Source organism: Brakhagea baltica, assembly GCF_052161605.1.
Classification (GTDB): Bacteria; Planctomycetota; Planctomycetia; order Pirellulales; family Pirellulaceae; genus JBKCUI01.
The window spans coordinates 6,113,178-6,228,520 of sequence record NZ_CP197409.1; the positions used below are offsets into that span (position 1 = coordinate 6,113,178).

Genomic DNA, 115,343 nt, shown 5'->3' on the forward strand with positions numbered 1-115,343 from the left:
TGGACAGCTCAAAATTCAGTTGGCAGCGGAACGCGAGATCACTCAGGGTATACAGAAACGCCGCAATGACGCCGAGTTGCAACTAGAAGCAGACCGCGTCGAACTGTTCAAAAAACAAGAGGCGGTCTCGGCTCTCCAGAGCAAACTGCACGGCGTTCGGGAGCGGCTCCAAGTGCTCGAGCAACTCGAGGATCAATTCACAGCGGCCGGACGCGGAGGCCAACAATTATTGCGATTGGCGAGGGCGAATCAAACGCGATCGCAAGATGCGTTACAGACTACTTATAGCCAATCCAACAACACCTGGGATACCGTTCATGGCTTGATCGCGGATCTGCTTTCCAGCGAAATGCATATTGCTCCGCTCATTGACGTGGCTTTGGGCAACTTGGCAGACGCCATCGTTCTCAGCAATGGTCTCATCGTGGATTGGATCAACGAGGGTGGCTTGAGCATCGAGGGACGCGTTACATTGCTCCGTCTGGACCGACTCCCCAATCGACGCTCCGGGGAAAAGATCGAGCTCGACGGATTGCGAGGGGTCATTGGCCGCGCTGATCGATTGACCAGCTACGATGCAAAATACGAACCCCTCATGCGTTCGCTTCTCGGTACCACATGGTTCGTTGATTCGCTAGCGACAGCCCTAGAACTCAGCCACTTCCGAGGAGCGGGCCTACGGTTTGTGACCGCGGAATGCCAACTCGTCGACAGCGATGGCAGTATAACCATCGGGGCACTACAAGCGGGTTTGGGACTCATTTCTCGGCGAACGGAAATGCAAATCGCCCGAGATGAAATCGCCGCCTTGGAATCTGCTCTCGCAGCAGAGAACACCGAGTTCGCTCAATATCAAGCTAGGCTCCAAAGAGATGAACAGGCCCTCAAGACTTTGGCAAGCGACGAACGAGATGCGGCTCAGCGGCTAACCAAGCTCGAAGCGCAGATGGACAACGCCGATGCTACGCGAAACCAGATTTTGCAGAAACGAGACTCGATTGACTCTCAATTGAACTCCCTCCGGGACCGGATCGATGAACGACGCGGTTTGTGCCTTCAGTCGGAACAGCAAATTGCCGACCTCGATTCGCAAAGACTCAGTTCCGAAGCCGAAATCACCGAGGTTCGAAATCAATACCAAGCCGCAAAAACCGAATTACAAGCCAAGCAAGCGGAGGTGAGCGATCATCGAGTGCTCCTGGCTCGACTCGATCAACGGCTTGAAGGCTTGAAAACGACTCTCGTCCAGCTAAAACAGGATGCGTCGGAGCGAGAGAAAAATGCTGCGGAAGCAACTCAGGCCTTAGGGCAGATTGAAACCAAGCTGGAGCAAACCAGACAGTTAAGTGTAGAGCAGCAAGACCGCATGGAGGTTGCTCGACAGTTGCTTCAACAATTAGACCTCCAGCGCGAGGAGCAAGCGAGCCATTGGGAGCAACAGAACGCTGCCACCAACGAGGCGATTCGAGCATGCGATTCCGGGCGAAGGCAATTGGAGAAAACCGAAGACAAGATTGTGGCGTTGCAGTCGTCTCACGCACAACTCGATTCCCAAGTTACCCAGCTCTTAGAACGATATGCGAGTGAGTATCGTATCGATATTCCGTTAGAGAGCCTCGAGGCTGGCGATAACCAAACCGAATCGCACAACTATGGTCAGGAAATTGGTACTGAGCCCGACGAAGAGTGGTTAGCGTTTCAAGCTGAGGTTTCTCAGCTCAGCACTCCCAACCAGCTCGAGACAATAAAGGGTAAACTGGAAACCCATGTCGGCCAACTCCGAACAGAAGTGGAGATGACCGGCAGTGTCAACATGGAAGCGTTAGCAGAGCTCGATGAGTTACAGTCCCGTTTCGATAGGCTATCGGGACATCAATCTGATTTGAATCGTGCCAAGTCGGAACTGCTTGCGACCATGACCAAAATCGACGAAGACTCTCGACACATCTTTATCGAGACGTTGGAAAGCATTCGAGCCAACTTTCAAGATTTGTATCGACGATCCTTTGGTGGTGGATTCGCTGACATTGTGCTCGAGAACCCTTCGGATCCAGACAGCGGAATTGAGATCGTCGCGACACCGCCAGGAAAGACCACACTGAGCAATTCGCTGCTGAGTGGTGGGGAGAAGGCCCTCACGGCGGTCGCCTTGATCATGGCCTTTTTTCAGTATCGACCTAGTCCATTTTGTATCCTCGATGAAGTGGACGCACCATTTGACGAAGCCAACATTGGTCGATTCGTAACGGTTTTAAGAGAGTTTCTGGATACGACCAAGTTCATCGTGGTTAGTCACAGCAAGAAAACGATGACGGCAGCCAATATGATTTATGGCGTGACCATGCAGGAGAGTGGTGTCTCTCGCCAAGTCTCGGTTCGTTTTGAAGAAGTCAACGAAAAGGGAGAGATCATACAGTCCAAGATCAAGCGAGCCGCCTAGCCCCTCTCCTCGCCGCCTTCCGGGCAAGCGGTCAATCGCCCTTTGGCCCTTCCAACCATCGACCTCGCCACACCTCGAAACCAATCCATCATGCGCCTAGGTATCGTCGCCGGTTGCGAGATCACATCCTCCGATACAACCGGTTTCACCAACAAACCGTCCGGTCCCGTCCTCCGGTGACAAGCTTCATTGTGATGGATTCTATTGGGTAATTATTGCGATGGGTATCTGTTCAGCTAATTGCCCTATTTTTCGGAAATGCCCCACGCTTGACGTGGGGAATGTTACGTTTCTCGCTAAATAGGTGGAGACTCTCCCCGACCCTCCTTCCGGTTCGGCGGCGAAGCCGCCGAACCGGAAGGAGGGGGGAGCGTTGGGGGAGTAATTACTTAGCGAGAAACGTGAAGCTCCGCAGGGCAAGCCTGCGGCATCTTCCCTCTATCTGCGGCCCGAATTGAGATCGAAGCAGCAACGTTGCCATCCACTGCAAGGTCGGTGAGACGGGATTCCACGTCCCTGCTCGTTATGGTATCGAAATCAGCTAGCGTTTGGAGTCGACCATTTTGTCCCTCGCGATTAAGGTCAATACAATCCATTTAGGGTTACTTCGAGTTTGGCGGTAACAGGGGGCACATGCAACCGGGGGCAACCGTTAAATTGCATCAAAACAACAAAAGTCCGCTCACCCCCCACATTAGAGGGGGATGATAGCTGAAACCGGGATAATAATTATCCCGGTTTCCTGCCGAGCGAGGACAAAATGTTTGACTTCCGGGGATAACACCGGACAATAACGGCTTTCCCGGTATCTAAGCTGGGATAATTACAAGTTCTCAAATCTAAAATCCGGAATGCAGGCTGACAAACAGCCAAACTCAAAACCGTAATCCATGCGGTCGCCAGTGCTCTATAACGACATTCTGTAACGGATCTGATGCAAGCCTTGCGACAGACTTCTTCAACATGGAATGTTTGGAGCGCTGACCATGATTGCAGCGTGACACCAGAGATCGTACAATGACGCAAGAGAACCAAGACAGCGATCGAACGTCGATCCTTGGAAACCCGAAAACAAATTGAGAACCAAGCATTGGACCGAAGGGCTCGTCTTCGCGGCCCTGACTTGTGTCGAGATCACCACTCGCCCATCGGTCAATGCGTACGTTACGTGTTAAAGGATATTAGCCCAAATGGACGTTGAACAGTTTTGGCGACTCATTTCAGAATCTCGGCAAGATGCGAATTCAACCAGTCCAGACGGAAACATGGATCGACAGGTTGCACGACTTACGGAGTTGTTGACAGCCCTCCCACCCCAGGAGGTTGTTGACTTTGACAAGCATTTTTCAGATTGCTTCATCGAAGCATACAGGTGGGACCTTTGGGCCGCTGCCTACATCATTGAAGGTGGGTGCTCAGATGACGGATTCATGGACTTCCGAAGTTGGCTGATTTCGATGGGACAGTCTGCCTTCACGGAATCGCTTCGCGACGTTGAATCGCTTGTGACATTTGCATCGGATCCAACCGTAGAGGTTTGCTCATTCGAAGAGTTTCAGTACGTCCCAGGAAAAGTCTACGGAAAACAAATTGATCACGGGATCAAATACTCGAAAGAACCAACAGGTGAACCATGGGACGAAGACTCGGACGAACTTGCGACGCGGTTTCCTAAGCTTTGGGCGAGATTTGGCGAATAAAGAAACACGTAACAATGGCATGCACACGAAGCACTCGATCGGCCGTTTTGACTTGCGTTGAGTCAACTGCTCGTGCTCGGTGATGCCCGTCGTTCTGCTTTCAATTTGACTGAGACGACAATGAAACTTGATCTCTCCAAGGACAAGCAAAGAATTCGCAAGTACATTGAGCAGCGAATCAAGGATTACCACGTTTACGTCAACTGCGGCCCCGGAGAAGATGCCGATCCAATCCAAGCCATTGTCCTTGGGTTCTACGCCGCGCAGGGCGGTTATGTATACCTCGTTTTCGATACACGCGCCGGCAAGAATCTTGACGGCAACTGGACTCTTCATATTGATGAACCCACGATGTGCCATTTTCCGAAATGGTGTGACTTCTACGAAAAGGCATGTGATGGAGAACCCGTTTCGTTGATTATGGGTGACGGCAGCACGAAGAAACTTGAAAAGTTGGTGGACAATAAAGAGGACATCATAGATGAGAAATCCGAAGACGAACTGAATGCGTACTTCGGTAACATGCTTAAGAATCTGATGGCCGAACTGAAGGAGGATGGAACTCTTGCAAAACTGCCTCTGCGAAAAGATGCATTTCTGATAATTGAGGAATTCGATGGTCATTACTTTTGGCCAGAACCGCGTTCGGTAAAGACCAAAGGTCGTATCCTTCCGTAAAAAAGCAGAACCAAGCGGTGAACCGGAGTTGCCGTTCACGCTGGTTTGAAATGGAAAGTCAATCGCGGCAACACCGGTTACCGCAGTCGTTCTGTCCTTTAGTTTCGCGATAGCAGACTGAAAACCATGAAACGCTGGCAATTAGCCTTATTGGTACTGATGATCTTAGCGTGGCCGCCCATATTCAGCGTTTTTGTTTCTCCTTTGATCCAGCATCCACGAGATGATGGCGAATCAATGCGTATATCCGATTTTCAGATGCTATTGGATGCAAATCGGTGGACATTCGACGTTCCAAAAGAGCAGGACGGTTGGATGTTGCGACTCGAAGGACGAGTTGACGACAAGATTTTTCGGAGCGGTGGGTCTTCTGTTCGCGGAGGCTCACAGGTAACGCTTGTAACAAGACGGAATGTTGATAAAAAGAGGATTGACTATGCCTTTCGATCCTACAGGGCGGATGGATGGACGGGCGGATCTGGATCGATAGACGATCCGCTTGCGAACGGTGGTGTTCGCGTCGATCGGAAGGACGGCCCCATCAACATTGGAGACCCAATCTATCGGGGTGGACGAACATCAGTACAAGCCTTTCCAGGGACGAAACGCGCGGACTTCGAGGTCCGAGTTCTACTTGAGCCCACAAACCAAGAAGAAGAATAGGACAGAACAAAATGTTGGACGTGCGTACTGGAAATGGTTTGTAGACAAGTGGGTGCGAATCCCACCTGGGTAGCCGCTAGCCACGGGCTCAGTATCGAGTGTTGCTGCTTGGCTATAAGGGCTGGCTCGCCAGTCCGAAGTGCCCGGCTGAAGCGTACACAGAAAGGTAGCGAGGATGAAAGGCAGGGACTAGCTATCCCACCCTGAATGGTATTGAGCTCCGAAAGATTGTAACTGTTGGAATCTGCCCAAGGTGTGTCCATGCTGGAAGGCAACATCGCGTGTATCGACTCGGCGAGATACGCGTGAAGACCCGGAGTCGTTAGGCCCATTCGCGCTACACACCATGTCTACAAGGCAACCAGTGAGACCCTCAAGTTCTTCGAATCACCCGCCATCCAGTCGGACTGGTTCGGAGTATGCCCAACAAGCCCCAAAGGTGAGGCAAGCAAACGATTTGCGGGAGTCGGATGACCGAATAGTACCATCGATAACGGGTAATTCCGGAGGAGGGAAGGCGGTCAAGCTATCACGCGAATCTGGAAGTACACTGTTCACACTCAGCGGTGAAGTAGCAGTGGTAAAGCGACTGGATCGCATCTCACAAAGAGCGGCAAGTCACCCCGAAGAATCGTTCAACAATCTGCTAACGCTGATCACGTTGGACATGCTTCACATGGCTTTCTCACGACTCAAGGAGGATAAGTCCCCTGGTTTAGATGGCAAATCGGTCGGAGACTACCGAGAGAACTTGGAGTCCAATCTCCAAGATTTACTCCAAAGAATCCACCGTGGCAGCTATCGCCCACAACCCAATGTTCGTCGTGAAATCCCTAAAGAGAATGGCAAGACGAGATCGCTAGGGTTGGCATGCGTCGAAGACAAGATCGTCCAACGGGCCCTTGTCATGATTCTGGAACGGATCTACGAAGTGGATTTTTATGACACCTCGTACGGATACCGACCAAACAAGTCATGCCACCAAGCGTTAGGGGAACTGGGCAAAGTGATTTCCACGTGCCGAGTGAACTGGATCAGTGACGCAGATATCCAAGGATTCTTCGACAACGTTGATCATCAACACCTATTGGCGTTTTTGTCCCAACGAATCGCAGACCCCAGACTGCTGAAACTGATAAAGAGGTTCCTAGACGCAGGAGTCATGATCGATGGTCGTTTCCACGAAACAGATGAAGGCATAGCGCAAGGTTCAGTACTAAGTCCTTTGCTCGCGAATGTGTATCTACACTACGTTTTAGACCAATGGTTCGAAGAAGTAGTCAAGACGCATGTCAAAGGCGAAGCTCACTTGTTCCGTTTTGCGGATGATTTCATTAGTTGTTTCCAATACGCTGATGATGCGAAGCGTTATCAGTCAACATTGGGAAAACGGCTAGGACGGTTCGGCTTGAGTTTAGCTCCCGAGAAGACAAAACTGATTCGATTTGGTCGCTTTGCAGCTCGCGATTCCCGCGAGATGGGCGAAGGCGCCCCGAAGACGTTTGATTTTCTAGGCTTCACACATTATTGCGGCCTTAGCCGCGCAGGTAAATTCAAACTGAAGAGGAAAACATCGAAGAAGAAATTCCGAGCTAAACTTCAAGCGATGAGCGATTGGCTTAAGCGACACCTGACAACCCCGACTGCAATTGTCTGGGACACGGTTCAGATGAAGCTACGAGGCCACTATCAATACTATGGTATCAATGATAATTGGCCCTGGTTGATGAGGTTTAGGACGGCTACGAAGTTCTTGCTGTTTCGTTGGCTGCGACGCCGCAGTCAAACCGGCAAGCAAGCGTGGACCTGGGAGAGTTTCTATCGATGGCTGGAGATCAATCCATTGAGCAATCCGGTAAAGTTAACAGATTTGATCGCTGCGTATCGCTGAGAAAGCAATAGAGAGTTAAGATTGTCGAGACAGGTGATAGCTGGGAGCCGTATGCGTTAACTGCGCTTGTACGGTTCTGAGAGGGTGCGGAGTATCAATTTGTGAGGAAGGGACGGTGCGGCACTACTATTGATTTGGTAGCATACCTATGGGCACAAACAACAACCTCAACAAAGAGACTCCAAACTACTCGCCCGAAGCCCCCGTCGGTCCGTTTCGAACTTTAGAGACCGTGCTGGCGGGGGCTCGGTCAACATGGGCGTTCGCTAGTGCATGACAGGACCGAATTGGAGTGCAATAACATCCACTACATCCATCCTGTTCATGCGGTTTTTCGGTTTGCGGAGTTAACGCATGAGTCGGTCTCGATGCAACGATTCCTTGACCTCCTAGATGGTCTTGAAATCGAAGATAGATACGCGATTGTGAACTACGTTGCGTCGCTTGTTGGCTTGAAACAAACCAAGGAGCAGCATGAGCTAGATTTGCAATTGAAACGCTGCCGAGAATTCAAGGAAGCATGTATGCGAAGTGAGCTAGAAGAGTCACAGGCTATTCGGGCTTTGGTTGATCATACATTCGATTCCCTTTTCATGAACGTTTGGAAGAAGACTGTCGTGGAATTGTCGAAGAGTAATAATTGCAGTTCCGGCGAGACTCTGTCATGCAAGATAGAGGTTTTCGAGAAGAACAACAAGGAACTTTGGAGAACTAATGAACGCGATTCGTATTTTCGGATAGAATGTTTCCGTCGATACATGCTTTTCGGCGAGCAGGTCGCTGGACCACTGATCGGCTATTGTTAAAGAGAGCGAACAATGTGGTGCACCGAAGTCGCCGCCGGTGCTTTCCTGACTTTTAGAAACGTGGTCTCCGGCGACATCGGTGACCACGGTCGTTCGTCCAAATAGACACTGATGGCAATCTACTACATCGAGACGACAATACCCAGCTTCTACTTCGAAGTGCGAACCGAGCCAGACATGGTTGCGAGACGTGACTGGACTCGCCGTTGGTATGACGCAACGATCAACACGGACCGAGTCGTTTCAAGTGCCGCCGTACTAGCAGAACTAGAAAACGGGGATTTTCCGGGTCGCGATGACTCACTCAGACTGCTTGACGATCTGGAACTACTGTCGATTGACTCCGCAGTTTCCGAGATTGTGGAGGCGTACACACATCACAAGTTGATGCCTGTTGATCCATTTGGTGATGCTTTACATTTAGCGCTTGCATCGTACCACCGGTGTGATTTTCTCGTCACCTGGAACTGCCAACATCTCGCTAACGCGAGGAAATTTGGGCACATCCGCCGTATAAATGGTATACTTGGGCTATTCGTGCCAGAACTTGTGACACCAATGGAACTCCTGGGAGAGGCCTGGACAATATGACAACACCGCCAATTCTCGAAGAACTTCGACGGGTACGGCACGCCATGTCTGCTGACATTGGGCATGATCCTGCAAAGATTGTTGACTACTTTGCGACGATGCAGAAACGGTATGCGCACAGGACGGTCAATCTCGCAGATCAGGGACCGTATGGACGAACAAAGCATTGCATCGAAGTCGCCGAACAGCCGATTCCTGATGGTGGCTCTACTCCGGCGACTCGATGAATGCCGCCGTTCGTCGATACGAGAGGTAAGGTGCAATGAAAACGAGCCTTCTGTTCTTCGTTCAGATTCTTCTCCTTGCGACCAGCGCTCTGTTTGGCATCCATGTCATTATACTTTTGAGCACCTTGGGGATTCTTACTAAATCAGCTTTGTTCTTTTGCTTTGGCTATGGACGATACATCTACCTTGTCTGTAGTGTTGGACTTCTGCTTCTGTCTTTGGCTGCCACAATCGTTTCCGCAGGTTCTTCCGAGGGTAGACTTGTCGTTACGCATGATGATTTGGGAATGAAGCTTTTCCGTTTTTGGATGTTACAAAACACAATCATTGGGACCCTTGCAATAGCCTCGCTACTGTGGCTGGTTGCTACCGCCCCAAAAGGGACAGCAACTCATCTTCTCAGGATTTCCGTCTTATGGTGACGATCTGTAAGTACAACTTCGAGTCAAACGAAACGGCGACTAAACTTCCACTGCTACGCAAACTGTTGATTGCTTCAACGAATCAACCACGAGCAATCCGATGCACCCAAGCGGCGGATCGGGCGTTCTCTGAAACGGATGACTGCGTCGCTTTTTTTTTCATGCAAGCAGACAAAGCCTTTTCTTTTCTCTCCTCTCATTCATCCAACTTCCGGCTATGCTACGGAAAACACTCTTGAAGAATTTGGATCTGAAGAAACGGACAACGTCCTGAAAGCTACCAGTCGTCCACTCCGGGGACAACGCCGAAATGAAACTGTTCACGCATTACTTGTCCTATTCCATCATCGAATCAAAAATTGGCGAACGTTTCATTCGATTCAGAGAACTGACCGACGGAGCGGTCAGCGACAATGTCGCGGATCGCTCCGCCGATCCGCTTCTCCCCATCCCTGTTATCCCCACAAAGCTCGGGGAGGAGCGAGAAGGAGAAGAATCCGCAGTTAGGTTGCAAACCGTGACCGGTCAAGCGATAATCTCTCACTTAGCGGTGCCAAGCCACACAGTTCGGGCGCACAATCTACCCCACCGCTCCGTAGGGGGCCGCATGGGGACACAGTGCAGGAGATTACGTGGTGGCACTGTTTGTTTCTGTATTTTTGTAGCATGTCCTGCCGTGCCGGACGGTAGGTCTTACTCGTATTCGAACAAAACACAAATTGGACTGGGAGTGGAAATTACACTGGCGTTGTAAGTCAGTAACCCAGTTTTGTAATCGACGCTAAAACTAGCCAAGGTATGCGAGTCCTGGCCTGCAGCTAGCAACCAAGTTCCTGACGGATCCAAATTGAAGTTCCTGGGTGTTGCTCCGCGAACCGGTTCATTTTGAATCATCGTTAACTCTCCGTCGTCGCCTATCGAAAAGACGGTGATCGAATCATGGCCTCGATTGGCTGCATAAACAAAACGTCCATTCGGGTGAATGCGAATCTCTGAACAACTCTTCTGACGCAGTCGCTCCAGATCCTTCCGATCCACTGTCGGAAATGTCTCCCGAATCTGCATTGCCCCTCTTTCGGGTTGCCAATCAAACAGGGAAACCGACAGATCCAGTTCGTTCAATACATAGATCCATCGACCGTTAGGATGAAATTTCTGATGCCTCGGTCCGGCCCCTGCCAGCAATTGACCAAACCCGTGCGGTTGCAATAACGCTAGCTGGGTATCCACTTGATAGATAACCACTTGATCAAGCCCCAGATCTGGCACTAAAGCAAAACGCTGATCGGGAGAAAAGCCTACCCAATGTGCATGCGGAGCTGTTTGTCGTCCTGCAACAACGTTGCTGCCACCCTCATGTTTTATGAGTGCCGTACGAGTGGAAATCCTTCCTTCAGAATCGAGTGAGAAGGCGGCTAGGGAACCTCCACCATACTGAGCGGTCAACAGCGTCCGACCATCGCGTGAAACGGACAAATGCGTAGCACCTCCGTCCCCGATCGGATGTGCGGTTGCCTGCTCTAATGTTGCTTCCTTGCCTTTTCCATGAATATAAAAGCCGGCAACCACGCTTTCACCATTCAACGAACCGACAGCATACAAAATAGGGAGACTGGGATGCTTGGCCAGAAACCCGGGCGAGCTCATCTCGGCAACCAAGCGTGATTCGGATAACCGCCCAGAGCTGATATCCAGCACGCAGTGGTAGATCCCTTTGCTAGGAGATCCGCCGGTACCGATCCAAACGTCGATTGGATCTGCTACTGCTGTGCCGGTTATGCTCATTAGTCCAATCAAAGCCCAAACCATGGCTCTTGCTAGTGATCGTTGAAACATGTTCTTCTTCAAGTATTCCCTCAAATGCAACATCGTTCTCATGCTTTGTGAAGATCGTTATAGGACTTCTGCTTGCGAAATCCAGTCAAGTGGATAGTGCCGTTCGGCTCGATTTCCAGGAGCGAATAGCCGTTGCTCTCGGGAGCCGTACCTTCCACCATGGCCACTAGCGTGCAGTAGTGGATGCCACCGATCTCCTTTAGATCGTTCTGGTGGCTGTGTCCCTGGAAAACCGCCAAAACTTTGCCGGATGCTTCAAGGACTTTTCGTACTTCAGAGTTGTTCTTTACACCGTGATCGTTGCTAACATCGAGCCGCTGATGAGCGAAGACGATCACCGGCTTTTCATTGGCCTTAAGATCACCTTCGAGCCACTCCATCTCGGCAGCCGGAATGTTGGCGTCGGTCCAATGAGAGTTCTTTCGGCCATACGGTTGGCCATCACTGCGGAAGCAGGAATCCAGCACTATGAAATGGACGCCATCTCGGTCAAAAGAGTAATACGACTTTTCTTGCTCAACCCCGCCCAAGAACTCCTCTTTCGTTAGCGTGTCCACGCAATGATTCCCAAGGACGTAATGCCGATCATTGCAGATCGCTGAGAACGGTCGGTTGATGGTCTTGAGGTAACTCTGCTCGATGTCGACCGAGTCAGCAGCGTCTATGAAGTCCCCTAGTTCCACTAGAAACGATGGCTTGTCCTGCTCGAACTTTTTGGCTGCTTCGTCGAGCTTGGTCAGCGTCTCGCGATAGTATCGAGTTCCCGCCGGTGCTTTGTCGGCGTAGTGTAGATCGGTGATGAGTCCGACACGCAGACGGTGCGAGTTGTCATCGGCGAGCAATGCCGCTGAACTGATCGCCCCGGCTGTCAGCACGAGCGTCCCCTGCTTCAGGAAGGCCCTTCGTCCCAAGCTGATGTGGTCGTTGTTGTTAGTCATTTGTAATCGCTTTGTATGGAAAACTTCGGTCCAATCTACTCATCCAGTCTTTTGGGCAAGCATTCTGCCGACAGAACTCAATGGATGTTTTATAATTTCCAAATGATTAGAATATACGACAATTCTCGTTGATCGCCGCAGAATTAACCTTCCCCAAACGCAGTTTGGGGAGGGGCAGCCCGCGAACGCGTGGCTGGGGAGGGGTGCTGTGCATGGCTCGAATAAACAAATTCTCCGGTTCGATTGCCGTCATATAACGATAGCAGACAAGGAATCTACCGAGTAAGGTACAAAAAGTGAATCAAGATAACCCATTTCCCGGCATGAATCCCTGGCTCGAATCGCACTGGGGGGATATTCATACCAGATTGACGACTTACAGTAGCGATCAATTACAATCGCAATTGCCTCCTGGTCTACGAGCTCGCGTGGAGGAATACGTCACGGTTGAATCGGATGACGATAAAGAGAGCCGGACCGATCGATTTGCTCCGGATGTACCCATTGTCGAGCGCCCAGACGCTCCTCTTGCCGGTGGGGGAACCGCGACGATTGTAGACGCGACAGAACCAGTCATGGTTTCTCGTTTGGTGGAGCCCGAAACACTTCGTTACATTGCGATCGTCGATGCTGCCGATGGGCATAGGATTGTGACTGCGATCGAATTTCTTAGTCTCACTAACAAGATCGCAGGTAAAGGCCGCGAGCAGTACTTTGTCAAACAAGAGAAGCTGCTCTCTGGTCGAGTCAATCTGGTCGAGATTGATTTGCTTCGAGAAGGGGGGTGGGTGCTGGCTGCTCCGAAGAGTGGAGTACCCTCCGAATGTCGTGGCCCTTATCGCATCTGTGTTGTACGAGGGGACCAGCAGCATCGAGCCGCCATGTATCCAGTTTCCTTGCAACAGCCTCTTCCCACGATTCGCATTCCTCTGCGTCCTCAAGACCCCGATGTTCTGTTGCGGCTTCAACCCCTACTCAATATGTCTTACATCAACGGTCGCTATCATGAAGACCTTGATTATCGTCTCGATCCCACACCGCCCTTGACCATTCCAGATGCCAGTTGGGCCGATCAATTGCTTCGAGAAAAGGGGCTAAGATAGAATACCGGACAACAGCGAACTTCAAAAAATAATGGAACGCCTATCGCGCTGGCCACTTCCAACCGTACTGGCTCAGGAGATCACCATTTTCAAGCACCGTGGCACCGTCCTTCTTGGTCAATCGGATCGACACCGCCATTTCGTCCGATTCTAATTCGCTCACGAGAATTGGGTTATGGCTTACGACGATCACTTGGCTGTTTTCTGATGCCATCCTCACCAGTCGGCTTAATGCAGGAATTAAGTCCGGATGCAAACTATTCTCGGGTTCATTAAGAATCATCAACTCAGGTGGACGTGGAGTCAGCATCGCAGCAACTAGCAAAAGATACCTCAACGTACCATCGGAAAGCTCGGATGCCGTTAGCTCACGGCCGATTCCTGGCTGCTCAAACGCAACATACAATCCGTCACCTCGCAAAATCGTTTGAACTCGCGATCCGGGAAAAGCGTCGTCAATTGCTTGATCGAGCCTCGTGTAATCACCGATTTCGCGAATGGTTTGCAGGGCGGCTGCTAGATCACTACCGCTGCCTGCCATGATCGGTGTGAAGGTGGCTGGTGAACCGCGACGGGCGGGAGATCCGCTATCCACCCGAAAAGTATCATAGAACCTCCATGATCGCAATTTTTCCCGCATGACTATTAACTCCGGTGCATGAAGTGGATCGGAGTACGCGGATAACATACTTGTGTTTCGCGATAGCGGCATTTCAATATCCATCCACTTTCCATCGTTTGCACGGGTGCGAAGCAATGTGTTTCTCCGGTCTGCACACAGAGACCTCGCATTCATTCCAGAGCCATGCCACAAACACTCTCGCTTAATCTCGGGATCAAACTGGAAGGCAGAGCGAGAGGGCTGCGGAAGTCCCAAATCAAAGCAATAGCTAAATGGTGGCGACGTGAAGCCGAGCCTAAGGCTCACTGGATCTTTGTCCTTTGTCTTCGGACCTGCCCAACGCACTGAGCTAAAGCCACCCTCAAGCGCAAGAGATTCGGCTAATCGTCCATCGGCAGCATCGGCAACAAGCTTAAGAGCTCGATAGACGTTCGATTTTCCCGAGCCGTTGGCACCAGTGATCACATTCAGCTGCCCAAGTCCCAGAATGATCGATCGAATAGAGCGGTACCCCGCTATCGCAAATTGTTCGATCAAATTTCCTCACTCCTTCCATGCACCAAAAGCTGCAAAACAACTGTTCTTGTGCAAAAGCTCGACATGAGCAAAGCCAACTCGGCGAAGCAAATCCAATTGGTAAGTTACCGGACGGGGTGAATCTTCTTTTGCGATGTAGTCGAACACTTTCTGACGATACTCGCTTCCCCCTAAGCCTTCGAGATATTCACCGTACAGCGACCACATGAGTTCATGAATCGGAACAGTTTCCTGAACTACCAAATCGGTAATCCAAACCGATCCGCCGGGCTTGAGCAACGATAGAATTTTTTCAAAAGCCGCTTGCCAGTCCTCGTCGTCTCTCAAGTGGTGCAGCACGGCAGCCGCGAGGATGACATCGTAGCTTTCGTGCTGCAGCTCTGCATTTCGAAAATCACTTTGCCACAGTTCGATAGTGCCTACTCCAGATCGCATCACGCGTTCCTTAGCCCGTTCGAGCATGGGCCGACTCAGATCCAATAGATCGCAAGCAAACGGCTTACCATAGACTTCACGTAGTTTGAGTGTATTGTTACCAGCTCCGCAACCAATATCGAGAACTCGATGGATTTCCGGAGTTAATCGCACTGCCGCCTCGGTAATCAGTTGCATAGCAAGAGGCGCGTCGATCGTTGCCGATTGGCCGGTTTCCAAATTGCTGAAACGTTCCACGTCCAAATCGAATCGCGACTCGATGTCGGTGATCGTTGACTTATCGGAAAAATCTTTGGTTTGGAACTTGAGCGACGCGGAGCGGTTCCTGCGTGCCAGATCCTCATCCGACTCGAGACGCCCTAGTTTGCGCAGCATTTCGATTTGCTCGGCCGTACAAGGCAGATCAGCAGATTCGTGAGATGCGAATTCACCCCGCGTCAACCGATCGATTTCCTTAGGATCGGTAACCTCGCTATCTTCATAGAAAGAGGCATACCGTTTGCGACTCATCTCCAAAGGCGTTCGATAGCCCGTGTTGCCAGGTGGAATAATCCCGCAACCGATTCGCTTGGACTGAGGATCTGAGGCATGAGGTTTGTAGTGATACGATCCGTCAGCCCGGTAGCACCAATGATCACCCGAATGCCCGACGGCACCTTGGCATCGGTCCCGGAACAGAATCGTCTCTGGACATTGAACTACCCAAACTCGCTTCAACCAACGTCCGTTGCCATCGGTATAGTAAGTAATGCGAGGCTGGGTTTCGTCCCACTCCAACTCCAAATCATCATGGTCCTTTGTCATGGCAACTTTCTCGTGGAGACACTAAAGGGTATTGTGTATATCACAATGTTAGCCCTTTCCATTTCCTTTTGCCAATACCAGCATGACTGCGCAAGCGAATCTCTGGGGCTTGTTACAGGATAGCAAAGCAATTTTGGTAAATTTTCGCAGTAATGCGCTCAATCCCATGCCGGCGGAGACACTAACCAACCAGAAACAGTAGCCATCCCTTATAGAGACCGAAATGCAAGATCAAGATCGCCGTACAGACGCTGAACTGGTGGAGGCAGCTCGCAAAGGCGATGTGGAGAGCTTTCGTTGTCTGTACGAAAGGCATTACAGGATCGCTATCGGAATCGCACTAAGCCGGCTTCGAGATCGCCATCTTGCAGAGGATGTCGTACAAGAAGCCTTCGCGATTGCATGTCGCAAGCTGCATACGCTTAGCAAAACCAATCGGTTCCCCCAGTGGTTAGGTACGATTTGCAGAAGAACAGCAAGCAAGATGTCACCGAGACAAATGCACGTTGAACCATTACAGGAACAATCCATTACGGATTCGTCCTGTGAGACTAGAGGTTCAAGAGATGAAAAGGTTCGCGAAGCCATGGAAAAACTTTCGGTGTCCGCTCGAGAATTGCTCACTTTGCACTACTTTAGCGGACTGTCGTACGAAGAAATTGCATTGTCCTTAGGTATTTCTCCCCAAGCCGTCCATGGACGCTTGCAGCGGGCTCGAAAGACGCTGGCTATTCATTTGCCGAACGAACTAAAAAAAGGAAATTCTAAATGACTGAACCATCAGATCGAGATCTAGGCTTAATGATTCAGGGAGCGCTCGGTGAACCGCCTAAAGCCAATTTTGATAGTTGGCTTGATGTCAACAAAGATTCTCTATCGTACCTAGATCCTAAAGTCATGGAAACCTACCAAGGTCGAAAGCGTATTCTGCGACGTGTGCTTAGCTATTCCGCAGTTGCTGCTGTATTTCTAGTAGCAATGTTCATGGCTTTCGCCCCGCAAGAGAACGCATTCGCACAAACGATAGAAACAATCAAACAGGCAAAGACCATTAGCTGGACCATAGACTGGTACAATCGCGAATTCAGCGTCGATGGAAAACGCAGTTGGCTGAAACGCGCGCCTCGCTGGGAGAGGTCCTTTCAGGTACCAAACCGATATCGCGATGTTCGATACGCCGAAGATGGCAGGGTTGCTTCTGTGACCATTGAAGACACGATAACCAATGCGACTCTACGGCTTGATATGCAGAAACGGACCGCCATGCTAACGAAAGAGTCGTCTGGACAGTTTGGCCCGGGACTTCCCTTTGACAATATCATTAACATTTTGGAGAAGGAGTCGGTTCAGTATATTGGAAAGCAGAACATTGATGGCATCGATACAAACGTTTTTCGTCACTATCTTAAGGATAAGCATGGAGCAGAACAGAGTACCGAAATTTGGCTCGATGCGAAATCGAAGCAGCTTGTTAGGATTTGCACGACTCCCGGTAATACTTTCTTTGATCCTCAAACCGATGTAGACCGCAATAATCCTGTAGAGTCTCAAATTTCTGAAGGAACTATCGCGGGTGTGATCCTGAGCAGCATTGAGTTTGACGCTCAATTGAGTCCCACGCTATTCAGCCTCACACCGCCGGAGGGCTTCCTTATCGTTGAACCTCAGCAAAGGGAACAAGTAACGGAAGAAAAGATGGTCCAATGGCTCCAACTTTCTGCAGAAGCGAATGGAGGTGAATTTCTCGAGCTCGAACGAGGGTTCAATATGACTTGGCACACTGCCATAGCAGGTAAGTCAGAAATCGAGCGAACCGAAGCTGAAACGAATTATCTCGCGGCATGGCGTGATAACATGCTTCAGGGGAACTTTGTCCCGGTCCAAGATTTCGTAAATGCCTCGGTCGAAGCCGGTAGCTTTCGTTATCTCGGGAAAGGTGTTCGGCTGGGAGACAACGAACGAATCGTGTGCTTCTATAAGCTCCGGGGTACAAGCAACTATCGAGCGGTCTATGGCGACTTGAGAGTGGTTGAGGTCGCGGCCGACGATCTTCCGCTTTGAGATCGATGCCGTGAGGTGTACCTTTCGTTCTTTCTGCTTTTGACGCCATCTGATTCGTACTGCATCGTTACATAAGTTCGTAAAATGATTCCTTACCTAGGTGTTTTAGATAATAAGGGCATAGTTCATCCAGAGTTCCCTCATGATGAAGGCTGATCCAATCTTCGATACCACCTCGGAAGCAGTAGCGTTGTGCTTCGAAGATTCGGTCTTTTTTTGAGATTAGCTTGAACCGAAATGCAGGGGACATGTGCCCAGAATACTGTGGAGCTCGAAGATTTTTCGGTATCAATCCACCAAGAATGGCGTCCAACGAACTAAGTCCATTAGAAACTTCCGACTCGTAGATGACGATGCAACGTCGTTCGCAAACGACTCGGGTCGGTATGTTCGAGACCCTCGCATCGATTTGTTCTCTGACAAACTGTAGTTCGTTCTCGCTGATTTCCAACGGAACACGTTTGCGAATACTGACTCTGGCATCCTCTGGTGATTCGAATAACTCGAAGTCATCTGGCAATGCATCGATTGGAACGCCCGATTCGGATTCAGGCTTTCGCGAAACAAAGTACTTGGGTTTACCTGTCTTCGTCACTCCTTGAAAGACATAGTAACAACTCCCGAAACGGTTCATGTACTTCATAGCAGCACTCCTTTGTTGATATTAGCGTTGAGGGCGGAGATCCATCGAACGCCTTAATTGTAACGAGAGCCTCGTCTTAGTACATATGGCGTGCCTAGCCGGCGACGTTCCTTCATAGGGCGATCCAAGTGGATCACCCACAGGTATTCCCAGGATAGATCCGATAATATCCTTTCCGTTCCAATTATTCATTGTGTCTCCCTTGGTTTGATTCTCGATCAGCGAACCTACTTGATGGTAACGACTTGCCGACACGGTTAGCCTACTACCTAAGATCGATTGCTGCCCTTTGGACTTGGTTGTTCAACGTCGTCTCGCGATTCCGGAATCGTGCAGAAGCGATAAGGAGCGGGTACATGAAACATACTCCAATAGGTATGCACGTCGGTGGTCGGTTGCTTAGCGGGTGTTTCCAGCTTGCCACCGGCTCTGCACCATCCGACTATGCCGTCGCTGAAGTTCTTCACGATACGACCTCGCTTAGCAAGCCGTGCAGCCCATGCGTAACTTCTGCCCCCGATTGTGCAATACGTCACTGCGGTCAGGCCTTTGTACTTCGCTTCGTCCTGTAGATACTCACTAAGACTAACGGACCCTGGGATGCAAGAAACACTCCGTTCCGATTTGCTTCGAACGTCAATCAAAACCATCGTTGGTTCTGAACATTCCACTGCCGCCTGAATTTCCGAGACGGAAATCGTTTCAACAGGCCGCATTCCAACCCAGGACCGAATCGTCTCGAGGTAACTTATGGTTCCAACGCAGAGAGCCTCGATCCAGACTCCTAGTCCTATCTTTTTGGACGCATTGATATCTGGATTGTTGATCATTCATGCCACTTCCTGAGAAAACAGTCCTTAGACTTGTGCTATTCTAGCGAATTCGCCCCAAGAAATTAGCCTTGTCCTCGCTTTAGTGACGCTTGGCAACAATTGCTCACACGGTATCTCCGATTCGTATTATAGTAGGAGAGGAGCTGGGGGATGACCGACGTTGGTTCTACCGCAAGGGGACAGCAGTTGTTATTATAGTAGCCAGCATCGTAGAACACCTGAATAATTTGTCTCTTCATGACCAATTCCTCGTTTGATGACACTACTAAGGAAGCAATCACCCGAGCGCGGAGTCTTTCCTCGAAAGCTGCCGGTGGTTTTGAACTGGATGGAAACGAACCGGATGGAAAGGAACGGGACGACGTCGAGCTATGTCGGCATGCCATCGAAAAATGCCTTTTGTACGTCGAAAGTGTTCCGCGTTCTCAGACTGGCTGCGAGCCCCCCCAGCAAGGTCCGCGATTCGAGAACGTTCGCTTTGTAGGAGCGGGCGGATTTGGGGTAGTCTTCGCTGCATTCGATCGAACGTTGGAGATCGAGGTTGCTCTCAAACTGTTACGGCCTTCGAAGAACTCGAGTGTTGTTCGGAGACGGTTTCTTGAGGAAGCGAAAATCACGGCGGGTCTGAATCATCCTAATATTGTTCGGTTGTACGATTCGGGCGTGCTAGGAGAAATACCCTATATCAGCTCCACTTTCCTTTCAGGTGGTTCACTCGCCGAATTGGTACTCGAATCGCCCGATAGCTTGACCGGACGTGATGCTGCCGAAATCGGCTGCCAAATTGCTGAAGCAGTTTCGTACGCACATTCCAAAGCCACCTTTCATCGCGACCTGAAGCCCAGCAATATATTGATTCAGAGAACAGGTCAAACCGAACCAAAGTTTCAGGCTACCTTAACTGACTTTGGTTTAGCCAAACGTTGGGATAAAGAAGTAGAGGATCGCTTCACACAGGAAGGTGAGGTTCCTGGTACGGTTCGTTACATGGCACCCGAGCAAGCTCTGGGGGATCAAGATGAGTTCACGATCCGTTCCGAGGTTTTCTCCTTAGGCATAATTCTATACCAGATGGCAACCGGCAAGTTGCCATTCGATGGACTTAAGTTCTCCGATGTGCGGAATCAGATCGTTCATCATCGACCGGTTAGACCGAGCGTCGTTAACAAACTCATACCCAAGGATTTCGAATCGATCATTTTGAAGTGTTTGGAGAAGGAGCCATCCCATCGCTATGACTCCGTAGGAGACCTCGCGAAGGATTTGCGAAGGTTCCTCAATTCAGAGCCTGTTGAAGCCTCTCGCCCAACGCAGTTCAGGCAGGCCCTTTGGTATGCGAAGAAGCATCCGGTCACCACAGTCATGGTCGTTGGGTTGTTCTCAGTTCTTGCTGTTTCCGCAACGGTTGTAAGCTTTGCGTTGTGGCAACAGAAGATTGCGACTGCGAAGGAATTTCAGACCAAGGTTGATTACGTTATGCTTTTCGGGTCGTTGATCGACGATGTCTTAGATTCGAATAAGGATCAACAAACAGCGTTGCTCGATGCATTAGCAGAGTTCCGGAAGAGCATGGTTGCCGATCTTGCTATCAGTCCAAACAATCCGCAGTTGAGCCACCTTCTAAGCCTGATTTATCACTACGAATCTACCGTTTACCAAAGAAAAGGAGATGCCAAGAATCTCATTAATTCTCGTGTAAAGTCAGTAGCCATCCTACAGTCACTAAGCAGAAAGTATCGCGACAACGCAAAGTATCGGTTTCAGTACATATTCGGTGCCATGATGCTTGTTCTTTGTTCTCACTCTGCTGAAACACCGATGGCCCAACAGTCTGAATTACTATCGCCAACGCTTGGTGTATCCAGCATCGACGAGTTAATGCAACTGATTAGACCTGAGATCGATTACTTCATGGCGGAGTTCCCATCAAATCCTAAGCAGATTAACGCATGTTTGCAGTTCAAGAGTGATCTTGCGCATTTTTTTTATCACGGCGAAACGGATGAAAGATACCGCATCCAGGAAGAAGTCATTTCTGAGTCAATTCGACTTGCTGATATGCATCCGGATGAACCGATGTTTATCAAACCAGCAATTAATTCATTGCGACATAGAGTGAGCGAGTATCACGAAGCGGTTAATTTTGATGCGGCTTTTCCTGAACTGGAACGAATCGATAAACTATTCGAAACGTATCTCAGGTCGCATTTTGGGACAAGATGGGTAAAAGGCTATTTCGCGGAAGTCAAGTTGACTCACGCTCAACTGATGATGGACACCGAACGCTATGATGAGCTCGAGGAACTGTGTTCTCAGATTTTACCGATCTGCGAAAAACTCGTTTTGGTTCCTGAGTATCGATTGGTTATGCTGTGCCAAATCCTACAATTACAGACAATGCTGCTTCGGTGCGAGGAAGCGTTTGACAAGCAGAAAATTGCTGACCAGAGATTGGAGATGCTGGTGGCGACCCTTGAGAATCCCGAGACACCCATTCACGCTCTAACTACTTATGCAGCCTGGGCAAAGCCGCGGTCAATCCCCGTAAGGTTATCGGAAACCGTCGCTAAGCAGATTGCGTTACGCAAGGATACGCCATGAATCCGTAGTGAAAGTTTTTGGGGGATCGAAAAATGAATCATTGGCTAATTCGAGATTCGCTGGCAACGCAGTGTTACAACTGTCGTTGGGCCCTGATTGTCATGGTACTTTCGTACACATCGTGCGGATTCAGCGAGATTGCTGCGGACGAACCGGTGACGAATCCCTACTCGGAGGCTTACCGGAATCCTTATGGCAAGCTACCAGGGCAAAAACTACCTGGTGACAAGATGGCCGCCAACTTCTTTAATGCGGCCACCCGAACCTTGACCTCCAAGTGGCGAGATGTGAAATGGAGCGTCGAGCAGTGGCAGGATGAACGGGCCTCTTACAAGCAACAGCTTTTAGAAATGCTCGGCCTAGATCCTTATCCAGAAAAGACAGATCTCGAAAGTCAGATTACGGGCGTCCTGGATCACCCAGAGTTTACGGTCGAAAAGCTTCATTTCCAATCACGCCCTGGCTTATACGCCACTGCAAACGTCTACATTCCCAAAGGTCTCAGCCAACCGGCACCGGCTATTCTTTACGTCTGCGGACATGGGCCGTCCAAGATCGATGGAGTCAGCTATGGCAATAAAGTCACCTATCAGCACCATGGAGCATGGTTTGCTCGCAACGGATACGTGTGCATGATTCTCGACACGGTACAGATGGGAGAAATCGAAGGTATTCATCACGGAACCCACAACCAAGGGATGTGGTGGTGGAACTCGCGTGGTTACACCTCCGCTGGTGCAGAAGCCTGGAATTGTATTCGGGCTATCGACTATTTACAGTCGCGATCCGATGTAGATGGGGAGCGAATCGGTGTTACCGGGCGTAGCGGCGGAGGAGCCTACTCGTGGTGGGTAGCAGCATTGGATGAGCGTATTCGTGTTGCATGCCCCGTTGCCGGGATCACGGATCTGCAAAACCATATCGTCGATGGATGCGTCGAGGGGCACTGCGACTGCATGTTCATGGTCAACACTTACCGTTGGGATTACTTTCTCGTAGCTGCATTGGTCGCGCCTCGACCGCTTTTGATTTGCAATACCGATAAGGATACGATTTTTCCACTCGATGGAGTCGTGCGACTCCACACACAAGTTCGTCAGTTCTACGATCTTTACAACGCCCCCGATCATCTTGGACTGTTGATTACGGAGGGGCCGCACAAAGACTCGCAGGAGTTGCAACTGCCCGTCATGCGCTGGTTCAACAAATGGCTCAAGAATGATGTGGAGCCAGTTCCTAGCTTTGCAGAAAAGTACTTCACCCCGCAGCAATTAAAAGTCTTCGAAACACTTCCGTCCGACGAGATCACGAGTCGTTGCTACGAAGACTTCACGGAACTAGCTGTGGATTCAGATACATTCTCCCCGGTGGAGGCTATTGGCCAACTCCGACAGAAGACGTTTGGAGCATGGCCCTCGGTGGGAGAAATCCGTAAGGGCTCCCGTGTCGTTGCTGAGCAAATTGTTGATGGTGTGCGGTTTACCGTGCGCGAATTCAGTAGTCAGAACGAAGTCAATCTCCGGTTTTACCACCTCGAACCCATCGAAGTAGAGATTAGAGAAGTCCAAGTTGAACTCGTCGAGGAAGAGGGCTGGCGAGATCGGCTTCGAGTTTTGTCCTCGGCTTTCCCTGCCATACTTCCCGAGGAATTGCGAATCGCCAATATGCCCGCCGTGCCCGGGAATGATGCGGCGATAGACTTGTCCACCTCGCTTCGCGAAATGCTCAAGGACATTCGCGAGCAAGGCAAAGCTTTGGTCATCTTTACCCCGCGAGGGGTTGGATTAAGCCGTCATGGAGGTGACCAAAAGTATCAAACGCATCTTCGGCGCAGGTACATGTTGCTTGGTGCGACTCTGGCGAGTTCACAGGTTTGGGATGTCCTGAGATGCTGCGAGGAAATTCGATCTCTTGCCAATCATGCTGAACGGCCTCTTCACTTGCGAGCTGATCGGGAAATGACCGAAGTAGCCTCGTTTGCTGCGGTCTTCAGCGAACGGATAAGCTCGTTGAGCTTGCGATTGCCACCAAGAAGCGACAGAGAGTCTCCTGATTTTCTGAACTGGTCCCGGATCGTTACTCCCAAGCAGTTGCGAGCCTTGGTTGAGCAATCCACACAACTGGGCATTGAATCAGAGAAGTGATTTCTGAGATTGTATCATTTTTTGACAATTCTCGGTGATCGCCAACGACTTCACCCTCCTCAAACGCCGTTTGGGGAGGGTCAGCCCGCGTCAAGCGTGGCTGGGGAGGGGCAATGGCACAGTTGGAACGCCCCGTCTTGCCCCCTCCCCGGCAATCTCGCTTAAGGCTCGATTGCCGACCCTCCCGGTCGCTTCGCTGGGAGGGTGAAGATCCGATCACGGTGGCGATCAGCGAGAAGTGCTTGCATTTTATGCTATAATGACCCAGCCCGCATCCCTTTCGATCGCAGCCCCACCTCCCTTCCCCCGCCTTGGTTTCTGATCATGTTCACAAGACGTTCCATGGTTGTCCTATGCTTTTGTTTACCTTTTTTGATGGGCGATTCTCAGTCCGCAGATCCAGTTAGGATCGATGTGACTCGCGACGCCTGGATCTCCGCTTACTCGGGAGAGCAAGAGGGGAACAACGGTGCTGCTCCGCGACTCAAACTAAAGGGGATCCAAGAGTTTTTCCTGATCGATTTCGATCCGACTCCGTTCCAGGGCAAAAAGGTGCGCCGTGCGGAATTGCGATTGAAATCAGCTAGTGACGATAAGGCCCTCCGCATTACGGTCTCGACGGTCATGACAGACTGGAACGAAGGCGACGGTACAAACTATGCCAAGGGAACTGACGGTTGCAGTTTTCAATGGGCTATCGGTGGCAAACAACGCTGGGGAGGAGATGGGACCGATGTAACGGCTGTCACTCTGGGAAATGGTGGCTCGATCTGGTCCTTTGGAGATGCGACAAAACCTGATGAAGACGGTTGGCAAAGAATCCCAGTTTCGCCAGAGATCATTCAAGCCCGACTCGATGGCAGGAGCTTTGGTTTCCTCGTGATGGACGATGTTGGGAGCGAGTATGAACGAACGGGAAATCGTTTTGAATATCGCTTGATGCCGAACCGATTCTTTTTCAGTCGTGATCAGAATCGAGCATCTGCTCCTTACTTCGTTGTATGGTTCGAAGATGGCGAAACGACTAGTTCACCCGCTGACCTTCCTCAGATTGCCAATAAAACGATTGAAGCCAAACAACAAAAAACGGCGATCGTCGAATTCGCCTCGATTCTTCAATCCGCTCGAGAAGGGAAGAAACTCGAGACGATCGACGTGGCTTCGAATGATCTACTGCGATTGGATGGCATACGGACTGTCCCATCAACGATTGGTATTGCCAAAGGAGAGGCTGTTTCTTGGTTGCTAAAAGCATCACCCGAATCGTTACAAGTTTCTGCACCCGAGGGTTTCGTTGTCGATATCTTTGCACTGCCCCAAGTCGAGGAGAGACTGGATCCCGCAGTCCCTCTTAGTCTTTGGAAACCCGAGGCGTTTGGGTTGTCCGTAAATTATCCTGTCGCAACATGTATCGATCTATATGCGACGAAAACCGTCCCCGCTGGCGAATACGTTGTTACGCTCCAATGGGGTACAAATGCAGTCGACATCAAGACCAAAGTCTGGGACTTTACGCTCCCCGACCGATTGAGCTTTATCCCGCAAATGAATTGCTATGGCCTACCAGCTAACGAGCGATCGTATTATCAGCTCTGCCATGAACATCGAACGACACTTAATTCGCTTCGATATGGATGGAGCGGCAAAGTTTCAGCGGATGCTGTCCCGAAGCGAAATCAAGATGGTTCATGGGATTGGACCGAATGGGACCGCAGATGGGGGCCGTTACTCGATGGCTCTGCTTTTGCGAATTCTCGTCGCGGGCCAATTCCAACAGAAGCGTTCTATCTGCCCATCAACGAGAACTGGCCGATGGACCACGAAAAACATTTTCTCGGCGGATATTGGATCGAGGACGCCTATTCTGAAGACTATTGGACCGAGTTTCGTAGTGCGATCAACGCCTTTGCTCGCCATTTTCGAGAACGACAGTACAACGAAACCCTCTTCGAATTCTATCTAAACAACAAGGTTTACTTCAAGCAGCAGCAAGGTAATCGGTGGGATGCTTGTTCGGCGGCGTGGATTTTTGATGAGCCGGTCAATACGCAAGACTTTTGGGCACTGCGACGCTTTGGGCTTGAGTTCTGGCAAGGTGTGAAGGGAATATCTGGGCCGCGATTTGGTTATCGAATTGACATTTCGCGGCCTGAATGGCAGCGTGATTTGCTCGATGGTATTTCGAGTGTCGAGGTGGTCAGTGGCTCCCTGCGAAGGTACCAAGAGAGAGTCATGTCTCGGGCTAAAGCACATAGGAATCTAGTCTACATGTACGGTTCGGCCAACATCTTCGATCAGTCGACCGACACCAACGTCGCATGGTGCGTTGAAACCTGGGCGCGTGGCGCGAATGGCGTGGTCCCTTGGCAGACGATGGGGACAGCGGAATCATGGAAGAAGCTGGATCCTCTCGCCGTGATCTATCCGTCCGATCAGGGAGCAATCCCCAGCTTGAGACTAAAATCGTTTCGCGATGGCCAGCAACTGGTTGAGTACCTCGAACAATTTCGATTGCGGACCGGAGTGACTTCGAAGGAGCTGGGAGAATTGTTGCTAAACGATTTTGGATTAGCGGGCAAGACGGTCCAGTCCTACGACGAAGATGCCGGATCGGTACAATTTCAAGAGCGAGAGTTGTCCCGTCTCGATGACCTACGTTTCGCCTTGGGCGAATGGTTGTCCCGTAATCCGATTAGTGATCAACAACCTCAGATTGACTTGATGCCGCGACAAGGGCTTGGAAATATAGGAGAGCGTTCCCCAATATCGACAACGCCATAAAAGAGCGCTCTTTGTAATTGAATTGCTCGCAGCACCACGAACATATTGTTCGTGGTGTGGGAAATATTGCAGCAATAAAGTCAGATGTTATTTACGCGGTGGCTGATTTCCAGGCCGATTACCATTGGTATTGTTGGACTGTCCACCTTGTTGGCCAGCCCCTCCCACGCGTGCATTTGCGGGGATATTGGGGGCTTGCTTACCCGCATTCGCATTTGTTCCTACGGGAACATTGTTTGGTCGTGCAGTCGTCGTCGCTTGATTAGCGGGTGCCCGCGTGCCAACGAGCATTGATTCCAGTTTCGCCTCCATATCGGAGGAGAAATGGGAACCACTCATTGCAACGATACCATCTTTATCGATCAGGATTGTCACGGGAACGCTGAGAACACCTAGGCCAACTGCCAAATCGCTTTCAAAAGCTTGTCCATCGAAAATGTGTGGCCAGCTCGCTTGCGTTTGCTCCAGCGATCGAATCGCGCGGTCGCGATCGTTATCGAGGTTGATTCCTACGACTTGAAATGCATTGGGCCGTCGCGATAGTAGCTTTTGTAGCGTAGCCATATCCTGTTTGCATGGCTCGCACCACGAGGCCCAGTAATGGATCACGATAGGCTTGCCAGCAAATTTTGCAGTTTCGACGGTTTTGTTATCGATCGTTTTTCCAGAGATAGCGAACTTGCGATTCTCAAGGTTGAGGCGGTTCAAAGCCCCTTTGGCTTTCTTGCCTTCAATGGTATCAGCAAAGTTCGTTACAACTCGGTTGTACCACTTTTTAGCGTTCTCCTCATCGGCCGATAATTCCGAGTTCAAAGCGATCTGAACCATCGCATCAGCAGCAAAGGGACTGCTGGAAAACTTGTCTGCAAAACTCTCCAATTGTTCCATATACTTGTCTTGGAGCCTGCTGAAGTTTGCGTTCGGCTTAAGTGACTCGACTTGGTATTCCGTGTTGATCATGCTGTACACGACGTACGGCAATAGTTCCTTCCCACCGGACATGCTTGAGAGAGTTGTTTCCATTTTTCGCAGCGCAGGCATACCGTCAAACTCACCTTGCATGGTTGCTGAACTGACGGAGTCGACAAACTGTCGTACCCAGAGTTCCATCTCGCTGGTTCCCTTTGCGGCATCAATGAGCTTCATAAGGGTTTCGCTGCGAGCATTGTGAAGGCTAGCCAGTTTCTTTGCTTCAGGCTGCTCTGAGATCTCAGAGTCGAGTTTCTCCAGGTCGACCAAGAGAGCTTGCATCGCGCTCGACAGTCCGCCTGTGGTAACTGGTGTCGTTGCAGAACGATTAGCAGCCACTGCTGGGAAGAAGAAGCCGCCGTCGGCGACCGCGTTTCCTTCTGTGACAATCCGTGGACAATCGGTGAGCTTCCATAGTCCATCGACCTGAACGATGGTTCCGATGAACACTTGCGTGCTCGTGCCTTCGTCCTCCACGATCGCAATCACATTTTCATAGGCGACCACATCCTTGGTAGAGCCTTCTGTTCCAGCGGGAATAAGCCCAGGCTTGTCGGCTGCGAAGTGAGCCCAGCGAGTGGTTGGCTGAAAATTCTTCAAAGACTTTTGCGACTTTACAAAGTCGGCAAAGCTGCTGACTGTTGATTCGATTCGACTCGCTAATGCACTGGCTTTTTCTTCACCCAACCCAAGGGCTGTCATCTCATCCGAGCTCAGCAGTAGTGACCGGAAACGCTGTGTGTCTCCCGACTTAAGAGCTTCGATCACTTCGATCGTTAATTCTTCGGGGGAAATTCGTTTCCAACCATCGATGACACCGTCTTCGTTCTTATCAAGTGCCCAACGCGTACCATTTGTGCCCAGCCAGCGGTATTCGTCGGCCGTTGAGTTGAAATCGCTATCGATGTCACGATAAACCTCGATGCCGTCTTTGAAGTAACACCAATGGTCGACTTGGCGATCGTTGTTGGTGTCTAAGAATCTACGAATCAATTGACCGGACGGACTGTAGATAGAAAGCCCATCGACGCCATCTCTGGTTTCAAAACGGGCTGTGCAGTTTGCAATGTCAGTTGGGGCTACCAGATCGTAGCTAACGTTGGCCTGGCGAGGCTTAAACGATAAAGCCTTGGTCACTTGTGGATCGGCGTCCGCGGCAATCGCGATCGCCCCGGAGGAAAAGACAGCAGTCGCAATCGCGGCAGAACAACCCAGTCGGCTAGTCCAAGCCAAATTTGATTCGATCCATTGATACAACCACGTTGATTTTGACTGAGTTTTTAGCTGATTCATGCCCTTGACTCCACGGCGAGACCTGTACAGATGACCTAAAGTGTCGTGGAGAATAGCAAACGCAGGGATTCAAAGCCAAGACCATTCGAAGCGATTGCTCCCCCTCCTCATTCCTTGTGGAAAATGGGCCTTAAATGCTTGGGGGAGGCGTCAAGAGGATTAGTGGCCCGCTTCAAGAGGGGCAATTTCTTTGGCTACCGATCGGCCATTAGCTTTAGGTTTTGAACTGCGGCTCCGCTGGCACCTTTTCCGAGATTGTCTAGCTTGGCGACCAGTACCGCTTGGCCGACTCGGTCGTTGCTGTACACCGACAGCTCCATGCGATTGGATCCGTTCAACGCTTGCGGCTCCATTCTTCCATTCTCTGTCGGCGCAACAACACTGACATACTCGCAATCCGCGTAGTGGGCCCTCAAGCAATCCTCCAACTGCCCACCGCTACTAACCCCACGCAGCAGTTCGAAATGCAAAGCGATCTCGACAATCATTCCGCTGTGGAACGCACCGACCGACGGCAAGAAAATCGGTCTTCTCTCCAAACCAGAATACTTCTGCAACTCGGGCACGTGTTTGTGCTGCAATTGCAGTCCATAAACATCTAGCGGAGGTGCATATTGATTTGGATCTCGCGACTCGTAAGCCTCGATCATCTGTCGACCTCCGCCCGAGTAGCCGCTAAAGCCTTGCACGACGATCGGATAATCTTTCGGCAACAAACCCGCTAGGATCAAGGGGCGCATGAGACCAATCCCGCCCGTCGGGTAGCAGCCTGGGTTGCTGACAAAATTTGCCTTGCGAATCGCTTCCGCTTGCTCGGCTCCCATTTCGGGAAACCCATAGATCCACCCCTCGGCGACTCGGTGTGCAGTGCTCGCATCTACGATTCTTGGTTGCGAGTCCGCCTCCAGAGATTCCACCAAAGACACCGTCTCCCTCGCTGCATCGTCGTGCAAGCATAGAACGATAAAATCGGCCTCTGCTAAGATGGCGAGCTTCGCCTTGGGATCTTTCCGGGCCGCTGGATCAATGCTGATGATTTGGAAGTCCGAATCACCGTGGAGCCGATCGCGAATTTGCAACCCGGTCGTCCCAGCCTCGCCGTCAATGAATACTTTATACATGAGTGGTGCAACGTGAGTGATAGCCTGCCCCTAGCGACGCTTTTCTCGATCGCTCAGGGGGCGTCTCATCCTGTTTAAACGCCGCTTTTGAAGTGGCCCTGATGGCATCTCGCCAAATGACTCTGGCGCTGAACCGATGGTGACCTCGTCCTTAATCACCTTTAACTTACCATCCGTTGGCTTGATCACCACGGGATCGGATAGCGGGTCGATTTCCAGCAAGCGATTGATACGGTGTTCGATCTCCGTGAGACGCTCTCCCTGTCCCTTGGCGACAAACGAGAATGCGATCCCATCCCGTCCCATGCGTCCGGTTCGCCCAACACGGTGTACGTAATCATCGCTGTCGTCGGGCAAGTCGTAGTTGATGATGTGCGATATGGTCGAGACATCAATGCCGCGCCCCACGACATCGGTTGCGACCAAGATCTGAATGTTGCTGGCTCGTAAATCCTTGAACACCGAGTCGCGCTGCGTCTGGTTCATGTTTCCGTGAATGGTCGCTAACTGGTAAGACGCTAGCTCCGGGATGCGGGGCAATCGGCTTTCCAATTGCCTATGTAGCTTGGCTGTCCCAAGCTTTGTTCGGCAGAAAATAATCGTCTGCGGTGGAAGCTCTCTTAGGAGCAAGCTAACTAGAGTTTCGAATTTTTGATCAGCCCCGACGGTAATATAGCGTTGCTCGATCGTGTCGACCGATAAGTCTTTCTTGGAACAATCAACGTGTACCGGCTCGAACAGATAGGTTGAGGCAAGCTCGCGGACGCCGTCTGCCAAGGTCGCACTAAGGAGTAGGGTCTGGCGGTTTTTTGGACATTTACGCAAGATCCGTTCGATGGCGGGGCGGAATCCGATGTCGAGCATCCGGTCTGCTTCATCCAGCACGACACACCACAACCGGGACAGATCGAGTGTGCCTCGGCTCAAATGGTCCATGACTCGACCTGGGGTGCCAACAACGACTTGAACCCCTTCGCCGAGCTTGCGCGTTTGCCGTCGCATATGCTTGCCGCCGGATACCTCGAGAACGCTCGTCGGGCATCCCTCGGCTAGCTTTAGGAATTCGCCGTAAACTTGTGCAGCAAGCTCACGAGTGGGAACCAGCACTAGAGCTTGGGGAGATTTTGTGGTTCGGAGCGGATCGAGTTGCTCCAAAATGGGGATGGCGAACGAGGCCGTTTTCCCGGTTCCCGTTCTTGCTTGGCCGATGACATCGTAGCCCTGGAGAGCCCAGGGAATAACCTGTGACTGGATCGGAGACGGCCTCTCGTAACCCAGCAACTTCAAGGCACGCAACATGATCTTGGACAGCCCAAGATCCTCAAACTTTTCCAGTAGGTTTTCTGGTACGATTTCTGGCACTTTTTCGAGCAATTTGTCTTCCATTAGCATCTTCCACCAGTTGGTGTCGTCAAAAACGCATTTTACGATAGAGTTGCGAACACGATACGCCGCTTTGAACTTATTCTTCGAGATTGTTGACGCACATGAGCGATTTTCCCCTTGAAATGTCCGACGACGCCCGCATTTGGCTGAACCGGACTTTGCAGCAACTGGAAAACGGCTTGCAATCGGAATCTCAATTTCTACCTTCCTTTGCGGATCCTGAGGACCCTGCTTGGGCGATTTTCGTCGCCCGTGAATTGACAGAATCCTGGGAAAACTACCTGGCAGTCGAAACCAGTTTCGCCTTTGCGACCCTCGAAAGACTCATTCAACGGGTCGCTCAGTGGCTCCGAGCGAGCCTCAGCGTGCGGAACCTCCCGCCGGAGGAACACGCGTTTCAAATCCTGCTAACCGTTCAAGCCGCGACGCAACTCTTTTTGAAGGTGCGAAACAGCCCCCATAGCAATCTGGACGGCTCGCTCCTGCAAGTTGCCTTTGCATCCGGGCATCCAACGGCGATCCAGATGGGAGTCGATTTCCTTCTGCAATCTCCCCCTCAAGCCTGGACGTCGGCCTCCCTCGCCTTAAGCCCACTCTTGCAGTACGATTCTTGGGACGTGGAGCTTGTCTTCCCGAGAATTCTTGAGAGTAGCCACCCGGCCATTTTGGCTTCGGCGCTGGATATCGCCAATCACCTCTTCTCGACCGGGAGATTAACGCCACATCCCTGTGCAAGCCGCTTTGATGATCTAGTCTCCTTGTTGGGAGGAATTGTCCAACGCCTAGGCCTAATGGAAGAAGACCCGAGCAAATTTGGCCAGCAAGCCTCTGAGGTTCAAAAGATTCTTTTTGACTCGGTTTCACTATGCGTCTCGCTCTGTCATACCCTGTCGCTTCTCGACAACGATGCTTGCATCGGCAAACTGATGCAAGCGGCCGAGCTACGGCATCGCCGCATCCGTACCGAAGCTGCCTTTGCGTTAGCGAAGCTTAAGCATTCGCGCGGAACCGAGCTGCTTCTCGAACTCGCTGCCGACCCCGCTTCGCGGTCCAGGGCGATCGCCTACGCTGCCGAACTCGGTTGCTCGGAGCAAATTGATGAAAAGTACAAATCAATCCTAGCACAAGCCGAGGCTCAACTGGCACAGTGGCTGGCCCAAGTCGAGCAGATGGGAATAGCCCCTTCGAGGCTAGAATTCTTGGAGCAACGAACGCTACCTTGGCCCGGTTTTGAAATTCCGCAAGAATGCTTTTTGTTTCGATTCGGTTACAGCATTACCGACGGCGAGTTCAGCAACGTTGGCATCGCAGGCCCTGTCGCCAAAGCGTTTTCGCAAGACCTAGCGAACATCTCAACCGACGACGCGTTTGCGATCTTTGCAGGCTGGGATATTGAACATCCCGAAATCTATGAACAAGATGCGAGTCGCCTACCAACTGCGGTGCAAGAGCAAGTTCGAGAGTGGATCGAGAGCTCTTTGCAGAATGAATTCGATACGGTGGAACCGGTGTTTGTTGGCTCGTTTTTCGAGCAGCAAGTCTTAGTCGGCCTGGGCGTTAAGGAAGGACGAACACAGCCATTCGCCTTTGACGGAAACGAGTTAGTTGTTTGTCCGTCTTTGAAGTCAAACCAAGACGCAGTGCAGTTGGTTTACTATCTATGGCGAGGCCGCGCGTTCTTTCACGCTTTTGGATAATGGTTAGGCATAGGCCGACACCTATTGGTTCTACTCGATGCATTGAGAAGCCTCGCAAAGCAACCTATCGCTGGGTCACGGATTGATGCAGCACCAACTGCCCGCAGGCGGCGTTATCTTGATCACCAAAGGAGTGTCGAACACGGACGACTAAACCATGGCTCCGCAAGAATCTTGCTATATCCAAGATGTCTTCCATGCCTGTTCCCTCGAGCTCATTGCCTCCGAGCCTGTTGCCTACGACCGCTAGCGATCTATGCTCTGGATCTCCAGACTGATGAGAGACAGCACGATCAGTGACGGCAATCGGGTTGTAAGGAATAAGATTGATTTGAACCTGGAGCCCGTCGCAAAACCGTACCAGGGCTTCCTGGTCCGGTAGCGTATCATTAACTCCTTTGAGTAATGTGATCTCGAGCCAAACTGGCTCATGATCTTGCAAGCAATTGATCTCGCGAATCACTTCTCGCAAACGCTCAATATCGGACGGAGACTTGGGCACTAGACGTTTGCGGACCTGGCTGCTAGCGGAATGCAAGCTGAGAGCGAGACGAAGCTTGGGGAACTGCTTGGCTGTTTCGAGAAAGTGCGTTCCACCGAGAGCTGTCGATAATGTGATGGAGCGGGGGGAAATGCCGAACCCTTTGTCGTTCACCATGCCATGGATGCTTGCCCAAACCTCCTCGACGTTGTGAAGTGGTTCTCCCATGCCCATGAAGACCACGTTGCGAAGGCTGCGTTCATGTCGCAAAGCAATACGACGAGCCCAGTAGACTTGCTCCAAGATTTCGTAACGGATTAGATTTCTGCGAAAGCCCATGGTACCTGTCGAGCAAAACTGGCAACCGACAGCACAGCCTATCTGAGACGATACGCACACGGTCGCCCGATTGCCGGACTTGGGAAATAGCACGACCATTTCGCATGCGTCACCCAAATCGTTCGACTGAAGCAAGCACTTGATGGCGCCGCTGCCCATGCCCCCCTTTTCCGTGAGTATCTGCCAACTACTGCGAGATGGGTGTGCCGTGAGCACTTCGTCGAGAGAGGCCCCTTCGCGGAGAATCCTCCATCTGTTCTTTGCCAAGCCTGGAATGCTTTCAAGTTGAAGCACCTCCCACCAATGATCGCGAACAGTTGAGTTCATGATCGGCAATTTAGTTAGCTCGCGGCTTTCGCTGCTGTCGAACAAAGTCTCGAAACTCTTGGGGCCATTGGGATTCGATGTAAATCGGTTCGCCTGTACGAGGATGCACAAACCCGAGCGATTCGGCATGCAACGCGACTCGGTTATGAGGCCAAGCCCAATGTTCAGCTTGGCGGGGGCGATATCTCGGATCACCTAATATGGGATTGCCCATTTCCGCGAGTTGCACGCGAATCTGATTGCGACGACCGGTTTCCAATCGAACGTTCAAAAGAGCGCAATCCGCCCAAGCTTCCGCGACCGAATAGTTCGTTATTGCCAACTCTCCCTGCGACTCATTAGCTACTAGAATCCGATTCAAATCCTCATCAGTAGAAAGATAGTTCACCAGCCGCCCTTCGGACTGTTTGGGGACGCCGGCAACAAGAGTAATGTATTTGCGTTTCGGCTTTCGATCGGCAAATTGATTTCGCAAAGCCTCTGCTATCTCAAGCGATTTCGCAACAACCAAAACGCCCGACACACCTCGATCCAGCCGGTGAACGCAGTAGGCCCTAGGCTCACCTCCTCCACTCTTCATTCGACGCTCGACCAACGATAAAACGGTGTGCGGCTCGCGATGTTTGGTGGGTACGGTAAGTAGATTGGCGGGCTTGTTGATCACCATAAGATCGGCATCATCGAACAAGAAGTCGATAACGCGTTTGGGCTGGCTGCGTTTTGCGGATTTGTTGGGAGCCACAATCGCTTGAGGAATTATATCCACAGCGACTTCATCACCGACCTCGCACGTTCTCCAGCCATGACGCAGCATTCGGCCGTTGACTCGGACATGCCCCTGTTCGATCAAGCCATCCGACTGTGCAGGAGAGAGTTTGAAAAGGATTCGTAGAACCGAATTCAGGTTGCGGGCAGGCTGAGGTATCGACGCTGGAACAGATAATGTCTTAATGGCCATACTGGTCTACTTAGTTCGTCCCAACACTGTTTTCAAAAAAGGTTCTATCGGACCAAATTGTTTTTCCACGGCTTGATCAAAGGGGATTCCATTCCCAAGCCATTTGAGGAGCGTGTCGAACGACTTGCGCCTAGCGTTGTCGTTCATGACTCGTACCACCGCAAACCCGATCGTCGCAGCGTCTTCATCGTTGATTTTGTTGTCGATCAAGCTCTTTATGTTGTCCAGTTTACTTAGTGCGACCGGAATACGTTGCGTCCAGGCTTGAACTCTATTATCGCCGGATGCGACAGAACTCGCCAGCACTTGACGCCCCACACCATCGGAAAACCAGCGTGGGACTCCGCTGTGAGATGCAACCCACAAGCTGCTGATTTGCTGTGCGAGCGAGGACTCGATGAGCTTATCGTAATTTTTGTCCTGCCCCGAGCTACCGGAGTAAATGAGGGCAACGTATGAGTCGAGCACCTCGGAGCGATAGTGGCTTGCCCACTCGGCAGGCAACTCGCGATTCTCTAGCATCTTGCCGAATTCGCTGTAATCGTACCTCTGCTTTAAGGCAAAGATCGTGATTCCACCCTTTATGAGTGGCTCCTTGCCCGCGAGTTTGAGAGTCTTTCTTACTTGCGACTCGGCGTTGTTCGCCAAGCTTAATAGCTTGCTAGCCGACTCAGGGCCGATGTTTCCAATGACGTGGAAACTTTCGTTGCTAGCTTCGCCGGGGTCGCTATTGCTAGAGGCTGTTTTCCAACGATCCCTGGTCCGATCCATTCGTCTTTTCATCAGCTCTTCGTGAGAAGCGTTCTCAGCCCAAGCCTTGCTACTGACCTGCTCGAGGTTCGATCGGGGATTGTCGGAGTCAAAGGTGGCTCCCTCATCGATCCAGGTCGAAATCAGCTTGATGTTCTCCTCCGACAACGGTGGTCGATTTCCTGCCGGCATTCGCTGCCCCTCGGTTCCTCTTAGCTTCTTGACCAGCAAACTCTCTTCGCCTTTACCCGCAGTCAAAATCGAGCCACTGTCTCCGCCGGCAAGAATCTGAGTAAAGTTGTCGAACCTCAACCTGCCGGAGGCGTTCCTGGCGTTGAAGTGGCAGCCGTTGCAATTTTCGATCAGCAACGGGGCGACTTGTCGGCTGAAGCTAACCGTTTCTTTTCCTGTTGGCTTGGTCACCATGGATTCAGGGTTTGGGGAAGCATTGGCTGCGGCAGAGTTGGCGGGACGGTCGGCATAGCTAACCAAGGGGGCAGCGGGCGATGGGCCGTCGAATTTGGCACCCTGCTGGATCCACAGTTTCAGTTTAGCAAGATTTTCGTCTGAGACCTTACCTCCACCGCGAGGCATATTGCCGGTCTCTATGGTGGTGACTAGATTGCTGCCGATCACATCACCGGGAAACAAGACGACCCCGCCGTTATCCCCTTTCATCAATGATTCAAACGTGTTGATAGAAAAGCCACCTTGGCTTCGCGCGATATGACAGCGCGAGCATTGATCGACCATCCAGGGAGCAATATCCTTTGTGAAGCTGACCTCGGGTGTGGCCGGCATCGAGTTGGGATTCGCTTTATCATTTTGTTTTTTCGAAGCAGCGGTGCGTCGTAGCTTAACTAGCTCTGCCCAGTTAGGCAGCTCCGCCAGTTCCGCACCATCGATCAGCAAAGCCTCGTAAACCGGGGTGATTTGTTCGTGTATCCGTTTCCATTCGGACGCATCTTTCGCCGCCGCTGTGGGTAGAAGCTCGATGAAGGCAGCCGTACATCGATCCATCAATTCAGCACTCTCGACAAGCTTCTTGTTCATGTAGAGAGTCTTTAGTTGGTTCGCTTCGGAACGAAGCTTATCGAGTGAATCGATCGAATCCTGCGCGTGAGTCCCCCCCGATGCCAGAACGATCGCTACTAATAACAGGGCCATCCACCGGAACAGACGGCTCGTTAGTCTGGAAAATGCGACATCGGGGCGGTCAGCGAAGCGATGACATGCCGGTCGGTCAATATCGAAAAGTCGTTTGTTTGTCACGTGAATGCGATCCTGTCGTGGGATTCCGGACTTAATCAACTCTGTAGCTAGTGATACTAGTAGCTGGTAACACTAGGGTAGAGAAGCCTCCTCCCTACCATTGTACTCAAAGAATCCTAGATCGCAGGAATTCGGCTAGTTCATGGATATGAGAATACCAATGACGACAGCGGCCAGGACTACCGCAGCGACAACTGCCCCAATAAGTATAGGAAGATTGGAATTAGCCCCGGTCTTTCTTCCCGAAGAGTTAGCAGAATTGGTTGGAGCGCCGCCCCTGGCTGGAGCAGTAACTGAAATCGGTTGTGCAGATGCGGATTTCTGAGAGGACGATGTTTTCGGCAAAGGTTTGCCTTTTTGGGAACTCGGTTGCTGCGGCGACGGTTTGGGCTTAGATGTGTCGCCCTGAAATGGCTTATTAAGAGGAGAGTCGCTCTTTCCTGCACCGCTCGATCGATTCAATGGAGACTCAGCGCGAGCGATAGCTTGACTTTTAGATTTGCTCACGTTCGGGGAATTCGAGTCATGGACAAGGTCAATTTTGCTATCGATCGAGGAGGCTTCACTCCTGGCGATCGCGCGAAGCACACCGCTATCTGAAGTCGACAGTTTGACGATTCCACTCGAACGGCCTGTTCTCCCCCCCATGGTCCCGTCGCCGCGGTTGTTGACCGTGTCCACATCGCGACTGAATTTGGTTTTATTGGACAACACGTCCATTACAGTAAACTCGGGAAGATTTGGGTTCTCCTGCCGATATTTGGCGAGCCAGCCCTCGAGAACCTCTGCCACCTGGATGCAATCAGCATAACGAAACCTAGGATCTTTTTGCATCATCTTGACGCATACGCCGTCGAGTTCACCTGGGCAATCAGGACGATCCTTGCGAATATCCTGCGGCATCTCGTTCTGGTGTTTGATGATGCGACTGGCAATGCTGCCCTCAGGGAACGGAGGATGCCCCGTTAGAAGAAAGTACAGCGTGCAACCAAGCCCGTACATGTCCGCTCGATGGTCGACCTTGTGACTGTTAATCGCCTGTTCGGGGGCTAGGTAATCCGCCGTACCGAGCACCTTGTCGTTGTACTCCATGGTGAGGGATGCGTCGGTTTCATCTGCGAATAAAGCGAGCCCCAAGTCGAGGATTTTTACCGTGCCGGATTTATTGACCAGCAAATTGGCTGGTTTAACATCTCGGTGCACCAAACCGGATTGATGAGCATTATGGAGACCGCGAGCGGCCTGAGCGATGTAATCCGCTGCGACTTCGAATGGCAGCGGCCCATGCTTTTTGACGAGGGTCTGCATATCAGCCCCCTCGACATATTCCATGACGATGTAATGTGTGTCTTTTTCGTTATCGATATCGAACGCACGAACAATATTGGGGTGGTTGAGACCGGCGATGGCTTCTGCTTCTCGTCGGAATCGCTCGAGGTAACTATTGTTACCCAATTTCGACTTGGGCAGTACCTTGATGGCCCGCTTGTGTTTCATCACCACATGTTCGGCAAGATAGACACTGCTCATCCCGCCACTCCCCAAGTGCCCAAGGAGTTTATGCTTTCCAAGGAAGAACCCTTTGTACTTACCTTGCAGTACCTTCTCAGATTGCCAGCGGGTAATTAACCCCATTTCCTCCAGTTCTTTGCAGACCAGAACCGGGTCGTCGGGGAGGGTCCCTTGATGATTGGCTCTTATGGTGCTGAACGCTTCTGCCAGTTGCTGCGGTTCCGCAAGCCGACTCTTTTCGAGCAACTCTTGAATTCGTTCCGCTGTTATTTGCGTCATGCCGATCGTCCGCACTGAAAATGGACCCAGGACCCAAATTCGATCCATTGGAAGCGGATCGTTTGGCTCTACAAATTGGCAAGGTTATCGGCAGATTCATTTCGTACCGCGGGGTAACCTGCTCGAGCGCTATCCTAAGTGTAATGAAAATTTCAAACTAGAAAATCTACTTACCCAGACGAACAGCAACTTTTCATGAATCCTAGATCCCCCAAAAAGGAGGGGATTATTCGCCATTGAATCCAAGAAACGCCCCAGATGAAGGATGCTTTGGTTGAAAATTGACCTTCCCCCAGCTTCGCTATCTTGCTATCCCCACACTTTAACTTTTCCCCGCGAATCTTGGCATTTTTCCGAAAACACAGAACTGCACTGCGTTGCCCCGTTCATGAACGACCAACAGTCCAACTTGATCTCGCAAAAGACGTTGTGGGGACTTCGTGTCGCGATATGCTGTATTTTTCTACTTTTCCCCGCCACGGGTTGCCAGCGTATGCCGTGGCCTGGAAGCCAACAAGCCAGACAGTTCCAGGCCGATAGCGAGCGTCTACTCGGAGAATTTCGAGCCCAAAAGAAGCGGGCGGATGAGCTTGCAGCCAGAAACCAACAACTCGAAGCGAGGCTCGCGGAAAGCGAAAAATCACTTGCGAGGCAAAATCTCCAATCTCTTTCGCAATCAGGAGGGGCTTCGTCGCGGAACAATCGAAACCGACGCTCTGAGGACTCGCAGAGCCGACTTTTTGTTGGCCCTTCGGAGGAAGACTCTGGATTGCCCGATGCCCCACCCAGCATTTCCGGACTGCTGACTTCCGGAGGCGGATTTTCGAATCCATCCGGACGATCTCCTGAGATGCCAGCTGGCAAGGACTCGCCGCAATGGCGACCGGTTCGGCGAAACTAGATCCCACCTAGCCACGTATCCAACTAGCTGCGTATCCAATATGGTACAATAGAAACGCGATGCGAATTCGAATTTCATGAACGATTCGTATCGCTCCAGGATTCAATCTTCCCTCTCATTCCGGAGAATGAAATGGCAACTGTTACAGAAACCATTCGCCCACCAAAAGTTCGACACACCGAGTGCTTTATCGACGGACAATGGCGTCCTGCTCTATCAGGCAAAACCTTTGAGACTGTTAACCCCGCAACGGAAGAAGTGATCTGTGAAGTGGCTGAAGGGGACAAGGAGGATGTCGACGCTGCTGTAAAAGCTGCACGGCATGCACTAGAGAGTGGACCTTGGAGCCGTATGGATGCTCGCGATCGCGGTCGCTGCATGTACCGACTCGCTGACTTGATCGAGCAAGATATCGACGAACTAGCGGCTCTCGAGACTTTGGATAACGGCAAACCGATCCGCGAATCTCGCAATGCCGACTTGCCACTCGTTATTGACTGCTTGCGCTACTATGCAGGATTCGCCGACAAAATCCAGGGCGCCACTATTCCCGTACGAGGCAATTACTTCACGTACACCAGGCGGGAGCCTGTTGGCGTAGCCGGCCAAATCATCCCTTGGAATTTTCCAATGCTCATGGTGGCTTGGAAATGGGGACCAGCCTTGGCCGCCGGCTGCACGATCGTCATGAAGCCCGCCGAACAAACCCCGCTGTCGTGTTTACGTCTCGCACAACTGGCCAAAGAAGCGGGCATACCCGACGGTGTAATTAACGTCGTACCGGGTTACGGCCCCACAGCCGGAGCAGCTTTGGTCAAACATCCCGGTGTTGACAAGATCGCGTTCACCGGCGAACACCGCACTGCACAGATCATTATGCGCGAGGCATCGGACACACTAAAGCGATTGACGTTTGAACTAGGTGGCAAGAGCCCCAATGTTGTCATGAATGATGCGGATCTCGATAAGGCTGCACAAGGTGCCTACATTGGGCTGTTCCTAAACCAAGGCCAATGCTGTTGTGCGGGATCAAGAGTGTTTGTGCACAAAGATGTTCACGAAGCCTTTGTCGAGAAGCTTCAGCGACTCGCCCAAAACCGACGGGTCGGGAACCCTTTCTCAACGGAAACGGAGCAAGGCCCACAGATTGACAAAGCTCAATTCGACAAGATCATGAGCTATATCGAAAAGGGACACAACGAAGGTGCAAAGTGTGTGGCAGGTGGCGACCGCGCGGGCGACGTTGGATACTTTGTGCAACCGACCGTTTTCGACGGCGTGAGCGATTCGATGTCGATCGCAACAGACGAAATTTTTGGACCAGTCATGTCGATTTTGAAGTTCGATGATTGGGAAGATCTGATCCGTCGAGCCAATCAGACTTTCTACGGCTTAGCGGCAGCCATTTGGACTCGCGACATCTCCAAAGCACACCAGTTCGCAAAGCGAGTACGAGCAGGTACGGTTTGGGTGAACTGCTACGATGTCTTCGATGCAGCAGCACCGTTCGGCGGCTTCAAGATGAGCGGTCAAGGTCGCGAGCTGGGCGAAGAAGGTCTCAAAGCCTACACCGAATGCAAGACGGTCACGGTAAACTTGGACTGACCATTACCCAGCCTTGCCGACATCACAGCTAAGTCGTTCGAGCACCTCGCCAACATCGTAAAGAGCCACCTCGCCACGCCAGGTGTGCAGGCTCTAGAAGACAAGTTGGGAATTCATGATATGGGCGTAAGCGATGGAACGATTCCGGAAGCGGAATGCTGACACTGTCGAGCCCCAAAAAGATCAGCCCCAAAAAGATCAAGCGGGCCCCCTCAAAAAAAAATCAGGCCAATTCAAAGATGCTGGTTTTTGCAGCAACAACTTTGAATTAGCCTGATTTTCTAAACTTAGCCTGATTTTCTAAACAAAGCGAGGTCGACGGGTCTCGAACCCGCAACCTCCGGATCGACAGTCCGGTGCTCTAACCAATTGAGCTACGACCCCTCGCATGAGTGTGAAGAGGATTATAGCCCAGCCCTCGTGCACTGCAAGCGCACTTGGGATAGTCTCCAAACGAAAATTTTCGAAGAGCCGCGTGGCTTTCGTTCTGTAGCTGTCGGGATAAGTTTGACGATTTTTCGAGTCCTGGTTACCGTCGAGGATCGCGTTTGTGGTTCTATTGTCGAATGACGGCACCGATCACGGTAACTTGATACAGATGAGGTGCTCCATGGTCCGGACCAGGATGCTATCCCCTACAAACGCGAGCGAAGCGTTGATTGACTCTCCCAAGGTGTTTTCTGATAGTAGCTCGAGCGTTTCTGTGTCGTAGACTTGCGTTCGCCCGGTTGTATCGGTGACGAAAAGCTTGCCGTCCGCCCCCCCCAACGAAGCAAATACATCCCCCATGGCATACAGGCGGATGGGCTCTTTTAGCAGTTGCCCCGAAGCCGGATCGATAACCGTCAGGGTCTTGCTGTTCTCACTAAAAAGAAAAAGTTTGTTGTCATACAAGCAGGGACTCGGTACGTAAGGAGTGTTCTTTTTCAAAGTCCATCTTACAAATTCCGAGTTTTCCCCGACGGGCCCATTTGCCTCCAACGAGATTGCGAAACAAGCCCAGCCCCGCAAACCAGACGTAACAAATACCAGGTCATTGTGTACAAGCGGCGTCGGAATCGCTTGTTCGGTTTGCCCGGGACATGCCCAAAGCAGTTCTCCCGTTTCCAGTTTATAGCTCCGGACAGTTTTGCCACTCACGATAACCTGACGTTTGCCGTTATGCTCGACGACAACGGGAGTGGCCCAGTTGGTGCCTTCGGGACGGTATGTCTTCCACTGTAGATAGCCATTCCTGGCATTGAGAGCAATCAGGCATGACTCCCCCTCGTGATCCCAGGGGACGATAAGGTAGTTTTCAAATAAGGCCGGACTAGCTCCCTCACCAAAAGAGCCTATGGTCTGCATGCGCCCTTGCGCGAATCGCCACTTAAGGTTCCCGTTCATATCCAAGCAGAAAACGCCACGCGATCCAAAGAAAGCGTAGATATGCTCACCGTCTGTCAGGGGCGAGGAGGAGGAAAAGCTGTTAGTGAAGTGACATGGTTCGTGGGGTAGTTGGCGGAGCACCTCGGTCTCCCATCTTTTGCTTCCCGTGCTCAAATCGTAGGACACCACCAAAAATCGAAGTCTCTGAGTCGCTCGAGTCAGCTTCTGGGACTCATTGTACTGATCTTGCTCTTTCGCTCTGGATCGGCTTACCGATTGCGGTATTCCAAAATTGGAAAGAATAATTGGCTCTGTATCCAAATCCAAGAATTCAGGCTCAAAATTCGATTCCGGCCCAATCTCCTCGGCAGTCAGTACGATCACTTGATCTCCCCAAACCAGCGGTGTGGAGGAGCCTCTGCCAGGAACCCTGATCCTCCAAGCAATGTTGGTATTCGCATCCCAACTGACCGGCGGCTTGGCCGTCAGGCTAGTTCCGTTGCCATAGGGACCTCGCCAATTCGGCCACTGGGACTCTCGCCAGTTCTCCGCTGAGGACAGGTCCGCAATGTCGGCCATTGGAGAGTCCTGTTGTGCATGCAACTGATACCCGATCGCTTGGAGGCAAACAAAGAGTACGGCCAACCGATCCCTCCAATGCGAGATCGGTCTATGGAGAATCTGCATGTCAAAAATTAATCCTGTTGCGAGCTGCCTATACTGCAAAACAGCCTCTGCAACACTTTCGCGATGACGGGGCTCTGCCTATAGTTTGATGGGAAACTAGTTTAGCGGAAAAATACTGTTTATGAACCAATACGAATACGACCTTATTATTGTAGGAGCCGGACACGCGGGCACAGAGGCAGCAGCAGCGGCGGCACGGCTCGGCGCTCGGGTAGCCCTTTTGACCGGAAATCTTGATACGGTCGGCCAGATGAGCTGCAATCCCGCTATCGGAGGAGTAGCAAAGGGGCAAATCGTACGTGAAATCGATGCCCTCGGTGGACTCATGGGGGAAACCATCGATAAAACCGGGATCCAATTCCGCATGCTCAATAGCAGAAAAGGTCCTGCCATGCACTCCCCACGTGCTCAAGCGGACAAAAAAGCTTACCAATTCGAAATCAAACGGGTCATTGAAGAGACGCCCGGCCTAGATCTTCGCCAGGAGCTAGTGGAATCGATTTTGACCGAACCTGAGGTCTCGGACTCGGGGTTCGTGCGTCGGGTCATGGGTGTGAAAGTTCGCGGTGATGCCGTTTATCGTGCTCCAGCCGTCGTGTTGACCACGGGCACATTTCTTCAAGCGGTCATGCATACAGGAGAGGCCAGAACGCCGGGCGGCCGTGCTGGCGAGGGGACTTCTTCGGGAATCAGTTCGTCGCTTGCATCCCTGGGCTTTCGTATTGAACGCTTCAAAACAGGGACACCAGCACGTCTGAATAGCCGAACGATCGACTTCTCCAAAACGGAGTTGCAGCCGGGAGATCCCGATCCTCAGCCTTTTTCGTTTATGACGGACCGGCTGCCCGAGCCCCAAGTTCCTTGCTGGATCACGTTTACCAACGAAGCCGTACACAATCTTATTCGGGAAAATCTTCACCGAGCTCCGATGTACTCAGGGCAGATCCAGTCGACAGGGCCACGCTATTGCCCCTCGATCGAAGATAAAGTGGTCCGTTTCGCAGATAAAGACAGGCATCAGCTCTTTCTGGAGCCAGAGGGGCGAAATACGAACGAGGTCTACGTGAACGGCATTTCAACGTCTTTGCCTCGCGATGTTCAAGATCGCATGTTGCGTTTAGTTCCAGGATTGGAAAATGCCCAAATCATGCGGTATGGCTATGCTGTCGAGTACGATTTCTGCCCGCCGGACCAACTGTACCCTTGGCTCGAGACTAAGAGCGTTTCGGGACTCTACTTTGCTGGCCAGCTCAACGGAACCACAGGCTATGAAGAAGCTGCCGCGCAAGGTTTGATCGCCGGTGCGAGTGCGGCTCTGAAATTGCAAGGCAAAGATGGTCTAGTGCTGTCGCGGGACGCCGCCTACATGGGTGTTCTGGTAGATGATCTGGTCACCTGCGGGGTAGATGAGCCTTATCGCATGTTTACCAGCCGCGCCGAGTACAGAATGGTGCTTCGCCAAGACAACGCAGACCGCCGGCTAACAGAGCTCGGTTATCGCACTGGATTGGTTGGAGAAGCTCGCTATCAACGCTTTCAAACCAAACTCCAACAAATCCAAGAAGCTCACAAAGCCGTCACCAAACTGCGAATCGGTGATGTACCAGGAGACAAATACTTTCGCCGCCCCGAAGTGACGTGGGCGGAGATGGTGGGCAGATTTCCTGCAGAGCTGTCTTGCTACCCGTCCGAAGTCGCACAACAAGTGGAATTCGATATCAAGTATTCCGGATATGTGGCACGCCAACAGATCCAGGTGGAACGACAGAATCGAATGTCCGACAAGGCGATTCCTCGCGATTTCGATTATGCGATTATCACGAGCTTGCGAGCCGAAGCGAAACAAAAACTAGGCAAGGTACGTCCTGTCAACCTCGACCAGGCGAGCCGGATCAGTGGCATCACCCCAGCCGATATTAGTCTCGTTCTCGCTTACATTGAGAATCCTCGTTTGCAACGGTCTAAAGCGCCCGATGCCATTTAAGCAGGCCAGGCCGACAAAGAGTTCAATAAAAATTCCGAAGCATCTGTAGGCGTTAAATCGTGCGCGATCGGTTTGTTGCGAATAGGCCGTCGACTTTCTCCAGGAAATTAACTTTCGTTCACCACCAAACTCAAGTTCACCGCGCACTGTTGATCGTCTTTGGTCCCAGTTCAGGAATGCTGAGTGATGAACGCTGTATTACCATACTACTTACTCTTCTGCGATGGAAATATTCCTACCGCAGAAAATGCAAACTCATCCGGTTTGCCTAAGAGTTCGGGGCGATGGAAGTTCGTATTGGAACACTTGGAATCTGGTGAAAAGTTCGAAGCCTGCGACAAAGAGATTGGAGCATCACCAGATCGAACGGCCTTGATCGCCGTCCTAAGAGGACTAGAAGCACTGGAGCAACCGAGCCGCGTCACTTTGGTAACGACCAGTCGATATGTCTTTCGAGGCCTGCAGTATGGACTCACCGAATGGCGGGCAAACAACTATAGCTGGGAGCATTTCGGGTCGGTCCAACCCATTCGCAACGCTGATATCTGGCGACGCATCGATCGAACTCTGTCTTTTCACAAAGTACAGTGCCGCTGGATTTCCCATGACCAGCAAGAAGATGCACCTGAGCGAGAGCCGCCTCCCCCAGCTGTTGTCGACCACCCACTCGAGGATCAACACGATATCGAGCACCACGAAGAAGCCCAAACAAAGGAAATAACCGGTCAAGCAGTCGCTATGACTAACCGCTCCGAAACGGCTCAGAAAGAGCCACAGCCTATGGTCTACAAAGACTCATGTGCCAGTGCATGCCGCGTTTCCGTCACATCACGGGTTTCCCATACAGTCCCTACTAACTACGGAATCGAAGAAGTTGAGAAGATCGAGGCTTCAGATTCCGAACATGCAAACCAACGGGACGGTCGTTGCATCGCCCCCCCAAAGATGGTTCGCATCGATTCCCCACGTGTTGCCCCCGACACAAACGCAGATCGAACCACTCCCAAACCCAAATTTCTTGGCCGATTCCGGACCATGAAAAACAGGGTTTGGAGTTCGATTATGAAGCTGGATGAAGAAATCGAGGGGTATCTTCGCTGCCTGCTTCTCATGGAACCACGTCCTCCCCGACGTGAAAACTGATTTTTCGCTTGTATCCGTTGGACAGGTGGGTTTCGGCCTGCCCCCGCGTTTGCAGAGCACCTTGGGCATACTCCTTTCGTACTCAATTCGATATAACATTTGGAGAAAACGTGCATACACAGATTCCACTAAGTTCGCTGAGCAACATCCTCGATGGTGTTCACTCCGATCCACGCGGGATTTTGGGGCCTCACCCCATTCAAACAAATGGCCGCAAAGCAATCGCTGTTCGGGGTTATTTTCCCGGCAAGGATCAAGCGTGGTTGGTGGATCACTCGAACAAAGCAGTCCGTCCCATGAGACGGATCCACCCCTCTGGTTTGTTCGAAGGTGTCATGCCCCAAGTCAACTTCAACCCTAATAGCGGTCCTTCGTCCGGCAGCATTACCAACAACATTTCAAGCAGTATCCCAAACAGTATCCCAAACTACAGCATTCGGCTCGCCAATCCAGACGGAAAAATCATCGACATGAAAGATCCCTATTCAGTACCGAGTTTCTTAACGGACTTTGACCGTTATCTTTTCAACTCGGGGAAGCATTGGAAGATTTACGAAAAGCTCGGGTCACACTGTCGCGAGATCGATGGTGAGAAAGGGGTGAACTTTGCCGTCTGGGCTCCCAACGCCCAAAGCGTGCAAGTCGTTGGAGACTTCAACCATTGGGATGGGCGTTCCCACGCGATGCAGAAACAGATTCCGAGCGGGATTTGGGAGCTGTTCGTTCCTCACATCGGCGACGGCCAAAAGTACAAATACCGAGTTCGAATGGCGAGCGGCGAGGTGGTGGACAAGACCGATCCGTTCGGCGTAGCTGCCGAGCTCCCACCTCGAACGGCTTCCGTCGTTTGCAGCTTGGACAAGCATACATGGGAAGACGGCGACTGGATGCACCGAAGACGATCAGAGAACCAACTCGAAAAACCCATGTCGGTTTACGAAGTGCATTTGGGATCTTGGAAGAAATGCGAGGGGGGCGTTCACGGCTGGATGAACTACCGTGACATCGCGCACCAACTGGTCCAATACTGTAAAGAAATGGGCTTTACACACGTCGAACTGATGCCCGTTTCTGAGCATCCGTTCACAGGCTCCTGGGGCTATCAAACGGTTGGCTATTTTGCAGCCACCAGCCGGTACGGAACGCCAGAAGATTTCATGTACTTCGTAGATCATTGTCACAAAAACAATATCGGAGTCATTCTCGATTGGGTTCCCGCTCACTTCCCCAAGGATGCTCACGGCCTAAGGCAATTCGACGGCTCTGCACTGTACGAGCATGCCGACCCGAGACAAGGAGAGCATCCCGACTGGGGAACGATGATCTTCAACTTTGGCCGAACCGAAGTTCAGAACTTCTTGGTCGCCAATGCACTGTTCTGGCTCGACAAATACCACATCGACGGTCTCCGAGTCGACGCGGTCGCATCAATGCTTTACCTCGATTACTCAAGGAAGGAAGGGGAATGGGTCCCCAATCAATATGGTGGACGTGAGAATCTCGAAGCGATTCACCTCCTGAGAGAATTTAATACCCAAGCTCACTCACAGTACCCGGGCGTCCTCACGATAGCCGAAGAGTCGACAGCTTGGCCGGGCGTTAGCCGCCCCGTGGAGACCGGTGGACTCGGATTCTCCGTGAAGTGGAACATGGGATGGATGAACGATACCCTACGCTACATGCATCACGATCCGATTCACCGTCGGTACCATCACAATGAACTCACGTTCAGCTTGATCTACGCATTCACCGAAAACTTTGCTCTACCTCTTTCCCACGACGAGGTCGTGCACGGAAAGGGAGCCCTCATCGCTCAGATGGAAGGGGATTTATGGCAAAAGTTCGCCAACCTGCGATTACTGTATAGCTACATGTGGACCCACCCAGGCAAAAAGCTTCTCTTCATGGGTAGTGAGATTGCTCAGTGGCACGAGTGGAACTACGACAGTCAGATCCAATGGGATCTGTTGGAGTGGGATACGCACCGAGGAGTTCAGAAGCTCGTCGCTGACCTAAACCACTTGGTCATCCAAGAACCGGCCTTGCATCAAGTGGACTTTTCCGGAGAAGGCTTTGAATGGGTCGATTGCATGAATGCGGATGACAGTATCGTCGGGTACATTCGCAAGGCCAAAGATCCTAATGACTTTTTGCTGGTGGTTTGCAACTTCACTCCAGTCGTTCGCAAGTATCGCATGGGCGTTCCGCGAGCTGGCTACTACCGAGAGATTTTCAATAGCGACTCCTCGCACTACGCAGGAACGAATATCGGCAACTATCCCGGTATCGTAGCCGATGCAAACTTCCCCCATCACGGACGTCCTGCATCAATCGAGCTAAATCTACCACCTCTCGGCGTATCCATTTTTAAGCCTGAGTAACGATACAGGTTCAGCTTACTCGGGTAGTACCATGGGATCCTTATGATCGACCACGGAAAAAAAAGTATTCTGGGCGTTGAGATCAACGCCCTAGATTACGAAGCGGCCACGGAGCGTTTTCTCGACGCAGCGTCCCGGTCGGTCCACTACAACACGACGGCATTAGCCGTTCACGGAGTCATGACCGGTGTATTGGACCTGAATCATCGCTACCGCCTCAATCAGTTTGAAATGGTGGTTCCAGATGGTATGCCCGTCAGGTGGGGACTGAATTGGTTGCATGGAACCATGCTGCCCGATCGGGTCTACGGTCCTACGCTAATGCTGAAGATTTGCCAGGGAGCGGCTGAACGCGGTTTGCCGATATTCTTGTTTGGAAGTGATTCCAAAACACTGGATTTGCTTCAAACGAGGCTAAAGGAAAAGTTTCCCGAATTACAGATCGCTGGAGCGGAGCCGTCTCAATTTCGAAAGCTGACCGATGAGGAATCGGATGATTTGGTCGCTCGCATCCGAGATAGCGGTGCGAAAATGACATTTGCAGGCCTTGGGTGTCCGAGACAAGAGATCTGGGCGTATGAAATGGGAGAACGGTTAGGCATGCCCGTCTTTGCCGTGGGAGCCGCGTTCCCTTTTCATGCAGGTAACTTATCCCAGGCCCCTGGCTGGATGCAAAATGCAGGATTAGAGTGGCTCTTTAGGCTGCTTAGCGAACCGAAGCGGCTGTGGCGTCGCTACATCTACCTTAATCCCGCATATGTGACTCTGCTGATTCTGCAGCGACTACGATTAAAATCATTTCCTTCGAGAGACTTACCAAGCCCCTCGACCCGCGAAAACTTTGGTTAGCTCGCGTCGAGAAGATGTGCTGGGTAGATTGATGGGCGGTGAAGACGCTGGAGTGCTCAACGCAGGGCGATGCCCGTGCGGTTAAACGAAATTGATAGCGTCACTGTGCAAGACATACGGTGACTCCCGCAATGCGACGAGTCTTCGCGAAAAGTCCTTACTAAGCGGTTTCATACCCTAGGTTCGGTGCAAGCCAACGTTCGATCTCGCGAAGAGGCATCCCCTTGCGACGTGCGTACTCCTGAACTTGATCCTGAGTCAATCGATCCACTGCAAAATACCGAGCATTGGGATGACCAAAATAGAATCCACTCACGCTCGCAGCAGGCCACATGGCAAAGGAATCGGTGAGGTTGACGCCGACATTTTCAGGTGCCTGAAGCAATTCGAATAAAATTCGCTTCTCGGTGTGATCTGGACAAGCCGGATAGCCCGGGGCTGGACGTATCCCCCTATACTCTTCTTCGATAAGCTGATCATTGGTAAGATTTTCTTCTAGCCCAAATCCCCATTCCACCCGAGCCTGTTGATGGAGCAACTCGGCAAACGCTTCTGCCAAACGGTCCGCAATCGCTTTGACCATGATGGAATTGTAGTCATCGTGCTGCGCTTCGTAGGCCTTGGCTAACTCCTCAGCTCCATGTCCCGCCGTTACGACAAAAGCACCTATGTAGTCCTCGCGACCACTATCAATCGGAGCGATGTAGTCAGCCAAAGATCGGAAGTCTTTCTGTCCCTTGCGTTCCCATTGCTGTCGCAGGAAATGGAATCTAGTTAGCTCCTTAGCCCGCGATTCATCCGAATACAGAACGATATCATCTCCGTCAGAAGCCGCCGGCCAAAATCCATAAACAGCGTGTGCTTGCAAAGTCTTCTGTGTGATTAGGTCAAACAGCATTTTGTTAGCATCATCGAACAGTTTCTTGGCTTCGCCGCCTACAAACTCATCTTGGAAAATCTTGGGATACTTTCCTTTCAGCTCCCATGCCATAAAGAATGGAGACCAATCGATGTACTTAGCAATCGCTTCGATCGAGTAATCTTTCAGGACACGAAGACCGGTGAACCGTGGCTTGTCTATGCGTACGCTCGACCAGTCCGTATCGAACTTCTTGGCCTTAGCCTCCGCATAGGGAACAAGTTTGACATTTCTTGCTTCATAACTCGCGCGGAGTTCTTCCTGAAGCCTGACGTTGTCGGTCACGAATTTGGCTTTCCCATCCTGACTGCACAGGGATTCAACGACACCAACACTTCGCGATGCATCGAGCACGTGAACAACAGGGTGATCGTAGTAAGGTGCAATCTTGACTGCCGTATGCTTGGCCGACGTCGTTGCTCCACCAATCAAAAGCGGGATATTCATCCCGACCCGTCTCATTTCCTTTGCGACGTGGGTCATCTCGTCGAGACTAGGCGTAATCAACCCAGACAATCCAATCACATCGGCTCCGTGCTTGACCGCTTCCTCAAGAATCTTCTCGCATGAGCACATGACTCCAAGATCAATAACTTGGTAATTGTTACACCCGAGAACAACCCCAACGATATTCTTGCCAATGTCGTGCACGTCCCCTTTGACGGTTGCCATGATAACTTTGCCACGAAATGTTTGACCTTCGATTCCTGCGTCAGATTTTTCTTGCTCCATGAAGGGCTGGAGATAACCAACCGATTTCTTCATAACCCGAGCACTTTTGACGACCTGCGGTAGAAACATCTTGCCTGCACCGAACAGATCACCGACGATACTCATGGCGTCCATTAGGGGCCCCTCGATGATTTGAAGACAGCGGCTGTACTTTTGCCGAGCTACTTCGGTGTCCTCCTCGATAAACTTGTCGATCCCCTGGATCAAGGCATGCCTTAGTCGCTCTTCAACAGGCTTTTCTCGCCACTCCAAGTTCTCCGAAGAGGCCCTCTTTTGTCCGTCACCTTTGACCGTCTCGGCAAAAGCCAACATCCTCTCCGTAGCGTCGGGACGACGATTGAGAAGAACGTCCTCCACTCGCTCGAGCAACTCCTTGGGTATGTCTTCGTAAACCGCTAGCTGTCCCGCATTAACAATCCCCATGTCCATGCCGGCTTGAATAGCATGATACAAAAAGGCAGAATGCATGGCTTCGCGAACAACCTCATTGCCTCGGAAGGAGAAGGAGATGTTGCTCACGCCACCCGAGATTCTCGCGCCAGGGCATTCTCGCTTGATGACGCGGCAGGCATCAATGAAGTTCACGGCGTAGTTGTCGTGCTCTTCGATACCTGTGGCTACCGTGAGAATGTTGGGATCGAAAATGATATCCTGCGGTGGGAAATCGACTTCCTTGGTCAGCAGATCGTAAGCTCGTTTGCAGATGCGAGCCTTTTCGGACGTCTCAGTCGCTTGCCCCTGCTCGTCAAAAGCCATCACCACCGCCGCTGCTCCGTACTGGCGAATCAAACGAGCCTTTCTCAAGAATTCCTCTTCGCCATCCTTGAGGCTAATGCTGTTTACGATTGCTTTACCCTGGACGTTCTGAAGGCCAGCTTCGAGAACTTCCCATTTGGACGAGTCGATCATGACAGGCACACTCGCCGCCACGGAATCGCCAGCAATTAATCGCAAATAACGAGTCATGGCTTCGACGCCGTCGAGCAATGCATCATCCATGTTGATGTCGATAATTACCGCGCCGTTTTCGACCTGCTGCCGAGCTACCTCGACCGCCTCATCGAATTGATTATTTCGAATCAGCTTAGCAAAAGCCCTCGAGCCTGTGACATTTGTTCGTTCGCCGATCATGGTAAACGGTGTCTCGGGTCTCAGGTTTGCTGGCAGTTGCCCACTTAGACGAGTCCAAACGACGGGCTCAGTATCTTTGCGAGGTGCCAAACCGCTGATCCGTTGCGAGATGGCATAGATGTACTCGGGAGTCGTACCACAGCACCCTCCCACGATGTTGAGCCAACCCTCCTTGGCAAAGTCCTCCACGTAGTCTGCCATCTTCGAAGGTGGCAAGTCAAATTGCCCCATCTCATTCGGAAGCCCCGCGTTGGGATGGCACGAGATGGGTACCCCACTGACCTTGGACAACTCCTCGAGGTGAGGTCGCATAATGTCAGGCCCCAACGCACAATTCATGCCGATGGACAAGAGGGGGAAGTGGCTGATGGCGGACCAGAAAGCCTCCACGCTTTGGCCACTCACAAACGTTCGGCCACCCTTGTCAAAAGTACCGCTCACCATCACTGGAACGACTTGCCCTGATTCGCGGAAGTATTCGCTGATCGCAAACAGACATGCCTTCAAGTTCAACGTATCGATAGCAGTCTCGGGCAAAAGTATGTCCACCCCACCCTCAACCAATGCGGCCACTTGGGCTTTGTAACTGTTTACCATGTCATGATAGGTGGTAGGACGCCAGGACGGATCCTCGACCTTGGTACTGATGGCCATTTGCATTGTAGTCGGACCAATACTGCCTGCGACATACAACGAGCGTCCAGTCTTCAGTGAGACTTTATCAGCAGCTTTTCGTGCACAATCGACGGCAGCAAAGTTGATCTCTCGAACCAATTCCAACGGAAGATCGAATTCCACCATCCCAATGGGACTCGCCCCGAACGAATTGGTCTCGACAATGTCGGCACCGGCCTCGAAGTATTCGCGATGAATGTCGGTGATCGCATCGGGATTGGTAATACACAATATGTCGGGGAAGTTTTTGAGGTCCTTGTGGTGTCCTGCGAACCGCTTGCCCCGAACCGCATCTTCGTCCAACTTTAGACGCTGAATCATGGTGCCCATCGCACCATCCAGGATATGGATCTTCTCGCGGATCAAACCCGGAAGCGTTTCGGTCAATTTTTGGGATCGTAACATGAATTCGATCTACTGCTCTAGAAATGAATATTTTCAAGGACTGGGCGGAGCCCAAGGCTAGCCGGACGAAACGCCTCTATTATCCTCCAGGTTGACGCTTTCTTCTAGGCGTAAAGCTTGGCTTGGGGAGATATTACGACCAGCACCGAAGCGGCAAAACCGGACAAATCCTCAAATTGTAACGACCAAAAGCCTAGGTATTCCGCAATTCCTTGGTCGGATGCCTGCGATCGGAAAACCTTGTCGTCAAACTTTCCGTGATGCCGTTTTCTGTCGCACCATCTCAAATAATACTACCGCCGCACTGACCGAGGCGTTCAAGGAATCAATGCAACCTGCCATCGGAATCCGAACCGCTTGATACTCGTTGCTATTCCATCGATTACCAAGCCCCTGGGCCTCGTTGCCGATGATCAGCGCGGATTTCCTGGCATAATTGGCACTACAGTAATCCACAGCACCCTCAACTCTCGCGGTGTAAACCATAATCGCGTTCGATTTGAGCCAATCGGCTACCTGCTCCTCCGTCCCCGTACCAATCGGCAATGTAAACAATCCCCCCAAACTCGAACGGATGGCGTTTGGGTTGTAAACGTCGCAAATCGAATCGCTTAACAAAACGGCATCAACACCCGCTGCATCGGCCGTCCTGAGAATCGCACCCAGATTGCCCGGCTTCTCAATCCGGTCGATGACCAAATACAAACCTGCAACTTTCTGTTTACCGACAATCTTTCCTCTACAAGCGTGTTCGATGCGTCCCGCTAGTGTCTCAAGGGACGTATCAAAGAAATCTCCGATGGCAACGCAATCATGGCTTTGCTCGCCATAATTCAACTTACCCATCAACGCATCGCTTACGAGGTAAACGGACCCACCATTCTGATGAAGGGTCTCAACGAGAGCATCCGTATCATCCGAGAACTCTTCGCAAACAAAAAGCTCTCGCAGTACAATGCCGGATTGTTGTGCTAACTCGATCGATTTCCTACCATCAATCAAAAACGACTTCTGCACGCGGCGGTGCTTGGAGTCTCGGAGCTTTATTGCGTTGACAAGTCGCGGATTCTTGGGGCTGGTAATCCTTAACGGAGCGGCCATGCATCGATCCACTCAGTGCTCACCGGCTTGGCCTGAAAATCCCTCAAAAGTCTTTCATGCATGTCATTGAGGTGAGCAGCCCCATAAAACACTGACACATTTCGCTTGCCGTTCTTTAACTCTCGCTCTAGAACTTCAAAGGCCTTGCGATTTCGCTCCGTAAGAAGCGTGCTCTTGCCGCTCTTATCGGCCAAGCCCGCCATTTGACCCTCCATGTCCTCGAACTGAGCTGCCATGACGCGACGCAGCTTGATCGGATCCTTTGTAAGCATCGCAGCTAGCAAATCCGCCTGTTGCTGCTGCCCTTTCTTGCCCGCTTGTTGAGCTGTACCAGCACCCATCATACGAGCGAACATGGAAAGGAATCCATCGTTGCGCTTCTTCATGTCTTCGCCAAACTCGGCAGGGCTCATGTCCGCGTGCACAAAGTTCTTGGCGTTGTAGTCAACCTCATCAAGCTGAAAAGCCAATTCCAATGCGGTCTTCATCCCTACTTGCAAACCACTCAAAGGATTAAGCCCACTGTCATCACGCATCGATGGATTGGCGACCTCCGGATCAGCGACTAGTTCGTAAAGAACCGCTTCATAGGTTCGAAATCGATTGTTGAGCTCGCTGTAGTACTGCTTGGTTCCGACGTGGACTGCCCCGACTAAGTCGATGATGGCACCTTTGTGCGGGCCCTCTTGCACCTCGTAGCGTGCGATTGCCACTTGGAGAGCACGTGGTTCCTCTCCCTCGCGATCAACCCTCAAGAACTGCGCATCGCTTTTCGGCTTCTTAGCTCTCTCGGGCTTATCAGCAGCGGTTTTCGATGTTTCCTTTTTTGTTGACTTTTCCTGCGCCGATACGGATATCGCAAAGGTGGCGAACGAAAAGGTTACGACCGCCGCAACCCACGGAAAGAGATAACTTCGGTTCATAAGCAGGCAATTCTCCGAAAGGTCTGGTAAAAAGGACACTTCTCCCTGATCGCCACCGTGAAAGGGTTCTCACCCTCCCAGCGAAGCGACCTGGAGGGTCGGCAACGAGCCTTAAGCGAGATTGCCGGGGAGGGTAGGACGCCGTCGATCACGATCCGACCGATGCCTATCCCCCTCCCCAGCCACGCTTTCGCGGGCTGACCCTCCCCAAACGCGTTTGGAGAGGGTGAAGTCGTTGGCGATGACCGAGAATTGTCGTAAAAAGCTCGGGTCATTTATTGTAACCGCCAGACCAGCGGTTCCTAGTGCCTAAACCAACAGCAAATCGCCAGCAACCCCACCCCCAGAATCAACCATTCCCAAACTCGCAACCGATCAAGGCTCCGGAATCGCATGTCCAGCGTCAACGGTGCCCCCTGCGAAACCTGCACACTTCTCTGGAACCGATACAGATTTCCCTCCTCCGGCAAACTGATAACGATGGCTCGAGGGGCAGGGTCCGTAGAGCGTTGATGCTGCACCAACCGGTCGGCGATGCTTTGCAACGTCGCATTGTCCTCCTGCGTATTACCTGCCAACAGAGAGCTCAGGTCATTGGGATTGAAATCGATTTTGTCCTTATTCAAAATCGGATTGTTCGCCGCAGCCTGCAACATCTGCTCGCTGCTCGGCAATCGTGTTGCCCCTTGGTTAGTATCCAGCAGCAAACGCTGGCGTCGTGAATTGAGCCCCACGACCGCTTGCTGCGTTTGCAGACTCTCTAACTGAACGCGGGCGTCTTCGTTCGAAGCTGGATCCAATCCAAAACGATTAGTTAGGTTATTTAAGGCCCACAGTGCCTTGGCCTGATCTCCCGTTTGCAACAGCTGATTGGCTTGTTCAAAAAGGGTCGCAGCTTGGTTGGCTTGACTCTGACGATTTCCCGAGATTTTCTTCAAATAAGAATCTCGCGTGTAGTCGGTTCGAACCTCTTGTCCAGTTAGCTCCAGATTCCCGTCAAAGTCCGCGAGTTCAAAACCGCGTGGCACGATCACACTCCAATGTATGTTCTCCAGCGGGACATTCATTTGCGGACTTTCCAGCCGAACTCGCTTGAGCCCTTGACCACGCAAAGCATAAACATAGCGAACTCGAGCTGTGGTGTCGTCAAGCCCCGGCAGTATGTAGAACTGCCAAACGTTCTTGTTCGACGTTTGCCGAACAGAATTGACGCTCTCGTCGTTAACGAAAATGCTAAACAACTCACCATCCTCAGGCAGCTGCACTACTAAACTGCTTCGCTGAATCACTTGCATGGTAATGTCGACCGAGGTCAACTGATCACCGTTGGGTGAAAAAACACTCGTCAATTCACCTGATGAAACCCGCAGCTTAAGCGACTCCGCTAATGAATGACGCACAATCGTCAAACTGATCGGATTGGTCGTGTCCGCGACTTTGAATGTCATCGTGGGAACCTCTTTCGAGCCAAACTCACGCAGCAGACTCGGCAGCGAACTCCAATCCGCCGCTTGCCATCCAGGCGGGAGTACCGACGTCCCAATCTCCAGACGTCCGCTCGCCCGTACGGCTACGTGATAAGCCGATTGCTGAACATCCACAAAAGTCGCTGGTGTCAGCAGTTCCCGGCTTTCCACCCGTTCCCCTCGTCGCTCAAAGTCGATTTGGAACGACACAGCACCGATAACTCGTCGCTTGAAACTAACCTCCCACAATCGCTCGTTGGCATCGACCAGCACCAAATCGGCGACCACTTCGCCGCTAGCTCGTACGGTCTTTATCTCATCGTCAGTAGCGACCGGCAATTGAACCCGCATGGTTCGAATCGGGGCATTCTGGATATTCAGATCGGCAAACAATGTTGTTCTTGTCTGCCCCTCTCGCAACGTCACATCATGCAAAATCTGCCCAACTACCCACGGCGAGAGCTTCTCGATTCCAACCGCTACCTGCCAATCCCGCTGGAGCAATCGAAAGGCCAAGGAACCCTGCACCTGCGCCCCCATCGCCCGTGCATCGGACTCGGAAACATTGCTTCGGGACAACGTTCTCAAGCGAATACCAGTGCTCGGCTGCACGATCAGAGTCCCAGTTTGCCTCGGTGCATCGTTCAGCTCCAAGCGGGGCAAATCCCACTGCGGCTGTTCGATAGGGGACGGACCTGTCAGCGATACAGTAAAGTTCTGCATACCGAGCGTCTTTGCCTTGAGGTGCATGATGACTTGTCGCGAATCTCCCTGAACGATCTCCGACCAACGGCTTATCGATTCACCAGTCAACGTCTCAATCTCGTACCCCTCAGGAAGCGGGAAACTCAACTGAAACAAACCGGTTCTCGTAATCTCCACTTGTAGATTCGCGTTCAGCACCACTCGCTCTTCTCCCAACGAGAGAATTTGCCTGCTGTTGACTCGCACCTCGGGCGAAACCGCTATCACCTTGGCATTCACTGTCCCAGCGTTCTCGCCATAACGAAAGACTCGGTGCAACGTCGCGTTTGCGTTCCCCATCTGCCGAACATCGAAATCGCCTAGGTTTACTTGGGCAAGCGATTCCGAGACAACCGTCTCGGGCTGAGCATCCGTCCCAAAGGCAATGGCAAGCAAACCACTCACTCCACTGGCATCGTCTACCGAGATCGGAGCCAACTCCACCGCCGACGGCAAAGCATCCAAGCTCCGTTGCGTCTGCACCGTTAATGCAAATTCGGAAGGTGCGTTCGGATCGAGAACAACGCTCAGCTTGTACTCATCCGCGTTAAACTGCCAAGAGCTTATCGGCCCATCAACGGCACTGACAGTCGTACCTTCGGGGATCGCTAGCCGCAAGCGTTGCAGTTTGCCTTGGGCGACTCGCAATTGAAACCGATGAGTCCCCTCGATTACTCCTGGGCTTATCGTGTAAAGGCCGCTACCATCGACAAAGAACTGTGTCGTTTCGGACTTCAAATCGCGAGCCTTGGGACGAAGCACCACGCTGACCGTACCCGGCTTTAAAAGCAGGGAATACTCCTCGCGGTCACCCTCTGAGACTTTACTAATTCGGGCAGCCGACTCGCATGTTAGCTCCCAACTTGGTTCGTCAAACGTCAACTTCAACTCACGCATCGCAGCGGGGCCGGTTAAGACTTCGATGCCATCAACCGGTCTCAAGCCAGTCAGCTCGAAACGAAACGTCGCCGTGTACTGCTTGGGCTTTGCATTGGTGCCGCTCTCTTCTGATCGTGAGCCACCCTGGGGTTCCGCAGCAATCGTGATGACGTAATCCGAACCTCCGCCGTCATTACCTTGCTTTCCGAGCCTAAGTCCTTCTCCTGCGAACTCGGTTAGAACAGCCGGGGCTTGCAATAACCTAAATTGATCTCCCGGAATCCCTGTCAATTTTATGGTCGCAGTGGCTGTCAATCGCGACTCGCTGCTCTTGATATCCCATTCCTGCGAGGAATAATCTGCTACCTTGGCATCGACGCGTGCATCACTGATCGCATCGCGCGCCATCACTACTTCCAATGAGCCGAATACGAGCGATGATCCTAGAATCGCAGCTAGCAAGCTTGGGATAGCACCACCAAGAATCTCTGGATCGCTAGTATTCTTGGACACCGATGAACTGTCATTGGGAGGTCCAGCACGAAAGAGTCTCACAAAGGCAGGCAGAATCAAGAGGATCAAAATCACAGCAGCAATCAGCCCAAAGAACCAAACCGCCCCATGCGGTTGCATTAAAGCCCCCAGGCCTATCATCGCGAATCCTAAGCCTTGCGATAAACTGCTTTTCGCTCCGAGTTTCACGATGCCTACCAGGACCAACCCCACCAGAACCACCCCCAGCCCGACGAAGTCAATGAGAGTTCGCCAATTGGGCACGATGTCAACATCCATTTCCAATCCCTCTCCAGTTGCTAGCACCGGTACATTCACTTGTAACGGTTCCCTCTCTCTTGTATCTTCGTAGGCAATATTGCAGCCAAGAATGGCAACGGCGAATGCTCCGAACAAAGCGATAACTTTCAACGTCCGCCGACCGAGATCAGCCGAAGGTATCCAAGTGCCTACTAAAACCAAAAGGGTTACAACAGCGAATGGAATCACTCCTTGCCGAACGATCCACTGGAATCCATCGTAGCTCCCTCGCAGCATCGCCGTGGTAAGCTCTCGATCCCCAGCCGGAATCAAGGTCTGATTTTCCTCGCCGGTAATCGTCCATCGAGTCTTTAGAACCGGGGCTATCACCTTCGGAAGCACGATCGCGGCTCGGTTCTTGTCTTGAGCTGGCTTGCCAAATCGGATGGAGACCTCCAGTGGTTCATTGGGATCCGCATCGCCGGGCAGCGGTACCAACGTCTCGGATTCCGTTTGGCGGGCCGTCACTGGTTTGCCATTGATTGATACCGACCACAATCGAACGGGCTCACCGGGCATCTGCAATCGCAACGAACTCTGACCTCGCGACTTGACGTAGTAAACCACGTCGGTCACCGTTTCTCCATCGCTCGAGACACGAGTACTGGCCTCCGAGTACTCGACGACTTGATCGACCGTCGATCCCGAGGGAAACCAATTCACCTTGAGCCTGAGATCGATCGGACGCGCAGTGTACTGCCAAGTCCCCAGCGAAGGTGCTGAACTCAACAGGCGAAACTCCGCTGGCAATTCCAGTGGATCGAGTGCCAACAACTGAGGAGACGTCGCCAGCGTCTGTAATTCAACTTGGATGGGGCTAACGACTTCGATAAAGCCGCGATCGTTTTGCGTTCCTTCTGGCACAACGATTCCCGCTGCGAAGGTCCCTTCGACCGGATTGGGCTTCTCTTCGAACGTAACGAGAAGCGTGTAGGCGCCGAGAATGGGCTGATGAAGCGACACGACAATCACGTCTCCCTCTCGCCGCCAATTACGAACATCCTTACCATCGACGGTCACATTCTGAAGTGTTTCCGGAACTCGGATACGCCATTCCGATACCGGCGAGCCACTCACCATAAAGTTTATCAAAGCACTCCCGTACACGGTCCCTTGACTGAGGGAGTAGAGATGAAATACATCCGCGTTCAGGCTTCTATCTAGTTGCGCAATCTCGACCGTCGCTGACCACTGCGGTTCACGGATGCGGAAGGCTTGCTGAAGTAAAGGAATCGACTGAGAAAAGTAAGCGAGCGGTTTCTCAACCAGCAACTCGGATTCCTTTAAGGTTGTTCGGAAACCGGCACTTGCGACAATTCCGATATCCCCACGAACCGATTTCGCATCCGGAAAATCGATTCTTGGTAGCTGCCAGTCGCCGGTCACCTGCGATTCACTCTTCTCCAATCGGATGGATAACAATTGCCGCCCAATGACATCCTGCGAAAAGAGCACCTTGAGCGTTCTCTGTCCATCTACCGACTCCGATGCAGCCGTATAGTCGGCAACGCTAGCTCCACTCACTGCGACAATGGTGTAATTCTCGGGGATACTCAGGCTCCATTCTCGAATCGTGGTCTCGCGAATATCGAGCTCAATATCACTCGACAATACTCGATCGGTTTCCGTCACCGAGTAGATCGCTATGTGTGAAATATTAACTTCCGGTTGCACGCGATCCGCTGCAATCACGAACGAGTAGTCCGAAGTCGGAAATCGATAGGCGAAACTCTGACGAGCCGAAACAGCTTCGCCTGGGAATTGGTCGGCTGCTAGCTGAGTAAGTCCCTTTAAGTCGGTGGCTTCGAACTTTACCGATCCCGAATTCGAAATCCTGAGAAATCCGGAGTTACGAATCGCTCCTAGCGGCTTGACGCACAGTCCCTCTACGCGAACCGGAAACACATCCAGAGGCGTTTGACTTCGCACCAAATACTCGTGCTTGGCCGTCATAGACTGATTGAGCGTAACCTCAAGCGTCCGCTGATCCGCTTCCCCGGCAACCCGCCAACTGACAATATGCTCCCCCTCGACACTGGTGATCTCCCCGACCCCAGTCAAAGAAAAGGAGATGGTTCGCAATTCGCCTTGCAGAATCTCAAACAAAAACTTGTGGTTCTGCCGAATCAATCCCGAGCCTACCGTGGCCTCGATCGTAGAATTGGTAGAAAAGAAGGTCTTGGTCTCCGCTCGCTCTTGTTTACGTTGCCATTTCATTCGAACCAAACCGCTGGCGGGCAGAAAGCCTCGCCATTCTTCTCCTGTCCCTATTGGAACGACATGCTGAGCCTCTCGTGCAAATTGAATATCGGTGGGTAAACCTTTCAAAACAAGAGGCACCACCGCCCCGCCCGCGACTCGAAAATTGATCTCTTGCCCGTCGGCATCGACCGTCGATGGCATGGAAACAAACTCGATTTCGAGCGGAAAAGCCCCGGGCTCAGCGAATTGCAATACATAGGCTGGACCAGAGACCGATTGAACTAGCTCTAGCCGATAGTTCTCGTTGGTGGGTAGTTTGCTCAAAGCGACGTTACCCGACAACACCTGCAACGATGCCCCAGACTGATTGACGCGTGCCTCACCTCGCAATGTGAAAAGTATCGAATCGCTTCCTGGCTCTACGACTCCCGTCACCGTACACTGAGCTAACTCGATCGCAGGGGGCAAGGCACTCGATCGATCGAGTTGTAAGACGATACGCCCCCCACGAGAAGATTGTAACTCGACCACGCGTTCTTGACTGACCAACGGCGAGAAACCATCCGCCTCGGTCAGCTTCCCTGAAACACTCGATTCAAAGTTGATTTTAATCCGCGAGTCGTACCCCAGCGACTTGCCAGGCGTTAGATGCAACAATTCCAAACTTTGAGGCAACCGCCCCACTTTGCTTAGTGCGACAATTTCGGCGAAAACCTCTTTGGCATCGCTCTGAATCTGAAGATCGAGAAATCGTTCTTCGCCCGTTACGCGAACGGACCAGGACGAAATCCCACCACCAATGACGTTGACGATGTCGCCGGAACCAGAAATGCCCAAGCTGACCGTTTCCCATTTCCCTTGCAATACACGAAGGTCGACTTTGATGGACTGCTTGATCGCCTGCAAATCGACGGTCGCTTGAGAAACAACACTCGCGGAAAAGAGAAACGCTGGAGGGGGCGATTTCCCCGGTTGCAACACGAAGGTCACAGGATTTGTGGTATCATCCGCTGGCGGTTCGTCTTGTGCGAAACCGCATGTCACGAAACTGCTTAAGCACGCGATACTGAAAACGAAGAGCATAGATCGGAACATGTTGTTGCACCTAGAATTCGAAATCGTAGTGGATCTTGTTAAAGATCCTTAATACCCAACCTGGGGTGGCTCCCCCAACGTTCGAGCTTGGTTGAGCATCGTCTGCAAAGCTTGAACGCGAGGTTGATTGGCAATGGAAGCTGGTAAACCAGTAATCAGACTAACTAAGGCGGGGAGCTCGATACGATCCGCACTGGGCTCGCCGCGAAGCTTCATCGCGAACAACGTCGCTGCCGATGCCAACTGCATGGTGGGACTCGCTGCATCGAGTGAGGGCGTTCTTGCCGAGTAAGGGATCGGCCAAAGTCGTTCCACCATGCGGCCTGTCGAAACATCTTGAAAGCGCACCGAAACCGTACCGATGTCACCGAAACCGTCCGGCTTGACTTCGACTTGATACATCGCAACGCCTGCTTCTGCGGCAGCTAATTCCGCTGCATCGACTTGGTCGTTTCGGAAGTCCTCTTTGTTGAGCTGATGCTTTTCGAAACCTAGCAATCGATATTGCCCCACCCGCTGCGGATTGAATTCGACTTGGACCTTGACGTTCTTGGCCGTGGGCCGAAGCGCCCCAGCGAGTTGCTTCGAGAATTGCTCGGAGGTAGATTCCTCCGCATTGATAAGGTAGTAACGTCCGTCCCCTTGTCGCGTGAGTGCCTCGAGCACCTCATCGTTAAGGCCATGAGCACAGACACCGGCCGCGTCAAAAGCGATCCCCGCGTTTCGAAGCTCGACGATCTGTTGGCCCAATTCAGTCGGATCGGCGTTACCGAGATTCACCGCCCCATCGGTTAACATCACGATTCGATTCTGACCTCCGATGGTGTACTGTTCACGAGCCTTCTCTCGGGCAAGGGCCAAAGCGGCTTCGATATTCGTTCCACCTTGGCTAGGGGTGTTGGCGATCAGAGACGGTAGCGAACGAGCTTGTTCGGCCGACAGCCGGTCGGCGATCAAGCGCGGAGTGTTGGCGAAACCGATCAAGGTGATTTGATCTTGATCGCGAAGCTGATCGACGAGGGCTTGAAAGGCCCTTAAGACTGCTTGTTTGCGATCGTACCGTTCCATAGAACCCGAAATATCCAGCAGGACAGTCAGGCGCAGCGGCATGTTCAACCCCCGACCGGAGGCACCGGTTTTCATGGCGACACGAACTAGATTGCGTTGCATCAGGAACGGGTGGGTGGACTGTTCGATTTGGCAAGCGACCATCTCGGAATCGTTCGGCGTGGGATCTTGGTAGTCGAAGGCGTTGAGAAACTCTTCGACGCGAACAGTGCTGCGGTCAGGCCATTGGCCTTGGTTGAGTGCGGATTGAGCAAGCTGGAACGACACATCGCTTACAAACAGCGAGAAGGTCGAAAAAGGTTCCGTGGCAGCAGACAGTTCGCGAATCGGAGCAGCGGGTTTAGTTGGTTGGATCGGTTTTGCTTTAGCGTCAATTCCAAGAGCGATTTCCCGATCGCTGCTGAGTTTGGATTTGTCAGCTTCTGCAAAGCGGCCGATATCTGGAGCTCCAAATGGGGGCTGTATGGTTCCTTCCGCTTCCAATTCAGCCAAGGCTTGATCCATGGTCAACCAAACCTTTTCCTCTTCCTCTTCAGGGATAATGATCCGAGGGGAGACAGTCATCATGGGGGTTTCCTGTTGATCAAGCGAACGTTCTCCCTTCAATTGGACGAATGGACCAGGATCTGGTAACGCAATGTCTGTTACCAAGTCGTCGATTTGCCCCTGTATTGACTTTGTTTGCTGAGAGCTCGACGGAAATGAAGACGAGCCCGATTCTAAGCTACGTGACTTTATTGCGGGAACTGATTGGAAATTATTGGTAATTACTGACGGTTGGTCAGCTCGAAAACGCTTGTCGTACATTTGCGTGGTGTCGTTCGTAATGCTTGGTACAGCATTATTCGTACCCTCCGAGTCGCCAGTAATTCCATTTGCGGCAACATTTGGAGCATTCCCCGTTTCTGAGCCATATAGCGACTGCCTTTGACCCGCCAAGTCCCGCCACACTTCTTCGGTCGGATATCGGACTGGTGGCACATCGTTAAAGGAATCAAGATCGCTTTCCGCTACGCTTAATCCCGGATCATAGCCCTCCACACTCCTACCGCCCCCCATACCCATACCCATACCCATACCGCCGCCCATGCCAGCACCGCCCATCCCTGCTCCCATACCGCCAGCCTCGGCACCATAACCACCGCCGTAGCCGCCTCCAGGACCTAAACCATCAACACCACGGCCACCATACCCACTTTGATCGCTAGCCGCTCCCATTCCCATGCCACCCATGCCGCCATATCCGCCCATTCCCATACCGCCGTAGCGGACTTCGTTGGATGGAGGCATCTGGCCAGCTTGTGCGAACTCCTGTTCTGCCTTTTTCGCCCGTACTTGGCCTTGGGATTCGGTTCTGCTCGGCACTCGATCCCTTGACATCTGATGTCCATCAATAGCTACTTGTCCTTCCGGTCCGTCCATAACGTTGTCTGACTGAAAAGATAAATCTCCAAACTTTCCATCGCGTTTAACTCCTCCCAGTTGAATGGAACCACCATCAGGAACCGTCACGGAGCTGCTCGGGAGTGAGTAGGCGATTGCATCCGCCCCCTCCTTCTCAGTGGAGTCGGGGGGGGGGAAATACTGAACGTCGTCCTCTAGATAGTAGGGAGAGAAACCTTCGTAGCTGCCAACGTCACCCATAACAACCGACTTGCTAGGGCTCATTCTTCTTGCGGCTTCTCTGGCCGCTTGCTGGGCGGGCAGCATCAAAATCGCTGCGATAAAGCAAACACTCGCCGCGACGGCTGCGACTCGTAGCCATTGCGAGACCTTCTTGTTCGAGACGATGGGCGACCTCAGAAACGCTCGCTTCGTCGACGTTACCTCAGTCGTTCCAGCGAGAGTCTCAAGCAGCTTAGCGCGCCGCTCATCAGAGAGTTTCCAGTCCACATCGTCGGCCATCGGTAACGGTTCTTTATTCCAATCACCTCCACCGACCGTGACGAGCAAACCATGCATGTGTCGCAAGTGCTCGACATAAAGCTTCAGCTCAGGACGTTGCTCCATCAAGTGCATCAATTGGTCACGCTCGTAATCGGACGCTTCGTCGATCACCAAGTTGAGCAATCGCACTTGGAGTTCGTGCTCGATGGTATATGCATTTAGATCATCGTTCATGATTCGTCGTGATCTCCTTTCGGCAGTAGGCCGGTAGCCAGCTTTTTCAAGATCTGATGGAGTCGAAATCCAACATTGCTTACCGTTAGGCCTGTCGATTGGCTGATGTCGCGGTATTTGAGTCCTTCGAAGTATTTAAGTTGTATGATGCGTTGATCCTTTTCAGGCAGGTCGTCGACCAAGCTCCTGAGGTTGGCGATGGTCTCCATGTGAGCGATCAAGTCGTCAGGTGTTTCCGCGTTTTCATCCGCTACTAAGTCCCGTTCCGCGTCTGCGTTTAACGATTCCCGTCTCGTTTTTCTCAGGTGCTGAAAGGCGCTGTTCCGAACGCTCCGGTAGAGCCAAGCACGCGGTTCAAAGACCGAATCCCATCTCGCGTGCAGCTGCAAAAAGACTTCTTGGACGATTTCTTCTGCCACCGCTCGGCGACCAGTCAACGAAAACGCGAACCGGAGCAAGCCCGACTCTTCGGCCTCGAACAACGCACCGATCGATGATCGAGGCATCGATTGGGCGGAGGCTACGCCGTTTTCCTTGTTTGCGTCAGGTGTGGCAGTCAACCTGGCCTCTACGTTGGGGGAACGGATGTCAATTTCACAATTTCTCCTCTAAGCATAATCAGTCCGGAGCCGTAAACGCCCGGCAGACACTAGACGCAGCAGGAAGAAAAATATTAGCCGGAAAAACAGAATTTTCGAAAATCTGCTATCTCGCGGAACCGCCTGCGAGATGGTCCGGCTAAAAACGTTACGCCTTGTGATACAGCAATCGCCCAAGAAAAAGACGCACAGGGAGCGATCGAAGCCTTGTCGCTAGTAAGCCTTGGCAAAAATGGCCCGCAGACGAGTTTCTTTGCCCGTGAGGAAGCATTTCCCGGAGTCGACGCTTGTGCCGCCAACGCTCGCGTCGCCAGTACTCTGCCCTTCTCCCCCATGCGAGATGGGCATGCAGCGAATGGTAACCTTGAGTTCGTCGAGGAGCGGTTGCACCTCCTCTTCACTCGAGAACCAACAAAGTGCAAACCCTGGCTCCCCCGAGAAGTACTTGCGGAACTCGGCCTCGGTCGCAATCTCTCGCGTTCGAGACTCTTGCAAGGCCAATGCTCTCTGAAAGAGATTGGTCTGAATCTCTTCAAGTATGCTCGCAATCGATGCGACCAACTCGTCGCGCGGAATCCCTTTGGACTCGCCTGTGTCCCGGCGGCCCATGAAGACACTGTTGTTGGCGATATCCTTGGGACCGACCTCAATTCGCAGCGGAACACCCCGTTTGACGTGGTACCATTTCTTCTCTCCCCCGCGAAGATCCCGATCGTCTATGTCAACTCGTACGACTCCATCATCGAAGACTTGCTTCTTGAGATCTGCTTTCAATGCTTCGCAATAAGCGAGAACTTCTGCCCGTTGCGTTTCATCTCGGTAGATCGGCAAAATCACGGCATGAGTCGGGGCCAATCGAGGTGGCAATACTAGCCCATCATCATCCGAATGGGACATAATCAATGCCCCGATTAATCGTGTCGATACCCCCCACGATGTTGTCCAGGCAAACGCCACTTCGCCATTCTGGTCCTGAAACTTGATCTCTTGAGCTCGCGAGAAATTCTGCCCGAGGAAGTGCGATGTGCCGGCCTGCAAGGCTTTTCCATCTTGCATCATGGCTTCGATGGACAACGTCATAACAGCACCTGGAAATCTCTCGCCGGCCGTCTTCTCCCCTTTGATCACAGGCATGGCCATATAATCCTCGGCAAACTTGGCGTACACATCGAGCATGAGCCGTGTTTCCGCAATAGCCTCTTCGGACGTGGCGTGAACCGTATGCCCCTCCTGCCAAAGGAACTCTGCGGTCCGCAGAAACAGCCGCGTTCGCATTTCCCAACGCACAACGTTCGCCCATTGATTGATCAAGATCGGCAAGTCACGGTAGGACCGAACCCATTTGGCATACGTCGCCCCGATGATCGTCTCGCTTGTCGGACGAACGATAAGGGGCTCCTCGAGCGGCCCCGCTGGGCGTAATCCCCCCTTGCCATCTGGCTCCAAGCGATGATGCGTGACCACCGCACACTCTTTGGCAAACCCCTCGACGTGTTTTGCCTCTTTTTCCAAGTAGCTCATCGGAATGAACAGCGGAAAATAAGCGTTCTGATGCCCCGTTTCCTTGAACATTCGATCGAGCACTCGTTGCATGTTCTCCCAAAGAGCATACCCCCACGGCTTGATAACCATGCAACCTCGGACGCTCGAGTTTTCCGCTAGCTCGGCCTCGCTGATAACCTGCTGGTACCATTCTGGGTAGTCTTGCGCCCGGGTCGGTGTGATTGCTGTTTTAGCTGCCATGGAAACGGTTCTAGGAGAAAACTGGATGGGGAAATTTGCATTGCAGGCTTTCAGCGAATTACGAATCGAACTCCCACGGTGGAGCTTTTCTTCTCGCAACTCTTCAGAAACTGCAGCCAGAAACTGCGAAGAGTGTAGCGAAATCGCCCGTTCCTAGCTACCGCCACTACAAGCCTCGCTTTAGACTACAATCGGGAGGCTAGAATAAAGCTGATGCCCAAAAAACACCGCGCATAGAAATCCCACCCACCAACAAGAAAAATACCGTGCTTAGAAATCAGAACCTACGCCAGCCCGGCTATTTCGCTACCCGCAAAACTTGGCAACGCTTGTCACCATGGGCTATCTTGTTCCTGGCGAGTATCACTTTTGTGAGTGCGGAACGTCCGTCCACGTTTGCACAAGATGCTGCGACAGCCGAAGCTGCAAACGTTGAGCAGGCAGCCTTCCAACCGGACCAAACGACGTTGCCAGCCCCCGTTCCTAGCAACGCCATCGTTCTCCTGGGTGAAGAAACCAATAAATTTGTCAGCATGACTGGTGAGCCGATCAATTGGCCCAACGAAAAAGGAGTCATTACCTCCACCAGATCCGGCGGTCGAGTCAATCACATCGTGTCGACTGTCCACTTTCGGGACGCTGATATTCATGTAGAGTTCATGGTTGCACCTGAAGGCGAGGGGAATAGCGGCATCTACATCCACGGACATTATGAGCTCCAGATATTCAATTCCTGGGGCAAGCCGGACGCTCGAATGAACGAGCACGACCATGGAGCTCTTTACGGCTTCCAGAAACCCATAAAAAACGCTTCACGCAAGCCGGGTGAATGGCAAGTCTACGATATTCGCTACCAAGCTCCTCGACGCGATGAAAAAGGGGTTATAACCGAGCTGGGCTCGGTGACGGCATGGCTCAATGGTACCCTCGTTCAAGATAACACTCGCTTCGAAGAGCCACGCTCTGTCTATCATCCGTTTCGCTATGGCACGACCGACTACCTAAAGCCAATCGCCGTTATGCAAAAGCAAGAGCAACGCGGGCCAGTCTTTCTGCAAGACCATGAGAGCCCGACCAAGTTTCGAAATGTTTGGATCGTTCCTCTCGACGATAAAGCACTGACTTACGTACCCTAGTCTGCACCTCCGATCTAACCCCTAAGTTTTGTTCCAGGATACCGGTAAGTATGAGTTGGCTGATTCCGACGTTTCGATGGGTAGGAATTCTCGAGGGACTGTCGTACCTGATTCTCCTGATTGTAGCGATGCCGCTCAAGTATGCATTTGGCCAACCACTAATGGTCTCGCTGGTGGGAGCTGCACACGGCGGACTCTTCGTGGCATACGTTTTCCTTGCAGCACTGTCAACTTGGGTTTACAGCTGGAAGCCCACAATCTTCGTGCAGGCCTTTATCGCCTCGCTGATCCCGATCGGAACCTTTTGGTTTGATCGCAAGTTGAAGATCTTTTCCGAGACGAATCAAATTCAGTAGGTCTCAGCCAGACAACCATTCTCGAAGCGTGCAGGTTAGATAACTCAATGCCCTAAAACGAAAAAAGGGCTCCCAACAGTATGCGTCACGCCCGAAATCGCATACCACTGAGAGCCCTAAGTCTCGTAAGAGTATTATTGCTCTAACTGGTATCAAATGCAAGTGACCTCGCGGGGATTTGTGGAAAATACTCCAACCATGCATCCAATCCAACGTCACACGGTGTTTTCTAAGTTCAACTGGTGCTATCATGACGTCAGCCTTCAAGGCAATAGAAGCTGCCGCAAGCTAAACTTACTTCCCTAAAATAAGATCACCTGTGAAGATGAATTCCAACCGAAGACAACATGCAAAGCGTAGCCTCACGATTCTACTGAAAACCGCACTCGCTCTTTCCACCGTTGGTGTATGCTGTGCCAATCTAACTCAATCGCTCAACGCGAATGATGCAAACCAATGGCCAGCTTTTCTTGGGGCGGGAGCCTCCAGCCCAAAGAATCCTTCTAGCCTCCCGCTGCAATGGGAAAATTTCAACAAAATTGCTTGGAAGACCACAATCGATGGGCACGGACAATCTAGTCCTGTCGTTTGGAATGACACTGTGTTTGTCACCTCCGTGGACGGTGTCAACAAAGACAATTACTTGATCTACGCTCTCGACCTAAAGACTGGTGAGCCAAAATGGACCAAGTCCCTCAAGAACTCATTCCCGGTCAAGAGCAGCTACTACGTCAGTCGCGCCGCCCCCACGCCGGTTGTTGATGCCGAGCGAGTCGTCGTATTCTTCGAGAGTGGAAACACCGTGGCTTACTCCCACGCTGGGGATGAACTCTGGTCCCGAGATCTTGGTAAAGAAATGGGGCCGTTCGTTGCCGAATTCGGCTTGGGCGCATCCCCATGTCAAAACAGTTCGCATGTTTTTGTCCTGATGGAACATGACGGACCAAGTGCCCTGGTCGCGTTGAACAGACAAACAGGCAATGTCGACTGGAAGGCCGACCGAACATCCCGTCGCTCCTGGAGCTCACCTGCTTTACTCAACATCAGCGGGACCGAACAGATCGTCATCAGTTCCGCTGGCAGCGTCGACGGATACTCCGCACAAGACGGCTCCCAACTTTGGAGCCTCTCTGGAGTAGGTGGTAACACCGGTGTCACCCCGATAGACCACGGCGATGGTACCTTTCTTATCGGTGCGTCCGGCGGCAGAGGAGGCGATAACGCCGAGCTGGCGAAAAAGTCGAACGGTATGGTGAAAGTCAGCCAGCAAGGTAACCAGTGGAAAGCAGAATTGGTATGGATAAACGATAAGCTCTCAACCTCATGGGCTTCCCCCATCGCACACAATGGTCGAGCTTACTGGATTAACGCAGCTGGTGCATTGTTTTGCGTTGACCTCAAAACCGGGGAATCAATCTATTCCCAACGACTGAAACAATCCTGTTGGGCAACCCCCATTGCTGTTGGTGATCGAATTTACTTCTTCGGAAAAGAAGGCCTGGTGATGGTCGTTGCCGACAGTACCGAGTTTAACGTACTAGCAGAGAGCGAGCTTTTTGATCCCGACCAGCTACCGCCCGAATCAACCCAAATGGAAGACGAATCCACCGAAGAACGCCGCCGTGCCTCCGCCATGTTCGCCAAACCAACCGTCTACGGTGCAGCCCTGGTTGGCAACCAATTCGTCGCCAGAATTGGCAACCAGGTCTACTGCATTCGAGAGTAGTTGTAGCCAACGCTTGCTCAGGAATTCTTTCTTCTCCCTATCTAAGCGTGTCACAATAGCACGACTCCGACTATACTGTTTCGGTGTCGCCGCCCGCCTGACGCTGCCTTGGCTCATCACGCCGTGCTCCCTTAAACTCCCCCCCTCCTTAACATTTCCTCATGCAATCAACCTCAATTCGAATAAGCCTAGCAATGAGCATTGCTCTGGCTTGCTTGATTCCGCTTGCACACGCAACTTCGCCCAAGAAATCAACAAACTCCACCGATTCGTCTTCACAGCCAAATGACGCGCAATCTGAATTGGTTGGCGAGTACCTCAAAGCAGGACGGGGCATCCAAGTTGCCGATTTGGGAGGAGGAAACTACCGAGTCACTCTCTTCGCAGGCGGCCTACCTACACAAGGTTGGGACAAATCCGACCCACAAGTTCTCGAGACCGACGAAGAGGATGTCGCCGACCTCCTGGCAGGTGCAGGACGCGTCGATCGCACAAGCCCCACTTTGAGTATGAGCCCCCCCAGCAATAGCGTGATCCTCTTCGACGGATCCGAAAAGTCATTGACCGAGAACTGGGAAACCGGAGCAAAAATCACTGACGGGCTGCTCGTCGCCGGTGCAACAACTCGTTCCAAGTTTCGAGACTACCGATTGCACCTGGAGTTTCAGGTACCAATGATGCCCGAAGCACTAGGGCAAGCTCGCGGCAACAGCGGTGTTTACCACCAAGGTCGTTACGAAACGCAAGTTCTCGATTCGTTCGGCTTTGAAAACGCGATCAACACGAGCGGTGCCATCTACGGAGTCCGAACAAGTAACGTAAACGCTTCGCTCCCACCAAGCCAATGGCAAACCTACGATGTGGAGTTTACCGCCCCCCGCTGGGACGCGAACGGTCAAAAGATTCAAAACGCCAAACTCACTGCCAAGTTAAACGGAATAGTGATTCATACCGATGTCGAGGTCCCAGGCCCAACAACCGCAGCTCCCTTCGCCGAAACACCCGATCCGGGCCCGATCTATCTCCAAGATCACGGAAACCCAGTTCTCTACCGCAATGTCTGGATCGTACCCATCGATGCTGATGAACTGGCCAAACGCCCTCGAGTCGCAGGCTTTGAACGCCTCTCCGCCATGATCGACTCCGAACCCTCCGAGGAGGAAACGATTCATTACCAAAACATGGCCGGTCAGGTTCTTATCAATGACCTAGGTTGCATAAGCTGCCATGCCTCGAGCGTCACCGAACTTTCACAGAACCAAAAAGTTGCACCGGATCTCAGCAAAGTCGGCAGCCGACTACGACGTGGCTACATCGCTCAACTTCTTGAAAATCCTCATGCTCAAAAGCCTGGAACCACCATGCCCGATCTGTTGGCCGACCGGCCCGCAGCAGAAAAGCAATCGGCCATTCAATCTCTCGCTGCGTACCTGGAAAGCACTGGAGCTCCGCAACGCCCACCGCGATTCGCTCGCAACTCCGCTCGACGTGGAGAACGACTCTACAAGGAAATCGGTTGCGCGGTTTGCCATGCTATACCAGATGGAAGCGGCGCAACAGCCACGACGATCCCGCTTCCAGATCTGTCCGAAAAGTATACCGCTAACGGTTTGGCCTTGTTCTTAAAAGATCCGCACGCTGTTAGACCCTCGGGCAGAATGCCTGCCATGCATCTAAGTGATGACGAGTCACGAGATCTGGTCAGCTTCCTGGTTGCATCAAAATCAGAGGAAAGCAGCACGCCCAACTTCTCCTACCAAGTCTACAGCGGCTCATGGGATAAGCTACCAGACTTTGATACTCTCACGAGCAAACAAGACGGTCTATGCGCAGGCCTAGACATCTCGGTCGCTCGCGAACAATACAATTACGCGATTCGCTTCCATTCCTACGTCGCTATCGACAACAAAGGTCGCTTCCGCTTTCATCTAGGATCGGACGACGGGAGCAAGCTCTTCATTAACGACCAACTCGTCGCGGATTGCGACGGGATCCATCCTCACCAATTCGCTTCGGGGGAAATCGAACTTGTCCAAGGGGTTCATCAAATTCGTGTGGAATACTTCCAAGGAGGGGGAGAAGCTTCGCTGGAGCTGGAATGGGAAGGCCCAACGTTCCCGAGACAATCGATCGAGCCATGGTTGGCAATCGACCCTGATGCCGCTCGCAACCTCACCAAAACGGAATCAGTCAACACGGATCTGATCAATCAAGGGCGAACTCTCTTTCAAACTGTCGGTTGCGTGAACTGCCACTCGATGCCCGGTTTGTCGAATGACGGCAACAACGCAACCCCAGCCCAAGTTGCAAAGGCAGTCGCACTGGAACGAGCAGATCTTGCAAAGGGATGCTTGTCGAAAAAGCCTGGCAGTGCACCGAGGTACTATCTCTCAGACAAACAGCGCGACGCAATCAAGGCCACCATCGCGAATTCTCAACCGATCGAGAACGCAGAAGCCAAGTTGCAGTTCCACTTGACGCAGTTTAACTGTATCGCTTGCCACGAACGCAATGGCTTCGGAGGCCCCGAATCACATAACCTATCAGCCTTTACCACCACGATCCCCGAGATGGGGGACGAAGGCCGCGTGCCTCCAAAACTAAACGGCGTAGGGGACAAACTCCGCGACGAGTTCCTATCCGAGGTGCTAACGAACGGCGTGAGGCACCGCCCCTACATGCGGGTGCGAATGCCTAGCTACGGTAAAGCAACCGCAGGATTGGCACCTCTGTTCATAGACCAAGATCGACCAACTGACGAACGAGTCGCACAGTTGCCGCACGACGAAACCGAAATCAAAGCCCTCGCGGCTGGCCGGAAGCTAGCAGGAACGAAAGGCTTGTCCTGTGCTCAATGCCATACTTTTGGCCAAGTGGCAGCCACAGGTATCCAAGCCCTCGATATGCAACTCATGACCAAACGGGTTCGCCCCGAGTGGTTTTATCGCTATCTGATGGAGCCGACCAAGTACCGACCGGGAACGCGGATGCCGAACAGCTTCCCTGACGGAGAGAGTGTCTTCAAACAGATCTACGACGGAAACGCGGAACACCAAATCTCCGCCCTGTGGCTTTACCTTAATCAAGGTGATAAGGCAGCACTGCCAGATGGCTTGCAACGCGACCAGATCGCCTTGGAACCAACCGACCGTCCGATCATCTATCGAAACTTTTTAGAAGGGCTTTCGGCACGAGGTATCGCGGTCGGCTACCCAGGCGGTGTGAATCTAGCCTGGGATGCCGAGGCCATGGCACTCAAAACGATCTGGCAAGGCTCCTTTATCGACGCCTCAATGCATTGGCGAGACCGAGGAGTCGGGCGACAAAAGCCTCTTGGGGACTTGGTCGTGAATCTAGACGGCGGACCAGCAATTGCGTTGCTTGCTAACTCGCAATCGAACTGGCCGAACAACCAGAACGTGTCAGCTGGTTATCAGTTCCTAGGCTATCGATTGTCGCAGCAAGGTTCCCCGACCTTCCGCTACAAAGTAGTCGATACGCAAACCGGCCCAGTAGAAGTCGGCGCGGTAGAAGTCAGCGCGGTAGAAGTCGGTGATTCTTTCGAGGCTGACATTACCGACAAAGAAATCGGTCTGCGACGAGTTATTGCTCTAAATCCTGCCAAGACAGCTTCGGTGCAGCCAACGGATTCCGCTTCGAGGCGCGAACTCGTTTTGCGACTAGCGCGAGGCAACGAAATCGTGGCGGTCGGAGACGGGGAGTGGATCGTTGATAAGCAAACCAAAATCCGAATACTGGGCGATCAAGCCAAAAACGTCATGCAAATCAGCAGCCAAAACGGCACCGAACTACGATTGGTAATCGACCAGTCAAAGATGCCTGCTGCGATTTCCTACACGATTCACTGGTAGGCTTTTTATCCCCAGATGCACTGCGCCGCGAAACAATATTCCAACAACCGATTTTTGTCCAACCATAACCATGCGACTATACCACCTAAGTTTCTTGGCACTGCTGAGTATCGGAATACTCTGCGATATCGCCAGCGGATTCCAAGATCCATCGCGAAGAAGATCTCGCTCCGAGGTGAAGTCAACTGAGGCCGACTACTATCCGCTGGTAACGTTTGAGTTGCCTGAAGGAGTCGAACTAGAAGCGACTTCGTTTCAGATGATGCCAGATGGCAAGCTGGCCATAGCATCACGACGAGGAGAGATTTGGCTTGTATCAGATCCGACAGCCCCTAAAGTGGGTTCGGAGCAATTCCAGCTCTTTGCCCACGGGTTGCACGAGCCCATCGGACTGGCACTACGAGATGGCGGACTCGTTATCACCCAGCGTCCAGATGTTTCGTTGGTCCGCGACAGCGATGGCGATGGAGTTGCAGACGAGTTTGACGTCATCGGCTCAGGATGGAGCATTTCGGGCGATTATCACGAGTACGCTTTCGGGTCCAAGCCGGATGCGGACGGCAACATTTGGGTCGCACTTTGTTTGACCGGCTCGTTCGGAAGCGACGGGCTTTATCGCGGTTGGGTGGTTCGAGTCACTCCGGACGGCAAGACCATCCCGACTTGCAGCGGTGTGCGGTCTCCCGGTGGCATTGGCGCCAACGCGCTTGGCGACATGTTCTACACCGATAATCAAGGCCCCTGGAATGGAACCTGTGCGTTAAAGCATTTGGCCTCGGGCAAATTCATGGGACACCCCGGCGGATTGAGATGGTATTCCGAAGCAGAGAAATATCTTGGCAAAAAGCCTGCCGAGCCCAAGGATGGCAGCCGGTTTGTCATTGAAGCCGATCGCATCCCTGAGTATGAGCCACCAGCCATACTATTTCCCTACAAAGACATGGGACAGTCAGCGGCCGGTATCGCATGCGATTTGACTGGAGGCAAGTTCGGGCCATTTCAGGGGCAGATGTTTGTGGGAGACCAGACCAACAGTACGATCATGCGTTGCTACCTCGAGAAGGTCAACGGGCATTATCAAGGAGCCTGCTTTCCATTCCGTGAGGGGCTCGATTGCGGAGTGGTTGGCCTAGAGATTACGGACGATGGGTCCATGTTTGCGGGTCAGACCAATCGCGGTTGGGGATCTCGAGGGACAAAGCCCTTTGGCGTGCAGCGTTTGAATTGGAGTGGCAAGATGCCGTTCGAAGTACTCGAGATGAAAGCCATACGCGGCGGTTTTGAGTTAGTCTTTACCGAGCCAGTCGATCCGACTTCGGCAGGCAATCTCGATTCGTATGCCATGAAATCCTTTACTTACATTTTCCAGGGGGCCTATGGCAGCCCCGAGGTAGACGAGACCACGCCGATCGTTCGTTCTGCGAAAGTTTCGGAGGAAGGGTTGCGAGTCGCACTGGAGGTCGAGGGCTTGCAGCGCGGCAACATCCATCATCTACGATCCGCAGGCATCCGATCCGCCGAGGGCAAGCCCCTATTGCACGCGGATGCCTACTACACCTTGAATTACCTAGCCGAGTAAGTTTGGAGCCGTATAAACCGTGGACCATCCTGTCGACGACTTAGCCCGAGAATTAGAGTCCGAGAACGAGATCAAACGGAGCCAGGCAGCCATCTTCGCCGGCAATTACGGCTATGAAGCTGCGAGTTTGCTACCAACGTTGCTACGAATGGTCGCAACGGAAACCGACGTAGAATCACCCGACTGTCCCACGGGCGCTTATGTATCGTCGGGCAGAATTCTGCAAGCAATCGCGGACCGAGAGCAGCAAGGCGAAGCCTCCGCCGAATCGCTTGCGTTTCTTACCGAGGGAATATCTTGTTTGGCGAGGGAGCTCCAGACGGCGGAGGGAGCGCGAGCATCGTTATTGATGCACGCGCTAGCGTTAATTGGTCCCCGCGTCTCGTTTGCGGCCCCAACCGTGTTGAGAATTGCAACACAATCCGGCGATTCCCGGATACGGAATCGAGCCTATCAATTCGCAAGCTCAGTGAGTCCAGAGTTGTTGGACGAGCCACCCTGGTCCCATTTCCTGCCCGATAGCGACGAAGACCGAATGGTGTGGAGCATGTCAGCGAGGGTCGTGGAGTAGTCGTTTGAGGGTGAATTTCTGCTCAGATTGGCGGCGAGTTAGGTGTATGGGAATGGTGTGGAAAATGTGTTAGCAAAGGTACACGAGTGGGATTGATCAAAAAAAAGTGGGTCGTTAAACTCTGCGTAATCGAGACGACTGGTTTAGTGGACAGGAACTAGCATTGCGGCGGGTACAAAAGCGGCAGAGCGAGTTGTTGTCATCCGAAAGGATGCTACACTGGTGAGCGTCGTTTCGGGATAGAAGCATCCATATCGAGACAAATTCCCCTGTAGCTCAGTCGGCAGAGCAGCGGACTGTTAATCCGCGTGTCCCAGGTTCGAGCCCTGGCGGGGGAGCTTTCGTCAAAGTTCTAACTTTGGCGACCAAAAGACTTAACGCCCGGCGTCGAGAGATCGACCGCCGGGCGTTTTTCGTTTCTACCCACTTATTCGCGGGTTTCCTACGCTTTTCGCGTTTCGCCGGTCCAATCCGCCGCGCTCTCTGTTTGCAGAGAGATTTCCGTCTCTCGAACGCAACCTTCAAGTTTGCACCCGCAGGTGCGAAAAATCGGTCCCGAACTCTCTGACTCTCTCTTTTCGGGGGGCTCCAGAGTTAACACAGAGTTCTCGTTCGGAGTCCGGATGAGAATGGATTCGAACGAACTCGTCCAAGTATGTCTGACGAGAACCTCGACCCCCGATAGAATGGGGCTCGAACGGTTCTCATCTCCTTTCATTTGGCCCTACAGCTAATAGAGAACCTTTTTTTGATTCGATTGTCATTTCACCTAGTTTTCCATTTGTTCGCAGTTTGGAGTCGTGCAAAAAATGATGACGCCGGGAGAAATCAATCGACTTGTCAACAACTACATCGGGGTTGATTCGGGGTACCTCGGAGACTTCAGCTACCGAACGCATCAGGAATTCTACGCTTCGCTGGACCTGGATATTGACCCTAACACTCGCATGGGTACAACGCGAGAACGGTTTATCGCAATCGTGAAGGAGTCATCGCCCGAGATCCAAGCGAGGATCCTCCGAGGAATTCTTGACCGATACCCAGTTGGCTCATCAGAACTGAGGACACAAGATCGGTACGATCAGTTTATCTCAGTCGCACTACGTCTTGAGGGGATACCCTGTATCTCCAGCCCTGCCCTGAAGATAACTAGCGATGTGGTAGAACGCTCAATTGCAGATGCCGAAGCGTTGTTAAACGCCACTGGCGCTACCAGCGGCGTGGATCGGATTCACACATCAATGCATGGTTATCTTCGAGCAGTGTGCCGCGCATCGGCGATCCCATTTGATGAGCAGGCAACAATCACCCAGCTATATCGTTTGTTACGTGAGCAGCACCCTGCGTTCTTGGACTTGGGGACGCGAGGAACTGACATTAACACGCTTCTTCGAACGTTTTCATCCGCGTTGGACGCTTTGAATCCGTTACGCAATCGAGCAAGTGTGGCCCACCCAAACGACGAGTTGCTCGAGCTTCCAGAAGCAATGCTTGTGATCAATGTCGCTCGCACATTGTTGCACTACTTTGACACAAGAATTTCTGCCAGCAATATGGTGGAATCGTAAAAGCAAAATCCTCAGATATCGGGACCATAATCGGGAATACGACTGAAGATATGGACGCTCAAATTTCAGATGAGATCAAGGAACATTACGATTCAATCCTGAACTATACAATTGATTTGACCTATGACTGGTGGACTTATCGAACGCTTTTCGGCCACTCAGAAGATCGATTAAAGTTGTTTCAAGAGTACACCTCGCATTTTTTTCGAGTGGTGCATGATGCTCTTCTTGAGAAGGTGATATTGGGAAAACGTTACCGCGAATCGTACGGTAGAAAATATCAGTCAGTTGTTCGCTCTTGCGAAGGAATTTGATATCCCATCATTCGTCAGCCCACACTACTACTTCCCCCATGATCATAAGTGGGCCTTTGAAGGTGCCCTAGAGCAGTTGATGCATGACATCCACATGTTCAATCGCCCAGGGGCATTGGATGTACATGGCTTCGACGGGTCAGGGGCTGACTGGCTTGAGCAGTACTCCGATGCCACAAACCCTGTCCGTCGCACCATTCATACTGAAAGCGAACCGCAATCTTTCGTTCCGAATGTCTCCACAGCTCCTTAACCAGTCGGTACTCAAGTTCCTTTTCCCATTTCCGAGTCAAGAAACTCTCGATCGCCTTACGGCCTTGGATAAACTCGCCGCGATTCCGCCACTCCGAATCAACCGAGTAGGCGAGCGCGACACGTTTCGGATCTCTTGAGTTCCATGCGTCTTCGGCGAGTCTCACTTTTCGGTAAGCGCTTTCCTGGTCGTAGGGTGGTGGTAAATGGATAGGGCTATTCATGGGAAGTGTCTCCTAAAGCAACAGTTTGGGTACGGACAGAGAACTGTGCTGCCATTCCTCGCGAGCTTTACGAGAGTGAATTCTTCGGACACACAAAGGGAGCCTTCACAGGCGCACTGCGCGATCGTGTCGGTCGATTTGAGCTTGCAGACGGCGGGACTCTTTTTCTAGACGAAGTGGGGGAGATTCCGCTTGACCTACAATCCAAGCTGCTTCGAGTTTTGCAGGAGGGCGAACTTGAGCGCATCGGAGAGGAGCGAACGAGGAAAGTCAATGTTCGCATCATCGCAGCGACCAACCGAAACTTGCGTGAGGAGTCGCAGATTGGTCGTTTCCGCCAAGATCTGTACTATCGACTCAGCGTATTTCCGATTGAACTTCCACCTCTCCGAGAAAGACCCGAAGACATACCAATCCTGGCAGAATATTTCCTTGCGAAATTCTCTAGGCAGGTCGGCAAGAAGACACCGAGGCTCACTCTTGCAAATGTCAACTTGTTGCAGCGATACTCCTGGCCAGGAAACATTCGCGAGCTGCAGCATGTTTTGGAGCGAGCTGCGATCCTATCTAATGATGGAAAGCTAAAACTGGATCTGGATGTCGATTCGACCGTTTCAAAAAACGTGTCGGTCTCCAAGGCTGCACCCCATCAAGGTACGGAAAAAATTTTGACGGTTGACGAATTGAAGACTCTTGAACGGGAGAACATCAGCCGAGCATTAGCGGCTACAAATGGCAAGATTTATGGCGACGACGGCGCAGCGCGACTTCTGGGGTTAAAACCCACAACACTTGCCTCTGGTATCCGTGCTCTTGGAATTGAAAGTTAGTCGCAAGCGGAATCGCGTTCTTCGCCGCACAAGCACATTGCCGATGTTGATCGAGCATCGGAAATAATACTTCCCCGATGCTCAAGAAATACGCCGTAAGTTCGCCAGGTCTACTGCCTCGCTCAAAACAATTTTGAGTCCAACAATCTCAGTTGTGCTTTCAGGCTTTGTATTTGATCGGAAACGATCCTCTCACCCACCAAAGCCATTTCATCAGCCCGCGTGAATGCAGAAATGTCAAATTCCGTCACATCGGGCGCGATCACGAAGTCAGCCGGTGAGACTCCAATAGCGTTCATGCTGTAGCTCTGAACCAAAGCTTGACGCATGATGACCTGAACTGACGAGAAAAGGGTACGCTTGGGGCGCCCCAACTGGCGAATTTGCATGAAGTCCTTGTCAAGCTTGGCAGTGACCGTTGATGCAATCACAAAGTTACAGCCCTGAGAGACAAGGACATTCGCGGGCACATTATTGAGCAGTCCCCCGTCGACGATCGCCGACTGCTCGCTAAACAAAGGCAAGGACAGTGGCGGCAGATTGATGCTCTCCAAGATACTTCGTGTCGCATCACCAGTTGACGTTACCTTGGGTTCGCCATCGACCAAGTCTACTGATACCGACGTTATCGGCAGGGGCAATTGTTCTAATTGGTAGTCTCGCAAATACTTGCGCAACATCGGTTCAAATAAACCGCGACGGTATTTGTAGATCAGATACCAGTATCCGCCTCCGGGTAACGACCTAAAAAACCAAGAGGGCAATAGATCGTTCTTAAAACAACTTGTCGCATAAGTGGGATCGAGTCCGAGTGAATAGATCGTCCCGGTCATCGCTCCAGCACTGGTGCCCGCAAGTCGGTCGACGACAATGCCTTCGCGCTCGAGAGCTTGAAGGACTCCTAAGTGTGCCATTCCACGAGCGGCGCCTCCTCCGAGGGCCAAGCCGACTTGAACGCCCCTCAAGTAATGCACGACCCTTTCGAGTCCACTACTGAGCTGTTTGCCTTCGGTGCGTGTGCGAGGATCGAAAGACAACTTGAAATCACGATCGATCAATTCTGCGAGACGCGGATACCACGGTGCAACGTGGGTCGAACCCAGTTGCCAAACAACGCATAGTTTTTCCTTGACCCATGGAACTTCTTGAGTCAGCCGTTCAATCGCCAGCGTCGCCTCACGTTCCTCTCCGTCGGCTACAAACCAAAGGACCTTTTCCGCATAGTTCAATAACTCAATCATGTCATTGCCGACTTGGGACGCTTGGACGTTTAGAAGCAACCGGCCACGATTTGCCCAACTCTTGATCTTTTCGCGTCTGTGTTGGGTTGAGATACAAGCCTTATCCGTAAGTAGGCTTTCGCAAGGAATACCATCAACCAATCCTTCGCACGGCGAATCGCTGAACACGCATGGATCTTCCTCCAGTTCCGCCAAGCGATTGGCGAGTCGCGTTGTCAATGAGGATGTCCGGTGCGAGGTGTGGACTACAGCGACAACGCTCGGCATCGGTAAACGACGATCGGCTGCCGAAACGCGCGAAAACAGACTTGATACCAACTCAAGGATTGCGGCCTGAAACTCTTTCGAACGAGTGCCAAGTTCAAAGATCTCGTCGAATGTCAAGCGAATCGAGACTGAAGGTTCCAGCGCTTCGACACGCAAAAGTGAAGACTCTTGACAGCCGTAAGCCAGGAGGCCAATCGCTCCACCGCGAACGACCACGGCGTTGACTCGACTGCGACCATGAGCGTCCATGAGCTGAACTCGAAAGCGACCATTCACCACGAAGTGAACATGACTGATTGGGCTACCCACGTCCATCACCACCTCGTCGGCTTCGAATGTCTCAACCTTCGCCGTGTGTATCAGTTGGAATAGTGTCGATTCGTCAAGTCGCTTGGCCCAAGCCATTCGCCGAAGTTCCGAATCCAGAATGGAAGCACACTGACCGTCTATCGCGTCATGCTCCATCGGCTGCGAAGGGATACTTTGCTCGTCATTGTTCATGTTCAGAAGCATTCCTGAGATTTATCCGATTTCGATGCCATAAGCCCCCGCCAGGGATCGTAGTTTCTCTATTTCTGAGTGATCGGGATGATTGATAGGCGAATTGAGATCGACAACCGGCGCACCGATTTCCTGGAACATCGTTTCCAAACCGCCGGGAGCAATGAGGATCAGCATTTCAGCGTTCTGCGAGGTGCGATTCTGGAATCGATGTTTCGATCCGATCGGCATATTGGCAAATGCTCCCGAGGTTGCTGGTACACTGTGGCCGTTGACTTCGAAGTGTAATTCGCCGGACAGCATGAAAAAGCCTTCTTCTTCGCGACGATGAACGTGATGTGGAGGACCGCCGCCCGGGCCGACCGTCGCGTGCCATATCGCGTAGGAGCCGTTAGTATCTTCAGCCTCGGCCAAGAACCGGTATCGGTCGCCGGCCACATCGTACACCGAGCCTTCGCTGCGTCGAACCAATTGAAATCGAGGTTCAGCGTTGATTTGCTCGATTGTCGGATGCATGTCGATGCCGAACGTTGGCGCCAGGTCTTCAACCAAGCGATGCATTTCGTCGTCACTTTTAGGCTCAAAGTTCAGAGGGCTTTCGATCTTTCCTCCTACGCGAATCTGAAATTCATCAAACGCACAAGGGGCCGCGACGACTAGCATCTTCGAGCGGGTTTCACTCGAGCCTCGTGGATAATGAACCGTTCCCGCTGCGACGTTAATGAAGTCGCCTTGTTGCAACAAGACCTTCTGGTTCCCGGCCGTGAATTCGACGGCCCCTTCAAGAATGAAGAAGCCTTCGTCGAAATCATGGCAATGAGGCGATGCACCTTGCCCTAGGTCCACTTCGCCGATCGATAAACAGTACTTACCACCCGTTTCATTGGCTGTGGCCAGATACCGCAACGGATGACGAAACCATCGCACCCAAATTCCATTGTTGCCGTGAAAAACCGTTGGCTGTCTTTGCATGATAACTTCTTCTTCGAACGGCTTTCTCGACGATAGATTGTGGCGATAAGCGATTGCAAATCGTTATGTCATCTGACGAGGCTGGACGCTCTCAGTGCGTTCAACCTAAACCTTCCAATACTGGGCTTCGATAAACCGGTTTAGAAATTCGCAGCCGTCCGCTTCGCCAAATCCAACGCGTTCTGCATTGCAGCAGTTGCGGCGTCGGGAGCGCCCATCGTATTGTCAACGACGATTGAAGTGATTTCCTTGAATCCTATAAAACCTAGGAGAAGATTAAGGTAGCGAGTCTGAAAGTCAAGAGCTGTCATCGCTTCGGTCCCATAGGATCCTCCTTGTGCATAGACGACGGCGACGGGTTTGCCGGTCACCAGTCCGCTATAGCCAGTTGAAGGATCGAAGGAAAAAGTCAACCCGGGCTGAGCAATCAAGTCGATGTAGTGTTTCAGTTTGTACGGAACGCCAAAATTCCACATGGGCAAGCTGATCAAATACTTGTCGGCTGCCTTGAATTCATTGCAAATGTCTACAACCACTTGCCATGCTGCCGCTTGCTGACTGTCATGGCTTTGACCATGCATAACCTGGTACTTTGCATCGATCGTATAACCGTCGAACTCGGGCAGTTTCTTTGACCACAAGTCGATCGTTTGGATCGTGTCGTTTGGATGAGCGTTCTTGTAAGCATCAAGAAAAGCGGTCGCAACTTCGATCGATTTCGAACGAGCCTTGCGAGGTGAAGATTCGATGTAGAGCAGTTTTGCCATGATAAAATTCCTCCGAAATTGTTGAGTGTGAGAAAGTATTAGCCCATTGTCAGTCTACAAAGCAGACGATGCAGAGTAGGTTGTAAAATCTGTGTAGCCTTTTTCGCCGATCGGCGAGTACCAGTCGGACAGGTTAGCTTCGGGATTGAGCGGCCAATCGTTTTGGTATCGCTGCACCAAGTCCGGGTTGCTGATAAATGGACGACCGATCGCGATTAGATCTGCGTTACCGCTGGCAATTGCTTGTTCGGCAGATTGCTTGTCATACCCGACATTGCCAATGATTGTTCCTGAAAAGACGCTGCGGAATTCGGATAGAGTCATCGGCGTACCCAATCCATGAAACCCAAAACCAAGGCCATCCATCACGTGCAAGTAGGCGAGGCCGATTTCATTAAGCCTTTTCGCAACATACAGGAATTGTTCGCGGAAATCGGGCGATCCCATGTCGTTGAATACTCCGTTAGGCGAGATTCGCACTCCAACTCGGTCCGCCGCATACACGGATGTGACTGCTTCGATAACCTCACCGAGAATGCGATAGCGGTTTTCGATGCTTCCACCGTAGGAATCTTCGCGCTGATTGGATTTCGACTGGAGAAACGTATCCAGCAAGTATCCATTCGCTGAGTGGACTTCAATGCCATCAAAGCCTGCCGCTTTAGCCCGTGCTGCGGCTTTTCGGTAGTCTTCGACGATCGCCGGCATTTCGTCAGTTCGAAGAGCCCGAGGTACTTCATGCGGTTTCTTTCCATGGGGTGTGTGAATGTGATCCCCTTCGATTTTGATCGGGGAAGGAGCTACATGTGGTTGACCATTGTGAAAGTCCGGATGCGATGCTCGCCCACAGTGCCAGAGTTGCATGAAAATCGGTGCAGCGGCTTCGTGAATTGCTTGCGTAACAATTTTCCAGCCTTCGGTCATCGCGTCGGTATAGATTCCGGGCGAGTTATTCCAACCGTTCGCTTGTTCAGAAATCGTTGTTGCCTCAGTGATTAACAATCCCGCCCCAGAACGCTGGCGGTAATACTTAGCCATCAACTCATTTGGAATTCGTTCCGAGCCCGCCCGAGCGCGTGTCATGGGGGCAAGTACTATTCGATTGCTGTAGGTCATAGAACCAGTGGAGAAACTCGAAAACAGCGACATACAAAGGGATACTTTCTGGTTAAGGAGAACGGATCTTCAGGGTGGTTTTACAATTTAGGTATTAGGCATCGCAAAAAATAATGGTTAAAAGTAACAAGTAACCCACAGCAAAGCAAAATTGATATCGCTGCTATTCGCTTCGGTAACCGCCGATCCCGAATCCAAATGGACCAATGCAGTCGTCGACTCAACCCATTCCCGAGGTTTCCATGTGAGTGCAACTGAAATGGAGTTGCCGATGTAGCGTGCACTCGAAAGGTTACCTGCAAAAGCAGGCACACCTGGTGGAACGTAAATCGAATCCAGCTCACTATATCGCCACAGAAAGTCCCATAGCAAAACTGCAGTTACTTGATCGGTGACTTGCAAATCGAGATTGAAGTTCAAGTCGAACAGATTTGCGGGGGCAAAGATCGCCGCTTCGCTGAAGTAGCTATTGTTAGGAAAGTAAGCGTTAAACGTACCCAAGATGTTGTCCGCAGGGTCACGATCTCCGCTAATAATGTCGAACTTCGCCCCTACTCTGGGACTTAGTGGTGTGTCTGCGAAAGTATGGCCGAGGACGCTGGCAAAGGTCCATGCTGAAATGTCTTTTTCCTCAAGACTTCCCAATTGAAATACGGATTCCACGTTGTAATCCCAAGCATTGTCAGAACCAAAGAGTCCAAAGGCTCGAACCCCAAAAGAATGCCTACGCTCATTGCCGCTGACGGAGTCAAACACAGCTTTCGAATTTCGATAACCAAGATAGTACACATCTAGGCCTCCACTTCCTGGAAGCACTGAATCTGCGCCAGGAAGGAAAGTATGATAGCATCCCCATAAGAGCCGGTCACTTCGAATTTGGTTGTCGAACGCATCACCACCGAACGAGACATCGGATCCAAACAATAGTTGCGAATCGATCCGTTCGTTTTTGAAACGCAATCGCGCCGCATCAAAACTTCTACGAACATTGGGGCCGTTACGAATCGCGACAAGCCGCCCCGACCCTAGTGAAAAAGTCTGACGCCCTAAGAGTGTGGCCAATTTTCCGCGATAGGTTTCTAGCAGAGCAATTTCCGTGAACAATTGTTGAAAGTAAAGGGCGTCTTCATCGATTGGACCTGGGGCGAAAGGCGAGCCAAATTGAAACGAACTTCCAACTTCAGTTTGAGCACGGAACCAAGTTGTTGGCTCGTATTCGAAGTTGAGGTAGATTCTTTGAAGCAAATAGTCATTGTTGGCTTCCGGAATCAAACCGAATTCGCGTCCCCTCCAATACTCATATTGCTCACGCCATTCGCCGCTGACGCGAAGCGATTGGTCTTTTTGTTGCAGCAAACGTTGTAATAGGCCGGTTTCGGGCTCATCACCAATTCGTTCGCGGACGGGTCCTGAGTCAGGAAAAACAAATACTGATTCCTGGGCTGTTGTAATGTCTGGCTCTTGAGACCAACAAATAAATGTCGACTGGACTGCGAGAGCTATGACAAGAAGTGACTTGGATGGAACTTGCAAAGCTTACACTCCACATCCGCAGCCGGTTTCCCATGCTCTACCGTCAGCAGACATGATCGGTGTATGCGAATGAGTCGGAACAGCAGGGCCTAAATTGTCATAACCGCCATAGTATGCCACCGGCGACCAGTCTGGACTCACAGGTGGTAACTCGGGTGCCAGCTTCGTATTGCTTCCGGAGGCGTACACGACCTTTCCTCCAACGATCGTTAGCACGCTTTCAATGCTTCGAATATCATTGGCTTCGACGGAGAAATAGTCGTTCGATAGCACCGCCAAGTCGGCGAACTTTCCGACAGAAATCGTCCCTTTGCGGTCAGCCTCACGACTGAACCATGCACTGCCTTGCGTGTAAAGTCGAAGTGCTTCCTCGCGGGTTAAACAATCCTCGTCGCCGTGTAGTTTGGTTCCTCCGACGGTTTGCCCCGTAACGAGCCACCACAAGCAAGTCCACGGATGGTAGCTTGCTACGCGAGTCCCGTCGGTTCCCGCACCAACCGGAAGCCCCATCTTTAACATCTCGCGAATCGGCGGATGGCGTTTGACTTCTTCGACGCCGTAGCGACGGATGAAGTATTCGCCTTGATAGGCCATACGATGCTGGATGGCGATTCCGCCTCCGAGCTTCTGGATGCGATCTAGATTTTTTGTGGAAACGGTTTCCGCGTGGTCAATGAACCAACCGAGTGTATCGATGGGATGTTGCTCATGCACTCGCTCGAAGACATTCAAAAATCGATCAATGGTTTGGTCGTAGGTTGCGTGAATTCGCCATGGCCACTTCTTCTCCGCTAGCTTGAGAATGATTGCTTCGAGTTCCGATTCCATCACTGGGCGTAAATCGGGACGCGGCTGAAGGAAGTTCTCAAAGTCGGCTGCACTCCAAACGAGATTCTCGCCCGCGCCGTTGACTCTCAACAGGTCGCTTCCGTCACCAGGATGAGTCATGCCTAGCCATCGAGAGTAGTCAGCAAGTTCTTCGCCCGGTTTCTGTGCAAATAGACTGTAAGCGATTCTCAGAGTTAGGTGACCATCCCGTTCAAGCATCTGAACGACGGAGTAGTCTCCTGGGTAGTTTTGACCACCGCCACCCGCATCCGATACGCTTGTTACTCCGAATCGATTTAATTCCCGCATGAAGTGACGCGTCGAATTTAATTGATCCTCCATCGACAGCTTTGGAGCATTGGCAATGGTCGAATACAAGATCAATGCGTTGGGTTCCGCAATCAGCATTCCAGTTGGCTTCCCGCGGTGATCTTTGACAACTAAACCTCCCGGCGGATTGGGAGTACTTTCATCCATGCCCAATGCACGGATTGCGGCTTTATTCAGCATCGCCGAATCGTAAAGATGGAGAATGAATACCGGTGTATCTGGAGCGGCTTCGTTAATTTCCTTGAAAGTGGGCATGCGCCCTTCGGCAAATTGGAACTCGTTCCAACCGCCAATGACGCGAACCCATTGCGGCGGCGGCGTTCGGTGCGCTTGCTCTTTAAGCTGACGCATGGCCTGCGCAATCGTTGGCACGCCGTCCCATCGCAATTCGAGGTTAGAGAAGAGACCAGCCCGAATCACGTGCAAATGCGAATCGTTTAACCCGGGAATAACGCGACGATTCTCTAAATCAATTCGATGAGTCGAATCGGACGCTAACTTGAGAACTTCATCGTCCGATCCAATTGCCTGAATCTTACCGTCGGCCATGGCGACTGCGGAGACCTCTGGTTTGACCGAATCCAGTGTCGAAATTCGTCCATTGAAAAGAATCGTATCGACTGCCATTAGGTATATCCTCGAAGCCTTGACTGGTTTTGTTAAACTGGGTGAAGCCAACGGTGAAAAAGTTTGGTAAGCAACGGCATGACGATCCATGTCAGGGTGGAGACGACAGCCATGTTGACTGCTATGGCTCGCAACAGCCAGTGCATATCTGCGAGAACCGGCCCCAGCAACTGGGACCAAAGCGACGCGACCGGGAGCACTCCCATAAAAGTAACGACCGCCATTTTCCACCGGGGCGGCATCGTTGGACCGCCACGAAAGAACGCTTCCAGCCCGCTCAACCTTCTTCGGACCGGTTCACCTTGAACATGCGGTGCAATGTCGTTGAGCCATTGTGCGAATAACTCCGACTCATAAAAAGCAGTTGCAGCCATTTCGCTGTCAAACGATCGCATTAAGCCGTACTCATTCGACTGTGAACCAGCCGGTGGACGCAGCAATAAGACCCCCGAGGCACCTGGAAGTTCAAGCGAGCTACTGATGAACTTCTTCAGCAATCGCTCGAACTCCGCTTCGGAACCGTCGCGCACGACGCGAGTGATAGCGACATGAACGGGCTGGTCTCTCATGCTCCTGCTCCTAGTTCTTCACTTTACGAGCTGGCGGAGCTTTGTGGACCATTGTGTAGCAGTACTCGATCCCGACTCCATAAGCACCCCCATGATCCCGAAACAACTGCATCAAAGCGTTGTAGTGATCTCGATTGGCCCAGTCGCGTTGGAATTCGAGGACGGTTCCAATTGTCGTCGTACGAACGGCTCCAGCTTGGACCATCCTTGACAGAGCCGCGTCATGCGCAATTTGTGAAGTACCGCCACATGCGTCTTCAACGATGTAGATGTTATAGCCTTCGTCGAGCATATTGAGCGTTGGCCAGCAAATGCAGACCTCGGTCCAAAGCCCCGACATCAAGATGTTCTTTTTACCAGTCGCTTTCACAGCCTCTCGGAACTCGGCGTTATCCCAGGAGTTCATTCCAGTCCGTTCGATCGGGGTCTGATCGGGGAACACATCCAATAGTTGTGGCCACATCGGACCGCTGAAAGCTTCTGTCTCGACGGTCGTCAGAATCGTAGGAACACCATACTCTTTCGCTGCTTTGGCAAGCAAAAGTACGTTGTTGATCAATTGCTGACGGTCGATCTGATTAGCAACCCCAAATGCCATTTGTGGTTGATGATCGATAAATACGAGTGCGCAGTTGTCGGCGGTCAAAAGTCCGCCGTCGGTGTTCTTCAGGATATTCGGCATGTCATTTCCTTCTCGATTTTCAAATTAGGGTTCAAGGTAGTGTTGGCTTCGTGGCGACCAAGGTTAGGAGGTTTTACGATACAAAGCCCTAAAGAGCAACGTGGAACACAACCAGTGTGCCTATGCTTACATGTAAAGCATTCGATCTGAAAAAGCATTAGAGACCAGTCGGGTGAGCGGCTTTCCGAAGGATTTTCGTAGCGGAGACGGCTTCGGAATGCGTAAGGTGGCCAATGATCCTTTCTTCCCACGCTGTTAAATTTTCGTGAATTCGTTTCAAATTGCTTCTGCCTTTGCCGGAAAGCGACACGTAGACTTGCCGCCGATCTTCGTCGCTTCGCTTACGAAGAAGCATTCCGTTTTTCTCCAAACGGTCCAGATAGGCGCCAAGCGCTGTTGTCTGTTTCACTAGTCGCTTGCCGATTTCTCCAGTTGTAATTTCCCCATCCGCATCATCCAGGACTGTCAGGATGTCGTACTGGCAGGGGGTCAAACCGAAAGGCTTTAAATAAGCGTTCAAGCTCGCTTCGAATCGGTCCGCCGTGAATATCGTGGTGAAGATGAATTCTTGCAGCGGCACATCAAAGCTCTGATTGCGATTGAGCAGGTCGCCTAGACTCATAGCCTCTCTCCCTCAATGGTGTGTTGTTTGCGAGCGTCGGCGCCAAGCAATCCTGGTCCGTTCGCCATTAGAAACACCATAGTCCCCATCAATGACAGGTTTTTCATGAACTGAATCATCTGCTGTTGTCGTGCTTCGCCCTCGAACGACCAAAAGTCATGGAAGAAATATGTCGCGAGAATCAGGAACACAAGCAACAGTCCGGCTCCAATCTGTGTCTTGTATCCTGTGATGACGGACAGGCTGCCAGCGATTAGAAACGCGATGCCGCCAACCAGCATCAGACTTGGCATGGGAACGCCTTCGGATGCCATGTATTGCGATACGCCGCTGAAGTTCGGGATTTTGTTACCCACGGCGCTCATCAGAAAAATCGTCGCGATAATGATACGCCCGGTCAGTGAGAAATAAGAATTCATTGCTTTACCTTTCGAATCGAGTTTGCATTCAGTGGTAGGTGATATGTAATTTCAAGCCAAATCGAATAGCATCAATTCGGCATTGGAAGAGGCTATTATGTTTAGTGTCGATTCATCGCTGACGGCAATTGCATCGCTTGTGCTGAGCGATATTCCACCAGCTTCGACGGAGCCCCTTAAAACCTGCAGCCAAACATGACGATTGGCGGGAATGACAAAGGTCAGCTCGATGCCCATTTCGAGGTCTGCCAGGTAGATATTCGCGTCTTGATGGATGAGCAACGAATTGTCCCTCGCATCATTTGATGCAACTAACTGAAACCGATTCTTCCTTTCGGACGAATCGAAAGCCTTCTGCTCGTAACTCGGTTCGAGGCCCTTTCGCTCAGGGATAATCCAGATTTGATAGAAGTGTGTAGGGTTGGAAGCAGAAGGATTGTATTCGCTATGCGTAATCCCTGTTCCCGCTGTGATCCGTTGAAATTCACCTGGACGCAGGACTTCACCATTGCCCATCGAATCCTTATGCTCTAATTCGCCATCGAGAACATACGAAACGATCTCCATGTCGTTGTGTGCATGCGTTCCGAACCCTTGACCAGCCGCCACCCGGTCTTCGTTCATGACTCGAAGTGACCGGAATCCCATATGTCTTGGATCGCGATAACCGGCAAAGGAAAAGGTGTGATAGGAATCCAGCCAACCGTGGTCAGCGTGGCCACGGTCGCTTGCACGACGAACAGTTTTCATTTAACGTCTCCTTGGTATTTTACATGTAAACTATCAATTAAAAAAACTCAATTTGGTCGGCAGGTTATACAAGATCAAACAGAAGCACGTCAGAATCCACTTCAGCGCTAATGTGGAGGTTTGCCGTGCGACTGGTAGCGATTGCATCACCTGCTCGTAGTTGGGTTCCGTTGACGTTGACTGAACCAGTGGCAACCTGTAGCCAAGCGTGTCTTCCGCGTTCAACCGTGTAAGCAAGAGCTTTTCTCGCTCTCAGCCGGCTCGCGAAGATGTTCGCGTCTTGATGCACCGAAACGATTCCACCTTGCCCCTCCGGTCCCACAATTTGCTTCCAGTTATCCAGCTTTTCGTCCGGCGAGAGCTTCCCATCGAGGTAACGGGGCCGAACGCCTAGCAACGCAGGTTGAATCCAGATTTGCAGAAAGTGATTCGCTTCGGTTGTCGACGGGTTGTACTCACTGTGAGAAATACCGGTCCCTGCTGACATCATTTGAATATCGGTTGGTGTAATAATCGCCCCCTTCCCAGTGCTATCCTTGTGCTGCAAAGCTCCTGTCAGAACGTAGGAAATGATCTCCATGTCCCGGTGTGGATGAGTAGGAAAGCCTCGACCGGCCGTGATTTTGTCGTCATTGATCACCCGAAGCGATCGAAATCCCATGTGCCGCTGGTCATAGTAGCCACCGAATGAAAACGATTGATAGCTCTTGAGCCACCCCAGATCTGTATGCCCCCTTTCAGCAGCACGTCGTATTAGAAGGTCTGTCGGGATTTGTTCTTGACCTTCATTTGCCAGCAAGTCTGCGCGCGGTGTCGCAATATGGATCAAGCCGGACGCAGTAACGGACAATAGTTGTCGGCGTTGCATTCACATTTCTCCTATTTTGAATTACAATCTCATACGGTTTACATGTCAACTAAACAGCCAAAACTTTACTTTTCGATGCTTGAGCGAATAACTTCCAGAGTCTGAATCATGGATTTAAGGTCGCACTTTTTCACGCTTTTTAGCAGCGCTGCGTGCATGTCGAGCACCGGTTGATCCAGTTCGGCAAGCAATCGCGATGCAGTGGGAGTCAACTCGATCTCGAACACTCGGCGATCCATTTCGGACTGTGTTTTGGTGATAAGCTTGAACTGAAGGAGTTGGTCCACAACCCGAGTGATCGCTGGTGCAACTTGGATCATTCTCTCCGCGACCTCCAGGCAAGGCATCGGTTTACCTTCGCCTCGCAAAATTCGTAAAACGTTGTACTGGGTTAGCGTCAGCCCATGCTCACGCAACAGCCTAGCCAGTCGATTCTCCAGCAAATCACTAGTTCGCATCAGCGCTAGCATCGCTTCCTGCTCGATCGAATCGAACGGAGCACGTTTTTTGAGTTCGTTTTGAAGTGCCGACCGCATTTGCTGTTTTCCTCTAGAGGTAATAGTTTACATGTAATGTATCGACTAGTCAAGTCTGCCTCCATGAATTTTTTTCTGCGAACCGTCTGCTCTAAAGGCCCATTTATTGGGGGGGTTCTATGGGTTTTATGAGTTAGTTCTCACTCGATTTTTGACTTTCGACGGACTACCAAGCATTCATGAAGTTTGTCGCACGCATGGAGTCCCACTTTGCTTGGCACAAGACACTTGTGCACTTGGCTCGGTGGGTCGTTCGGCAAGGTAGACCCCGGGGTCTCAACATTGTCCCCATCTGCGGTCATAGTCACAGCCCGACACGGTCGCGCTTTGGTCCATCCGTGGATCGTGGATCGCGGAACACCGATTTGTCGTGTGGTCTCCGTTTTTCCTGATAGCAAGCCTAGCTCGCGAGGACGATGATTATATCCAGATCGGTCGGTGTTTTGATGGGTTCAACATAGATTCTCTTGCGATCCAAAGTACAAAGCAAAGCGTCGCAACGTTGGTAGGTACCAGAACTTGGCCAAGTCGGTGAGTGCCGAACCCAAATTCTTGGCGGGGGCCAGGATCGCCGAATTAACCTAGCATTCCTGTTGATGCGATAGAAAAGGTTAGCTACAATACACGACAGAGGTGTGTTAACTCAATGTTCGTACCTCTTCGTACGAAAACAGACCAAACGGGTCTCGAACTTCGTAAATCCTTTCAGGGAAAGGCTTTACGAATTTTGAGCGCAGAGAGTATTGTTACGAAGAGGGTTGCGCTCGCGGAGCTTATCCATCCTCGGAATTCCCGAGACAACGTAGTTAACGGAAAAAGCCGAGGATTTATATCCCCGGCTTTTTTCGTTTTCCCAAGGGAATTTCGCAGAAACTGTAACTCCAGAGAACAATCAGAGAGCGCCGTAGACCGACCTAAAAATCGCACGTTCTAAACCGGATAGCGCATAAATGTCTGCAACTCTCAAATTCTCTTTTTTACAGAGTACTCCGGTTTAAAAGCCCGTACGACTCTCTGAGAATTCTCTTCGGCAAGTGCAGAAGGCGTCAGTTTGATAGTAAAATGTCGGACTCTGTCGAGCAAAGGCTAGCTCAGTTGGAACGAGAAGTTGCAATTCTCAAAACGAAGGTGCCAAGCCAACCCAACTGGATCGCTGAGATAACTGGAATCTGCAAGGACGATCCGGACTTCGACGAGATTGTTCGTCTCGGTAAGGAACTCCGCGACGCAGAACCACCCGACCAGGAATAGTCTTCATGTATATCTTCGACTCCGATCACCTCAGTTTCCTTCAGAAACGGCGAGGACCAGAATTCGAGTCGATCGCAAAGCATTTGGAAAACCACCCATGTTCTTTTTTCTTCGTGACCATTATCTCCTTTCACGAGCAATTCAACGGTTGGCTCAAGTTCATTGCTCGCACGAAGGAAGAATCGGATCTGGTACGAGGCTACACTGAATTACAGCATGTCGTTCTAACATTCGCCAAAGCACAGGTTCTTGGATTCAACGAGGCCGCTGCTGATGTTTATGGCGAACTTCGGCGCAGTCGCATACGAGTCGGCGCAATGGATCTTCGAATCGCCGCGATTGCTATAGCCAACCAGATGACGCTGCTGACACGCAATACAGTGGACTTCGAGAGAGTCCCCGGCCTGACCATTGAGGACTGGACCCGTTAATGTCTTCTACAATGAAGTTCGATTCCGCCCTGTGCAAAACATTCTGGAAAAATGCGTTCGAGAACTCAGCCCCCTCCCTTAAGATATTCACACCGCTAGAAATAAGAGAAACGCAAGAGGAACAATGCTCAACTATCTTCAAGACGACTCTTACGTCACTCCTATCTCTTGCGGTGTAAACCTATCCACCGAGCTTCGCGGGTCGCTTCGCACAGTGCCCCCACTTTTTAGGCCATTAGCGGTCTCCGTTTCCAACGATGGATTTGATTAATAGAGCGGTAGCAAATCCTAACGGCCAGAAACGTTCTCCAACTTTGGCCCACCCAAGCGTCTGATCCCCCACTCTGCGAGCGATCCGATCGAAATGCCGACCGAGTAGCAAACGAGATCCGTCCACAGAAATCCAAAACCCAGCCCCAGTCCTCCAAGCGTAGTCTGGCGGATCGCGTCGATCCAAGGAGCGTGGTAGAGCTGGCTGATCTCAACTAGGAAAGCAAGAGCTAGCGAGATTGCCGCCCGCGTTAGCACCGGCCGACCAGCCAGCACCGTGCTAACCAGCAAAAACAGCATCAGCGCCCACAGCGTGTCGCCAGCGTACTCAGCCAGGAACCCAGGCAACTGACCTCGGTATCTGCGTGATGCCAGGCCTGCAATAACGACAACTGTGGCGGAAATTAGGTAAACGAATCGAGTGCGAATCAATCAATAGGTGCTTTCTACGTATGTTGTGCTGGAGGGCAGCTCTTTCGAAGGTCTGACCGTTTCGGAAGTCGCCATTTCGATTTCGTCGGGAGATGTCAATATGTCCCTACGTTTTCTATATCGCAATAGCATGCCACCACTGGCACATCGCCCGACAAGCGAGTCACACATCGGGATAGAATTCAGAGGCGAGATGTTGATGTAACCATTCACTCAACTTGAACAGGCTGAACTGAGGTATCCCGTTGATAAACGTGGCAACATGCTCGTAAGGTTTGGAGAGATCTGAATTGTCGAAAATACGAACCTGCGGAAGACATCGAATCGCCATCTTGAGATTCTCCAGGGTTCTGGCGTGCCGTGAGCGAAGCTTCTCAATCGGGACGTCATGCCCGCCTTGGCTCACGCGCATTCCAACTCTTTGAATCGAAGTTTCAACATATTGGATAGCCACAAAGCTCAGGATCACATGGTAGCCAGAGTCCGAGGCAACTTGAAGGAAACGCACCTTCTCGCCAACCGGATCTGAAAAGACCGTTTCAAAGATGAAGCTCGCCTTCTGTTCGACGAGCTCAGCACGTTGCTGCTTCGCAAGATTAGCTGCCTCATAGGGATCGAGACTCAGTTTCTTCGCCAGCAGATCCGCGTTTACAAATGGCCAACCCAGACGCGCAAGCTGCGTTTCATAAAAGGTGGATTTGCCAGCTCCGTTCGATCCAGCCAACGCGATGATTGTCGGACGGTCATCCAGGCCGTCACTGCTCATCGTTCACAACCACGAAGTTCTTATCGATGAAGTGCCCTCGGACACGGGTACCGTTCTCTTCAACCCGAACAAATAGGTCGCGATTGGACGGATCGGACTCGTAGTGAGGATATGGCTGCGCTTTGAGGTAGCTTGCTAGTCGTTCAAGGCCCTTCGCTGAGTCTGCCGCGTCCAGAGCGAGTTCCGCCATCTTCGCATTTGTTAGTCCGGGGATTTGATACGCGTGATCTTCTTTGAGCTGATCAATACCGAAGTGCTTCGTCAGAAACGTTACGCGACGTGAAAACTCAGCGACCACATCGGAAATGTGTTTCGGCGCGGGCTTGGACAATTCAATTTGCAAGAAGCGACGGAACGCTTGAACCAAGACGTCTTGTTCTTCAAGGGCCGAGAACGAAAGCTCTGAATCCTTCGTTGGCTGATCAGGCTGCTCGTCGCTCGGAGTCATCAGAATCGTCTTGCTGGAATTTCAAAAGCCAAGGTGATCGCTGCAAAGCTTCAGCAGTACGCAGGACGTCGGCCGGGGTCATCGGTGAGTTGCTAGGGCCCTCTAACAAACCAACTTTGAGTTGACGTCGAAACTCATCACAGATTGCGTTCAACGTTTGCACAGCGTTAGCGGTTAAGGTTGCTTCAGAACTATTCATAGCGACTCCCCGTCCATGGATTGCGCGGATTTGATCACTCACCATTGTCTCCCAAATTACCAACTCAGGTCAAGATCGATCTAAGCGTGAAACACGCGATATAGAGCGTTTTTCGAGGCTTTCAATGGCAAGGGATTTTCAAAATCCCCAGCTTTGACCGTCAACTGGCAGTTAGCTTCATTACTGCACGGGCTCGTCTAGCTGGTCCGTTTTACGAGCCGCTTCCAAAGCACCCGGTAGCTCGTGTTGTTTTGGAGGGAGACAAGCGATCGTTCGCGTTCTCCCGTTTTGCATGAGAAACATGCAGTGCCACCCACGAAACATCCCCCACGAAATATCCCGCAAGGTGCCCCCATGCGGCCTCCTCCTTTAAGATATTCACACCGTTAGAGATTAAGAGAAACGCAAGAGGATCGATGATCAACCATTTTCAAGACAACTCTTGCGTCACTCCCATCTCTGGCGGTGTAAACCTATCAACCGATTTTCGTGGGTCGCTTCGCGCTGTGCCCCCGGTCGCTTCGCTCGGTACCCCCCACTTTTTAGGCCATTAGCGGTCCCCGTTCTTCCCGATCGGAAGACCAGCTCACGAAGACGATGATCACAAGAGTTCTGTTGGCGTTTTGATGCGATCAAAATAGAGTCTCCTGCGATCCATGGTACAAAGGAAAACGTTCTTGCGATTGCGGGTATCTTTAGGTTTACCCGCAAACTAGGCAATCGACGAAGTCCAGTACTGAAAATTTTAAGATTAGTTTCAACGCTCTAAATTTTCCGGCTTCGAGTTGGCGACAGGGTTCTTCCAACGCATTGTGCAAGGTGTGCTATAATTGAGAACCGCCAACAAGTTGGCGATCGGAAAGTCGGTCTTCTAGGAGTTGTTGGAATGAACAAAACAATCCACGCTGTATATGAGAATGGAGTATTTCGGCCTATCGAGTCCATTGACTTGCCAGAAAAATCCGTAGTTGAATTCGAGCTTAGATTGTTGGCAATGAAGGATTCTTGGCCGGAAGGCTATTTCCAACAAACAGCCGGAGCACTCGCAAATGAACGCTTTGAGCGTCCATCGCAAGGAACTTTGCCCAACAGGGGCGAGTGGTGATGCGGTATCTGCTTGATACCAATGCTTGGATCATCTATCTGAAAGATCCAAACAGTGGAGTGCGCAAACGACTCTTGGCCGAATCGCCGCAAGAGGTTGTCACATGCTCGATTGTCCGTTCGGAGCTATTGCACGGTGCTGAAAAATATGGCAATCGTGACAAGCGAGTGACGATGGTGCAAACCTTGCTTGCACCATTTGCCTGTTTACCGTTTGATGAAGTCGATGCCAGCCATTATGCAAGCCTTCGCCACGATTTGGAGGTTCGAGGCGAGGTGATTGATCCATATGATCTTCAGATTGCCGCCATTTGCCTCAGGCATCAACTTACGTTAGTTTCAAGCAATGTCGCCGAGTTCTCAAGAGTTCAAGGGTTGACAGTCCAAGATTGGTCGTAGCAGTTGGTGTGCCTCTTGATTACCCGGAAAAATTAGTAGGGGCGGTTCTTCTCGCGTTCCGTTAGACTAATGCGATCGGGCAACCGACTGCAAAGGATCTGGTTTTCCGCCTTGACGTAGCTCACTTGGCGGGCGAGTTCCTTCTCGTTGGAGCGAGCGATGACAAGCATGAGTGACGTGTAGACGTTGCGAAAGCTGGTCATCGAAATGCTGGTTTTCTCGGTAAATCATGGACGGAGCGGAGTTTTTGCACTGCGTTTACAGGTTAAAGCATAGTTCGAAGATCGCCCGTTGCCACCGTTCCGTGGGTTACAAGTGATCGGCAAGAAGGTTGTATGTAAGTACGCCGGGGTTCATGTTGTTAAGCAGCATGTCGCGGGTGTTCGAGACCGAAGCGGAGGACCAGTGCGACCCGAAAGCCTCTAACGTTACGTGGAATAAAGATTTAGGTACAAGTCGCGAAAAGTTGAAACGGCAAATTATGCGTGCAGCCAAAGTGCTGTCTGTTAAGCCGATTTTCCGTTACGCGGCACACCTAGAGCGACCGAGCGATCCGGTCTCGAACTTCATAAGTCACAAATCTTAGAGCACTTGCAAAACTGACCTCTCTGAGAAGGTTCCTTATCAGGGTCGGTACGGGGAGGCTCCCACCCCGTCCAGCAAAGCGAAATCTCTCAGACTCGCTCGGTTAACGATGGCAGACGGGTTAACAGAATCGGGGCTGTAGAGAGTACTGCCGGCGGCTGAAAACAGAGAGTTTGAGAGTCGTTCTTTTTGAGTGGCACATTGCGATTGCCGTGGGAGCGTGGCAAGTACTCCTCGCCTCAGAAGCTGGCTAAACTCTACCAGGAAAGCGAGGGCTAGCGAGATCGCAGCCCGTACCAGGATCGGCCGACCAACCAGAAGCGTGCTTACCAACAAGAAAACCATCAGCGCCCACAGTAATTCGCCGGCGTACTCAGCCACGAACGCCGGCAACTGTCCACGGAATCTGCGTGATGCCAGGCCGGCAATACAGACAGCTGTGGCAGCGATTAGGTAAACGAATCGAGTTCGAAGCAATCAATAAGTGCTTTTTATTTAGGTTGAGCTGGCGATGTTCGATAGAGACTCAATTACCCCCCTTCAATCCATCCATCGCTTGGTCGCCAATACTTGCCGAACTGCCTGCCCTGACTTGCTGCCTGGGCTGGTGGCATCAAGAATTCAGCAAGGCGAGCTGTAATCTCGGAAAGTGTAAGATCGTTGCTGTTCAGATTGGTCTTGCGCAAAAACGCGTTCCACTGAAGCGACTTTTGCTTGTCTTCGGAAAACTCAGTCGTAAGGGCAAGTGGAGGTGTTGTTGGGATACTGGTCTTGCGACGTTCGAACGTTGCACTGATGGCCCGACGTACGAGCTCTCCTTCGAATTCAAATTGCGTACAAAGCGTCAATAGATCGAAGAAGTCTTTCATCCTACTGTTCGCAATACCCAGTATTACCATGGCCTGGAACTTTTCGGCAACAACTGTTTCTCTTGGATAGGATTGGAGCTGCGGAGCAGGCAGCTCAAGAACCGTCGGAAATACAATGAGCTGTGAGCTTGGAGTGATTGCATCACCAAATCCAACGTCTACTTGAACCGGAATACGCGCGGAACCTAGAAACGCATCGAACTTCATTCGAATCCCTTCGTATTCCTCGTCTTCCTTCATCTTCGTGGCAGAAACAGAATCGGCAACAAAGTCTAGCCCATCGTTCTCAACTTCCTGAACACACAGATCTCGAAAGATCTCGACGAAACGATCAACGTCGGGCTCGCCCGCGCCAAGCAAGTCAAGGTCGCGCGTCGGTCGATGCCTGAGATTGCTCCAAATCTGAAACATCGTCGCACCTTTGACCACAAAGCGGTCGCGATATTGCGATTGAGACAAACGATAGAGCAACCTTTCGATTGCGAAACGATTCAACACCAAGTCGAAGGCCTCGTTGTTCAGCTTGGCGACGTTCAACAATCGTGCCCGGACGGACGCAGGCATGTCACGAGGTTGCTTACGCGTCATGACGTCGCTTCCAAGTAAGGCCGCATTACGTTGGCCATGCGACATACTTTGGCCGCCTGCCAGATTTGGTCGATGGTCGCTTTTCTCGAGCTACGGCAATCGCGTAGTGCTTCAATCGCTACATCGAGTCCTATCTTGTTGCGATACTTGAAACAATCTGCAACTGTTTTGGCTGCCGAGTAAACAGAGATCGTTACACCTTCGATTTTTCGCTTCTCGATTCCGTGCTCTCGCGACGCTCCTGAGAAACGGACGATTCGAATCGGAGGGTAGCTCATTTGCGGTTTGCGGTCCCTTTCACCGATAGCTAACCACACTTCGTATGGCGATTGTGTTGTGAGGTCGTGAATTCGTAGAGCACTCAGCAGACACACGATGGAATTTGGGGAACGCTTGCATGCTTCAACAATGGAGCGGAATTCACTCGGCTCTGAGTTGGGAAGTGTGTACAGCCCGCGACTGGGACGTTCCAGAATTCCCTTGCTGTAGAGAACATTTAGATACGAGCCAGCAATGCCAGCCGCTTCGGCGTCTCGTGGACGTACGACATCCATTTCCTTGAACAGTTGCAGTATCTGATCTTTTTTCGAAGTCGCCATTTTGATTTCGTCGGGAGATGTAGATAAGTCCCTACGTATTCTAAATCGCTACGGTAGGCTGCGGCAAGCCCAACCGCCCTGTGCAAAAAGGTTGCTCCGGCAATTTCGACCGGTTTAGGTTTTCGTGTGAGCGTTCGTGTGACGTTATGAAGACTTGACCGAAGGCCAAATTTGAGATCTTATCAACGGGGCATCGTGACCGAGTCTGGTCGAGACTTGCGAATTGCATGTTCAAGATACGAGGCGATCCACACTGTTCGCATGGAGCGATGAAGGTACCCGCTTTAGGATGCTGGTCTGCGCAGCACTAATCAGCAGACTTGATGCAGTAGCTTTTTAGTAACCCGCCCAATCGCTCCTTGCACCGCTCATCAGAGAGCCGAATCGTGGACGGCTCAGGCTTCTTCTTGACACCATTAGATTTGGAGCCGCTCGATTGGACAGTGTAGTTCTCCAATCCCTGATGGGGACGTTCTCCCCGAAACGGGGCGAAGGTAGCAGGAAGATAAGGGTTGGGTTTTCCGCCTTGAGGTATCTCGCTTCGCGCGCTAGTTCCTTCTAGGTGTAGCGAGCGGTAGTCGAATCGTCTGTGTATTCAACCACTAGACAGTGTTGAAAGTTCGAGCATCGAGCAAGGTCGGAGTTAGGTGGTTCGTGACCTGCATCAAAACCAAGACCGAACCGGTCTCGGACTTCATAAGTCAGGAATCTTAGAGCACTTGCGAAACCGCCCCCTCAGAGAAGGTTCGATATCGGGGGTGGCACAAAGGGAACAGCGACAAAAGCGATTCAATCACGCCACTCTTTCCCCTGACAAGTAACTTCTGCCAGCCATTAACGCCGAACGGCGATCCACTTGGCACAAACAGCCAAGAGAGTATTCTTGTCGATTGGTTTACTCAAGTAGTCATCGCAACCCGCATCCAAGCATTTTTGACGGTCATCCGATAGGGCATGCGCAGTCAACGCGATGATAGGCATTTTTATGCCTCGGCTTCGTAAGGTGCTTGCAAGCATGTATCCGTCCATGACAGGCATTTGCATATCGGTTAGCAAAAGATCGTAGGTGATATTCGATTCGTTTGCTTTTTCCATCAATTCCAAAGCGACTTGTCCATTGTCTGCAATGTCGATCGTCGCGCCTGCTTTCTTGAGAAGGAACGAAATCAACCGTTGGTTATCCAGTCCATCTTCCGCAAAGAGGATTCGACCTAGTACCTGGATTCTAGCGGTAGAGGAACTTACCGGAGAGACGGCCTGAGTTTCCAATCGGTCGACTACGGTCGAATTCGTGGCTGGAATAAGCGGTAATATTAGCCGGAAACAAGAACCTTTCCCCATTTCTGTTCGCTGAAGTGTCACATCGCCTCCCATAAGATTTGCCAATCGTCGGCTGATCGTCAATCCTAGACCTGTGCCACCATGTTTTCGCGTGACCGTATTGTCTGCCTGCGAAAATGCATCGAATAGCGTTTGCGATTGTTCGGCTGTTATCCCAGGCCCTGTATCCTCGATATCTATTAACAACGAGGTATTCGAGGCAGACGCCGTGACACTGGCGTTGATCGTAATCGTCCCTTGTTCGGTAAACTTGACAGCGTTTCCAACGAGATTCATTAGGATCTGGCGTAACCGCGTTGGGTCACTCAGGATTCGGTCTGGAACGGGGGTTGATAGCTTTGTAATGAGCATTACCCCTTTATCGGCCGTTTTGGGAGTTAGAAGACGTTCGACCTCGCAAAGCACTTCAGTCAAGGGTGTTTCGATCAGTTCAGTAGATCCCTTGCCCGCTTCGATTTTTGAAAGGTCCAAGACATCGTTGATGATGGTCAGCAGGTGTTGACCGGCGTTGGTAATTGTATCGATCGTCTGCTGCCGCTGATCGGGCGCGACGTTAAGATTTCCCTCTTCGCGTAGCATATCTGCAAAACCAAGAATGGCTGTAAGCGGAGTCCTAATTTCGTGGCTCATGTTCGCAAGGAACTCGCTCTTTGCGCGATTCGCAGCATCGGCTTGATTACGAGCGACTTGCAAGGCCAACTCGCGTTCGATTTCGACTGTCACATCCGCCGCTGTACCAAAGAGGCCAACAATCTTACCTGCTGAATTTCGTCTCGCTCTCCCTGAGCCTCGGACAAATCGAACATCGGATTTAGGATTCCGAATGCGGTGAATTAACGAGTATGGGGTTCCATCAGCAATCGCAGTTTTGACCGCTTCATCTAAAATGGCTGCATCTTCGGGACAGTAGTTATCGAGCATTTCCTGATAGGTGGGTTCTCCGTCCGCTATATTGAAGCCAAGAATAGAAAAAAGTTGTTGGGACCAATCAATCTTGAAGGTCGAGAGGTCGTATGACCAATTGCCCATTCGAGCTAACGCCTGAGCTTCTTCCATTTGAAATTTTGCTGCTTCGAGGTCGATGGCTGCTTTATGATTTTCGGTTACGTCCGTCATATAGCCAATCCAAAGCGTTGAACCATCGGCTTCTCGCTCTGGTAGTGAATTCGCAGAAACCCATCGCATCGTTCCATCATCCAATAGAAGTCGAAAGTGACATTGGAAAGGCGAGAGGTCCTTGGATGATTTGTGAATCTTCGCTACCAATTCTGCGAGATCATCAGGATGAATCCGAGCGAATACGGGGGATGCATCGAGAATCACTTCTTCAGGCTGAATTCGATAGAGCGAATAAAGCCCTTCACTCGCATAGGGAAAACACGAGGAACCATCCCTTCGCATCCTATACTGATAAACGACCCCAGGAACACGGCTTGATATCTTCCTCAATCGGTCCAACGCCTCAGCTTGAATTCGCTGCGCATGTTTTTGTTCCGTCACATCTCGAAATGTCCAGATACGTCCGTAAAAGCCTCCGTGTTCATTTCGAACGGGAGCAGTGTGGCGTTCCAGCACCGTTCCGTTAATCAACTCAATCTCATCGCAACCAGTGAGATCTGGATGACCATAATAGTACGTTGTGCGATCCAAGAACGCTTGCGGGTCTTTGGTTCGTTTAGAAACATACTGAAGTTGAACTGCATAGTCAGGATCTTTCGCGATCTCTGGTGGGATATCATACAACGCTAAAAACCTTGCGTTCTGGTGAATCTTTTTGCCTTCATTATCCACAACCAAAATTCCATCAAGCGGCGAATCAACCATCGCCTCGAAGAAGGCTGTCCTAGTTTGAAGCTTTTCCTCAACGAGTTTTCGATCCGTGATGTCGCTTAGGACGATTCGAACTTTCAGTATTCTTTCAGTGTCTTCGATTGCGACGCAAGCCATTTGTACCCAAACAAAATTTCCATCTGGTTTGACCATTCGCAATTCGTAGGAACGGGGTTCGTCCGACTTTAAAATCTGCCCGTGATTTAAGTAGAAACAATCTTGGTCGTCGTTGAAAATGAATCTACTGATTGGCTTATTGATCAACCGGTTGCGATCAACGCCCAGTAATTTTGCTGTCGTGAGATTTGCCTCCTCGATCAACCCCTGTTCGCTTACGATGCAATATCCGGTCGGAGCCAGTTCATAGAGATCGAAATAGCGAGACCGGGACGTGTCCAATTCGAATTGTGCGAGTCTCAGTTCTTCGTTCTGCAATTCCAATTCGATTTTGTGGACTTGCAGTTCGTGCAACAATCGTTTCGTCTCCTCAGACGAAAGTCCATCTGCAGCGACGGGCAAATCCGTAGCCGAACTCGCAGTCGACTTCGCCGCGAAAATTGCCTCTGCTTGTCGGCGCAGTGATTGTGCTGCATCCTTGGTTTTTGAGATTGAATCGAGGTTTCGCGTCATGTTGATTCGTTCTTTAGTCAGTTAATCCCAGTAGCGTTCATTCTTACGAGCCCTACACATTCTCGGTGTCTAAACGTGCTCGTTCGGTTGTCGCAATCGCATGCATGTGACCGTCTTCATTCACCAGCGCCGTCGCGGTAATCCAAACTTCCAACACGGAACCGTCTTTCGTCAATCTCTGTGTTTGGTAGGGTTCGAGTATCTCCGCTTGGCTCAGTTCATATTCTTTCAAAAGAGCATCTTTTTGCAGAGATTTGGGAATGCGATCACGCACATTCATCTTAATTGCTTCCGCTTCCGTCCAACCAAAGATCTTCACTGCTGCTGGGTTCCACGCGATGATCCTACCATCCAATTCTTGGACCGTAATGGCGTCCCGAGAATCGCGAACAACGACCGCAAGCCTCGCCAATTCATTCGATCGACGAAGCGAATCTTCTGCACTTTTGCGTAGCGTGATGTCACTGGAAACTCCGATGATGCCGGTCAAATTTCCTTGATCATCCAAAATCGAAGTGTTGGTGACTTTCACAGGAAATCGATGGCCATCGCGATGACGTGCTAGAAACTCACCGCTCCAGCTGTTGCCCTTTTTCAGGACCGCCATGATCTCCGAGGCGTGAAGCTTATTATCGTCGTCTGGGGTAACGTCCAAGACATTCATGCCGATGACCTCAAAGGACTTCCAGCCATAGATGCGTTCTGCGGCTTCGTTCCAGTACAAAATCGTCCCTTGAAGATCCGTTGCGATGACAGCTTCACCGATCGCATTGAGCAGCGTCGATTTGAATTGGAGATTCGCTTTATCCGATTCGAGTTCCGATTGGATACGCTTGAGTGAAGTGATCTCGGTGAAGTTGATAACGGCCCCTTCGATCACATTGTCAATCGTTCGGTATGGTTGTATCCGCATGGTATACCATTTCCCATCCTTGGTTTGCACCTCGACTACTTTGGCAACCAAACTGTCAAGTACCCCCTGAGCATCCTGGACCAACCGATCGTAGCCCACGAGATTGGTAACGGTATGAGCAACCGGTCGGCCAACGTCGCTCAATATCAAATTAATGATCGCGCACGTGGCTGGAGTAAATCGCAGAATCCGCAATTGATGATCGACAAAAACCGTCGCAATCCCGGTGCCCGAGAGAAGGTTGTTCATGTCATTGTTGAGCCGCGAAAGATCATTTACTTTTGTCTGCAGTTCCATGTTGACAGTCGCCAATTCTTCATTGACTGACTGAAGTTCTTCCTTGGAAGTCTCTAGCTCCTCATTCGTTGACTGCATCTCTTCATTGACTGACTGCATCTCCTCGTTCGATGATTTTAGTTCCTCGTTCGAGCTCTCTAGTTCTTCGCGGGCACTCTGTAAATATTCATCACGTGCGTGAAGCTCCTCCAAAAGAGCAGAGATCCGAGCTTCGGGATCTCCGGACGGCATCAGAGTTGAATCGAGCGTATTAGCGATCGCTGGTGAAATTTCAGTCGTCAGTAGACTGGTCGTTGTTTTCTCGGTTTCAGTCGATTCCTTGATAGTGACTATATAAAGGGATGTCGATTTCAGCTCAGTCGACGCACCAGTAGCCGAGAGTGCTGCGACAGGCGAGACACTCACGTCGACTCTCGTGTAATGACCATTGGTCCTTACCAGAAGACCGTTAGCGGTAGCTGGCTCCTGCGACACGACCACGCGACTGAGCGCCATCGTGAGCTCCTGCTGAAGCCCCTCGCGAGCCATTCTGAGGATGTTGTTTACTCCCGACTCACCTGCAGCAAGCTCCAAGAACATCCCCGTCCGTCCATGAAGATACAAAATATCCCCCTGAGCATTGATGAGTGCAGCCGACGGGGCGACTAACTTCATGAGCGATTTTTCGAGGATGTCTCTCAACGGAATTTTTGAGGCAAGTTCGTTTGCCCCTTTTGCCCCAGAAATGCTTAGTTTGGAATAAGACGAATCTATGTTGGACTCGTTGGATAATGCGGTGGATGGAAAGGCCATTCCAAGCGGCTTTCGTTGCGTTATAAGAACGCCGCCCTGTCGCTGGTAGAGTTTTGCCTTGCGGTCGAGTACTTTGAAGAAGCTGCCAAAATCACCGATTCCTTCACTCGTCCCCAATAGAAGAACTCCATTCGGCATTAGAGCAAAATGAAACAGCGGCATCAGCTTCTTTTGCAATTCGGTACCAAAATAGATCAGTAGATTGCGACAACTGATCAGATCAATCTTCGAAAATGGAGGATCCTTTATTACGTTATGCTCGGAGAATACTAACATCTCACGGATGATTTTATTAATGCGATAAACATTCTCGCCCGGATTAATCGTGAAGAAACGGGACAACCGCTCGGAATTCACATCCGAAGCAATGCTCACCGAATAGACGCCAGCTCGTGCCGTTGCGATGGCTCTGCTATCTATGTCCGTTGCATAGATCTGAACAGAGCATTCGGATTTGGAACTTTCGAGATACTCGCGAATCAAAATCGCGATCGAGTAGGCTTCCTCGCCCGTGGAGCAACCGCTGATCCAAACTCGAACCAAATCCGTTGCCGCTGATTTGTTTTTAAACAGTTGCGGAATAATCTGTTTCTCAAGAATTTCAAATACATCCGGGTCGCGAAAGAAAGACGTTACACCAATTAGCATGTCACGAAACAGAGCTTCGACTTCAACCGGGCTTTCCTGAATATACTTGACGTAGTCTTGGACTGTTTCGATATGCTGCACCGCCATACGTCGCTCGATACGACGGTAAATTGTGCTTGGTTTGTAAAGGGAAAAGTCGTGCCCCGTTTTGGATCGCACGAGGACAAAGATCTTCTTCATCGCCGCTTCAGACTTGGGCTCTATACGAACATCCAAATCTCGCCGCTGATTAAATTCTCGGGATGCATATGCAATCAACTGGGGGAGCATCGCAGCCGGTTCTAGCTCGTAATCGGCTAACCCTGTCTCGATCACACTTCTCGGCATTCCATCGAACTCGGCAGACTCGGCACTTTGCACCATGACCATTCCCGACTCGGCCTTGATGGCTCGAACGCCCTGTGTCCCGTCGCTACCTGTACCTGAGAGCACGATCCCAATGGCTCGATCACGCTGATCTTGGGCGAGCGAACGAAAGAAGTAGTCAATCGGCGATCGATGACCGTGCGGTTCTGCTGGTTCTAAAAGATGCAGCTTCCCATTAAAAAAAGCCAAGTCATGATTGGGTGTAATGATGTAGACATGGTTAGGCTCAACCGGCATCCCGTCCTCGACCTGCAGGACTGTCAAGGTCGTAAACCGACGGACCAACTCGGCTAAAATGCTCGAATGGTCCGGTGCCAAGTGCTGAACCAACACGAAAGCCATCCCAGGTTGAACCCCTGCTGGCATCCCAGAAAAAAACTGTTCAAACGCAGCTAAGCCCCCCGCCGAGGCACCAATTCCTACCACAAGGAACCCGGACCTTGCCGATTCCGAACCGTCAGCCGAAATCGATTCGCCTACCTGCTCAACGTTTTCTTGTTCCCCAGCCGACATACTCATTCCTCAATATCAACCGATAACAAAAGATTTGCCGCCCTTGAATGGACGCCATGATTGTAACGGAAATCTTTCGGGCCGCGAATAAAGGCAACCGAAGATGTCTATATTACGCATGATTGACTGCACTGAGATCGGGCGAGTCCTTGGTGGCTTAGACAAAGTCCGGGACGCATTAAGACGCCGCAGGGATTCGTATCGTCGTCAGCATTCCATTCGGAATCATCTGAGTCATGTTCATGCTTCTTTGATGTTGTTCGATGATCGATCGACTGATGCAAAGCCCCATTCCTAATCCGCCAGGTTTGGTTGTGTGATAGGGTTTAAAAAGGTCAGCAATCTCGGAGTTCGCTAAGGCTGGACCATTGTCGAGAATACAAATCTGAACCCAGTTGTCCGCCGTGCTAGTTGTTATTCTTACAAATCGTTCCGTTTGCTCGATCCCTTGAATCGCTTCCACTGAATTCTTGATGACATTCACCAACACCTGTTGGATGCGGATAGGGTCGGCTTCAACGATTGCTCCGCTCGAATCCAGTTCTAAACGTGTGACGGCATTTGCATTGGAGAGTAGATTCTTGAGTATCTTGAGAGTGTCATGAATGCATGTATTCACATCCATCCTTTGAAGCTGGAAGGCATCGAGTGTCAGGTATTTTCGAAGTCGATTCACGATTACGCCTGCCTTGGTCGCTTCACCATGGATCAACTCAAGCGTTTCGGATAATTCGGAATCAGTTGAACCAGACTTCTTCAACCCATAAAGAAGTCCGCCCGAAAAGTTACAGATGGCACCCAGCGGCTGGTTGATTTCGTGAGCAAGAGTTGCTGCAATCTGTCCTAGGGTCGACGTCCGCTGCGCATGTGTTAATTGGTCTTGCTTTTCCGAAATGAGCTTTTCCGACAACTGCCACAAATGGGTCGCCCAATTACGAAGCAAAACACCCGAAACTAACGAGGATACGCTTTGAAGAAAACTTCTATGTTTTTGGCCAACGATTCGAGTTGAATGAAACTCGCCTTCGATACAACCTATGAGATTTTCGTTCTCGTGAAGCGGAATACGAAAACCGTCGATGGATTCTCCGAGTTGCAATTTATCGACATCGATCAGTTGGATCTTACCCGATGCTGCTCTTGATTTAAGGCCAACGCTGGCCAGAGTTTCGGTTGAATTACTTATGGCATTCGTCAACAGAACTCGCCCGGATTCCAAGCTTAGACCATCGTCAATTTTCTTGATAACTTGTTGAAGAAAGGTGTCGCGATCCGAAATCACGACAGCCAGTCGACCTAGCTCGGCATTGATGGCAAGTAGGTTTGCTCGTTGCTCTAGTCTTTGTTCATTCTTCTTTGCTTCAGTCAGATCGTGATAGGAAATGACAGAACCCATGATAATGCCGCGAGAGTCGGGTAACACGGAGATGACTAGTCGCACAAAAATCGGTTCCGATCCTTTGGAATTCATCCGAAGCTTGCATTCTCCCTGCCAAGTTCCACCCGACTGAATCTGCCGCTGGACAAGCTGCCTAGAGTTTGGCTCTAACAAAAGGAAATCAAAAATTGATTTCCCCATCGACTCAATCTGAGAAAAGCCCGTCAAGTTTTCGGAAAAGCGATTCCAGTAAACGATACTGCCGTCGGTGTTCGTGGCGATAATTCCGTGATCGACAGCCTCCAAGAGTCTGAGCTGGAAAGCGATTTCTTCATTTGCAACATCTAAATTGTCACTTAGATAGGCAGCAGCCGCTCGATGGCACTGTTCGATGAGTTGGTTGTCGAGACGCCCTTTCTCAACATAGGCAAAAACCCCAAGATTGAGCCCGTCCTTTGCAGATTCAAAAGTGGAATCCACCGAATGCAGGATGACTTTTGTGTTGATTCCGATTCGGTTGAGACCGCGAACAAAATCGAAGCCACTTGTACCGCCTAGATCTAAATCAACGATTGCGACAACAAATTTTTGTTCTTCAGATAGCCGAAGCCCTGTTCCTACATCTTGGCAGACCGTGACATCAAAAAATGCTTGTTGGAGTTTTTTCCGAATGAGTGCGGCCTGCGACTCATCGTCTTCCATCAAAAGGACCCGAGTTCGCATTGGCTTCCCGTTGATCTCCTCCATTTGCCTTAAACCGGGTCTGCTGTCAAGCGCTGACAAGTCTGAAGAAACTCCTCTAACTGGTCGACCAACGCTATCATGGCTGCACCTGAACGAAGCTGTTCCTCAAGGATGGCTGCTTGGGGCGTTACCTCATGAAAACCATAGCTGCCGCAAGCGCCCTTGAGTTGATGGATCAGCCTGCAAAGCTGATTCGAATCATTTTGCTCCATCGATCTTCTGATGGCTAGCACGCGCAGCGGAATGTTCGAGACAAACTCGGAAACAAGTTCGGCGTAGTCTGGATCATCAGCGAGTTTTGACCGGATCGGCGGTAAGCTCAATTCTTTATTTCTTCACAAAGTTGTTCACGAAACACTTTAGTTAACCGAATGCTCTCTTCTGCCACAATACCAATGCGGCGAATTGCTTCAAAAGCGGGTAGTTTTACGGCAATGCGTTCTCAGCTTTTTCCTGTTTTATCCGCTGGAACGCTGGAGACAAACCTCGGAATTGTCCTGGACAATTTGGCACAGATAGCTTATAGAACACACTAAGATGCCTTTTGAGTTTTAAAAGCAATGGGTTCCAAGATGGACAGCAATCAAGTCGTTTACGTGGTCGATGACGATGATGGGATGCGGGACTCGATGTCATTCCTTTTAAAGAAAGCAGACATCGCCTGTCGAACGTTTTCCTCTGGGAAGCAGTTCCTGGAAGAGTGGGATGGCATCCAACCAGGCTGTATGGTTGTCGACTTCCAAATGCCCGAGATGACTGGCTTGTCGTTGCTGAATCTGGCACGTAGCCGCCACGGATTTATACCGTTCGTTTTGGTAACGGGCCACGGTACAGTCGCAATGGCTGTCGAGGCAATGAAAATGGGAGCGGTAACCGTCATTGAAAAACCCTTTCACCACGAGCTTTTCATCGACACTGTCCGGACAACCATGGCAATCGATTTACGGCGACGCGAATCTGAGCTGCAGAAGCTTGAGGTTGCTAATCGCATCAAATCGCTTACCGAACGGGAGCAGGAAATCGTAAAAATGGTGGTTGAAGGTAGTCTGACCAAGCAAATTGCTAAACAACTTGGGATCAGTGCCAAGACGGTCGAGGTCCACCGCAGTCGTATCACCAAGAAACTAGGGGTCAGGTCTGTCGCACAACTTGTTCGGATGGTGGTTCAATCGTCATCTCCTTCGCTATGAACACTTTCAGCTATTCGCTGAGATGAAACGCTTTGTTTTTTTGCAAACGATTGTGCATAAGTTTCCTTGTTTTTGCGCTCCATCGAAACCCTCATATCTTCGTTAAGAATCAAACCCAAGCGATGGCGAGTCAAAGTCGGCGATTTCCTTATCGGTACGACAGAGCAAGCTCGTATTGCTTTGATTCGCTGCCAGTCGTCCGTCGAATCCACATCCCCACCTATATTGCACTCATTGCACGCTTGCTACCGGATTGGTCGAACTGGAGGGGAGGGAGTGCTTCATTGATTCCGACATCACGGAAATCGATTCGAAGTACAAGCAATCACAAAGCGACCTTCTAATGGCGGGCGATAAACCACCACCTCCAATCATGACCTGAACCGGGCTGGGGAGCAGATTGCGGAGCAATTGATGGTTTGCCAGGAGTCTATCGACGTTCGCAACGTGCGTATGACATATCCATACGATCGATGCATTTAAGTTGTATGCAGCCTTGGCTATGGATGCTGCAGGCAGGTTGCAGCCCAGATCGACGGTTCGTATACCGATCGACCGCAGAACGACTGAAAGTATCTTGGATCCAATCGTATCGAAATTACACTCAAAAGTACCACCGATTGCCAAGCGCGAGTTGCCATCTAATTCGGGCAATCTTTGCATTATCATGTCGAGGACAGTGCACGCGGTGTTACTACAAATGTGTTCTTGGTAGAGATCGATTTCTTGATTCCGCCAAAGTTCACCGACCTTCCAAAGTGCGGCGATTAGCGTGGATTCCAAGGTATGCGAGAGTTCGTCCAACCTGTCGATGCGTGCACAAAGGGTGGACATAACCCTATGAACGTTGCCGTCGAGCAGTTGCTTGACCATTTCGTTTGTGGTATCGAGAGCAGATAGTTCTGTCGAGTCGTGTCTTTTTTGTGACCGGCCCCAAAGAAGGCTATACGCGTGATCCAGATCAGCCCGATCGATTCGGCGATGACCTCCCAGCGTGCGAATCAGAGGAATAGAGTGCTTCTCGCAAATCCTCTTAAACGTGGATGAACTTACGCCGAGATAGTGGGAGGCATCTTTAACTGAGACCAATTGATTCATCCACGACGTCCATTTTGAGCGGCCTATTCAACATCTACCGCGAATTCGGCAAGCGTCTTGCCGCATGGTAATTGTCGCATCGATGATCGATTTTCGAATCCATAAGCATACCTTCCACTGTTCGGTTGTTTGCCATCATGGAAACAATCTGAATGGGAACGAACTCGACCAATCGGGATACGGAAAACCCCTAGCTTACCTCCTAGGATTGTTAAACCCAAAGCAATGGTTGAAATCGTTGATGGCGGTTTTGAACAGTTTCAAGTTGCATCGATTGCGTCAAAGTGGGTGTGCTTTGTTGCTAAGATGCCTCGATACGATTCAAAACGATCGAACGTTTTTTTTCGGCCGATTTCGTTGGTTTTTCCATTGTATGTAATGCATATAGATTCGGCAGCCATTACGGTCGGAATGCGACATCAAAGATTTCGCATCGAACCAAAATTCATGCGCGACCGAGGCAGATGCCGACCTAACCTAGGCGAAATCTGCGAGTTGCCCAGCAGAGTGTTTTTTTCATTATCGATGTACGACGGTTTCCGTTTCACCAGTTGGGGCGAGTTCAATGGCTATTGAAGATGACGAGTTGATCAAGGATTTCATCGTTGAATCGCAGGAGCATCTATCCGACGTTGAAAGTCAATTATTGACGCTCGAGTCTCAACAGAATGGAGTCGATGTTGCGCTGGTCAATAAAGTCTTTCGTGCAGTCCACTCCATCAAAGGTGCTGCGGGCTTTCTGGGATTTGGAGTACTTGAAAGTCTGGCCCATCGAGGCGAAGAGGTTCTCAATCGCCTTCGGAACAACGAAATGCGTCCCACCAGCTTGGTGATCAATACCCTTTTGAAGGCAACCGATCGCCTGAAACAACTCTTGGATTCCCTGGAAACCTCCAATGAGCAAAATGTGACGGAACACATAATCGCCCTTGAGGCGTTATTGAATGGGCCAGACGCGTCCTCCGACGAAATCGTGATGGAATCGACCAATCACGAATGCGAGGTAAACGAACCGGAACGGATCGAAGCACCCGCCGTCACCGTTGAATCGAATGCTTACGGCTCAGGCCATGCTGCTATTCCAACAGCCAACTCATCCGGCGTCAACCGAGAGACTCTTCGAGAATTCTTGGTAGAAAATTTTGACAATTTAGAGCAAATCGATCGCAACCTTATCGCGCTAGAACGTGATCCCACCAATGAATCGCTGCTCAACAGTATCTTCCGATGTATTCATTCCCTCAAGGGTTCTTCAGGGTTCCTTGCATTTAAGCATGTGGAGACGCTTGCCCATGCAGGCGAGAATTTGCTGAGTAGTTTGCGGAGCAATCGTCTGGCATTAGATGCAGAAACTAGCCGAGTCCTTTTCGCCATGATCGACAAGTTGCGCACCATTCTCGTGACCATTGAACGCGACGGGACGGAGGGAAACTGCAACAGTGAAGACATGATAAAAACTCTAAACGAAGTTCACCAATTGCATATGCTTACTCAAAAGCAGATTTCCCTGACGACCATGGCATGCGAGCCAGAGAGCGACGTGCGAGTCGCTGCCGAAACGAAAAAGGTTTCGGCACCTTGTGAACAATCGCCCTCCACGCTGATGGATACGCCCAGCTCCTCGATTCGGGATGTAGCGATAACCTCGGCTGCGGATAGCACGATTCGTGTCGATGTAGCACTTCTTGACACACTGATGACAAGGGTTGGCGAACTCGTGCTCGCTCGAAATCAGATCGTGCAGTTCACGGGCGAGCTCGGCAATAGCGACCTGATGAGAACAACCCAAAGACTGAATCTAATTACCACCGAGTTGCAGGAAGGGGTCATGAAGACGCGCATGCAACCGATCGGAAACGTGTGGAGTAAGTTTCCACGATTAGTTCGCGACCTGGCTGTCATTTGCGGCAAGGAAGTTCGCATCGAAATGCA

89 protein-coding genes, 2 tRNA genes and 1 pseudogene (2 of these 92 cut by a window edge) are annotated in these 115,343 nt (G+C 51.4%); 41 read left to right on the forward strand and 51 right to left on the reverse strand.

Features of this window, described 5'->3' with window-relative positions:
- Nucleotides 1-2,440 carry the 3' portion of a chromosome segregation protein SMC gene (smc, locus tag SH449x_RS23935; protein WP_482378598.1) on the forward strand. The gene continues 1,313 nt to the left of window position 1, outside the view, so only the last 2,440 of its 3,753 coding nucleotides appear in the window; its start codon lies off the left edge, out of view; it ends in the stop codon at nucleotides 2,438-2,440.
- A 389-nt stretch (nucleotides 2,441-2,829) separates the two neighbouring features.
- Here smc and SH449x_RS23940 read toward each other — a convergent pair whose 3' ends face one another.
- Entirely contained in the window at nucleotides 2,830-3,036 is a 207-nt protein-coding gene (locus tag SH449x_RS23940; RefSeq protein WP_482378599.1) for a hypothetical protein, read from the reverse strand.
- A 594-nt stretch (nucleotides 3,037-3,630) separates the two neighbouring features.
- On the opposite strand from SH449x_RS23940, the gene SH449x_RS23945 reads away from it, so the two are divergent.
- The 9 genes from SH449x_RS23945 to SH449x_RS23985 all read left to right on the forward strand — a co-directional run bounded on the left by SH449x_RS23945 (nucleotide 3,631) and on the right by SH449x_RS23985 (nucleotide 10,172).
- Nucleotides 3,631-4,140 (forward strand): DUF4240 domain-containing protein, encoded by a 510-nt coding sequence (locus SH449x_RS23945; protein ID WP_482378600.1) that lies wholly within the window; start codon nucleotides 3,631-3,633, stop codon nucleotides 4,138-4,140.
- A 120-nt stretch (nucleotides 4,141-4,260) separates the two neighbouring features.
- Nucleotides 4,261-4,818 (forward strand): hypothetical protein, encoded by a 558-nt coding sequence (locus SH449x_RS23950; protein WP_482378601.1) that lies wholly within the window; start codon nucleotides 4,261-4,263, stop codon nucleotides 4,816-4,818.
- Between the two features lie 126 nt (nucleotides 4,819-4,944).
- Entirely contained in the window at nucleotides 4,945-5,481 is a 537-nt protein-coding gene (locus SH449x_RS23955) for a hypothetical protein (RefSeq protein ID WP_482378602.1), read from the forward strand.
- 439 nt (nucleotides 5,482-5,920) lie between these two features.
- The gene (ltrA, locus tag SH449x_RS23960; protein WP_482378603.1) at nucleotides 5,921-7,372 is read left to right on the forward strand and encodes a group II intron reverse transcriptase/maturase; all 1,452 of its coding nucleotides are present in this window, start codon (nucleotides 5,921-5,923) and stop codon (nucleotides 7,370-7,372) included.
- Nucleotides 7,373-7,740: 368 nt separating this feature from the next.
- Entirely contained in the window at nucleotides 7,741-8,178 is a 438-nt protein-coding gene (locus SH449x_RS23965) for a hypothetical protein (protein ID WP_482378604.1), read from the forward strand.
- Between the two features lie 111 nt (nucleotides 8,179-8,289).
- The gene (locus tag SH449x_RS23970; RefSeq protein ID WP_482377404.1) at nucleotides 8,290-8,769 is read left to right on the forward strand and encodes a PIN domain-containing protein; all 480 of its coding nucleotides are present in this window, start codon (nucleotides 8,290-8,292) and stop codon (nucleotides 8,767-8,769) included.
- Nucleotides 8,766-8,996 carry a hypothetical protein gene (locus SH449x_RS23975; RefSeq protein WP_482377405.1) on the forward strand — a complete coding sequence of 77 codons (231 nt, stop codon included), beginning with the start codon at nucleotides 8,766-8,768 and terminating at the stop codon, nucleotides 8,994-8,996. The genes SH449x_RS23970 and SH449x_RS23975 overlap by 4 nt, the downstream gene beginning before the upstream one ends.
- A gap of 35 nt (nucleotides 8,997-9,031) precedes the next feature.
- Nucleotides 9,032-9,418, forward strand: coding sequence for a hypothetical protein (locus tag SH449x_RS23980; protein ID WP_482378605.1), 387 nt, complete (start codon nucleotides 9,032-9,034; stop codon nucleotides 9,416-9,418).
- Between the two features lie 310 nt (nucleotides 9,419-9,728).
- Nucleotides 9,729-10,172: a hypothetical protein gene (locus SH449x_RS23985; protein WP_482378606.1), complete on the forward strand. Its 444-nt coding sequence runs from the start codon at nucleotides 9,729-9,731 to the stop codon at nucleotides 10,170-10,172.
- Here the strand turns inward: SH449x_RS23985 and SH449x_RS23990 are convergent.
- On the reverse strand, nucleotides 10,112-11,296 hold the full coding sequence (locus SH449x_RS23990; RefSeq protein ID WP_482378607.1) for a lactonase family protein: 1,185 nt from the start codon (nucleotides 11,294-11,296) through the stop codon (nucleotides 10,112-10,114). The genes SH449x_RS23985 and SH449x_RS23990 overlap by 61 nt on opposite strands.
- Nucleotides 11,293-12,192: a metallophosphoesterase family protein gene (locus SH449x_RS23995; RefSeq protein WP_482378608.1), complete on the reverse strand. Its 900-nt coding sequence runs from the start codon at nucleotides 12,190-12,192 to the stop codon at nucleotides 11,293-11,295. The genes SH449x_RS23990 and SH449x_RS23995 overlap by 4 nt, the downstream gene beginning before the upstream one ends.
- Nucleotides 12,193-12,488: 296 nt before the next feature.
- Here SH449x_RS23995 and SH449x_RS24000 point away from each other — a divergent pair, with 296 nt between their 5' ends.
- The gene (locus tag SH449x_RS24000) at nucleotides 12,489-13,295 is read left to right on the forward strand and encodes a DUF4058 family protein (RefSeq protein ID WP_482378609.1); all 807 of its coding nucleotides are present in this window, start codon (nucleotides 12,489-12,491) and stop codon (nucleotides 13,293-13,295) included.
- Nucleotides 13,296-13,335: 40 nt separating this feature from the next.
- On the opposite strand, the gene SH449x_RS24005 is transcribed toward SH449x_RS24000, so the two are convergent.
- Nucleotides 13,336-14,454: an AAA family ATPase gene (locus SH449x_RS24005; protein WP_482378610.1), complete on the reverse strand. Its 1,119-nt coding sequence runs from the start codon at nucleotides 14,452-14,454 to the stop codon at nucleotides 13,336-13,338.
- Between the two features lie 6 nt (nucleotides 14,455-14,460).
- Complete coding sequence (locus tag SH449x_RS24010) at nucleotides 14,461-15,693, reverse strand: class I SAM-dependent methyltransferase (protein WP_482378611.1); 1,233 nt, start codon at nucleotides 15,691-15,693, stop codon at nucleotides 14,461-14,463.
- A gap of 223 nt (nucleotides 15,694-15,916) precedes the next feature.
- Between SH449x_RS24010 and SH449x_RS24015 the strand changes: the two genes are divergently transcribed.
- Nucleotides 15,917-16,465, forward strand: a complete 549-nt coding sequence (locus SH449x_RS24015; protein ID WP_482378612.1) for an RNA polymerase sigma factor — start codon at nucleotides 15,917-15,919, stop codon at nucleotides 16,463-16,465.
- A complete protein-coding gene (locus tag SH449x_RS24020; protein ID WP_482378613.1) occupies nucleotides 16,462-17,754 on the forward strand; it encodes a LolA family protein in 1,293 nt (430 codons plus the stop codon). The genes SH449x_RS24015 and SH449x_RS24020 overlap by 4 nt, the downstream gene beginning before the upstream one ends.
- A 67-nt stretch (nucleotides 17,755-17,821) precedes the next feature.
- Here SH449x_RS24020 and SH449x_RS24025 read toward each other — a convergent pair whose 3' ends face one another.
- The 3 genes from SH449x_RS24025 to SH449x_RS24035 all read right to left on the reverse strand — a co-directional run bounded on the left by SH449x_RS24025 (nucleotide 17,822) and on the right by SH449x_RS24035 (nucleotide 19,469).
- Nucleotides 17,822-18,397 (reverse strand): hypothetical protein, encoded by a 576-nt coding sequence (locus SH449x_RS24025; protein ID WP_482378614.1) that lies wholly within the window; start codon nucleotides 18,395-18,397, stop codon nucleotides 17,822-17,824.
- 269 nt (nucleotides 18,398-18,666) lie between these two features.
- Nucleotides 18,667-19,227 carry a rhodanese-like domain-containing protein gene (locus SH449x_RS24030; protein WP_482378615.1) on the reverse strand — a complete coding sequence of 187 codons (561 nt, stop codon included), beginning with the start codon at nucleotides 19,225-19,227 and terminating at the stop codon, nucleotides 18,667-18,669.
- A gap of 65 nt (nucleotides 19,228-19,292) precedes the next feature.
- On the reverse strand, nucleotides 19,293-19,469 hold the full coding sequence (locus tag SH449x_RS24035) for a hypothetical protein (RefSeq protein ID WP_482378616.1): 177 nt from the start codon (nucleotides 19,467-19,469) through the stop codon (nucleotides 19,293-19,295).
- Between SH449x_RS24035 and SH449x_RS24040 the strand changes: the two genes are divergently transcribed.
- The 3 genes from SH449x_RS24040 (at nucleotide 19,468) to SH449x_RS24050 (ending at nucleotide 26,756) form a co-directional block, all read left to right on the forward strand.
- Nucleotides 19,468-21,831: a serine/threonine protein kinase gene (locus SH449x_RS24040; protein WP_482378617.1), complete on the forward strand. Its 2,364-nt coding sequence runs from the start codon at nucleotides 19,468-19,470 to the stop codon at nucleotides 21,829-21,831. The two genes, SH449x_RS24035 and SH449x_RS24040, sit on opposite strands and share 2 nt — an antisense overlap.
- Before the next feature lie 32 nt (nucleotides 21,832-21,863).
- Entirely contained in the window at nucleotides 21,864-23,975 is a 2,112-nt protein-coding gene (locus SH449x_RS24045) for an alpha/beta hydrolase family protein (RefSeq protein WP_482378618.1), read from the forward strand.
- Between the two features lie 324 nt (nucleotides 23,976-24,299).
- The gene (locus SH449x_RS24050) at nucleotides 24,300-26,756 is read left to right on the forward strand and encodes a hypothetical protein (RefSeq protein WP_482378619.1); all 2,457 of its coding nucleotides are present in this window, start codon (nucleotides 24,300-24,302) and stop codon (nucleotides 26,754-26,756) included.
- 87 nt (nucleotides 26,757-26,843) lie between these two features.
- On the opposite strand, the gene SH449x_RS24055 is transcribed toward SH449x_RS24050, so the two are convergent.
- The 3 genes from SH449x_RS24055 to SH449x_RS24065 all read right to left on the reverse strand — a co-directional run bounded on the left by SH449x_RS24055 (nucleotide 26,844) and on the right by SH449x_RS24065 (nucleotide 31,525).
- Complete coding sequence (locus tag SH449x_RS24055) at nucleotides 26,844-29,018, reverse strand: redoxin family protein (RefSeq protein WP_482378620.1); 2,175 nt, start codon at nucleotides 29,016-29,018, stop codon at nucleotides 26,844-26,846.
- 194 nt (nucleotides 29,019-29,212) lie between these two features.
- Entirely contained in the window at nucleotides 29,213-30,139 is a 927-nt protein-coding gene (gene argC, locus SH449x_RS24060) for an N-acetyl-gamma-glutamyl-phosphate reductase (protein ID WP_482378621.1), read from the reverse strand.
- 30 nt (nucleotides 30,140-30,169) lie between these two features.
- Nucleotides 30,170-31,525, reverse strand: a complete 1,356-nt coding sequence (locus SH449x_RS24065; protein ID WP_482378622.1) for a DEAD/DEAH box helicase — start codon at nucleotides 31,523-31,525, stop codon at nucleotides 30,170-30,172.
- Nucleotides 31,526-31,626: 101 nt separating this feature from the next.
- On the opposite strand from SH449x_RS24065, the gene SH449x_RS24070 reads away from it, so the two are divergent.
- Nucleotides 31,627-33,222, forward strand: a complete 1,596-nt coding sequence (locus SH449x_RS24070) for a HEAT repeat domain-containing protein (RefSeq protein ID WP_482378623.1) — start codon at nucleotides 31,627-31,629, stop codon at nucleotides 33,220-33,222.
- Between the two features lie 64 nt (nucleotides 33,223-33,286).
- Here SH449x_RS24070 and SH449x_RS24075 read toward each other — a convergent pair whose 3' ends face one another.
- The 4 genes from SH449x_RS24075 to SH449x_RS24090 form a co-directional block, all read right to left on the reverse strand.
- Nucleotides 33,287-34,369 (reverse strand): radical SAM protein, encoded by a 1,083-nt coding sequence (locus SH449x_RS24075; protein ID WP_482378624.1) that lies wholly within the window; start codon nucleotides 34,367-34,369, stop codon nucleotides 33,287-33,289.
- Nucleotides 34,370-34,379: 10 nt separating this feature from the next.
- A complete protein-coding gene (locus tag SH449x_RS24080; RefSeq protein WP_482378625.1) occupies nucleotides 34,380-35,327 on the reverse strand; it encodes an RluA family pseudouridine synthase in 948 nt (315 codons plus the stop codon).
- A gap of 6 nt (nucleotides 35,328-35,333) precedes the next feature.
- Nucleotides 35,334-37,349, reverse strand: coding sequence for a c-type cytochrome domain-containing protein (locus SH449x_RS24085; protein WP_482378626.1), 2,016 nt, complete (start codon nucleotides 37,347-37,349; stop codon nucleotides 35,334-35,336).
- Between the two features lie 135 nt (nucleotides 37,350-37,484).
- Nucleotides 37,485-39,140, reverse strand: a complete 1,656-nt coding sequence (locus SH449x_RS24090) for a serine/threonine protein kinase (RefSeq protein ID WP_482378627.1) — start codon at nucleotides 39,138-39,140, stop codon at nucleotides 37,485-37,487.
- A gap of 388 nt (nucleotides 39,141-39,528) precedes the next feature.
- Between SH449x_RS24090 and SH449x_RS24095 the strand changes: the two genes are divergently transcribed.
- Nucleotides 39,529-40,041, forward strand: a complete 513-nt coding sequence (locus tag SH449x_RS24095; RefSeq protein WP_482378628.1) for a hypothetical protein — start codon at nucleotides 39,529-39,531, stop codon at nucleotides 40,039-40,041.
- A gap of 132 nt (nucleotides 40,042-40,173) precedes the next feature.
- The gene (locus SH449x_RS24100; protein WP_482378629.1) at nucleotides 40,174-41,646 is read left to right on the forward strand and encodes an aldehyde dehydrogenase family protein; all 1,473 of its coding nucleotides are present in this window, start codon (nucleotides 40,174-40,176) and stop codon (nucleotides 41,644-41,646) included.
- Between the two features lie 310 nt (nucleotides 41,647-41,956).
- On the opposite strand, the gene SH449x_RS24105 is transcribed toward SH449x_RS24100, so the two are convergent.
- Both SH449x_RS24105 and SH449x_RS24110 read right to left on the reverse strand, forming a co-directional pair.
- Nucleotides 41,957-42,030, reverse strand: a tRNA-Asp gene (locus tag SH449x_RS24105).
- Nucleotides 42,031-42,225: 195 nt separating this feature from the next.
- Entirely contained in the window at nucleotides 42,226-43,701 is a 1,476-nt protein-coding gene (locus SH449x_RS24110) for an outer membrane protein assembly factor BamB family protein (protein WP_482378630.1), read from the reverse strand.
- 121 nt (nucleotides 43,702-43,822) lie between these two features.
- Here SH449x_RS24110 and mnmG point away from each other — a divergent pair, with 121 nt between their 5' ends.
- From mnmG to SH449x_RS24130, 4 genes are all read left to right on the forward strand, one after another.
- Nucleotides 43,823-45,685 (forward strand): tRNA uridine-5-carboxymethylaminomethyl(34) synthesis enzyme MnmG, encoded by a 1,863-nt coding sequence (gene mnmG / locus SH449x_RS24115; RefSeq protein ID WP_482378631.1) that lies wholly within the window; start codon nucleotides 43,823-43,825, stop codon nucleotides 45,683-45,685.
- A gap of 186 nt (nucleotides 45,686-45,871) precedes the next feature.
- On the forward strand, nucleotides 45,872-46,828 hold the full coding sequence (locus SH449x_RS24120) for an RNase H family protein (protein ID WP_482378632.1): 957 nt from the start codon (nucleotides 45,872-45,874) through the stop codon (nucleotides 46,826-46,828).
- 110 nt (nucleotides 46,829-46,938) lie between these two features.
- Nucleotides 46,939-49,209, forward strand: a complete 2,271-nt coding sequence (glgB, locus tag SH449x_RS24125; protein WP_482378633.1) for a 1,4-alpha-glucan branching protein GlgB — start codon at nucleotides 46,939-46,941, stop codon at nucleotides 49,207-49,209.
- 42 nt (nucleotides 49,210-49,251) lie between these two features.
- Nucleotides 49,252-50,058 (forward strand): WecB/TagA/CpsF family glycosyltransferase, encoded by an 807-nt coding sequence (locus SH449x_RS24130; RefSeq protein ID WP_482378634.1) that lies wholly within the window; start codon nucleotides 49,252-49,254, stop codon nucleotides 50,056-50,058.
- A gap of 160 nt (nucleotides 50,059-50,218) precedes the next feature.
- On the opposite strand, the gene metH is transcribed toward SH449x_RS24130, so the two are convergent.
- The 7 genes from metH to proS form a co-directional block, all read right to left on the reverse strand.
- Nucleotides 50,219-53,920, reverse strand: a complete 3,702-nt coding sequence (metH, locus tag SH449x_RS24135) for a methionine synthase (RefSeq protein ID WP_482378635.1) — start codon at nucleotides 53,918-53,920, stop codon at nucleotides 50,219-50,221.
- A gap of 246 nt (nucleotides 53,921-54,166) precedes the next feature.
- Nucleotides 54,167-55,021: a TrmH family RNA methyltransferase gene (locus tag SH449x_RS24140; protein ID WP_482378636.1), complete on the reverse strand. Its 855-nt coding sequence runs from the start codon at nucleotides 55,019-55,021 to the stop codon at nucleotides 54,167-54,169.
- Nucleotides 55,006-55,944, reverse strand: a complete 939-nt coding sequence (locus SH449x_RS24145; RefSeq protein ID WP_482378637.1) for a hypothetical protein — start codon at nucleotides 55,942-55,944, stop codon at nucleotides 55,006-55,008. Before SH449x_RS24145 ends, SH449x_RS24140 begins: the two co-directional genes overlap by 16 nt.
- A 302-nt stretch (nucleotides 55,945-56,246) precedes the next feature.
- Entirely contained in the window at nucleotides 56,247-63,143 is a 6,897-nt protein-coding gene (locus tag SH449x_RS24150; protein ID WP_482378638.1) for a hypothetical protein, read from the reverse strand.
- Nucleotides 63,144-63,191: 48 nt separating this feature from the next.
- Nucleotides 63,192-66,332, reverse strand: a complete 3,141-nt coding sequence (locus tag SH449x_RS24155) for a vWA domain-containing protein (RefSeq protein ID WP_482378639.1) — start codon at nucleotides 66,330-66,332, stop codon at nucleotides 63,192-63,194.
- Nucleotides 66,329-66,892, reverse strand: a complete 564-nt coding sequence (locus tag SH449x_RS24160) for an RNA polymerase sigma factor (protein ID WP_482378640.1) — start codon at nucleotides 66,890-66,892, stop codon at nucleotides 66,329-66,331. The genes SH449x_RS24155 and SH449x_RS24160 overlap by 4 nt, the downstream gene beginning before the upstream one ends.
- Before the next feature lie 252 nt (nucleotides 66,893-67,144).
- Nucleotides 67,145-68,674: a proline--tRNA ligase gene (gene proS, locus SH449x_RS24165; RefSeq protein WP_482378641.1), complete on the reverse strand. Its 1,530-nt coding sequence runs from the start codon at nucleotides 68,672-68,674 to the stop codon at nucleotides 67,145-67,147.
- A gap of 266 nt (nucleotides 68,675-68,940) precedes the next feature.
- On the opposite strand from proS, the gene SH449x_RS24170 reads away from it, so the two are divergent.
- The 9 genes from SH449x_RS24170 (at nucleotide 68,941) to SH449x_RS24210 (ending at nucleotide 79,796) form a co-directional block, all read left to right on the forward strand.
- The gene (locus SH449x_RS24170) at nucleotides 68,941-69,810 is read left to right on the forward strand and encodes a 3-keto-disaccharide hydrolase (RefSeq protein WP_482378642.1); all 870 of its coding nucleotides are present in this window, start codon (nucleotides 68,941-68,943) and stop codon (nucleotides 69,808-69,810) included.
- A gap of 50 nt (nucleotides 69,811-69,860) precedes the next feature.
- Complete coding sequence (locus SH449x_RS24175; protein ID WP_482378643.1) at nucleotides 69,861-70,166, forward strand: DUF3817 domain-containing protein; 306 nt, start codon at nucleotides 69,861-69,863, stop codon at nucleotides 70,164-70,166.
- Between the two features lie 325 nt (nucleotides 70,167-70,491).
- Entirely contained in the window at nucleotides 70,492-71,892 is a 1,401-nt protein-coding gene (locus SH449x_RS24180; protein WP_482378644.1) for an outer membrane protein assembly factor BamB family protein, read from the forward strand.
- A 161-nt stretch (nucleotides 71,893-72,053) separates the two neighbouring features.
- Nucleotides 72,054-75,764, forward strand: coding sequence for a 3-keto-alpha-glucoside-1,2-lyase-like domain-containing protein (locus tag SH449x_RS24185; protein WP_482378645.1), 3,711 nt, complete (start codon nucleotides 72,054-72,056; stop codon nucleotides 75,762-75,764).
- Nucleotides 75,765-75,834: 70 nt separating this feature from the next.
- Nucleotides 75,835-77,343: a DUF7133 domain-containing protein gene (locus SH449x_RS24190; RefSeq protein WP_482378646.1), complete on the forward strand. Its 1,509-nt coding sequence runs from the start codon at nucleotides 75,835-75,837 to the stop codon at nucleotides 77,341-77,343.
- Between the two features lie 19 nt (nucleotides 77,344-77,362).
- Nucleotides 77,363-77,914 (forward strand): hypothetical protein, encoded by a 552-nt coding sequence (locus tag SH449x_RS24195; protein ID WP_482378647.1) that lies wholly within the window; start codon nucleotides 77,363-77,365, stop codon nucleotides 77,912-77,914.
- Nucleotides 77,915-78,179: 265 nt separating this feature from the next.
- Nucleotides 78,180-78,252 (forward strand) — tRNA-Asn (locus tag SH449x_RS24200).
- A gap of 471 nt (nucleotides 78,253-78,723) precedes the next feature.
- Nucleotides 78,724-79,482 carry an abortive infection family protein gene (locus SH449x_RS24205; RefSeq protein WP_482378648.1) on the forward strand — a complete coding sequence of 253 codons (759 nt, stop codon included), beginning with the start codon at nucleotides 78,724-78,726 and terminating at the stop codon, nucleotides 79,480-79,482.
- 50 nt (nucleotides 79,483-79,532) lie between these two features.
- Nucleotides 79,533-79,796: a hypothetical protein gene (locus SH449x_RS24210; RefSeq protein ID WP_482378649.1), complete on the forward strand. Its 264-nt coding sequence runs from the start codon at nucleotides 79,533-79,535 to the stop codon at nucleotides 79,794-79,796.
- Between the two features lie 98 nt (nucleotides 79,797-79,894).
- Here the strand turns inward: SH449x_RS24210 and SH449x_RS24215 are convergent, their stop codons facing one another.
- Nucleotides 79,895-80,272 carry a DUF1348 family protein gene (locus tag SH449x_RS24215; protein WP_482378650.1) on the reverse strand — a complete coding sequence of 126 codons (378 nt, stop codon included), beginning with the start codon at nucleotides 80,270-80,272 and terminating at the stop codon, nucleotides 79,895-79,897.
- Between the two features lie 41 nt (nucleotides 80,273-80,313).
- Here SH449x_RS24215 and SH449x_RS24220 point away from each other — a divergent pair.
- A pseudogene (locus tag SH449x_RS24220) lies at nucleotides 80,314-81,102 on the forward strand (sigma 54-interacting transcriptional regulator); the annotation flags it as partial.
- 122 nt (nucleotides 81,103-81,224) lie between these two features.
- Here the strand turns inward: SH449x_RS24220 and SH449x_RS24225 are convergent.
- The 13 genes from SH449x_RS24225 to SH449x_RS24285 all read right to left on the reverse strand — a co-directional run bounded on the left by SH449x_RS24225 (nucleotide 81,225) and on the right by SH449x_RS24285 (nucleotide 93,730).
- Complete coding sequence (locus SH449x_RS24225) at nucleotides 81,225-83,111, reverse strand: patatin-like phospholipase family protein (protein WP_482378651.1); 1,887 nt, start codon at nucleotides 83,109-83,111, stop codon at nucleotides 81,225-81,227.
- Nucleotides 83,112-83,132: 21 nt separating this feature from the next.
- Complete coding sequence (locus tag SH449x_RS24230) at nucleotides 83,133-84,083, reverse strand: cupin domain-containing protein (protein WP_482378652.1); 951 nt, start codon at nucleotides 84,081-84,083, stop codon at nucleotides 83,133-83,135.
- Between the two features lie 140 nt (nucleotides 84,084-84,223).
- Entirely contained in the window at nucleotides 84,224-84,850 is a 627-nt protein-coding gene (locus SH449x_RS24235; RefSeq protein WP_482378653.1) for an FMN-dependent NADH-azoreductase, read from the reverse strand.
- A 54-nt stretch (nucleotides 84,851-84,904) separates the two neighbouring features.
- Nucleotides 84,905-85,999, reverse strand: a complete 1,095-nt coding sequence (locus SH449x_RS24240; protein ID WP_482378654.1) for an alkene reductase — start codon at nucleotides 85,997-85,999, stop codon at nucleotides 84,905-84,907.
- Nucleotides 86,000-86,083: 84 nt separating this feature from the next.
- Nucleotides 86,084-87,499 (reverse strand): alginate export family protein, encoded by a 1,416-nt coding sequence (locus tag SH449x_RS24245; RefSeq protein ID WP_482378655.1) that lies wholly within the window; start codon nucleotides 87,497-87,499, stop codon nucleotides 86,084-86,086.
- Nucleotides 87,500-87,502: 3 nt separating this feature from the next.
- Complete coding sequence (locus tag SH449x_RS24250) at nucleotides 87,503-89,284, reverse strand: amidohydrolase (protein ID WP_482378656.1); 1,782 nt, start codon at nucleotides 89,282-89,284, stop codon at nucleotides 87,503-87,505.
- A gap of 32 nt (nucleotides 89,285-89,316) precedes the next feature.
- Nucleotides 89,317-89,853: an antibiotic biosynthesis monooxygenase gene (locus SH449x_RS24255; protein WP_482378657.1), complete on the reverse strand. Its 537-nt coding sequence runs from the start codon at nucleotides 89,851-89,853 to the stop codon at nucleotides 89,317-89,319.
- 10 nt (nucleotides 89,854-89,863) lie between these two features.
- On the reverse strand, nucleotides 89,864-90,535 hold the full coding sequence (locus tag SH449x_RS24260) for a hydrolase (protein WP_482378658.1): 672 nt from the start codon (nucleotides 90,533-90,535) through the stop codon (nucleotides 89,864-89,866).
- 157 nt (nucleotides 90,536-90,692) lie between these two features.
- Nucleotides 90,693-91,157, reverse strand: coding sequence for a MarR family winged helix-turn-helix transcriptional regulator (locus SH449x_RS24265; RefSeq protein ID WP_482378659.1), 465 nt, complete (start codon nucleotides 91,155-91,157; stop codon nucleotides 90,693-90,695).
- Nucleotides 91,154-91,576, reverse strand: coding sequence for a DoxX family protein (locus tag SH449x_RS24270; protein ID WP_482378660.1), 423 nt, complete (start codon nucleotides 91,574-91,576; stop codon nucleotides 91,154-91,156). Before SH449x_RS24270 ends, SH449x_RS24265 begins: the two co-directional genes overlap by 4 nt.
- A 51-nt stretch (nucleotides 91,577-91,627) precedes the next feature.
- On the reverse strand, nucleotides 91,628-92,326 hold the full coding sequence (locus SH449x_RS24275) for a pirin family protein (protein ID WP_482378661.1): 699 nt from the start codon (nucleotides 92,324-92,326) through the stop codon (nucleotides 91,628-91,630).
- Nucleotides 92,327-92,390: 64 nt separating this feature from the next.
- Nucleotides 92,391-93,194, reverse strand: a complete 804-nt coding sequence (locus SH449x_RS24280) for a pirin family protein (RefSeq protein ID WP_482378662.1) — start codon at nucleotides 93,192-93,194, stop codon at nucleotides 92,391-92,393.
- A gap of 65 nt (nucleotides 93,195-93,259) precedes the next feature.
- Complete coding sequence (locus SH449x_RS24285; RefSeq protein WP_482378663.1) at nucleotides 93,260-93,730, reverse strand: MarR family winged helix-turn-helix transcriptional regulator; 471 nt, start codon at nucleotides 93,728-93,730, stop codon at nucleotides 93,260-93,262.
- Between the two features lie 1,062 nt (nucleotides 93,731-94,792).
- Between SH449x_RS24285 and SH449x_RS24290 the strand changes: the two genes are divergently transcribed.
- The 3 genes from SH449x_RS24290 to SH449x_RS24300 all read left to right on the forward strand — a co-directional run bounded on the left by SH449x_RS24290 (nucleotide 94,793) and on the right by SH449x_RS24300 (nucleotide 95,683).
- Nucleotides 94,793-94,981 (forward strand): hypothetical protein, encoded by a 189-nt coding sequence (locus SH449x_RS24290; RefSeq protein ID WP_482378664.1) that lies wholly within the window; start codon nucleotides 94,793-94,795, stop codon nucleotides 94,979-94,981.
- A gap of 5 nt (nucleotides 94,982-94,986) precedes the next feature.
- Complete coding sequence (locus tag SH449x_RS24295; protein WP_482378665.1) at nucleotides 94,987-95,412, forward strand: type II toxin-antitoxin system VapC family toxin; 426 nt, start codon at nucleotides 94,987-94,989, stop codon at nucleotides 95,410-95,412.
- A gap of 124 nt (nucleotides 95,413-95,536) precedes the next feature.
- Nucleotides 95,537-95,683, forward strand: a complete 147-nt coding sequence (locus SH449x_RS24300; protein ID WP_482378666.1) for a hypothetical protein — start codon at nucleotides 95,537-95,539, stop codon at nucleotides 95,681-95,683.
- 17 nt (nucleotides 95,684-95,700) lie between these two features.
- On the opposite strand, the gene SH449x_RS24305 is transcribed toward SH449x_RS24300, so the two are convergent.
- From SH449x_RS24305 to SH449x_RS24320, 4 genes are all read right to left on the reverse strand, one after another.
- A complete protein-coding gene (locus tag SH449x_RS24305; protein ID WP_482378667.1) occupies nucleotides 95,701-96,114 on the reverse strand; it encodes a ribosomal maturation YjgA family protein in 414 nt (137 codons plus the stop codon).
- A 163-nt stretch (nucleotides 96,115-96,277) separates the two neighbouring features.
- Nucleotides 96,278-96,880, reverse strand: coding sequence for an ATPase (locus SH449x_RS24310; protein ID WP_482378668.1), 603 nt, complete (start codon nucleotides 96,878-96,880; stop codon nucleotides 96,278-96,280).
- Entirely contained in the window at nucleotides 96,870-97,328 is a 459-nt protein-coding gene (locus SH449x_RS24315; RefSeq protein ID WP_482378669.1) for a hypothetical protein, read from the reverse strand. The genes SH449x_RS24310 and SH449x_RS24315 overlap by 11 nt, the downstream gene beginning before the upstream one ends.
- Nucleotides 97,303-97,527, reverse strand: a complete 225-nt coding sequence (locus tag SH449x_RS24320) for a hypothetical protein (protein WP_482378670.1) — start codon at nucleotides 97,525-97,527, stop codon at nucleotides 97,303-97,305. The genes SH449x_RS24315 and SH449x_RS24320 overlap by 26 nt, the downstream gene beginning before the upstream one ends.
- A gap of 416 nt (nucleotides 97,528-97,943) precedes the next feature.
- On the opposite strand from SH449x_RS24320, the gene SH449x_RS24325 reads away from it, so the two are divergent.
- From SH449x_RS24325 to SH449x_RS24335, 3 genes are all read left to right on the forward strand, one after another.
- Nucleotides 97,944-98,081 carry a hypothetical protein gene (locus SH449x_RS24325; protein WP_482378671.1) on the forward strand — a complete coding sequence of 46 codons (138 nt, stop codon included), beginning with the start codon at nucleotides 97,944-97,946 and terminating at the stop codon, nucleotides 98,079-98,081.
- A gap of 332 nt (nucleotides 98,082-98,413) precedes the next feature.
- Nucleotides 98,414-98,632, forward strand: coding sequence for an antitoxin family protein (locus SH449x_RS24330; protein WP_482378672.1), 219 nt, complete (start codon nucleotides 98,414-98,416; stop codon nucleotides 98,630-98,632).
- Nucleotides 98,632-99,030 (forward strand): PIN domain-containing protein, encoded by a 399-nt coding sequence (locus SH449x_RS24335; RefSeq protein WP_482378673.1) that lies wholly within the window; start codon nucleotides 98,632-98,634, stop codon nucleotides 99,028-99,030. Before SH449x_RS24330 ends, SH449x_RS24335 begins: the two co-directional genes overlap by 1 nt.
- 32 nt (nucleotides 99,031-99,062) lie before the next feature.
- On the opposite strand, the gene SH449x_RS24340 is transcribed toward SH449x_RS24335, so the two are convergent.
- From SH449x_RS24340 to SH449x_RS24375, 8 genes are all read right to left on the reverse strand, one after another.
- Nucleotides 99,063-99,233, reverse strand: a complete 171-nt coding sequence (locus SH449x_RS24340) for a hypothetical protein (protein WP_482378674.1) — start codon at nucleotides 99,231-99,233, stop codon at nucleotides 99,063-99,065.
- A 421-nt stretch (nucleotides 99,234-99,654) separates the two neighbouring features.
- Entirely contained in the window at nucleotides 99,655-100,092 is a 438-nt protein-coding gene (locus SH449x_RS24345; protein ID WP_482378675.1) for a ribosomal maturation YjgA family protein, read from the reverse strand.
- A 53-nt stretch (nucleotides 100,093-100,145) separates the two neighbouring features.
- Complete coding sequence (locus SH449x_RS24350) at nucleotides 100,146-101,072, reverse strand: nucleotidyl transferase AbiEii/AbiGii toxin family protein (protein WP_482378676.1); 927 nt, start codon at nucleotides 101,070-101,072, stop codon at nucleotides 100,146-100,148.
- Nucleotides 101,069-101,671 (reverse strand): type IV toxin-antitoxin system AbiEi family antitoxin domain-containing protein, encoded by a 603-nt coding sequence (locus SH449x_RS24355; protein WP_482378677.1) that lies wholly within the window; start codon nucleotides 101,669-101,671, stop codon nucleotides 101,069-101,071. The genes SH449x_RS24350 and SH449x_RS24355 overlap by 4 nt, the downstream gene beginning before the upstream one ends.
- A gap of 834 nt (nucleotides 101,672-102,505) precedes the next feature.
- Nucleotides 102,506-105,472, reverse strand: a complete 2,967-nt coding sequence (locus tag SH449x_RS24360) for a PAS domain-containing protein (RefSeq protein ID WP_482378678.1) — start codon at nucleotides 105,470-105,472, stop codon at nucleotides 102,506-102,508.
- Nucleotides 105,473-105,524: 52 nt separating this feature from the next.
- Nucleotides 105,525-109,007 (reverse strand): chemotaxis protein CheB, encoded by a 3,483-nt coding sequence (locus SH449x_RS24365; RefSeq protein ID WP_482378679.1) that lies wholly within the window; start codon nucleotides 109,005-109,007, stop codon nucleotides 105,525-105,527.
- Nucleotides 109,008-109,179: 172 nt separating this feature from the next.
- A complete protein-coding gene (locus tag SH449x_RS24370) occupies nucleotides 109,180-111,102 on the reverse strand; it encodes a PAS domain-containing sensor histidine kinase (protein WP_482378680.1) in 1,923 nt (640 codons plus the stop codon).
- A 29-nt stretch (nucleotides 111,103-111,131) separates the two neighbouring features.
- Entirely contained in the window at nucleotides 111,132-111,446 is a 315-nt protein-coding gene (locus SH449x_RS24375) for an Hpt domain-containing protein (RefSeq protein WP_482378681.1), read from the reverse strand.
- Between the two features lie 237 nt (nucleotides 111,447-111,683).
- Between SH449x_RS24375 and SH449x_RS24380 the strand changes: the two genes are divergently transcribed.
- Nucleotides 111,684-112,313, forward strand: a complete 630-nt coding sequence (locus tag SH449x_RS24380) for a response regulator transcription factor (protein ID WP_482378682.1) — start codon at nucleotides 111,684-111,686, stop codon at nucleotides 112,311-112,313.
- A 231-nt stretch (nucleotides 112,314-112,544) separates the two neighbouring features.
- Here SH449x_RS24380 and SH449x_RS24385 read toward each other — a convergent pair whose 3' ends face one another.
- A complete protein-coding gene (locus SH449x_RS24385; RefSeq protein ID WP_482378683.1) occupies nucleotides 112,545-113,411 on the reverse strand; it encodes a MerR family transcriptional regulator in 867 nt (288 codons plus the stop codon).
- A 565-nt stretch (nucleotides 113,412-113,976) separates the two neighbouring features.
- On the opposite strand from SH449x_RS24385, the gene SH449x_RS24390 reads away from it, so the two are divergent.
- Nucleotides 113,977-115,343, forward strand: the beginning of a protein-coding gene (locus tag SH449x_RS24390; protein ID WP_482378684.1) for a chemotaxis protein CheW. The gene runs 1,393 nt beyond the window's last position; 1,367 of the gene's 2,760 nt are visible here — the first part of the coding sequence; its start codon is at nucleotides 113,977-113,979; its stop codon lies off the right edge, out of view.

Excerpts from the sequence above, each read along its gene's own strand:
- SH449x_RS23940 (WP_482378599.1), bottom strand. The coding sequence starts at position 3,036 with ATGGATTGTATTGACCTTAATCGCGAGGGACAAAATGGTCGACTCCAA.
- SH449x_RS23945 (WP_482378600.1), top strand. The coding sequence starts at position 3,631 with ATGGACGTTGAACAGTTTTGGCGACTCATTTCAGAATCTCGGCAAGAT.
- SH449x_RS23950 (WP_482378601.1), top strand. The coding sequence starts at position 4,261 with ATGAAACTTGATCTCTCCAAGGACAAGCAAAGAATTCGCAAGTACATT.
- SH449x_RS23955 (WP_482378602.1), top strand. The coding sequence starts at position 4,945 with ATGAAACGCTGGCAATTAGCCTTATTGGTACTGATGATCTTAGCGTGG.
- SH449x_RS23965 (WP_482378604.1), top strand. The coding sequence starts at position 7,741 with ATGCAACGATTCCTTGACCTCCTAGATGGTCTTGAAATCGAAGATAGA.
- SH449x_RS23970 (WP_482377404.1), top strand. The coding sequence starts at position 8,290 with ATGGCAATCTACTACATCGAGACGACAATACCCAGCTTCTACTTCGAA.
- SH449x_RS23975 (WP_482377405.1), top strand. The coding sequence starts at position 8,766 with ATGACAACACCGCCAATTCTCGAAGAACTTCGACGGGTACGGCACGCC.
- SH449x_RS23980 (WP_482378605.1), top strand. The coding sequence starts at position 9,032 with ATGAAAACGAGCCTTCTGTTCTTCGTTCAGATTCTTCTCCTTGCGACC.
- SH449x_RS23985 (WP_482378606.1), top strand. The coding sequence starts at position 9,729 with ATGAAACTGTTCACGCATTACTTGTCCTATTCCATCATCGAATCAAAA.
- SH449x_RS23990 (WP_482378607.1), bottom strand. The coding sequence starts at position 11,296 with ATGAGAACGATGTTGCATTTGAGGGAATACTTGAAGAAGAACATGTTT.
- SH449x_RS23995 (WP_482378608.1), bottom strand. The coding sequence starts at position 12,192 with ATGACTAACAACAACGACCACATCAGCTTGGGACGAAGGGCCTTCCTG.
- SH449x_RS24010 (WP_482378611.1), bottom strand. The coding sequence starts at position 15,693 with ATGACAAAGGACCATGATGATTTGGAGTTGGAGTGGGACGAAACCCAG.
- SH449x_RS24015 (WP_482378612.1), top strand. The coding sequence starts at position 15,917 with ATGCAAGATCAAGATCGCCGTACAGACGCTGAACTGGTGGAGGCAGCT.
- SH449x_RS24020 (WP_482378613.1), top strand. The coding sequence starts at position 16,462 with ATGACTGAACCATCAGATCGAGATCTAGGCTTAATGATTCAGGGAGCG.
- SH449x_RS24025 (WP_482378614.1), bottom strand. The coding sequence starts at position 18,397 with ATGAAGTACATGAACCGTTTCGGGAGTTGTTACTATGTCTTTCAAGGA.
- SH449x_RS24030 (WP_482378615.1), bottom strand. The coding sequence starts at position 19,227 with ATGATCAACAATCCAGATATCAATGCGTCCAAAAAGATAGGACTAGGA.
- SH449x_RS24040 (WP_482378617.1), top strand. The coding sequence starts at position 19,468 with ATGACCAATTCCTCGTTTGATGACACTACTAAGGAAGCAATCACCCGA.
- SH449x_RS24035 (WP_482378616.1), bottom strand. The coding sequence starts at position 19,469 with ATGAAGAGACAAATTATTCAGGTGTTCTACGATGCTGGCTACTATAAT.
- SH449x_RS24045 (WP_482378618.1), top strand. The coding sequence starts at position 21,864 with ATGAATCATTGGCTAATTCGAGATTCGCTGGCAACGCAGTGTTACAAC.
- SH449x_RS24050 (WP_482378619.1), top strand. The coding sequence starts at position 24,300 with ATGTTCACAAGACGTTCCATGGTTGTCCTATGCTTTTGTTTACCTTTT.
- SH449x_RS24055 (WP_482378620.1), bottom strand. The coding sequence starts at position 29,018 with ATGAATCAGCTAAAAACTCAGTCAAAATCAACGTGGTTGTATCAATGG.
- argC (WP_482378621.1), bottom strand. The coding sequence starts at position 30,139 with ATGTATAAAGTATTCATTGACGGCGAGGCTGGGACGACCGGGTTGCAA.
- SH449x_RS24065 (WP_482378622.1), bottom strand. The coding sequence starts at position 31,525 with ATGGAAGACAAATTGCTCGAAAAAGTGCCAGAAATCGTACCAGAAAAC.
- SH449x_RS24070 (WP_482378623.1), top strand. The coding sequence starts at position 31,627 with ATGAGCGATTTTCCCCTTGAAATGTCCGACGACGCCCGCATTTGGCTG.
- SH449x_RS24075 (WP_482378624.1), bottom strand. The coding sequence starts at position 34,369 with ATGAACTCAACTGTTCGCGATCATTGGTGGGAGGTGCTTCAACTTGAA.
- SH449x_RS24080 (WP_482378625.1), bottom strand. The coding sequence starts at position 35,327 with ATGGCCATTAAGACATTATCTGTTCCAGCGTCGATACCTCAGCCTGCC.
- SH449x_RS24090 (WP_482378627.1), bottom strand. The coding sequence starts at position 39,140 with ATGACGCAAATAACAGCGGAACGAATTCAAGAGTTGCTCGAAAAGAGT.
- SH449x_RS24095 (WP_482378628.1), top strand. The coding sequence starts at position 39,529 with ATGAACGACCAACAGTCCAACTTGATCTCGCAAAAGACGTTGTGGGGA.
- SH449x_RS24100 (WP_482378629.1), top strand. The coding sequence starts at position 40,174 with ATGGCAACTGTTACAGAAACCATTCGCCCACCAAAAGTTCGACACACC.
- SH449x_RS24110 (WP_482378630.1), bottom strand. The coding sequence starts at position 43,701 with ATGCAGATTCTCCATAGACCGATCTCGCATTGGAGGGATCGGTTGGCC.
- mnmG (WP_482378631.1), top strand. The coding sequence starts at position 43,823 with ATGAACCAATACGAATACGACCTTATTATTGTAGGAGCCGGACACGCG.
- SH449x_RS24120 (WP_482378632.1), top strand. The coding sequence starts at position 45,872 with ATGAACGCTGTATTACCATACTACTTACTCTTCTGCGATGGAAATATT.
- SH449x_RS24130 (WP_482378634.1), top strand. The coding sequence starts at position 49,252 with ATGATCGACCACGGAAAAAAAAGTATTCTGGGCGTTGAGATCAACGCC.
- metH (WP_482378635.1), bottom strand. The coding sequence starts at position 53,920 with ATGTTACGATCCCAAAAATTGACCGAAACGCTTCCGGGTTTGATCCGC.
- SH449x_RS24140 (WP_482378636.1), bottom strand. The coding sequence starts at position 55,021 with ATGGCCGCTCCGTTAAGGATTACCAGCCCCAAGAATCCGCGACTTGTC.
- SH449x_RS24145 (WP_482378637.1), bottom strand. The coding sequence starts at position 55,944 with ATGAACCGAAGTTATCTCTTTCCGTGGGTTGCGGCGGTCGTAACCTTT.
- SH449x_RS24150 (WP_482378638.1), bottom strand. The coding sequence starts at position 63,143 with ATGTTCCGATCTATGCTCTTCGTTTTCAGTATCGCGTGCTTAAGCAGT.
- SH449x_RS24155 (WP_482378639.1), bottom strand. The coding sequence starts at position 66,332 with ATGAACGATGATCTAAATGCATATACCATCGAGCACGAACTCCAAGTG.
- proS (WP_482378641.1), bottom strand. The coding sequence starts at position 68,674 with ATGGCAGCTAAAACAGCAATCACACCGACCCGGGCGCAAGACTACCCA.
- SH449x_RS24175 (WP_482378643.1), top strand. The coding sequence starts at position 69,861 with ATGAGTTGGCTGATTCCGACGTTTCGATGGGTAGGAATTCTCGAGGGA.
- SH449x_RS24180 (WP_482378644.1), top strand. The coding sequence starts at position 70,492 with ATGAATTCCAACCGAAGACAACATGCAAAGCGTAGCCTCACGATTCTA.
- SH449x_RS24185 (WP_482378645.1), top strand. The coding sequence starts at position 72,054 with ATGCAATCAACCTCAATTCGAATAAGCCTAGCAATGAGCATTGCTCTG.
- SH449x_RS24190 (WP_482378646.1), top strand. The coding sequence starts at position 75,835 with ATGCGACTATACCACCTAAGTTTCTTGGCACTGCTGAGTATCGGAATA.
- SH449x_RS24205 (WP_482378648.1), top strand. The coding sequence starts at position 78,724 with ATGATGACGCCGGGAGAAATCAATCGACTTGTCAACAACTACATCGGG.
- SH449x_RS24210 (WP_482378649.1), top strand. The coding sequence starts at position 79,533 with ATGGACGCTCAAATTTCAGATGAGATCAAGGAACATTACGATTCAATC.
- SH449x_RS24215 (WP_482378650.1), bottom strand. The coding sequence starts at position 80,272 with ATGAATAGCCCTATCCATTTACCACCACCCTACGACCAGGAAAGCGCT.
- SH449x_RS24225 (WP_482378651.1), bottom strand. The coding sequence starts at position 83,111 with ATGAACAATGACGAGCAAAGTATCCCTTCGCAGCCGATGGAGCATGAC.
- SH449x_RS24230 (WP_482378652.1), bottom strand. The coding sequence starts at position 84,083 with ATGCAAAGACAGCCAACGGTTTTTCACGGCAACAATGGAATTTGGGTG.
- SH449x_RS24235 (WP_482378653.1), bottom strand. The coding sequence starts at position 84,850 with ATGGCAAAACTGCTCTACATCGAATCTTCACCTCGCAAGGCTCGTTCG.
- SH449x_RS24240 (WP_482378654.1), bottom strand. The coding sequence starts at position 85,999 with ATGTCGCTGTTTTCGAGTTTCTCCACTGGTTCTATGACCTACAGCAAT.
- SH449x_RS24250 (WP_482378656.1), bottom strand. The coding sequence starts at position 89,284 with ATGGCAGTCGATACGATTCTTTTCAATGGACGAATTTCGACACTGGAT.
- SH449x_RS24255 (WP_482378657.1), bottom strand. The coding sequence starts at position 89,853 with ATGAGAGACCAGCCCGTTCATGTCGCTATCACTCGCGTCGTGCGCGAC.
- SH449x_RS24260 (WP_482378658.1), bottom strand. The coding sequence starts at position 90,535 with ATGCCGAATATCCTGAAGAACACCGACGGCGGACTTTTGACCGCCGAC.
- SH449x_RS24265 (WP_482378659.1), bottom strand. The coding sequence starts at position 91,157 with ATGAGTCTAGGCGACCTGCTCAATCGCAATCAGAGCTTTGATGTGCCG.
- SH449x_RS24270 (WP_482378660.1), bottom strand. The coding sequence starts at position 91,576 with ATGAATTCTTATTTCTCACTGACCGGGCGTATCATTATCGCGACGATT.
- SH449x_RS24275 (WP_482378661.1), bottom strand. The coding sequence starts at position 92,326 with ATGAAAACTGTTCGTCGTGCAAGCGACCGTGGCCACGCTGACCACGGT.
- SH449x_RS24280 (WP_482378662.1), bottom strand. The coding sequence starts at position 93,194 with ATGCAACGCCGACAACTATTGTCCGTTACTGCGTCCGGCTTGATCCAT.
- SH449x_RS24285 (WP_482378663.1), bottom strand. The coding sequence starts at position 93,730 with ATGCGGTCGGCACTTCAAAACGAACTCAAAAAACGTGCTCCGTTCGAT.
- SH449x_RS24290 (WP_482378664.1), top strand. The coding sequence starts at position 94,793 with ATGTCGGACTCTGTCGAGCAAAGGCTAGCTCAGTTGGAACGAGAAGTT.
- SH449x_RS24295 (WP_482378665.1), top strand. The coding sequence starts at position 94,987 with ATGTATATCTTCGACTCCGATCACCTCAGTTTCCTTCAGAAACGGCGA.
- SH449x_RS24300 (WP_482378666.1), top strand. The coding sequence starts at position 95,537 with ATGCTCAACTATCTTCAAGACGACTCTTACGTCACTCCTATCTCTTGC.
- SH449x_RS24310 (WP_482378668.1), bottom strand. The coding sequence starts at position 96,880 with ATGAGCAGTGACGGCCTGGATGACCGTCCGACAATCATCGCGTTGGCT.
- SH449x_RS24315 (WP_482378669.1), bottom strand. The coding sequence starts at position 97,328 with ATGACTCCGAGCGACGAGCAGCCTGATCAGCCAACGAAGGATTCAGAG.
- SH449x_RS24320 (WP_482378670.1), bottom strand. The coding sequence starts at position 97,527 with ATGAATAGTTCTGAAGCAACCTTAACCGCTAACGCTGTGCAAACGTTG.
- SH449x_RS24325 (WP_482378671.1), top strand. The coding sequence starts at position 97,944 with ATGATCAACCATTTTCAAGACAACTCTTGCGTCACTCCCATCTCTGGC.
- SH449x_RS24330 (WP_482378672.1), top strand. The coding sequence starts at position 98,414 with ATGAACAAAACAATCCACGCTGTATATGAGAATGGAGTATTTCGGCCT.
- SH449x_RS24335 (WP_482378673.1), top strand. The coding sequence starts at position 98,632 with ATGCGGTATCTGCTTGATACCAATGCTTGGATCATCTATCTGAAAGAT.
- SH449x_RS24340 (WP_482378674.1), bottom strand. The coding sequence starts at position 99,233 with ATGACCAGCTTTCGCAACGTCTACACGTCACTCATGCTTGTCATCGCT.
- SH449x_RS24350 (WP_482378676.1), bottom strand. The coding sequence starts at position 101,072 with ATGACGCGTAAGCAACCTCGTGACATGCCTGCGTCCGTCCGGGCACGA.
- SH449x_RS24355 (WP_482378677.1), bottom strand. The coding sequence starts at position 101,671 with ATGGCGACTTCGAAAAAAGATCAGATACTGCAACTGTTCAAGGAAATG.
- SH449x_RS24360 (WP_482378678.1), bottom strand. The coding sequence starts at position 105,472 with ATGACGCGAAACCTCGATTCAATCTCAAAAACCAAGGATGCAGCACAA.
- SH449x_RS24365 (WP_482378679.1), bottom strand. The coding sequence starts at position 109,007 with ATGAGTATGTCGGCTGGGGAACAAGAAAACGTTGAGCAGGTAGGCGAA.
- SH449x_RS24370 (WP_482378680.1), bottom strand. The coding sequence starts at position 111,102 with ATGCGAACTCGGGTCCTTTTGATGGAAGACGATGAGTCGCAGGCCGCA.
- SH449x_RS24380 (WP_482378682.1), top strand. The coding sequence starts at position 111,684 with ATGGGTTCCAAGATGGACAGCAATCAAGTCGTTTACGTGGTCGATGAC.
- SH449x_RS24385 (WP_482378683.1), bottom strand. The coding sequence starts at position 113,411 with ATGAATCAATTGGTCTCAGTTAAAGATGCCTCCCACTATCTCGGCGTA.